This window comes from Sinorhizobium sp. P24N7, from assembly GCF_042436655.1.
Lineage (GTDB): Bacteria > Pseudomonadota > Alphaproteobacteria > Rhizobiales > Rhizobiaceae > Sinorhizobium > Sinorhizobium meliloti_A.
The window spans coordinates 1-97,986 of the sequence record NZ_JBHMIW010000025.1; the positions used below are offsets into that span (position 1 = coordinate 1).

The following is a 97,986-nucleotide window of genomic DNA, read 5'->3' on the forward strand; positions in this document are numbered from 1 at the left end:
GACCCGTTGACGAGGACAGAGCCATTGACGGCGTTCGAGACGTTGAAGCCAACACCCGCTGCGGTGTCATCCGGATCGGAATAGCCGAGATCGGCCGTCGTGAGCTTATAGGTTCCGCCCTCTGCGACCGCCGCTCTCAGATCGCCGGTGCGTATGGGAGCGTCGTTGACGGGGTTGACGGTGAAATTGAATGTCGCAGGGGTTGGCGCGGAGTTGTCCTCGTTGCCGTCTTCTACGACGACCCGGAAGGAGGCGGCAGTGGTCTCCGAGCCATTGTGGCGGAAGGAGACGAGGCCGGCTGCGAGTTGCGCCGCCGTAAAGCTCGCGGCCACTGACCCGTTGACGAGGACAGAGCCATTGACGGCGTTGGAGACGTTGAAGCTAACACCTGCTGCGGCGTCGTCCGGATCGGAATAGCCGAGATCGGCCGTCGTGAGCTTATAGGTTCCGCCCTCTACGACCGTCGCTCTCAGATCGCCGGTGAGCGCGGGAGCGTCATTGACGATGCCGTCGACGAGGATGGAGCTGGTCGGCGCTATATTGTTCAAGGTAAGCAGAGCGCTGTTGCCGGCGCTGTCGCTTATAGTCGCCCCATTGAGCGTGACGGGGCCGAGCGTGATGCCGGTCCAATCTGCCTGGTTATCGGCAACCGTCAGTCGGAATGCCAGAGCGGTGCTGCCGCTTCCTGCAATATATTCGGCATAGGCTGTCCCGCCCATATCGAGCATAACCGCAAGTCGCGGAACGCCGTTGGTGGTGTCCACGGTCACCGCCTCATGGAAGTTGATCGCGAAGTCCAGACTGTCGCCGAATTTGTATGTGCCGGCTGCAGGCACTCCTACGCTGGTGACCGTCGGCCCAACGCCGTCCACGACGATGTTGTTCTGCGCGGCGATCGAGTTGGCGCCGCCCGGCGTCGGCAGTGTCAGATCGGCGCCGACATTGGTGGCGCTTCTGATCGCTCCGCCGTTCGCCGCTAGCGCGGAGATGCCCGCATAATCCAGATCCGGAGCCAGATCGCCCGCCTGAACCGTGTAGCTGAAGGACAGCGTATTCGATCCGGAACCCGAGATATACGCGGCAAGCCGATCGGTGGCGCCGGTTTCCAACAGCAATGTCGGCGTTCCGCCGATGGTGTCGACGTTGACCGCCCCGTCGAAGGTTACGGTCAGTGTGATCGTATCTCCTGCCTTGTAGACTCCGTCCGGTGCGGCAGCGTCGACGCTTAAGACCTTCGGAGCCGGCGACACGACGGCGATGGTGATCGTATCGCTATCGCTTTGCGCACCGCCCGAACCGGAATGCCCCTGATCATTGGTTGTGATCTTTAGTGAGGCGTCGCCCGAATAGCCGGGGCTAGGAGAGAAAACCAGCCCGTTCAGTGCGACGTTGATGTCGCTCAGGGAACCTGCAAAGGTCATGCCCGAATCGGACGTGCCGGTGCCGGCAATAAAGGTCAGACCCGTAGTGCCGCTCAGCGTAAGCTGGCCGTGTTCGGCGGTAAGCGTCACCACGACCGTACCGCTGCCGGCATCGACGTCGGCAATCGAAATTAGATTTCCATCTGCAATGCTGAAGACGAGGGCGCCGTCGGCTAGGACCGATTGCCCGACCGGGACGTGGTTTACGGGTGCATCGTTCACGGCAGTCACTACGAGCGTCGTGGAGGAAGCATCGCTTTTCGCGCCGCCGGACCCCGCGTTGCCGAGGTCGTTGATCTCCGTCGTCAGAACGACGTTGCTGGTCGAGTTGGACACCGGCGTAAATGTGACATTCGAACCGGCGATGAAGGCATTGATGTCGGCGAGGGAGCCGGACATTTCCAGCGATGTGCCCGTGCCGGAAACGGTAACGCCGCCCGCTGATTGCGCCGAGAGCGATCCCGAGGCGACGGTGAAAGTAACTGTAACGGCGCTGGACCCTGCATCCGCATCAGCGAAGGAGATGCCCGTAATTGCCGTCGCGGTGTCCTCAGAAATACTGACCACAGCGGGAGCCGAAACCGTCGGGGCGTCGTTGACCGCCGTTATTTGCAGCGCCGTCGTTTCCGCCGCGGTCTGCGCGCCGCCGCTGCCTGTGTTTCCGCCATCGGTGATGCTCGTCGTGAGGATCACGTTGCCGGTCGCATTCGCGGCCGGCGTGAAAGTCACGTTTGCGGCTGCAATGAATGCGTTGATATCGGCCACCGTGCCGGTGAGCGTGAGGCCCGTCCCCGTTCCGCCTGCGGTGACGCCGCTGCCGCTGACGGCCGAGAGCGATCCCGATGGCACGGAGAAGGTAACGGTCACGGAACTGCCGCCAGCGTCGGCGTCGGAGAAGGAAATGCCCGTGACAGCGGCCGCGGTGTCCTCCGTGAGAGCGATTGCGCCGGGCGCGGAAATTTGCGGCGCATCGTTGACGGAGCCGACGTCGATGGTCTTCGTGGCGGGAGCGCTGTCGCTCGTGCCGTCATTGGTGCTGAAACTGATCGTACGAGCCGCAGCCGTGGGTGCCTCGGAGGTGTTCAAATAAGTGACGGTCCGTAACGCTGCCTGCCACTGCGCGACGGTTGCCGTTGCGCCCAGCGACGTAAGGGTCAAAACGCCTGTGAGGGAGCTGTAGGTGGCATCGATGTTCCCGAACGCGGCCGAACTGGTATTCGCGAAGGCCAGAACGTCCTGACCGGAATGAAAATTTCCGGTGATCTGGACGGTCGCCGAGGCGAGCGTACCGTTGTCGAGGTCGGACACTGTTAGTCCGGTGTCGATCGCCACCGGTGCATCTCCCTCAGTAAAGGATCCGGTACCACCGGACGTCGTCGTCACCGGAGCGTCATTGGCTGCGACCAGATTCACCGTCGTCGATGTCGTTGTCGAATTGCCGCCTTCGGCGTCGCGGACCGTGACAGAGACGGTCCTTGTGCCGGTGGGCGAGGCGCCCATGTTGGCGTAGGTCAGATTGTGAATAATGGCTTCCACTGCGGCGCCCGAAGCGTTGCCGTTCAAAGCGACTTGCAGGAAGCTGGACCCCGCACCGCCTCCGCTCATTGTTCCGATAGCGGTGCCACCAAAGGTAACGATCGTACCTGAAATTCCGATTTGCCCGGCACCGGTTCCCTGGTTTTGCAGACCTAGGGCATCTTCGCCTGCAACCACTCCGGAAAGCGTGAAGCGTATCTGTCCACCGCTCCAGCCGGTATTGTCAGCATCGGTGACGGCAGCCAGACTTGTGGTATCCACAAGTATCGCAGCTTGACTGCCGCTGACATAGTCCTTTGCGTCGGAGGCATCGAAATTGGTAACAACCGGCCGGTGGTTCGCGTCGATGGTTATATTATCGAGCCAAAAGCTCATCGTGCCGGTGGTCGTCGTCTCCGGAATGATGAGATCTTGCAGGCTGAGCGATGTTCCTCTGCTCATAGCGGGAACATTGCCGGCAAAGATCGCCCGATAATAATAGGGCCCGACGCCATCGCCGTGAATATTGTCGTCGTACCAGGTGGTTCCGTCCAGACCGAGCCCCGGCGACGAACCATTCACGACCAAAGGATCGGCGTTCACGCTTATCTGGTAGTCGTAGAAGTCGATCAAAGCTCCGGTTGCGCTGGTGATGGCGATCGAAAATTGTTCGCCGCCATAGGCCGGGTCCTCGGCGAAATTGAAACGGCCGTTGTCGAAATTGGCACTCCAATTTCCTTGCGCGGATATCGTGAAAACGAGCCCGCCGGCGCTAAGGACATTATCGGCCCCGCCGGCCGATCCGTCGGTGATCTGCCCGGCGGAAAAGTCGATTAATGTTTGCGCCATTGTCTGCACTCCTGCAATATCTGCCGCGATTGCCTGGAGGGACGGCACTGACTCCAAGCCACGGGCGTGTCCGCCCTGTCTTTGTCTACGACGCCGTTTGTGTCACAAGCGTCTGAAGAAAACTCGTAATACATTGATTAAAAAGGTTTTTGTGTCCGCTTACGAAGCGGCCGCCTTGTGTCTTTGCCCCTACCACTCGGCGTCCCTCAAGGTCACATTCGCCAGCGGATTCCGACCCGCACCACATCGAAATCGAGATCGTTTTCGTAGCGCGGGAACGCGCCGACCGGTTCGATCGCTGCGCCCGAGGCGGTCACCTTGCCGAAATCGTAATGAAGATATTCGAGCGTTGCCGACCAGTTCTCCGCAAAGCGCCACTCAGCCCCAGCACCTGCCACCCAACCGCTCTTTGTTCCTCCGCCGGAAACGTTCATCTGACCGATCGTCGGCCAGTCGCTAAGGTCGTAGGCGCGCACGCCGATATCGGCCACGGCGACACCGCCGGTCACATAAAAGAGCAGGTCGTCGGCGGCAAGTCCGGCACGAAGACGCGCGGTGCCGACCCAGTCGGTGTCGAAGCTTGTGTGTGTGTCGTTGACGATTGCGGACGTGCCGGCGCCGGCAAGATTCAGAAGGCTGAAATCGACTGCGCCACCGAAGACGAGTGTCAGCCCTTCGACATCGAGTTGCCGGTCGCAACCGGCTTCGATCCCGCCGACTGCTCCGTGATCATCGCTCTTGATCACCTCGTAGGGCGGACCGACACTGTTCCAGGAGGTTCCGCCTGTCGCGAATGGCCCCTGGGTGAACGCCTTATCGGTTGCTTCGGCATCGGCGCGGCCATAGCCCGCATTTGCTCCCAGATAACAGCCCGACCAGTTTCGGGAGGAAGTCAGTTCGTCGGCGAAGGTCGCGTGAGCGCTTGTTACCGTCAGCGCGATGGCGAAGGCCACGGGCGAGGCGAGACCGGACATATTATCTCTCGTGATATATGATAAACAACTTATAGATGATTATGCTGATGGAATTCTCGTTATGCGACCATAAGTAAGACGGCGGCCCAAAGAAAGTGGGCGCTTTGCACAATCATTAATTTTTTGTGAGAGGGGGCCGTTTATCCGGAGAAAATGGTGCTCCGGCCCAATTGAAGGCGGCGAAAAGCGAAATCCTTCACTGCTGCGCGGCGGCGCGGCCGGAGAGCGAAGCCCGCCGTTTCCCTGTTTCAATGAAACAGGGAAACGTTCTAGCAGTTTGGAATCACACACTTCCACACGGAAGAGCGTTACACCCTTTCCGGAAGTGCTCTAAAGCAATCGGCCCGTACGAACGAATCAGGGTTTCGACCAACCCGGCAAGGTCCCAGAGGATCGAATAGACGCGATCTACCGTGCCATCTGCAGCGTCAGCTTGCGCTCGGCGCGTTCCTGCTGCGGCGAGCGGTTGTAAAGCTCGCGGTAACACTTCGAGAAATGCGAAGCGGAAACGAAGCCGCAGGCGACGGCGACTTCCACAACCGGCATCGACGACTGGATAAGCAGGTGCCGGGCGCGGTCGAGGCGGATTTCCAGATAATAGCGGGCAGGCGATCTGCCCATTTCCTGGCGGAAAAGCCGTTCTATCTGACGGCGAGACAGGTCCGCGCTTTCTGCGATCTCCAGTAGCGACAGCGGCTCGGAGAGGTTGCTCTCCATCAGTTCGATGATTGACAGGACTTTTGCGTTCTGGACGCCGAGACGCGCTCTCAGCGGCAGCCGCTGGCGGTCGTGCGGCCCGCGCACCCGATCCGTCAGCGCCTGTTCGCATACGCGGTTGACGAGGTTCTCGCCGAAATCCTGATCGATCAGGTTCAGCATCATGTCGAGCGAGGCGGTGCCGCCGGCGCACGTATAGATGTTGCCGTCGATCTCGTAGAGGTCCGCATATACATCGGCCTGGGGGAAGCTCTCGGAGAAGCCCGGCAGGTTTTCCCAATGGATCGCGCAGCGCTTGCCCGTGAGCAGGCCCGCCGAGGCGAGCACATGGGCGCCGGTACAGAGACTGCCGACGGCGATGCCGCGATTATAGGCTTCGCGCAGCCATGCGTTCACCGACTTGTTCTGGAAGTCCTCGACATAGACGCCCGAACAGACCAGCACCATCGATGGGCGGCTTTCTCCGCCGAGATACTTGCGTTCGTCGGCGAGCGAAGTGTTGACTTCGAGCGCAATGCCGGCCGACGAATAGACCTTTTGCCCGTCGGTCGAGGCGAGACGCCACGTATAGGCTTCATAACCGAGCATCCGGTTCGCGATGCGAAGCGTCTCGATCGCCGCCGAAAAGGGCAGCATCGAAAAGTTTGGCACCAGAAAGAAGACGAGCGAGCGCTTCTTCGTCAGCGGTTTGTGCATAGAACCTCCCAGGCTAAAGCACGTTGCAGAGATAGAATTCATGCGACGCACTTCAGGTCGTCGCTTCCGTGCATGTCGTCAGCCCCAAACCGCTGCGCACTTCTGGGCGACATGCATTAAGGCTCGTATATTCGTCGCTTGGAATATGCGCTTCAGCTTGCCGGATTGCGACATTGGCATGGAAAGCCGCGACTGGGAAGAAATTTCGCATTGCGACATCCATCGGCCCGGGCCTCTCGCGGGCCGGATCGACGAGTGTATGGAATGCGACAAGTTCACGGACCGCTATGACGCAATCGAGCAAAAATGAGGCAAATTGAGCGAAAGCTGCGCAAGAGCGCCTAAGTTGCGACTTTGCCGCCAGCGACTTTTCACCTTCGCGGAGTCGGGATGTCGGTATCTGACAAGACGCATTGGAGAGCGCGCAGCTTCGTGGCCCGGCGTCAAGGCAACACAGCGACGGCGCGGCTTGCATGGGCGTCTGAAATAGGGTACCCCCCTATGCTATGTCCCATACGATCAGAGATCAGGAAAAGTTGCTCGCCCGTGTCCGCCGTCTAAAGGGGCAGATGGAAGCGGTCGAGCGTGCGCTCGAAGCTCGCCAGGCCTGCGGCGATATTCTCAACCTCGTCGCCTCCGTGCGCGGTGCAGTCAACGGGCTGACGATCGAACTGATCGAAGATCATATTCGCGGCCACGTCGCCGGCCACGAATCTCAAGGAGAGCGCGAAGAGGGCGCTGCCGAACTGATCGAAATCGTCAGGAGATACCTGAAATGAGCGAAACCCATTCACCGGCGCCCACTGGTCATGATCATGTATTCCTCGGCGACAATCACCAGCGCAACGAAAGGCGCACCTGGTCCGTCATCGCACTGACTGCGGGAATGATGGTGGCGGAGATCGCCGCCGGTACCTTTTACGGTTCCATGGCATTGGTCGCCGACGGCTGGCACATGTCGACACACGCCGCGGCCCTGCTCATCGCGGCGCTCGCCTATCTCTATGCCCGGCGTAACGCGCGCAACCCACGCTTTACCTTCGGTACGGGCAAGCTTGGCGATCTCGCCGGTTTCTCAAGCGCGATCGTACTTGCCTTGATCGCGCTGCTGATCGGCTGGGAAAGCCTCTTGCGGCTTGCCGATCCGGTGGCAATCAGTTTTCCGCAAGCCATTTCGGTGGCCGTACTCGGACTTGCGGTCAATCTCGCCTGTGCCTGGCTGCTTCGTGAGGATCATTCACATCACCACCATAGTCACAATCACCACGGCCATCATCACCATCACGAGCACCACCATGGCGTCTCGGCCCAGGGGCGGGACAACAACCTGCGTGCCGCCTACCTGCATGTGCTGGCGGACGCGCTCACCTCGGTCCTTGCGATCGTCGCGCTTGCGGCCGGCAGCGTCTTTGGCTGGATATGGCTCGATCCGATGATGGGCATTGTCGGCGCGCTGGTGATTGCCCGCTGGTCATGGGGCCTGATACGAGACAGCGGCAGCGTGTTGCTCGATTACATTCCGCCGGGCGAGGACCTGCCCGACGAAATACGCGCGGCAATCGAGCGGGACGGGGATCGGATCACCGATCTGCACGTGTGGCAGCTTGGGCCCGGCCACCACGGTGCCATCGTTTCGCTGGTGACGAAGAATCCGCAAAGTCCGTCGAGCTACCGCCGCAAGCTCGAGCATATCCACGAGCTTTCGCACGTGACGGTCGAGGTCGAACCGCTGGCGGCCTGAGAGGCAGATCGATCTATCGCGCCTTGCGTCGTGGGTAAGGCGTCTCGCCGCGGGCAAGCATGCCGACATATTTTTCGATGCGCGCAGCCCGCGTCTCGGTCTTCTTCGCATCGTGAATGCGAAATAGGATTGCGTAGCGATTTTGGCTGTCGAGTTCGTCGAACAGCATCTTAGCCGCTGCGTTCTGCGCAAGCGCATGGTGAAGATCGTCGGGCACGGTCGCCTTGCTCGGCGGTGGCGCGGCGGCATCCCACCGGCCGTCGTTCTTAGCGCGTTCAACTTCGGCAAGGCCGCGCGGCATCATGCGCCCCTCGGCGATCAATTCGGTCGCCCGAGCGCAATTCACCTGCGACCATCGGCTGCGCGCACGGCGCGGCGTGTATTTGTTCAGGTAAAAGTCGCTGTCGGATCCAATACGCTGACCGTCGATCCAGCCGTAGCAGAGCGCCACATCGAGCGCCTCCCTCGGCGTGATGGTCGCTATCCCGGACGCCTTCTTGGCGAATTTCACCCAAAGCCCCTTGCAATCAGGTCCTTGCTCCGCGATCCACGTTTCGAAGGTCTTTGCGTCCGCAAAATGGATCACCGGCAATTGGGCTTCACTTTCACTCATGAGGATTACCGATCTGCTGGGGAACTCTCGACACGGACCGCTTTTACAAAAGCAAAAACATGCCACTGATGCCAGCCGCAAATATTACCAGGATGCGAGGGGGTCGTCCGGGTAAAGGCAGTCACAGGTTGCGTAGCGCTGCAAAAATTGTGTTGCTCATGTCGGGGAGCGGGAGCCTCGCTCGTCTTATCATCGAAACCGGCACAGGCCGGTCCCAAACCGAGGAGAAGAACGATGTTCCGCACCGCCCTGATTACCGCGACGCTGCTCGTTGCGGGCGCCACGCTTGCCCGGTCCGAACCGGCGGGCGATCGGGTCAAGGTCAACGGCATGGAAATGTATTACGAAGTCTCGGGCGAGGGCGACCCGCTCATCGTGCTGCATGGCGCCTACATGAACATCCCTTCGATGGGTGCCATTATCCCGAAGCTCGCCGAGACCCACAAGGTCTATGCGATCGAGTTTCAGGGCCACGGCCGCACCACGGATATCGACCGGCCGATCACCTATCCCAATCTTGCCGATGACGTCGCAGCCTTCATGGATGCCGTGAAGATCGAAAAGGCCGATGTCTTCGGCTACTCGATGGGTGCGGCTGCCGGTCTGCAGCTTGCCATTCGCCATCCGGAAAAGGTCAACAAGCTCGCCGCCGCCTCCGTGGCCTATGATGCCGAGGGCTGGCAGCCGGCGTTCAAGGCCTTCATTCCCCAGATGTCGGTCGAGATGTTCGTCAACATGCCGTTTGCCGAGGACTATCGCAAGCTAGCAGCCAATCCCGACGGCTTCCCCGAGCTCGTCAGGAAACTGATCGCGCTGGAGAAGGAGCCGATGGCATGGGAAGCGGACGTCAGGGCATTGAAAACCCCGGTTTTGATCATCACCGGCGACGCGGACGTGGCGACGCTCGAACATTCGGTCGCTTTGTTCCGGCTGCTCGGCGGGGGCGTCATGGGCGACATGGGCAAACCACTGCCCGCCTCTCGCCTTGCCGTCCTCCCGGCGACGTCGCACACCGCCGTCATCAGCCAGCCCGAGCTGCTTCATGCGTTCGTCGAACCTTTTCTGAAGGGCAAGACGCCGAAGGGATTCTTCGAGTAGGGAGCACTTGCTGGCGCCAAGTGCTTGGCGCTTTTCGAAACAAAAAGGGCATTCCGTTGCGGGAATGCCCTTATAGTCTGGTCTTGCGGTCAATGCCGGGAGGATGGCATCTGCAGTCTTTATTCATTGGTCCGTCTTATGCACTGCATCATCGACGGAGGGGAAGCCGATATCCTTCAACGTGTCATAGGAGAGGTTCTCCAGGACACGTTCGTTGCGGTGGCGCTTCCAGGCGGCCCAGGCACGTGCCCGCAGGTTGAAAAGTCCGGGCAGGGCTGCGAGACCCGGGCTCGATGCGGATGAAAAATGCTCGTTCATAGACATAGCTGGTTCCTTCTGAGTTCCTCAAAAGGTCGCGACCATGGACGTTATGGTGCAACGCGATTGATCATTCAAACGAATATGTTTGATGCGATTCATCAAACCCCGTGATTGATTTCGCCCGCTTTAGTCGTTCTATCGGATGCTCTGATCGGTTGCTGTTCCGCGGGTAACAGGTCGTTTCGGACCCTGGCTGGCAGTCTCGCCAATTGGCGGCGTGTTTCCACCCGATTCCTGACTAGATTGCCGGCACGACGCCGTTCGGCAATCCGTTCGATAAGAGATCGGGCATGCCCCAGCATTGCCAGAACGATGTCTCCTTCATCGACGGTTCGAGCCTGCCTGGGCGCCCGGCCGGTGGGCGCGGCACTCGGGCCCGGTCTTTCGTCAGGGGCGCCATTATCGATCGCCAACATCAGAGCGGACATAGCCTTCTCCTTCTGGTTCAGGGCGTTTCCGTCCCTTGGAAGCTTGACTATCGCGCATGCGTGATGTTCAATCAAACGAAATGAAGTTAAGTTATCTTTCAGTTTTTCTGATCTAGGATGCCGCCATGAACATGATGATGCGCCACGCGCTTCCGCTGCTCGAAATGGACGTGCTCAAGACTTTCGTCGCCATTGCCGAGACCGGAAACTTCACCACCGCCGCGGAGACGGTCTACCGCACGCCTTCAGCCGTTTCGATGCAGATCAAGAAGCTCGAGGAAATGCTCGGCTGCACGTTGTTCCTGCGCGACGCCCGCTCGGTGTCGCTGACGCCGAAGGGCGAACTCCTGCTCGGCTATGCCCGGCGGCTTCTATCGCTCAACAACGAGACGGTGTCCCGCTTCCTGTTGCCAGACATGAACGGGGTGGTGCGGGTCGGTGCGCCGGAGGACGTCGGCGAGCGAATTCTGCCTGATGTATTGAAGCGCTTTGCCGAGACGTATCCGAACGTCACCATCGACGTTTCGATCGGCATGAGCAACGCGATGCGCAAGCGGGTCGACGAGCATCGGCTGGACATCGCCGTGTTCAACAGCCTTTCCGAGGACTCTGCCAAAGGCGCAGAAATCCTGATGCAGGAGAAACTGGTCTGGGCAGGTGCGAAATGCGGGAACGCGCATCTGCGCGATCCTCTGCCGGTTTCCATGTGGGAGGACGGCTGCGTCTGGCGTGCCGATGCGGTCGAGAAGCTGTCGCGTGCGGGCCGCAAGTTCCGCGTCGCCTTTTTGAGCGCCTATACGACCGGACAGCGTGCGGCTGTTCTCGCCGGGCTCGCGATCGCGCCGCTGCCGCGCTATCTCGTCCAAGGCGAGATGGTCCAGCTCGGCGAGCGTGACGGCCTGCCGGATCTAGGTCACTACAACATCGGCCTCAAGGTCATCGAAGATGCGCCGGCGCCGGTTCTGGCGGTCGCGGAGCATGTTCGCGCTGCCTTCGCCGAGCTGCAGATGCAGGCGGCATAATTCCGCAGGCGGCGTCCCGGGACCGCCAAACGACTCGGGAAGCAAACGTCGCGCGATACCGGGGTGGACGATCATAAGTTTTGGCTTATAATAAGCTATGACTTATGATCAGGATAAAGCCTTTGCTGCGCTCGCCGATCCAACGCGCCGTGCCATCTTCGAGAAGGTGGCTGAGCGGCGGCAGTCGGTCGCCGAGATCGCCCGGGCGATGCCGGTTTCACAGCCGGCGATCTCACAGCATTTGAAGATACTGAAGGCGGCACATCTCGTGCGCGACGTGCCGTCGGGTGCGCGGCGAATCTATTCGATCGATCCCAACGGGCTGGGGCCGCTCAGGAAATGGCTCGACCGATTCTGGGATGATCAACTCGCCGCATTCAAGCAGGCGGTCGAGGCGGCCGAGTGGTCTGAAAAAGCCGAAGAGTAACTCTGTCGCAATCTCACGGGAGGAGACCTCATGAACATGATCGAGCCGGCACCGGTCCGTAAGTCGGTTACGGTGCGTACATCGCCGCAGCAGGCGTTCGACATTTTCGTCAGCGGAATGGGGACGTGGTGGATCAAGGGCCACAGCCTCACGCAGTCCGGTCAAAAGACGGTTGTGGTAGAGGCCGTCGCGGGTGGCCGCTGGTACGAGATCGGCAACGCGGGAGAAGAATGCGAGTGGGGGCGTGTCATCGCGTGCGACCGACCGAACCGAATTCTCTTCGACTGGCAGCTCAACGCCGATTTCGACTACGATCCCGGCCTGCATACCGAAGTGGAGATCCTGTTCGAGCCAAATGGGGAAGGTGGCACGACCGTCATTCTCGAGCACCGCCATCTCGAAAATTACGGCGTGAAGGCCGAGGAAATGCGCGGTATTTTCAATTCGGAAAACGGCTGGGGCGGCCTGTTGGCGTCCTATGTGGAGATGGCAGCAGCTTGAGTTCACCGTTCCCGGTCATCATGCGCCATTAGAACCTATGGCTGGCTCTGCCGACCGATCGGCCCATAAAGCGTATATGGGGACTGCAATCGGCGCGGGAAGCGTTCTTCCTGCCCAAGGACTTGGTCGGCTGGATCCTTGTGACAAGCACATTGACATGAAACAAGCCGCCGCGGATATCGCGACTCTCAACAGACTTTAATCCGGCTGCGAAATGCTGGCCATTCTGGCCAGCCGTTGGAATGCTGTCGGAGCCATGGGCTCTGCTTCGAGCCGTTTGCGGATGAGCGCGGCGCATTCGTCAGGCGTCATCATGGACGTGTCGACTGCGAGATCGTAGATACCGGGGCGATGCACCTCTCGCTGCCAGGCGAGCACCTGGCGCGGAACAGGCTCTGCCTCGCTGCCGGTGAGGTAACCGCCTTCGCGGCCGAGCTGGCCGCGATTGCGCCGCTCCATTATCGTCTCAACCGGACACCGCACCCCGACGAAGAGGACGGGAAGGCCGAGAAGCCGCCGAGCGCAGTCGGGGAGGATATGGCGTGGTTCGCCATAGGCCTCGTGATGCCCGACATCGACGACAACGTTCAGACCCAGCCGGCTATGCGCGGCAACGGACTCGTAGAGGGCTGCATAGAAGAGAGGTACGAGCGCTTCAATATCAGGCAATTCACCGCCGGGCCGCAACCCGATACCCGGCAGGTAGCGGCGGGGCATTACTCGCTCCATGTAAGTGTCGACGCCAAGGTTCATCCATGGCCCGTCGAATGTCTCCTGGATCACCTCGGCTATGCTCGACTTGCCGGACCGCGGCGCCCCGTTGAGAATGACGATTCGTCCAGGATTGCGGCCGCTTTTCATCGGATCTCCTCGGCCGTCGACACAAGGTCCGGCTATTCGAAGCGGTGAGACGAGGCTGGGGCTACTCCCTGCTGCGTCGCCGTCTGCGACCGCCCCCTTCGCCACCGTCGTCAATCAGTGCCTTGCGCGCCGGCAGGGTAACCACTTCGGCGAGTTTCGGAAAGGCATCCACCTTGTTCGGCATCGCCATGGCGTTAACGAAATGCTCCTGAAACTTCGATTCAAGCGCCGTCTCTATCTTCTCGATTTTCCTCACTGTTTGCTCGATCTCGCGGCGGTGACCGCGATTGAGGAGCGCCATCAGCGCGCCTGTGCCGGCGGCATTGCCGACCGCCTTCACTTCGGTGAGGTCGCAATCGGGAATCAATCCGAGCACCATGGCATATTTCGGATCGATGAAGGAGCCGAAGGCACCGGCAAACCGGATCGTGTCGACGTGATCGACACCTTGTTTCTCCATGAGCAGCTTGATGCCGGCATAGAGCGCGGACTTGGCGAGCTGGATCGCTCGGATATCGTTCTGCGTCACGGTGATGCGCTGTTCGCCTTCGTGGAGCAGATAGGAGAAGGTGCGGCCGTTCGGGATGATGCGCGGGCTCTTTGCGACCATTGCGCCGTCGACGACGCCGTCCTGCGAAATGATGCCGGTGAGGTACATCTCCGCGACGACTTCAATGATCGCCGAGCCACAGATCCCTGTGACACCGACTGCCGCAGCGGCCTCGGCGAAACCTTCTTCATTCGACCATTTGTCGACGCCGATCACCCGGAACCGCGGCTCCAGCGTCTCGGGATCGATGCGAACGCGCTCGATCGCTCCGGGTGCGGCTCGTTGGCCGGAGGAGATCTCGGCCCCCTCGAAGGCCGGTCCGGTCGGCGATGAGGCGGCCACGACGCGCTCCCTGTTGCCGAGCACGATCTCGGCATTGGTGCCGACATCGACGAGCAGCATCATCTTATCCTGACGATGCGGCCCTTCGGAAAGCGTCGCACCCGCGGCGTCCGCTCCGACATGGCCGGCGATGCACGGGAGCATATAGAGGCGCGCGCCGCGATTGACCTCTATGTCGATTTCGTGCGCCCAATATTGCAGGGCGCCGGAGACGGCCAGTGCGAATGGCGCCTGGCCGAGCTCCGTCGGGTCGATCCCGAGGAACAGGTGATGCATGATCGGATTGGCGACGACGACCATGTCGAGAATGTCGCGGCGGTCGACCTCGCCCTCGGCGCAGACCTTGCCGATCAGGCCGTTCAACGCTTCGCGTACCGCTTTGGTCATCGCCTCGCGGCCATCCGGATTCATCATCACATAGGAGACGCGGCTCATCAGATCCTCACCGAAGCGGATCTGCGGATTCGATGTGCCGGAGGAGGCCACGATGCGTCCGGAGAGCAGCGATACGAGATGCATCGCAATCGTTGTCGAGCCAATGTCGCAGGCGACGCCATAGGCCTCGTTCTTCAGCCCCGGCCAGAGAGCGACAATGAAGGGACGCGAGGAGTCCATGTCGCGATGGATCGCCGCAGTCACTGCCCAATTGCCCTTGCGCAATATGCCTTGCACCTGGGGGATCAGGTGGGGGGCGATCAGAAGGTCCTTCCAACCCCAGTCTTTTTCCAGGACGACCTTCAACCGATCGAGATCGCCGAGCGGCTTATGCATGTCCGGTTCGTCGATCTCGACATAGCACAGTTGCACCGCCGCATTGCGCTCGATCACGCGGTCGGTTGCGGCCTTGCGCACCACCTGTGCGTTGATGACGGTGTCCTGCGGCACGTCGATGACGAGATCGCCGAGAATCTGGGCCGAGCAGGACAGCCGCCGCCCGTCAGGCAATTCGCGCACGCTCGCGTAACGCTGCTCCTTGGGACCAATCGGCGAGATATGGTCGTTGGACGAAACGATCTTGTGCTTGGCGAAATTGCCTTCCTGGACGGAAACCTGGCAACGTCCGCAGGTGGCGCGGCCGCCACAGACGCTTTCGACATAAACTCCAAGCGAACGTGCGGCATCGAGGATCGGCGTCCCGACGGGGAAACGGCCGCGTTTGCCGGAGGGCATGAAGAGCACCAGCGGATCGTTCTTTTCGTCCTTCGAGGGCACGTTCAACATTTTCTGTCTCGCCAGCAGTTTATTTCGCGAGCCGGCGGGCGTTTGCCCGCACGCGCTTGGCATAGGGCCGAACTGCGGCCGCCGCTATCCGGTTGTGCGCGGCGGCAGAGCCCGGCTTTCCGGCGGCAAGCGCCGCGGCCGCACCCATTCCTTCCTTCACCAGGGCGACATTGGCGGCGACGACGCTTTCGGCGACTGCCGCCATCTTTTCAGTCACCATCCGGCTTGCCTCGACATAGTCGGTTGCCGAGCCGGTGATAGCGGCTACGGCCATCGCCTGCGTACGCGCGGCTATGACCATGGGGGCCTGAAACCAGAGTGCCGCCAGGTCGCTTGCGAAGGAGTGGTGCCTGGCCATTTTTACTCCGCCCGTGCGACGCCGGCGCGCGCCGCGCGTCCGCCGCGCCGCCCGCCGGCACCCGCCGGTGCGGCCGCAGCAGCGACGGCCTGGCCGCCTTCGGCCGGCTTGTGGTCGCGATAGGTCATGATCCAGTTTGTGCAGTTCGGGTCGGTGCCGTTAAGCACGTTTGCGGCTCGAACCGCCTCCATCTCCTGCGGACGGCAGGGGTTCATGATGGCCGAGGTCATGCCGGCGCCGATCACCATGGGGATGAAGCCGGCATTGATGCCGTGGCGATGCGGCAGGCCGAAGGAGATGTTGGAGAGGCCGCAGGTGGTGTTGACCTTGAGCTCTTCGCGAAGGCGGCGAAGCAGCGCGAAAACCTGCTGGCCCGCAGATCCCAGTGCGCCGATCGGCATGACCAGCGGATCGACGACGATATCGTGCGGCTTGATGCCGTAATCGGCGGCGCGCTCGACGATCTTCTTGGCGACCGCGAAGCGGACGTCCGGGTCCATTGAAATGCCGGTCTCGTCATTGGAGATCGCCACCACCGGAACGTCGTATTTCTTGCAGAGCGGCAGGATCGCTTCGAGCTTCTCTTCCTCGCCGGTCACCGAGTTGACGAGCGGGCGGCCCTTTGCGACGCGCAGGCCGGCTTCGATGGCGGCAGTAACCGAACTGTCGATCGACAGCGGCACGTCGACGAGGCCCTGAACGATCTCCAGAGTCTTGACGAGGAGCGGCGGCTCGGTCTCGTTCGGGTCGACGGCCGTCACGCCTGCATTGACGTCGAGCATCGTCGCGCCGGCGGCAACCTGCTCCAGCGCATCCTTGATCACTGTGTCGAAGTTGCCCTCGATCATCTCGGCGGCGAGCTTCTTACGGCCGGTCGGATTGATGCGTTCGCCGATGACGCAGAAGGGCTGGTCGAAGCCGATGATGATCTCGCGGGTGGCGGAGGCGACGATGGTGCGGGTCATATGAGATCCTCTGAACCTTGAGCGTTGGCCTATGTAATAGGGCCGTTCTGTGTTTGTAAGGCGCTGGACGAGCAGGAGCGCCGGTTATCCTCTGCTAAAGCCGCCGACTCACGGCTTTATCTCAATGCGGGTGGTGCGCAGCGGCCTCGGCCATCTGCTGCTGATTTTCTTCTTTGCCTTCGCGGATATGTTCCAGCCGCTCCGCAACCAGCGCATCGGTCGGCGCGGCTTCGCGAGTCCAGGGTTTGCGGCCCCTCAGGACACCTGATTCATGGACGATTTCGGCAACATACTCTTCCTGGCGGTAGGCCATGACGTGGACGCCGGAAACGCCCTCGATCTCCTTCACCTCGTTCATGATGTCGATGCAGAGCTGCTTGCCTTCCTTTTTCTGGTCCTGGGCGCCCTCGAGCCGCTTGATGATGCTGTCCGGAATGTGGATGCCCGGAACATTGGAGCGGATCCAGCGGGCAGTCTTGGCGGATGCCATCGGCCCGACGCCCACCAGGATGTAGCACTTCTCGTGAAGACCGAGATCGCGCACCTTCTTCATGTATTCGCGAAACATCGGAACGTCGAAGCAATACTGGCTCTGCACGAACTGTGCGCCGGCCTCGATCTTCTTGGCGAGGCGATAGGGGCGGAAATCATAGGGCGGAGCGAAGGGGTTGATCGCTGCTCCGAGGAATACCTGAGGCGGCGTCGTCAGCTTGCGGCCCGAAAGAAACTTTGAATTGTCGCGCATGATGCGCACCGTCTCGAGCAGGGACATGCAGTCGAGATCGAAAACCGGCTTGGCCCCGGGCTGGTCGCCCGCCTGCACGCCGTCGCCAGTGAGGCACATGATGTTCTGGACACCCATGGCCGAGGCGCCGAGCACGTCACCCTGAATCGCGATGCGGTTCTTGTCGCGGCAGGCGATCTGCATGATCGGCGCATAGCCCATGCGCGTCAGGAGCGCGCAGATGCCGACGGATGACATGTGGCAGTTGGCGCCTGAAGCGTCGACCGCATTGATGCCGTCCACCCATCCGTCGAAGACTGCCGCTCGCTCGTAGACGTCCTGGGGATCGGCGCTGTCCGGCGGATTGAGTTCGGCGGTCACTGCGAACTCGCCGCGGCGCAGCACGCGCTCCAACCGCCCGCGCGAGGAATGGCCGGGCAGGGGATCGAGCGGTGCGCCGGGATCGTGGGGATTGATGTCCGGACTCATTGCTGCGGACCTTCCTTGTTCGCCGCTTCGCGGGCGGCCGCGGCCTCGGCCGTTACCCGCAACCAGGAAGAGGTTTCGCGCAGCGACTGGTTGACCGGCTTCTGCACGTTCATGATTGCATCACCCTTCACCATGTTCTGCGAGCCCTTCCACGCCTGCACCCAGACGCAGGGCATGTCGGGTTCGACTTCGCAATTGCCGTTTGCGCGTACGCCGCCGCAGGGGCCGTTCCTCAGTTGTTTCGGACAGTTCATGGGGCACGACATACCGGTTGAGGACAACGCGCACTGGCCGCACATGCGACAGTCGAAGAGGAAGCCCTTGACGTGACGCTCGACGAAGGTGACAGGCCTTTCAACCCGGTTGTAGCCGATTGCGTTCCAAAGCGGATGGAGAAGCAGGAACATGTCGGCGAAACGGTTGTAGAACCACTCGAGGAAACGCGAATTGCGCACGGCCCAGAGACGTACCGTGTATTTGTGGCGCGAGCGGCGGCTGGGCGACACACCCTGGGGCGTATAGGCGCCCGTCGCCGCCTTCCTGGCGGACTGGGCGTTGCCGGTCACGACCTTGGGGTCAGGCATTGTCCCGGCCTCCGGCCTTGACGAGTGCGACGAGGCGCTCCCGGTCATAGGCGGCTTCCAATTCCGCGGCCGCCCTGTCGGCTTCCGCCTCGAGGTCGTCGGATACCGGAACGGGATCGGCCTTGCGCCATTCGGCGAGGTAGTCGTCGGTCTCGGCGGCTCCGGTGCGCATGGCGCACATGTCGATCGCCTCGGTGAAACGCAGCGAGAGCTCGCGTTTGGCGGTCTTGCGGCCCTGCTTGATGATGACTTGCGCGGGGATATCGCGCCAGTAGACGATAATGCGGTCTGCCATCGGATTCCTGTTCTCCTATAGGGGCGACAATGCGCATGTCCACGCGCCGTGGCTCACCTTGCCACGACGTCCGATATGTCCAAAAACGACGCTGCACGATCGCGCATCCGAACCTTGCGTTCGCGGAGCGCACCGCTTGTGCCGGCACGGCGAAATGCCTGCCTTATCGGCGGCGACAAAGGACCGGGAATACGCGTGCACCGGCCTTCGGATGGTCCTTAAGAATATCATGAATCTTGCATTCACTGCGTGTTCACCTGGCCGGCGGCAAAAGCTCTGACCTATTCGAACAGATAGGTGTGGAGATGAAGAAGATTGGGATACTGTTCCTCGCGGCTGTGACGGCTTTCACCGCCTATGCGCCTGCGCAAGCTATGCCCTTCCCAACCGTTCCGGTGTCGCAGGCGAGCGACGTGCAGACGGTCGACCACCGCGGCTGGCATGGTCACCGACATCGCCCGCGGCACGGCTGGCGTCGGCACGGCCATCGTCACGGCTGGTATAACGGGCATCGCGGCTACAGCTACCGCCGCCACAGCGACGGCTGGTGGTATCCTCTGGGAGCCTTCGGTGCCGGCATGATCATTGGCGGCGCCATCGCCCAGCCGCGTTACGCAGAGCCACGCTATGCGGCGCCGGGACTGCCTTCCAGCCACGTCAACTGGTGCTATGACCGCTACCGCTCGTACCGCGCTGCGGACAATTCCTATCAGCCCTATGGTGGCCCAAGACAGCAGTGCTATTCGCCGTATTACTGATGTGTCGCGAGGCCGTCCGTCGGTAACGGGCGGCCTTAAAAGCGCGTCGCGCCGAAGTGTGGCTCAGTAACCCGAACTGCCGCCTCCCGAACTGCCCATGCTGCTGCCGCCGGAGTTGGTGGAACTGCTTCCGGCAGGGTTCATCGTGTTTCGGCTGGATTGATTTGTCATGCACCCGGCGAGTGTCAAAAGGGCAATCGCGGCTGCGAGTATCGTCGATCTGCGGGCCATTGTCTCTCTCCCATCGTGAATTGGATAGGACATGTGACGGCGCCCAACTATTCCCTCGGGCGGCACAAACGCCGGCTCAGAGGGATCAAATCTCGATCAGCGATGTCGTGAGATCGCCATAGCCGGTATAGCGGTACTCATATTCGAGCCCGAGAATATCGGCGGCGCGACGCGCCTTTTCCTGCAACACCGCGTCCTCCTGCTGGGAGAGATAGACGAGCTTGCGGTAGTGGCCGAAATACATGTCGCGCAGTTCCGGGTGCCGGTCGAGGCCGAGCGGCTCGATGACGAAGGCTTCGAACTGCCGGGCAAGGAAATCCGTCAGGAAGAAGGCTGTGATGTCATCGTCCCAGCGGGCTGCGAAATCCGTGTTTCCGGCAAAGAACGAGTAGCAATGCGGCCCCGGGATGCGCGTCACCCCTTCCTCTTCGCAGAGGCGGTCGATAAGCCCGCCGGTGCCGCAATCCGCATAGGCGATGAAGATGCGCTCGAAACCGTTGGCGCGCGCCCGGGTGATAGCCTCACGCAGGCCCGGAGTGATCTTTTCCGGCGTGTTGTGCCAGATGGCCGGCAGACAGTTGAGCTCGATGTGGTCGAGCCCGTTGGCCGCGCAGACGGCAAGAATTTCACGCGCGATCGCGCCGCAACCAATGACATGAACTTTCTTCGGTTGTGCACGTTCTCTTGCCGACGTTGCGTTTTCCATCTTTATTCCGCCTTGCATCAACAAAGGAATCACGGTCATGACGACAAAATCCATCGCGACCATCGGAGCCGTTTTGATAGCGCTGGCAACCCTGAGTTCCTGCGCAAACACGATCCGCGGCGTAGGACAGGATACTGCAAATGCAGTAAACGCGACACAGGGAGCCGGCCATCGGGTCGCCAGAGCCGCCAACTGACGGCCGGAGCGCAAGATCGACGCTTTTTCCGAAAACAAAAAAGCCGGCTGCTCGTTCACACGGGCAGCCGGCTTTTTCATGTCGGATTCGTCTCAGCCGGCTGCGAGCTGATTGTGCTTGCGCTTCATGTAGTCCTTGGCCGTCTCGACGGCGACGGCGGCATCGCGGCAATAGGCATCGGCCCCGACGGCCTTGCCAAATTCCTCGTTGAGCGGTGCACCGCCGACGAGGACGATGTATTCGTCGCGCAATCCCTTTTCTTTCATCGTGTCGATGACGACCTTCATATAGGGCATGGTCGTCGTGAGCAGGGCAGACATGCCGAGGATGTCCGGCTTCTCACGCTCGAGCGCTTCGAGGTAGTTCTCGACCGGATTGTTGATGCCTAGGTCGACGACGTCGAAGCCGGCGCCTTCCATCATCATGCCGACGAGGTTCTTGCCGATGTCGTGGATGTCGCCCTTGACCGTGCCGATCACCATCTTGCCGAGCTTCGGGGCACCGGTTTCAACAAGCAACGGGCGCAGGATGAACATGCCGGCCTTCATCGCATTGGCCGAAAGGAGCACTTCCGGGACGAAGAGAATGCCGTCGCGGAAATCGATGCCGACGATGCGCATGCCTTCGACCAGAGCCTGGGTCAGGACGTCGTAAGGCGTCCAGCCACGCTTGAGGAGGATGCGCGTCCCTTCCTCGATTTCCTCCTTGAGACCGTCATAGAGGTCGTCATGCATCTGCTGCACGAGTTCCTCGTCGGAAAGGTCCTCGAGAATGATTTCATCGTCTGCCATAGTTGGGTTCCTCGGTTCCTGGCACAGTCATTTCGCACGGGTGGCACGAGAGAGGGCGCAATCCGGACGCGTCGCCCAATCCTTAGCGGGCTATACCTAAAAATCTCTTGTTGAAAGCGACGTCGCATGTGATGAAAAACGACGGCGCCCGGCGTAAATGCTCCCACGCGACGGCGGCGGCATTATTCCGCGGTTCGGAATCTGCCGCCTGCAAAATTATACAGCACTTCAAGGCGTTAGAGTGGCGCTTGCGCGGTGCCGATCTGAAGCAGCCGAAAGACGACTGCAATGGCAGCGACCGCAGACCGAGTGTCTAAGATGCGCCAGCCGTTGGCGCATTAAGACCCGTACCGGTCCGGCGCCTTGGTAGCATTAGGTCAAATCGACTACCGGATGCATATGCCCGCCGCTGGATCAGCCTCGCGAAAGGGGTATGCACCCACCCATCAAAGTGTTGCGGCGTTCATCGCGCATGATGCGCGGGGCACCGCGGGAAGAGGAATGAGCGAATGAGCGACGTTACAGAACAAGGTGCGGCCGAAGGCGGCGGACGCCGCGCGCGTGGCGAGGGGCGGGGAGCGGCAGCGCGTCGCGCTTCCCGCACCGGCGGTGGCCCGGGACCGTCTCTGCCCTATATCCAGCGCAGGATTCGCGAATACGAAGTTCTTGACGAGGAAGGGCTGCAGCTCATCGAACGCAACGCCGAGGTCGTTCTCGAAGAGATCGGCATCGAGTTTCGCGATGATGCCGAAGCGCTCGATCTGTGGAAGGCCGCTGGTGCCGACGTGCGCGGTCAACGCGTGCATTTCCCGAAGGGACTTTGCCGCGAGCTCTTGAAGACGGCGCCGAAGGATTTTACCTGGCACGCGCGCAACCCGGAGCGCAGCGCTCAGATCGGCGGCAAGGCGACCGTCTTCGCGCCGGTTTACGGTCCGCCCTTCGTGCGCGATCTCGACGGCAACCGCCGCTATGCGACGATCGAGGATTTCCGCAACTTCGTGAAGCTCGCCTATATGGCGCCGTCGATGCACTCTTCGGGCGGCACGGTATGCGAACCGGTCGACATCGCCGTGAACAAGCGCCACCTCGATATGGTCTATAGCCATATCCGCTATTCCGACAAACCCTTCATGGGATCGGTCACCGCGCCCGAGCGCGCCGAAGACACGGTCGCAATGGCGAAGATCCTTTTCGGCGACGATTTCGTCGAGAACAATGCGGTGACGTTGAACCTCATCAACGCGAACTCGCCGATGGTCTTCGACGAGACGATGCTCGGTGCCGCGAAGGTCTATGCCCGCCATAACCAGGCTTGCGTCGTTTCGCCCTTCATCCTGTCGGGCGCGATGAGTCCGGTCACGGTCGCCGGCACACTGACGCAGATCCTCGCCGAAGTGCTCGCAGGTGCGGCCTTTACCCAGCTCATCCGCAAGGGCGCGCCGGTGCTGTTCGGCACCTTCGCCGCATCGATTTCGATGCAGTCGGGCGCGCCGACCTTCGGCACGCCGGAGCCGTCGCTCGTCTCCTACGGCGCTGCTCAGCTGGCTCGCCGCCTCGGCCTGCCGTTCCGTACCGGCGGCTCGCTCTGCGGCTCGAAGGTTCCGGATGCGCAGGCCGCACATGAATCGGCAAATACGCTGAACATGACGCTGCTTGCCGGCACCAACTTCGTGCTGCACGCAGCCGGCTGGCTCGAGGGCGGTCTCGTCTCGTCCTACGAGAAGTTCATGATCGACCAGGATCAGCTCGGCATGATGCAGAAGATGGCCGAGGGCGTGGACCTTTCCGAAGACGCGCAGGCGCTCGACGCCATCCGCGAAGTCGGCCCCGGCAGCCACTATCTCGGCTGTGCACACACGCAGGCGAACTTCCAGAGCGCCTTTTATCGCTCGCCGCTCGCCGACAACAACTCCTTCGAGCAGTGGGAGATCGAGGGCGAGAAGCGGATCGAACAGCGCGCCAACGCGCTCGCCCGCTCGTGGCTCGAAAACTATGAGGCGCCCTATCTCGACCTGGCAATCGACGAGGCGCTGAAGGAATTCATCGCCAAGCGGAAGGACTCGATGCCCGACGCCTTCACCTGAAAGGCTCCCGAGCGAGCCAGGGAGCAAGGCGGCGCGGCGCAGGTGGCCGATATGATACAGAAAGAGGTCTGGCGCCCGCATTATGAAACTCAAGGGCCGAAACCGAAATGACGGCTCCTTACGCATCGGAAAGCGATGTGCTTGAAACCATCCGTGCGGCGCTTGCGCCGCACGGTCTTTTTTTGCGCGGAACCGTGAACTTCGCACCGGGCGAGGGGGCGCCGACGCTCGAAGGAGGCAAGTCCGCGGCGAGCGTGGTGCTGATCGGCAATGTCGGCGGCTCGGTCTGGGAGTCCTTCAGTCGGTGGCGCGAAGGCGAACCGGACGGCGGCGGTGCGGAGCCGCTCGACAAGTGGTCGAAGCAGGTCATCCGCCCGGCGGCTGCGGCAGCAGGCGCCTCGGCGTATTTTCCATCCGATCCCCCTTGGCAGCCCTTCCAGCAATGGGCAATGCGTGCCGAGGGGCTGAAGCCGTCGCCGCTCGGCATCCTCATTCATCCGCGCTACGGCCTATGGCACGGCTATCGCGGCGCGCTGGGCTTCGATCGAGCCATGCCGGTGACGGGCGAGCCGGCGGGTGGCCACCCCTGCGAACGCTGTATTGGACGGCCCTGCCTTTCTGGCTGCCCGGCGGACGCCTTGGCAGGCGCTGCGTTCGATATGGGGCGCTGTCGCGCGCATCTGAGAACCGGAGAAGGGGTGACCGGCTGCCTTGCTCACGGCTGTCTGTCCCGCGATGCCTGTCCGGTGGGGGGCGGCTATCGCTATCCGGCGGGGCAATTGCGTTTCCATATGGCGGCGATCGAGCTTTAATCAGCGCGCGCCCGCATAAATCCGCTGCAATCCATGCGATGCTACGTCGTATGATTCCCTCCGGGTCTGTTCGATGCCGCTGTTTACAAGAGCCTTCATCGCCGGCGCCGCCCTTCTATCCGCCGGTCTCGCTGCACCCGCATTCGGTGCCTGTCGCGATGTTCTCCATCTCGGCGAAACCTACCTCGCCTGCAGCTTCGACCCGTCGACGAGCGACATAAGGCTCTACAACAAGGATCAGACGGGCGTGCCGTTCAGATCTTTCAGGGCGCTGTCGCTCGAACTTCGTCGTCGCGAACAGTATCTCGTCTTCGCGATGAACGGCGGCATGTACCACGAGGACCTCGCTCCGGTCGGGCTGCATGTGGAGAAGGGTGCGGAGCTGGCGCCGCTCAATAGAAATCCGGGTTGGGGCAACTTTCACATGCTGCCGAACGGCGTCTTTTATGTCGGCGATGGCAAGGCCGGGGTCATGGCGGCGGAGGCCTATCGCCTTGCCGGCATCGAGCCGCGTTTCGCAACGCAATCCGGTCCGATGCTCGTCATCGATGGTGCGCTGCATCCCCGTTTCCTGCCGGATAGCGACAGCCTCAAGACCCGCAATGGCGTCGGGGTGACGAACAGCGGGGAGGTGGTCTTCGCCGTGTCGAAACGGCCGGTGCGCTTTCACGATTTCGCGACCTTGTTTCGCGACGCGCTCGATTGCCCGAATGCGCTCTTTCTCGACGGAACGATCTCAAGCCTTTATGCGCCGGAGATCAATCGGCACGACCGGCTGTTTCCGCTCGGCCCGATCATCGCTGTCGTCGCGACGTTTCCACGCTGACTTCTCGATCCGCAGATCCGTGATGATGTATAATAAGTCTAATGTTGACAAAACGTATAAATCGTTTCAGATGCATGCATGAATACAGATCCGGGCCTTCCCACCTGTCTTGCTATGCACGCGCCCTCGGCCGCGGCGATAAGCGCGTTGCTTTACCCGCATGCGGAGGTCGTTCTGCACGATCTGTCCACCGGCAAGATTGCGGCTCTCTGGAACGCCTTTTCCGGTCGCACCGCGGCGACCGACTCCCTCATCGAGGATGGCCTGGACGGCATGGCTGAGGGCGCCTGCGTGCTCGGCCCTTATGAGAAGACGGGTGCGGACGGACGGCGGCTGAAATCGGTCTCGGCGGTGCTTCGCAATAATGAGGGACATGCCGTCGGGCTGCTCTGCATCAATCTCGATGTCTCACGAATCGACGACGCCGTGAGGCTGCTCGCGGCCTTTGCCGGCACGCCGGAACCACGGCCGCCGGCATTGTTTTCGCGCGACTGGCGCGAGGAGATCAATGCAGCGCTGCACGCTTGGCTAAAGGTGAGAGGCCTTGCGCTTTCCGCCTTGAAGCGCCCGGATCGCGTGGCACTGGTTGCGGCACTCGAAGAGCAGGGGCTCTTCAAGACCCGCAATGCGGTCGATCATCTGGCGAGCCTGATCGGCACCTCGCGCGCATCCATCTACAACTACCTTTCGGCCGCGCGCGAAGGCGCCGCCTGAATCAGCAGCGAGCCTCGCGTTCAAAGGGAAGAACGACCATGACGACTTTGCCGGCCTTTCGCCTCGAGACGCATTTCTCGCGCTGGGAGTTCACGGCGCGCCACCACATGACCGCGAGCGACAGCGAAACCATGTCGATGGCGGAGCTGCTTTCCTGCGCCGACGACGCCGATCGCGACGCGTGGGAGCGGCTGACGCTCGGCTATACCGAGACCCATGGCGCTCCAGCGCTCCGCAAGGCGATCGCCGCGACCTATGAGGGGCTCGAGCCGGAAGATATCCTCTGCTTCGCCGGTGCCGAGGAAGGGCTCTACTGTGCCATGCTGGCTGCGCTCGGTCCCGAGGACCATGCCATCGTCACCGTGCCCAATTACCAATCGATGGAAACGCTTCCGGTCACACTCGCCGCGTCGGTGAGCGGCGTTGCACTCCGTCCCGAGAACAATTGGCAGATCGATATCGCCGATGTCCGGGCGGCGTTGCAGCCGAATACGAAGCTGATCGCGGTCAATTTCCCCAATAACCCGACGGGCGCTGTCGCCGAGCCGTCGGTCTTTCGCGCGCTCGCGGCGCTCTGCGCCGAGCGCGGCATTCATCTTTTCAGCGATGAGGTCTATCGAGGACTGGAGCGCGATGAGGAGAAGCGCCTGCCGCAGGCGGCCGAACTCTTCGATCGCGGTATTTCGCTCAACGTCATGTCCAAGGCCTATGGCCTTCCAGGCCTTCGGATCGGCTGGATCGCCTGCCGCGATCGCGCGCTTCTCCAGCGCATGGAAGGCATGAAGCACTACCTCTCCATCTGCAACTCCCGGCCATCGGAGGTACTGGCGACGATCGCGCTGAAATCGCGCCATCGGATACTTGAACGCAATCGCGCGCTCTGCACGCGAAATCTCGAGAAACTCGGAGCCTTCTTCGCCGAGTTCGCAGATCTCTACGAGTGGCAGGCGCCGGACGGCGGCTGCGTCGGCTTCGCCCGCTATCACGGGGCAGACGGCGTGGAGGAACATTGCCGGCGGCTTGTCGAGGAATCAGGCGTGCTGTTGCTTCCTTCGAGCCTTTTCGTCTCCGATCTGCTGCCGGTCCCGCAGGATCGCTTCCGCGTCGGGTTCGGCCGCAGGAACATCGAAGAGGGGCTCGAAGCCTGGCGCCATCACCTGCTGCGGGCGCCCGTGAGGTGATCGGCGGCGTGGCGCCGGCCGATTGACCGTGTTAACGATGCGCCAACCTCATGGAAGTACCTGCCTCGCATTATGCATTATAGACCCGAGATCGACGGGCTGCGCGCCGTCGCCGTAATACCCGTCCTGCTGTTTCATGCCGGTTTCGGCTTTATCTCTGGCGGTTTCGCGGGAGTCGACGTTTTCTTCGTGATCAGCGGCTTTCTGATCACGAGCCTCATTCACCAGGAGATCCGCAGCGGCGCATTCAGCGTCGTCGCTTTCTATGAGCGGCGTGCACGACGCCTCGCGCCAGCGCTTCTGTTCGTCTGTGTGGCCTCTATTCCCTTCGCGCTCATGTGGATGCTGCCGAAGGAATTGAATGAATTCGGCAAGAGCCTCTACGCGGCGAACTTGTTCGCGGCCAATTTCTTGTTCTGGGACCAGACGAACTATTTCACGCCCGACACCGATCTCATGCCGCTGCTTCACACCTGGTCCCTTGCGGTCGAGGAGCAGTTTTACATCGTCTTTCCCCTACTTCTGCTTTCGCTGCGCCGCCTGTCGGAGGCGACCGGGCTCAAGGTGATCGTCGCGGCGACGGTTCTGAGCTTCGGCGCGACCCAGCTTTTCGCGCGCATCGATCCGGCGGCAAACTTCTATCTCCTGCCCAGTCGCTTTTGGGAACTAGGCCTCGGTGCCGCCGTCGCTCTCTCGGGTGTTTCAAATCGTGAATTCTCCAGATCCGTCCGCGAGTGCTTCGCCTGGGCTGGGCTTATCCTCATCGCTGCAAGCTATCTCTCGACAACCGACACGCAACATTATCCGGGCTGGGCGACCGTTCCAGTCGTCGCCGGTACGGCCCTTGTTCTCGCTTTCGCTCGCGGCGGCACGCTGATCGGCAGGTGCCTCTCGGCCCGCCCGCTCGTTGCGATCGGCCTCTGCAGCTACAGCCTCTATCTCTGGCATCAGCCGGTATTCGCATTTGCGCGGCTGCGCACGAGTGACGGAGTGACGCCTGCGGGCTACGCCGGCCTCATCGTGCTCTGCTTCGGTCTCGCCTACCTCAGCTGGCGCTACGTCGAAGGTCCCTTTCGCAATCGTGCCCGTCTCGGGCGGAAGGCGATCTTCGCAACGGTCGCGGCGGTGGGGTCCATGGCCGTTGCGACTGGCCTGGTGCTCGACGGCAGCGACGGTCTCGCGTCCGGGAATGCCGAGCTTGCCCGCCTCACCAAGCCGAGCGTCGGCATAGGGAAGGATTGCAATGCGGTTGTCGACCTGAAATGCGGCACAAGCAGCGAACCGGTCATTGCCGTCTGGGGAGACTCCTTTGCCAGGCACCTCGTCGATGGCATTCTGGCCTCCGAACCGGGCGCACGGCTTGTACAACTGACGAACAACAATTGCGGTCCGCTCGCCGGCCTCGCCCCGATCAAGGCCAAGTTCGAGCCCGCTTGGCCGCAGGAGTGCATCGAGCACAACAGGGAGGTGCAGCGCTTCCTTCTGGCGCACAAGTCGATCCGCTATGTCGTGTTGTCCTCGCCGCTGAATCAGTATCTGGAGGAAGAGACGATGCTTCTCGACGGTAAGGGAGTGGTGCCGTCGGACGCTCGGACCGTGACCGGCAGTTATCGGGCAAGCCTCGCATGGTTACGGCAGAATGGCTTTCGGCCGGTCGTCATCGCGCCGCCGCCGCAGGATGGGCGCGATACCGGCCTTTGCGTCGCGCGAGCCCGACTGCTTGGAACCTCCGCCGATGACTGCGGGGCGTCACTTGCGAATGTCCGGACCCACGACCGTGACGTACTCTCGATTCTGGCGGACATCGCCAGCGACTATCCGGTCGTGAGCTTCACCGATTATCTCTGCGGCGGGGGCCGCTGCAGAACCGAGGACAGGGGAGTGGCGCTTTTCGAAGACCATGGGCATTTTTCCGAAGAGGGATCCCGTCATCTCGGTGCCGCGCTTCAGTTCTACCCGGCATTTGCCAGTGCTGCGGAATATGGCTGCTCCACGGAGCGCGGTCGGCTCGGGGCACCTTTGCGCGGGATTTGCGATCTCGGCGAAAATGTCGCTTTGGTGAGCGCCAGCGCGAGCGACGCCCCGCCGGCGCAAATGCGCACTCACCCTGGTCCCGTAGAATAGGATAGCTCCGGCTTTGCCGCCGGAGCTTCCGCAGGCATGACCTTAGGCGCGCCGACGGCGCTCTCGGGCCGGGGCGGCGGGACCTTCATTTGCCGATTTGTTCCGCAACGGACCGATTTTCTCGACGATCGTATCGAGCGTGGGGCGTTCACCCCTGGTGTGATTGTCGATCGCGAGCCGCATCGCGGCCAGATGGTTGCAGGAGGTGCCGCAACAGCCGCCGATGATCCTGGCGCCGGCGTCGACGGCCAACCGGGCATATTCGGCCATCAGCGGCGGAGTGCCGGAATAGTGGATCTCCGAGCCGCGGAATTCGGGAATACCGCAATTGCCCTTGACGATGATTGTCGCCTCCGGGCTGGCAGCCGTCATGTCGAGCAGCGAGGAAAGAATGTCGGACGCCCCGACGCCGCAGTTCGCGCCGACGGCAACCGGACCGTCGCCGATATCGGCGGCGACGCCGTGAATGTCTTTCGGGTGCAGGCCCATCATCGTCTTGCCGGCGGTGTCGAAGGAACCGGTGTAGACATAGGGAAGGCCGACCTTCGCCGCGGCTTCGGCGGCCGCACGAATTTCGTCCGGAGAGGACATGGTCTCGATCCAGGCGACCTCCGCGCCGCCGGCTTTCAGGCCCTCGATCTGTTCGACGAAGGCCGCGACCGCGTCTTCATAGGAGAGGGCGCCGAGCGGGATCAGCAGCTCGCCCGTTGGGCCGACGGATCCGGCCGTAATGACCTTTCGCGGCGCCTGGTCGGCCACCGCGCGCGCGATCTCTGCGGCCCGCTTGTTGAGCTGGTAGACCCGGTCTTCGGCCTGATGAAGCTTCAGTCGGTGGCGTGTGCCGCCAAAGGAATTGGTGAGAATGATGTCGGCGCCGGCATCCACGAAGTCCTGATGCAGCTTGGTGATGTTTTCCGGTTTCGTCTCGTTCCACATCTCCGGTGCCTCGCCCGCTTCGAGCCCCATGGCGAAGAGCGACGTGCCTGTGGCGCCATCGGCAAGCAGGACGCCCTTCTGGGCGAGGAGATCGGAAAGGGCATGGACTGCAACGGACATCGGATTTTCCCGGCTGAATGGAACTGCAATAAGATATAAAGATATCTTTATGTGTTGGCAACAGAATTGCGCCGATCAGCGCGGCAATTCGTTCGCAAGCAGCGCAGCTAGATCGGTTGCGGGCTTCTCTGCCCGGGCGCGCAGACGCAGGCTGAATTCCGCCGGAGGCAGGGATGGCAAGCCGAGATGGGCAGGAGCGCGCTCGATGCCGGTGCCGAGAAATCTTTCCGTCCGGGTCGTAACGGCGATGCCGCTCAAGACGGCGGCGCGCAGGCCCGACAGGCTGGGGCTCGTTGCCGCGATCCGAAAGCGGCGGCCGGTTCTCTCGAGGGACGATATGGCGGCGGCGCGGAAGCCGCAAGGTGGGTCGAGCACGGCGAGGGGGAGCTCCTCTTCTTCCGTTGCCAAACCTCTGTCGGAGCCGAGCCAAAGCATCTGTTCGCGGAGCACGAGCAATTCGTCATCTGCAGCCGCCTGTCGCATGGCAAGAAGAATGTCGATCTGGTTCTGATCGAAGGCGGCCGTCAATTCTTTCGACCGCCCGATCCTCAAATCCAGGCGAATGCGTGGATGGGAACGCGCGAAGCGGCGCAGCAGTCCGGGCAGCATCGTATCGGCAAAGTCCTGAGTGCTGCCGAGGGAGATCCGTCCATCGGCGCGCGCGCCCCTGAGGCTGAGCCAGGCGTCGCGATGCGCATCCAAAATACGCCGGGCATGGGCGGCGAGCTCCTCTCCCACGGGCGTGAGCACGCGTCCGCGTCCGGCGGGCGCAAGAAGGCGCTCGCCGATCAATGCTTCCAGACGCTGCATTTGTGCCGTCACGGCGGAGGGCGAACGGTTGACGGCGGTTGCCGCTCTTGCAAGCGAGCCGCCCTCGGCGAAGGCGAGAAAAGTGCGCAGCAGCTCGGGATCGATCGGATTCATACTTCAATTTTACAGAAGTGTATCTGCAAAACAATTCGATTTTTTTGATGTGGCGACGATGGCAAATTGACGAGGTGTTTCGAAGAAAGGAACTGTGATGCCCATCATCAACATCAGCGTTACCGGACAGCCGGAGCCGGAGCTTTCGGCGAAAATAGCGGCAAAGGTAAGCGACCTCACACAGTCGCATCTTCGCAAGGACCCCTCGGTGACGGCGGTCGTCGTCAGCTATGTCGATCCGCGGCATTGGTTCGCGGGCGGAAAGTCGCTCGCCTCGCAGCAGACCAGCAGTTTCTGGCTCGACATCAAGGTTGTCGACGGCACCAATACGAAGCAGGAACTTGGTGCCTATGTCGAAGCGATCTTTGCGGCCTTCGAGGATATTCTCGGGATGGTCCATCCCGAAAGCTACGTGCTCGTGCATGAGGTACCGGCGGCTGCCTATGGCTATGGAGGCAAGACACAGGAGTTCCGGTACATCAGCGGAAGGCTGGGGGTCACTTGACTTTCCGCTGTTGAGGGCGCCCATGGGCGCCCTCAAAGCCAATCAAGCCGCCTGCCGGTCGGTATGCTGCACGGGCGTCACCATGGCGGAGATGATCATCTGCAGGTCGATTGCACCGATCGGGCGACCGTTGGCGTCGACGACATGGGCGTTGCTTATTTGCGCGCCGGTCATGGTGCGAGCGGCCGCTTCGAGCACGGTGCCTACGGCGAGCGGCAGGCCTTCCGGGTTTCCGGAGAGCGGCCGCATGATCGTCTCCACGTTGACCACCCGCCCGCGGTTCACTTCCTTCACAAAGGCCGTGATGTAGTCGTCGGCTGGCGAGAGCACGATTTCCTGGCCGGTTCCCTGCTGCACGACGCGACCGTCGCGCAGGATGGCGATCTTGTCGCCGAGCCTCAGGGCCTCGTCGAGATCGTGGGTAATGAAGACCACCGTCTTCTTCAATTCCTTCTGCAGTTCGAGCAGGACCGACTGCATGTCGACGCGTATCAGCGGATCGAGTGCCGAATAGGCCTCGTCCATCAGCAGGATGTCGGCGTCGTTCGTAAGCGCGCGGGCAAGGCCGACGCGCTGCTGCATGCCGCCGGAAAGCTGGTTCGGATAGTGCTGCTCGAAGCCTTGAAGGCCGACGCGCTCGATCCAGCCAAGCGCACGCTTTTCGCTCTCGCGCCGATCGATACCCTGTATCTCAAGACCGTAGATGGTGTTTTCGAGAACCGTGCGATGCGGCAGCAGTGCGAACTTCTGGAAGACCATCGCCGTCTTGTGACGGCGGAACGCGCGAAGGTCGTTCTCGTTCATCTTGCAGACGTCGACGCCGTCGTAGAGGACTTCGCCCGAGGTCGGATCGATCAGCCGGTTGATGTGCCGGATCAGCGTCGATTTGCCGGACCCCGAGAGCCCCATCACGACCGTTATGCAGCCGCCCGGCATGGAAATGTTGATGTCCTGCAGTCCGAGCACGTGGCCGTGCTTTTCGTTGAGTTCGGCCTTACCCATCCCGTTCTCGACGAGTTTGACGTAATCCTCTCCGCGCGGGCCGAAAATCTTGTAGAGGTTCTTCACCTCGATTGCGTGACTAGCCATGGACAACCTTTCCCCTTCTCTTGGCTTGGAGCTTTTACGCCGACTGCGTTTTCGCGGCGCTTCCCGCTCCTTGCATCAGAACTGTGACAGCGGAACACGCCGACCGCTTTACTGTTTGCGACGCAGGCGCGGCTCGTGCGTCGCGCATCAGGCAGCCGCATCCTCGAAGGGGCGCTGGAATCGATCATCTTCACGATTTCGCGCCGATCCGACCGAAGATCACAGTGATCTAGAGCGCGGCCTTCACCTTTTCGGCGACCTCCGGGCCTACCCACTGCGTCCATATCTCCTGGAAGTTTTCGAGGAAGTAGCGGGCGGCGCTTTCGTTCGTCCCCTGGTTCTGATCCATCCAAGCCAGAATTTTGTTTACCGTCGCGTTTTCCCATTGCCGCGCCTGGACGTAGTCCATGGCGCTGCCTGCTCGATCGGCAAAGGACTTGGTCACCACGGTATAGACGTCCGAGACCGGATAGGAGTTTACCTTTGGGGTCGGGCAATTCGGGGCGGCAGTGCAGGAGTCCCATTCCGCCTTGTCGTGATCCACGCCGAAAGACAGCAAGGTCATCTCGTACTTGCCGAGCAAGGCGGTCGGAGCCCAATAATAGCCGAGCCAGCCGGTCTTCTTCTCGAATGCATCGGCGATCGACGCGTCAAGCCCGGCAGCGGAACCGGGATCGATCAGCTGGAAGCCGGCCTTGTCCGCTTCGAGAGCCTTGTAGAGGTTGGCGGTGGAGAACCGGCAATTCCATGTTGAAGGACAATTGTGGACCGCTCCCTTTGCGGGGTTCTCGTGAGAAGGGAAGAGTTCCGGGTGCTTCAACGCGTCCTGCACCGTTCGAATGTCCGGGTGCGCGTCGGCGATGAACTTCGGAATCCACCAGCCCTCGACCCCACCTTCGCTCAAGATCCTGGCGCCTTCGACGAGGCGGCCCTCCTTGATTGCGGCATCGAAGGGCGTGCGTACGGAGTTGATCCACAGCTCCGGCACCAGGTCGGGCTCCGCCTTCTCGTTCATCGAGGTGAAGGTCAGCATCGTGTCGCCAGCGACGAGCTTCACACTGCATCCATAGCCGTTTTCCAGAATGAACTTGTCCACGTGAGCCGCGACGCCCGCCGAGGCCCAGTCCATCTCGGCGATGCTGACGCCGCCGCATTCGGCAGCCCCGGAAGGGCCTGCCAGAGACCATATGCCCGCCGTGAGGATGAGGGTAGCAAGGAGTTTTTTCATGTCCGTCGACACCTTCACGTCACTGCGGCCACGCATGGTGGATGGAGCGCCGCCTAACCGCTCCCGCGCTGAAGCTGCCGGCCCACTTCGTTGTCATTGCGGCAAGCCTAAGTGTTCGCGTCGAGAAATCAACCTTTTCGATCCGGCGCCGGTCGCCGGCGGCATATTGCGCCGCGACGAGCTCGCGGTACCGAGGACGCGAACGGCGAAATCGCCGAAATTCACCTTTGGTTAAGGCCTCAATAACGATCCGGTAAGGTTGTGGGGATAATTGTCTGCCTGCGGCGGGCGACTGCCGCAGGTCCGGATCAGGTAGTGCGTACCGGACCCGATATTCAGCGGAACGATCTGATCGCCGCACCCTTCCGTTCCAACGGTTGGGTGCGGCTTTTGCATTTCAGGGCAGGAATCGTGAAGAAACCGCCCCGAAAAGGGGGCGGTTTCGAACGCGACGTGGCGCTTTATCCGACGTTGGACGTGCGGATGAGGCCGAGTGGGCCGACCGGCGCTTCCGCGACCACATTACGGACGCGGGACTGGCCGTTCGGCGCCTTGGAGTTCCAGGCGATCTGAACGAAGTTGGGTTTGCCGAAAACGAACAGCATGACTTTCTACCTTGGGAGACCGGGCAATTTTCCGGCGGGTTTCGATGGCGCGGATATAGGCTCTTGCCGCGACGGCTTGAATGCCAGGCTCGGCACCGCATGTCGCAATTGAGCTAGCTCGCGAGAATTTTCAGATCCTAAAAATTAAAACTGCACACAGGTTCCCGCTCCAGAACGCTTGAAGAAGGCCGGAAACGCACCGCGAACGCCGGTGACGCAATCATGGCGGAATCGCGTCGGGACGGAGCTTTGCGGCAGGCGGTTTCGATGCTACGGGAAAGGCATGACACGCAAGATCATGCTGCAGGGAACCGGCTCGGATGTCGGAAAATCGGTACTGGTGGCGGGCCTCTGCCGGCTCGCATCCAACCATGGCCTCAACGTAAAACCGTTCAAGCCCCAGAACATGTCGAACAATGCCGCCGTTGCTGACGACGGCGGCGAGATCGGCCGTGCGCAATGGCTCCAGGCGCTTGCCGCACGCGTGCCGTCTTCCGTGCATATGAACCCGGTGCTCCTGAAGCCGCAATCGGACGTGGGCAGCCAGATCGTCATCCAGGGCAAGGTGGCCGGCCAGGCCAAGGGGAGGGAATACCAGGCTCTCAAGCCAAGGCTCCTCGGCTCTGTCATGGAGAGTTTCGAGCAGGTGTCAGCCGGCGCCGATCTCGTGATCGTCGAAGGCGCCGGTTCGCCGGCCGAGATCAACCTGCGCGCCGGCGACATCGCCAATATGGGCTTTGCCACCCGCGCTGACGTACCCGTCGTTCTCGTCGGCGATATCGACCGCGGTGGTGTCATTGCGTCCCTGGTCGGCACGCATGCGATCCTGCCGGAGAACGACCGGCGCATGGTCACCGGCTACCTCATCAACAAATTCCGCGGCGATGTTACGCTCTTCGACGACGGCATCGCATCGGTCCGCCAGTTTACCGGCTGGCCTTGCTTCGGCGTCGTGCCCTGGCTGAAAAGTGCCGGGCGGCTGCCTGCCGAAGACTCCGTCGTCCTCGAGAGGCTGACGCGGGGCGGCGGCAAGGCGCTGAAGGTCGCGGTCCCCGTCCTGTCGCGGATCGCCAATTTCGACGATCTCGATCCCCTGGCCGCGGAGCCGGACGTCGACATCGTCTTCGTTCGGCCGGGGGCGCCGCTTCCAGACGATGCGGGCCTCGTCGTCATACCCGGCTCGAAGTCCACCATTGCCGATCTGGAGGATTTCCGCAGGCAGGGCTGGGACCGGGACCTCGACCGGCATATGCGCCGCGGTGGGCGGGTCGTCGGTATCTGCGGCGGCTATCAGATGCTCGGAAGCCGGGTTACCGATCCGCTCGGTATAGAGGGCGGCAAGCGCGCGATTGAGGGGCTGGGGCTGCTTTCCGTCGAGACGGAGATGGCTCCGGAAAAGACGGTTCGCAACAGCCGCGCCTGGTCGCGAGAATACGACGTCGCGCTCGAAGGCTACGAAATCCATCTCGGCAAGACGACCGGCGCCGATTGCAGCCGCGCGCCGGTCGAGATCGACGGCCGCCCGGATGGAGCGATGTCGGCGGACGGCCGCGTGATGGGCACCTATCTGCACGGTCTTTTCGGAAGCGACGCCTACCGTTCCGCGTTGCTCAAGAGCTTCGGTATCGAAGGCGGGGGAGGCAATTACCGCCAGTCGGTGGATGCGGCTCTCGACGAGATTGCCGGGGAACTCGAAGCGGTACTCGATCGGACATGGCTCGGCACGCTTTTGGGGTAGGGCCGGCCGGACGAGGCGTGCCCTTTCGGCATTTCTCACCCGGACCGTATCGTGTCGGAAGCGCAGAAAACGGCTCGTTGAAAGGATCGAAATGCAGCAATACGACGACGATCTTCGGCAGTTCGAAGCCCAGGGCGCACCGGCTCTGCCTCCGGCCGCGGAGCAGGGCTATGTGGAGCGCGATGGCGCCCGGATATGGTACTCGACATATGGCGCGGGAGCACCGGTGGTCCTGTTGCACGGCGGCCTCGGCCACAGCGGCAATTGGGGCTATCAGCTTGCGCCGCTTCTTGAGGCCGGCCGTCGCGTCGTGCTCATCGACAGCCGCGGACATGGGCGCAGCACGCGCGATGAGCGGCCCTACAGCTACGAAGTGATGGCGTCCGACGTCCTTGCCGTCACCGACATGCTGGGACTTCAGAAGTTCGCCGTGGTGGGCTGGAGCGACGGGGCGTGCATCGGCCTCGTGCTTGCGAGCGAGGCTCCAACGCGCGTTGCCGGCGTCTTCTTCTTCGCCTGCAACATGGACCCGAGCGGCGCGACAGAATTCGAGGCCACTCCGGTTATCGACCGTTGCTTCGCCCGGCACCGGAAGGACTATGCCGAATTGTCGGCGACGCCTGATGAGTTCGATGACTTCGTCTCGGCCGTCAGCGAGATGATGAGTACGCAACCCAATTACTCGGCGGGCGACCTCGCCGGCATCCGAGTGCCGGTCGCGATCGTGCAGGCCGAGAACGACGAGTTCATAAAGAGAGAGCACGCCCAATATCTCGCGCGGAGCATTCCCGCAGCCGAATTGATCACGCTTGAACACGTCAGCCACTTTGCGCCGCTGCAGAGGCCCGACGTGTTCAACGGCGCCATGCTTGCATTTCTCGACAAGGTGCTTCCAACCAGGACCTGAGGCTTTACAGCCGTCGTCACGTTCTCCGTTGCATACGCCTTGCGAAAAATGCAGCATGGTTTTCGGGTAGGACGACCTCTTCGCCGCTGTGCATGGCGACGGCGTCCGGGCGAAGGGCGCTGCCATGGCACGCACGCAGCTAATAGGGGTCATTATCGGCCTGGTGATCGTCGCGGCGCTCACCGTGCTGCGTGCAAGCGATCCGCCGCTTTTGCGTCTCGCCCGAGATCTCACTTTCGACGAGTATCAGCGCCTGGCGCCGCGCAGCTTCGAGGACGTTCCGGTTCGCGTCGTCGACATTGACGAGGCATCGCTGAAAGAGTTCGGCCAGTGGCCGTGGCCGCGCGACCGCGTTGCCGCACTGGTCGACCGGCTCTCGGAAATGGGGGCGGCGGTGATAGCCTTCGACATCCTGTTCTCCGAACCCGACCGTCTTTCGCCGCGCAGCGTCATGCGCGATGTCGCCGGGGTCGATCCGGCGCTCCTTGAGCGGCTGCCGGACAATGACGAGATACTCTCCCGATCGATCGGCGACCGGCCCGTCGTGCTCGGTTTCGGCCTTTCCAACGCAGGCAACTACCGGCCGCCGGTGAAAGCGGGTTTCGCCTTCACCGGCGAAAGTCCGCTCGATGCGCCGCCGCGGCTTACGGCTGCGACTCCTTTGAGGCCACAACTCGAAGCCAGTGCCGTGGGCCTGGGCCATATCAGCCTCAATCCCGGCAGGCCGTCGGCCGTTGTGCGCGCCGTCCCGCTGCTGTTGAGCGATGGCGAGCAACTCTATCCGAACCTGGCCCTCGAAGCGCTGCGCGTGGCTCAGGGCGCTTCCACCTACATCGTAGCGGGTGCTCCGGATGCGCCTGATACCATCACGCTGATCAAGGTCGGCGAATTCGTGGTGCCGGTGACCGCGGCGGGCGAACTCTGGCTCTATGTCAGTCCCGATCGCGGTGAAAGATATGTCTCTGCCGGCCGGGTGCTGGCGCCCGGCGGAGTTTCCGCAGAGACGAGGGCAGCGATCCAAGGCAGTATCGTATTCGTGGGCACGTCGGCAGCAGGCCTGCAGGACATCCGCACCACGGCTCTTGGACACAACGTGCCCGGCGTGTCGCTGCACGCGCAGACTGTCGAGCAGGTTCTCTCGGGCCGCTTCCTCTCCCGTCCGGATTGGGCGGACGGACTGGAAATCCTTGCGATCGCGGCTGCAGGGAGCCTGCTCGTCCTGCTGACCACCTTCGTCAGCCCGGCCGTCGCGCTTGCCTGCGGCCTTCTGATAACCGCGCTGGCCCTCGCTGCCTCCTGGTCAGCCTTCCTCTATGCAGGCCTGCTGTTCGACCCTCTGGCTCCGATCCTTGCCGGATCGATCACCCATTTTGCGGCAACCGCCTATCGTTTCCTGGTCATAGACCGGGAGCGGCGCGTGGTTCGGCGCGCCTTTGGCCAGTACCTGTCGCCCTCGCTCCTCTATCGCATCGAGCATACGCATGACGCCCTGCGTCTCGGCGGCGACGACCGTGAGTTGACGATCATGTTCGTCGACGTGCGCAACTTCACGGAGATCAGCGAGCGCCTGACGCCGGGAGAGGTGGTCCGGTTTCTCAACACGCTGCTCGACGCGCTGAGCCGCCATGTCATCGCCAATGAAGGCACGCTCGACAAGTTCATCGGCGATTCGATCATGGCGTTCTGGAATGCGCCCGTCGACGTCGCCGATCACCCCGGCAAGGCCATCCGCGCCGCCTTGGCCATGCGCGAGACGCTCGCCCGCCTCAACGAGAGCGACGCCTTCGGCTTCGGGAGCGACCAAAAGGTGGCGATCGGTGTGGGGATCCATACCGGGCTTGCCTGCGTCGGCAATATGGGAGCGGAGATGCACTTCAACTATTCGGCCGTCGGCGACGCGGTCAACGTCGCCGCCCGGATCGAGGCTGCCTGCAAGGACGTCGGCTTCGATATTCTGATATCCGAGACGACGGCGGATCTGGGCGAACGGTGCGCCGTGCTGGAGGCGGGGGCGCTGGCGCTGAAGGGCAAGAGCACGCGAACGCGGGTATTCGCCGTGGTCGGTGACGAGCATATGGCCGCTTCGGCCGAGTTTTCCGAGCTGCAGCGCATTCATGAACAGTTGATCGGGGCGATGCGTTTAAGGTCACGGCCCCGCAGAGAGCTCGTCAATGCCGCAAAGCTCAAGGCTCCGGCTCTGTGCGGGGGATTATCGGATTTCTACCGCCGCATCGGACGCCGGACAGACCACTTTGCCGGTGAACCTTTGCCGTTCGCAGACGAAGCCAGATCCGCCGAATAGAGAGACCATTTGATCCAACGCACTTCCGGACGGAAAACCATTACACATTTTTCCTGGGAGTGCTCTAACCGCGGCCCTTCTTCGTGCCTGTGTCCACTTGCCCGTTCTTGCCGCTATCCTGGCCCTTCTTGCCGGTGTCCTGTCCCTTCTTGCCCGTGTCCTGCCCTTTCTTCCCCTTGTCGAGGCCACGCTTGCCGGGCTCGTTGCTGGGCGTCTTGCCCGGGCGGGGCGCCTTTTGCGGGCTTGCTTTTTCGGGCGGCCGTGCCCGTTCCGGCGTGGTCGGCTTGATCTCGATAGCGGCCGAAATGCCGCAACTGCCGCTCATGCCGCCGAAGGAGGCAGAAAGTCTTTGGTCGCCCGAAAGAAAGGGCAAGGCCTTCCGGTTTCCGAGTGTCGCCAGTGTGCGGCGACCGGCCTTGTGCGTGTCCGTCATGGTGCCGTCGCGCTTTGCGATCACGCAATCGCAGCGTCGGGTGAGCTGCTGGCATCCCGCCGGGCCGCAGAACCGGGCCGCGCCCTCCAGGAGAACGATCGCCGTCGTTCCGTCGTTGCCGATGTAGAAGTCGAACACGGTTCCGCGTACGCCGATCGTTCCGGCAGGCGTCAAGATCTGATAGGCCGAGTGCTTCGAATTTCCGCTGATCCAACGAAACGTGCCTTTGGCGGCGGCGACGGTGAGTTGCTGCACCGATTTCGAATCGTTGAAGACGAACTTGTCGATGACGACGGAAGAGCCTGCCCCCACCGCCAATTTACTGCCGTCGCGGAACACGAACTGGCCGAGCCCAGATCTGGACGTGCTTATTCGCTCGTCCCGGTGAACAGCGTCCCGCTCCACGAGCGGCCCGCCGCTGCCGGTGACGACCGTCCTGATCCGGACCGCTTCTCCAACCGGTTCGGCGGCAATCGTCGGCATGGAACCGTAAAACGCTGCGCCCAAAGCAGCGATTGCGGCACGACGCAAGTGAAACATCGCACCCTCCACGATGATCTCCTGCGGCCGACGTGGTCCGCGGATCATGAACGTGAATGATAACCGGATCGACACAATGTCGCCGGACCCCAAGCATTCATTCTTATCATGGCCGGGCCGGAAGTGTCTGCCTACCCGTTCGGGGTAGCCGGCGCGAAAGCGCATATCTGCCGTAATCGGCGGTCCCGGTGTCGCAGGCCGTCGATTGACTTTGCCGCCGCCGCTTCATAATTAACGCAGTATGGATGGTTCCCTCGTGCCGAGGTGGGGCGAGGGAGTAAATGGGAATGCGACGGGGCGGACCCACGCCGGGCGCCCTTATCGCAGCCGACCCCGCGACTGTAGAACGGTCAGGGTTCGCCATCGGGCATTCCGCCGGATTTCCACGCGCTGCATGGGGCAGTCTCGTGAAGTTTGGCGGCATGTCGGAAAAGCCACTGGCGTGGCATTGCGATGAGCCAGGCAGGACGCCTCTTCTTCTACGAATCGTCCGCCTTTCGCGATGCCGCAAACGCCGGGAAGGCGAGGCGAGCCCGTTCGGTCTTTTGCCGCATCGTTTTTCGGGCCGAGCCGGTTCGTCGAACGTGCGGCCATGAGGATCGTGACGCCGTGAGCCAGGAGACCTGCCATCCGTCAGGGCATTCCGCCCGAGGGGAGATGCTCCCCGATGCCAGCACGGAGGTTGACGTGGCTCACAGGTCTTCGATCCAACGCGTTCTCGGCGCGCGCCGTTGCCGCTATAGCCTTCTCTAGGGCAGGCGGTATGGACATTTCCAATCTCGGCCCGATCCTCGTGCTTGGCGGCGCGCGTTCGGGAAAATCCACCTTCGCGGAAAAACTCGTCGAGGCCACCGGGTCTCCGATGCACTATCTTGCGACCGGCCGGGCCTTCGACGAGGAGATGCGGGAACGCATCGCCCTTCACCAGGCTACTCGGCAGGGGAAGGGTTGGACCACCCACGAAGAACCGCTCGATCTCGTGGGGCTGCTTCGCCGCATCGATGAGCCCGGCCGGGCTGTCCTCATAGACTGCCTGACCCTGTGGGTGACCAATCTGATGATGGAGGAGCGCGACATGGCCGCCGAATTCGCCGCGCTCGCCGCCTTTCTGCCCGCGGCGCGCTCGCGACTCGTTTTCGTCTCTAATGAGGTCGGTCTCGGGATCGTCCCGGAAAACCGGATGGCGCGCGACTTTCGCGATCACGCCGGCCGGCTCCACCAGATCGTGGCGGAGAAATCCGCAGAAGTTTACTTTGTCGCGGCCGGACTGCCGCTGAAAATGAAGGGTTGATTCATGACACTCGCAAGGGCGCCGCAGGGCAAAATACCGGCTACCGTCATCACCGGCTTTCTCGGTGCCGGCAAGACGACGATGATCCGCAACCTGCTGCAGAATGCCGACGGCAAGCGCATCGCGCTGATCATCAACGAATTCGGTGATCTCGGGGTTGACGGCGATGTGCTGAAGGGCTGCGGAGCGGAAGCCTGCTCGGAAGAGGACATCATCGAACTGACCAATGGCTGCATCTGCTGCACTGTTGCCGAAGACTTCATCCCGACCATGACGAAGCTGCTCGAGAGGGAGAACCGGCCGGATCATATCGTCATCGAAACCTCCGGACTGGCGCTGCCGCAGCCGCTCGTCGCCGCATTCAACTGGCCGGACATCCGCAGCGAGGTAACGGTCGACGGCGTCGTCACCGTCGTCGATAGTGCGGCGGTCGCCGCGGGCCGCTTTGCCGATGATCACGACAAGGTAGACGCGCTGCGCGTCGGCGACGATAATCTCGACCACGAAAGCCCGCTTGAAGAACTTTTCGAGGATCAGCTCACCGCCGCGGATCTCATCGTTCTCAACAAGACGGACCTTATCGACGCCGCGGGGCTGCAGTCCGTACGCGAAGAGGTGGCCTCCCGCATCAGCCGCAAGCCGACGATGATCGAGGCGAGGAACGGCGAGGTAGCCGCCGCCATCCTGCTCGGGCTCGGAGTGGGGACGGAGGGCGATATTGTCAACCGCAAGTCTCACCACGAGATGGAGCATGAGGCAGGCGAGGAGCATGATCATGACGAGTTCGACAGCTTCGTCGTAGAGCTTGGCTCCATAGCCGACCCTGCTGCTTTCGTCGAAAAGCTCAAAGGCGTCATCTCAAAGCACGACGTGCTGCGCCTCAAGGGCTTCGTCGACGTTCCGGGCAAGCCGATGCGCCTCTTGGTCCAGGCGGTCGGCAGCCGCATCGACCAGTATTTCGACCGCGCATGGGCTTCCGGCGAAACACGCGGCACGCGTCTCGTCGTCATCGGGCTGCATGACATGGACGAGCCCGCCGTGCGCGCAGCGATTTCGGCGCTCGCGTGAAATGGCTTCGACTTTGAACGAGGAGTCCAGGGAGCATCCATGCATCTCCTCCTAGCTCAGAAAGGAACGATCGCCGACGGTAATGAGGCGATCGACCTGGGACAGAGCCCGGGCGACATATTGTTCCTGTCGGCGGCCGATACGGAGCTTGCCTCGATCGCGGCTGCCCATCGTCAGCGCGCGGGCGCAAGAAGCCTGCGGATCGCCAGCCTGATGAATCTCATGCACCCCATGTCGGTCGACACTTACGTCGAACGCACGGCGAGGCATGCGAAACTGATCGTCGTACGGCCGCTCGGTGGTGCGAGCTACTTCCGTTACGTCCTGGAGGCGCTCTACGCCGCGGCGGTTGCGAATAAGTTCCAGATCGCCGTGTTGCCGGGCGACGACAAGCCGGACCCGGGCCTCGACCCGTTTTCCACCGTATCGGTGGAAGATCGGCAGCGCCTTTGGGCGTATTGCACCGAAGGCGGCGCGGAGAATGCCGGCCTGTTCCTCGATTACGCCCAGGCATTGATCGATGGCGGCGACAAGCCGCAGCCGGCGCGACCGCTGCTCAAGGCGGGGATATGGTGGCCTGGCAGGGGCGTGATCGGCTTCGAGGAATGGCTGCGCCTGTCCGAATCGCGTCGGGCTGCAACCCCCGGTCAGGTGGACAGTGCGGGACACGAACCCACCGTCGCCATCTGCTTCTACCGCGCGCTCGTCCAGAGCGGAGAGACGAAGCCGGTGGAGGCGCTGATCGAGGCTCTGGCGGCCGAGGCTGTGCGGGCGCTCCCCGTTTTCGTCTCCAGCCTCAAGGATCCGGTCTCGATCGGCACGGTCGAAGCGATCTTCGCCGAAGCAGTGCCGGATGTCGTGATGAACGCCACGGGCTTTGCCGTTTCCGCACCCGGCGCGGACCGCCAGCCGACCGTGCTCGAATCAGGCGGCGCGCCGGTGCTGCAGGTCATCTTTTCCGGCTCGTCGCGGGAGGCCTGGGAAGCTTCGGCTCAAGGGCTGATGGCCCGCGATCTCGGCATGAATGTCGCGTTGCCGGAGGTGGACGGGAGGGTTCTCTCCCGTGCCGTTTCCTTCAAGGCTGCCTCGGTTTACGACCCGCTGGTGGAGGCCAATATCGTCGGACACGAGCCGCTTGCCGATCGCGCGCGTTTCGCGGCGCGCCTCGCCGCCAATTGGACGAAGCTGCGCCGGACACCGCCCCGGGGCCGCCGGGTTGCCATCGTTATGGCCAACTATCCGAACCGCGACGGACGCCTCGGAAACGGCGTGGGTCTCGATACGCCTGCCGGCACGATCGAAGTGCTGAAAGCGATGACGGCAGAAGGCTATGCTGTCGGCAATGTTCCTGATGACGGCGACGCGCTGATCCGCTTTCTGATGGCCGGGCCGACCAATGCGGCGAGCGGCGACCGGGAAATCCGCGAAACGATTTCCTTGAATCATTACAAGGGTTTCTTCGAAGCGCTTCCGAAAAAGATTCAGCAGGAAGTGACCGCGCGCTGGGGCGCGCCGCAGGCCGACCCCTTCTACATCGACGGCGTATTCGCTCTGCCGCTCGCGCGCTTCGGCGATGTGCTCGTGGGCATCCAGCCGGCGCGCGGCTACAATATCGATCCGAAGGAAACCTATCACGATCCGGACCTCGTGCCGCCGCACGGCTATCTCGCTTTCTATGCCTATTTGCGCGAGGTATTCGGCGCCCATGCGATCGTCCATATGGGCAAGCACGGCAACCTCGAATGGCTCCCCGGAAAAGCGCTGACGCTTTCCGAAGAGTGCTACCCCGAGGCGATATTCGGCCCGATGCCGCATCTTTATCCCTTCATCGTCAACGATCCCGGCGAGGGCACGCAGGCCAAGCGGCGAACGAGCGCCGTCATCATCGACCATCTGACGCCACCTTTGACGCGGGCGGAGTCCTACGGACCGCTGAAGGACCTGGAGGCGCTGGTCGACGAGTACTACGAGGCTGCGGGCGGCGATCCCCGGCGGCTCAGGCTGCTCAGCCGGCAGATCCTCGATCTCGTCCGCGACATCGGCCTCGACCACGACGCCGGCATCGAGAAGGGCGACAGCGAGAACCAGGCGCTCGAAAAACTCGATGCCTATCTCTGCGACCTGAAGGAAATGCAGATCCGCGACGGGTTGCATATCTTCGGCCTGGCGCCGAAGGGAAGGCTTTTGACCGATCTTACGGTCGCGCTCGCCCGTGTGCCGCGGGGTCTGGGTGAGGGCGGAGATCAGAGCCTGCAGCGGGCAATTGCGGCGGACTTGAGATTGCACGTGGCTTTACCGCAACCCTTCGACCCGCTCGATTGCGTCATGTCCGATCCTTGGGCCGGCCCGAGGCCCGATCTTCTCGCCGCCCTCTCGGATGCGCCATGGCGCACCGCCGGCGACACGGTCGAGCGCATCGAACTGCTTGCAGCGAAGCTCGTTTCAGGCGAAATCGTCTGCCCGGTGGGATGGACCAACAGCCGCGCCGTACTTGACGTGGTCGAGACGCGGTTGAAGCCTTCGATCAAGAGCTCCGGCGAGGCGGAAATCAAGGGTCTGCTGACCGGCCTCGACGGCCGGTTTGTCGCCCCCGGTCCCTCGGGTGCGCCGACGCGCGGCCGTCCGGACGTGCTGCCGACGGGGCGCAACTTCTATTCGGTGGACAGCCGCTCCGTGCCGACTCCGGCCGCCTATGAGCTCGGCAGGAAATCGGCGGAGCTGCTTATCCGCCGCTACCTGCAGGACCACGGCGAATGGCCGTCCTCTTTCGGATTGACGGCCTGGGGCACCTCCAACATGCGTACCGGCGGCGACGACATCGCCCAGGCATTGGCACTGATCGGCGCAAAGCCCGTCTGGGACATGGCCTCGCGCCGCGTGACCGGCTACGAAATCATTCCGCTTGCCGTTCTCGGCCGTCCCCGTGTCGACGTCACCCTGCGTATATCCGGCTTCTTCCGCGACGCCTTTCCCGAGCAGATAGCACTCTTCGACAAGGCGGTCCGCGCGGTCGGCGCGCTCGACGAGGACGATGCCGACAATATGATCGCCGCCCGCATGCGTGCCGAAACGCGGCGGTGGGAAGAGCGGGGCGCCGACGTGAACGAGGCTCGACGCCGTGCCTCCTATCGCGTCTTCGGTTCGAAACCCGGCGCTTACGGAGCGGGCCTGCAGGCGCTTGTCGACGAGAAGAACTGGGAAACGCGCGGCGATCTTGCCGAGGCTTACCTCATCTGGGGCGGTTACGCTTACGGTGCCGGCGAGGATGGAAAGGCGGAGCGGGGCCTTTTCGAGGAGCGCCTGCGCTCGATCGAAGCCGTGGTCCAGAACCAGGACAACCGCGAGCATGATCTGCTCGACAGCGACGACTACTACCAGTTCGAGGGCGGCATGAGCGCTGCGGCTGAGCATCTCGGCGGCCAGCGTCCGGCCATCTACCACAACGACCATTCGCGCCCCGAAAAGCCGGTCATCCGCTCGCTCGAGGAGGAGATCGGCCGCGTGGTGCGTGCCCGCGTCGTCAATCCGAAGTGGATCGACGGCGTGATGCGCCACGGCTACAAGGGAGCCTTCGAAATCGCCGCGACGATCGATTACATGTTCGCCTTCGCTGCGACCACCGGGGCGGTGCGCGATCATCATTTCGAGGCAGCCTATCAGGCCTATATCGCCGACGAAAAAGTCCTCCGGTTCCTGCGCGAAAAGAACCCGGCCGCGCTTTCGGAAATATCGGAGAGGCTGCTGGAGGCGATCGACCGCGGCCTATGGAACCCGCGCTCCAATTCGGCGCGATTCGAACTGAACAGCCTTTCCGGCCGCGCGGCTACCGACCGCCTGATGGCCGGAAACCAATAGGGAGGACATCATGAACGACGAGACCGCGAATACCGGCGAACCGATCGCCGAGAAGGACGAAGCGCGCCACGCCATGAAGATGGCGAAGAAGAAGACCGCCCGCGACAAGATCATGGCCACCAAAACGGACGAAAAAGGCTTGATCATCGTCCACACCGGCAAGGGCAAGGGCAAATCGACGGCCGGCTTCGGTATGATCTTTCGCCACATCGCCCACGGAATGCCCTGCGCCGTCGTTCAGTTCATCAAGGGCGCCATGCACACGGGCGAGCGTGATCTGATCGAGAAACATTTCGGCGCTATCTGCCAGTTCTACACGCTCGGCGAAGGCTTCACCTGGGAGACGCAGGATCGCGCGCGCGACGTCGCAATGGCGGCAAAGGCGTGGGAGAAGGCAAAGGAGCTCATCCGCGACGAACGCAACTCCATGGTGCTCCTCGACGAGATCAACATCGCGCTGCGCTACGACTACATCGACGTCGCCGAGGTCGTGCGCTTTCTCAAGGAGGAGAAGCCGCACATGACGCATGTGGTCCTGACCGGCCGCAACGCCAAGGAAGACCTGATCGAGATCGCCGATCTGGTAACGGAGATGGAACTGGTGAAACACCCCTTCCGCTCGGGCATCAAGGGTCAGAAGGGCGTGGAATTCTGATGACGCAGGCCTGGCAGTTCTGGGCGCTGCTCTCCGCGGTCTTCGCGGCGCTGACTGCCATTTTCGCCAAGATCGGCGTCGCAGACGTCACCTCGGACTTCGCGACGCTGATCCGAACAGCCGTCATCCTTGTCGTTGTCGTGAGCATCGTTGCCGTAACCGGACAATGGCAGCGCCCGACGGAGATTTCCGGCCGAACCTGGCTCTTCCTCGGCCTGTCCGGTCTTGCGACAGGGGCTTCGTGGCTCGCCTATTTCCGCGCGCTCAAGCTGGGCGATGCCGCTCGCGTGGCACCGGTCGACAAGCTGTCGATCATATTCGTCGCTGTGTTCGGCGTGCTTTTTCTCGGCGAGAAGCTCAATCTGATCAACTGGCTCGGCGTCGGCCTGATTGCGGCCGGTGCGCTTCTGCTGGCGGTATTCTAGCGGGCACGGCAAGATCCGGACAGGAAATCGTCGCCGCCATGTCCTTTCGTATTGACAAGTCGTATCCTAACGTTAGGCTTGACTGAAATTATCTGTCGGCATCTGGGCCTCGAAGGGAAACTTTGTTTCTCTGCGGGGCCTTTTTGCATTTGAGGGGCGAATGACAGGCAACGTTACCTACCCGGTAGGAGTATTGTTCTCTCGGAGCGGGAGCTACGCGCAGCCGGCGGGCCAAGGCTTTGGCGGCGCAATGGCAGCGATCGAGCATCTCAATGCGTCCGGGCGTTTTCCGTTCAGGCTCGAGGCCCATCATCTCGATCCCGCAGGCGAGGCGGATCGCTATGCACCGCTTTGCAGGCAACTGATCCGCGAGCACGGTGTGCGCCATGTGGTGGGCTGCACCACCTCCTGGAGCCGCAAGGAAGTGATACCCGTGGTCGAGAAGCTCGACGCGCTGCTCTGGTATCCTTGCGTCTATGAAGGTTTCGAGGTTTCCGAAAACCTTATCTACGTCGCCGCCTGTGCCAACCAGCACCTGGTGCCGCTTCTCGACTATATCGCGCCGCGCTTTGGCAGCAGGGCGATGCTTGTCGGCTCCAACTATATCTGGGGCTGGGAGACCAACCGAATCGCACGCGACATTCTCCATCGCTCGGGCGGCGAGGTCCTGGGCGAGCGTTTCGTGTCGATGGGCGACACGGATATCGTCCACCTGATCGACGAGGTGCGCGAGAAGAAACCGGATTTCATCCTGAACAACCTGATCGGCCCGTCGTCATACGCTTTCCTGCGCGCGCTTCACGCTCTCGCTGAAGCGGATGATCGCTTCCATCCGGATAAATGCCCGGTCATCAGCTGCAACCTCTACGAGGGCGAGATCGCCGGGCTCCGACACGCCGCGGCGGGGCATTTCACGGTCAGCTGCTATTTCCGCACGATCCAGTCGCCGGAAAACGACTCCTTCCTGAAGACACTTGCGGCGCTGGATCCGGGCGCCGTAGTCGATGCCTTCTATGTGCAGGCATTCAGTGCCGTGATGATGATCGCCGAGGCGATCGCGCGCAGCGGCAGCGACGATGCGGATGGTGTACGCGCCGCCCTGTGCGGGCAGGCGGTCGATACACCGCTCGGGGCCATCAGCGTCGATCGATGGACGAACCATGTGGAATTGCCGGCCCATATCGGCCGCGCGGGCGCAGATGGCAGTTTCGAGATCGTCAAGCGCTCGTATGAAGCCATCACGCCGGATCCGTTCCTGACATCCACGCCGCTTGTCCGCCCGATGGGAGGGAACGAGGCGCGGCCTGAGCTGAAGGTGGTGAAATGAGATCTGTTCATAACACCCCGAATTTCGATGGCTGGCGGGCGCTCATCCTGCACCGGCCGCATCAGAACGTCGACGCTCTCTTTGCCCAATGCGCCCGCATAGGCATTGCGGCGGAACAGGCCTGGCCGGATTTTCCCGGTGACCGATCTGCAGAGGAGTTCAACGTCCTCCTTATCGACGCAGATATGGGCCACGACGAGCAATTTCCCTGGCGTCAGGGGGAAGCCCCCATGCCGATGATCGCACTGATCGGCTCCGAGGCACCCGGCCGCATCGCCTGGACTATCGCGCAAGGGGCCGACGCGCAGCTTCTGAAGCCCATCGGCAGCGCCGGGCTGTACAGTGCTCTGATGGTCGCAAGCCACAGTTTTGTCCGCCGCCGTGCGCTCGATCGTGACGTCGCCGCATTGAAGCATCGCCTCACGCGGCGCCAGGAACTTGCGGAGGCAACTGCACTGCTGATGCTCCGGAAGAACTGCGGGGCCAGCGAAGCCTACCAGCACCTGCGCCTGACCGCGATGTCGAGCAGCTGCAGCATCGAGGACGTCGCCGCGGCGATCGTCCAGGAATTCGAGAACCACGGATTGAAGAATGCCGACCATGGTCGCTGAAACGGCGCGCAGCAAAGAGAACAGGACACCGGGCGTGTGGACGCGCCTCCTGCGCAGGCCGCTTGCGCTCATCGGTCTTGCGGTCATCGTCGTGGTGGTGGGCGCAGCAGCGCTTGCGCCTTGGATCGTGCCCTATGACCCGCACGAGCAGTTCTTCGAGGGTCTGACCATTGAAGGCGCGCCGCTGCCGCCCAACAGTCAATTCTGGCTCGGTACCGACCTTGTCGGACGCGACCTCCTGAGCCGTCTGATCTATGGCGCGCGCACCTCGCTCGTCATCGGCGTGGTCGCCAATGGCATTGCCGTCGTCATCGGCTCGCTCGTCGGCATTGCAGCCGGCTATTTCCGCGGCTGGGTGGACACCGTGCTGATGCGCTTCACCGACCTGATGATGGCCTTTCCGGCGCTCCTCCTTGCCATCGTTCTGGCCGCGATCTTCACACCCAGCCTGTGGATCGTTGCGATGGTCATCGCCATGGTGAACTGGGTGCAGATCGCCCGCGTCGTCTATACCGAAACCCGCTCGATAGCCGAGCGCGATTTCGTGACTGCCGAGCGGGCCATGGGGGCCGGCGCCGGCCGCATTCTCTTCCGTCACATTCTTCCGCATCTCCTGTCCACGATCATCGTCTGGGCGACGCTCGGGATTGCGACGACGGTGCTTCTGGAGGCGACCCTTTCATTCCTCGGTATCGGCGTGCAGCCGCCCATCCCCTCCTGGGGCAATATCATCTTCGAAAACCAGACCTATTTCACGTCGGCACCGTGGCTGGTGTTCATACCGGGTGCGGCGATCCTGGCGCTCGCGCTCGCCTTCAACCTGGTCGGCGATGCGCTGCGGGATGTTCTCGATCCGACGCAGCAGGGGAGGCATTGATGGCAGCCTATATCGCGCGGCGACTGCTTCAGACGGTCGTCATCCTGCTTGGTATCAGCTTCGTCACCTTCGTTCTCCTCTATCTGATACCGGCCGATCCGGCCAGACAGATCGCCGGCCGCAGCGCAACGGCTCAGACCGTGGAGAACATCCGCGAACAGCTCGGGCTCAATCTGCCTTTCTACGAGCAATATCTGCGCTATGTTTCCGGCCTGGTGCAGGGCGACTTCGGCCGCTCCTACCTGCAGAAGACCGAAGTCGCCACGCTGATCGCGTCGCGGCTTCCCGCAAGTCTCGTGCTGATGGCCGGAGCCATCACTTGTGAACTGATCTTCGGGCTCACCATGGGGATCGTCGCGGCGCTTCGGCGCGGCTCACGCACCGACGACACGCTGATGATCGCCTCTTTCGTCGGGGTGTCGGCGCCGCAGTTCGTGATCGGCATCCTGCTGCTTTATGTCTTCGCCGTGAAGCTCGGCTGGTTCCCGATTGGCGGCTATGGCACTTTCGCCCATCTGGTCCTGCCCTCCGTTACGCTCGGCTTTCTGGGCGCCGGCTGGTATTCGCGCATGATGCGTTCCTCGCTGATCGAAGTGATGCGCCAGGATTTCATCCGCACGGCGCGCGCAACCGGTGCCGGCCGCGCCAAGGTCCTGTTCCGGCACGCAATGCCCAACGCGATACTGCCCGTTATCGCGATGATCGGCATCGACATCGGTCTGTTCATGTCCGGAATAGTCGTGGTGGAAAGCGTCTTTGGCTGGCCCGGCATCGGCCAGCTTGCCTGGCAGGCGATCCAGCGGGTGGACATCCCGATCATCATGGGCGTCACGCTCGTCTCTGCGTTTGCAATCGTGCTCGGCAACCTGCTCGCCGATCTCATCACACCGCTTATCGACCCGCGCATCAAGCTGCGCTGACGCGGGAAGAACCAACAGCAGCACGAAGAAAGGAACTTCAGATGAGGAACTTGCTACTGGCCGGCGTCTGTGCCGCTGCCCTCTTGGGAACTCCTGCGCTTGCCGACGACATCAAGCAGGGCGGCGAAATGACCGTCACCTACAAGGACGATGTTTCGACACTCGATCCGGCGATCGGCTACGACTGGCAGAACTGGTCGATGATCAAGTCGCTGTTCGACGGCCTGATGGATTATGTCCCGGGCACGACCGAGCTGCGTCCCGACCTTGCCGAATCCTACGAAATCTCTGAAGACGGCAAAGTCTTCACGTTCAAGCTGCGCCAGGGCGTCAAGTTTCACAATGGCCGCGAGCTGACGGCCGAAGACGTGAAATATTCGATCGAGCGCGTGGTGAACCCGACGACCCAAAGCCCAGGCGCCGGCTTCTTTTCGACGATCAAAGGCTTTGAAGATGCCTCTGCCGGCAAGGCGGAGGGGCTGTCCGGCATCACGGTGCAGGATCCGCACACGATCAGGTTCGAACTGACCCGTCCCGACGCCACATTCCTCCACGTCATGGCCCTCAACTTTGCGCATGTCGTGCCGAAGGAAGAGGTCGAGAAACACGGCGCCGACTTCGGGAAGAATCCCGTCGGTTCCGGCGCGTTCAAGCTTGCCGAGTGGACGCTTGGGCAGCGCCTCGTTTTCGAGCGCTTCGCCGACTACTGGAACGAAGGGCTTCCGAAGCTGGACCGCATCACCTTCGAGGTTGGCCAGGAGCCGGTCGTCGCGCTGCTTCGGCTGCAGAATGGGGAAATCGACGTGCCCGGGGACGGCATTCCGCCGGCGAAGTTCGTCGAAGTGACGAATGATCCGAACTTCAAGGACCTGATCATCCAGGGTGGCCAGCTGCACACCGGCTATGTGACGATGAACGTCAAGATGGCTCCCTTCGACAAGGTCGAGGTGCGCAAGGCTGTGAACATGGCCATCAACAAGGATCGTATCCTGCGTATCATCAACGGTCGCGCGGTTGCCGCCAACCAGCCGCTGCCGCCCTCGATGCCTGGCTACGCAAAGGACTATGCAGGTTATGCCTACGATCCCGACGGTGCCAAGAAGCTGCTCGAGCAAGCTGGCCTCGCGGACGGGTTCTCGACCGAACTCTATGTCATGAACACCGACCCGCAGCCGCGCATCGCCCAGGCGATCCAGCAGGACCTGAAGGCGATCGGCATCACGGCATCCATCAAATCGCTCGCACAGGCCAATGTCATTGCGGCCGGCGGCGAGGAAAACCAGGCGCCGATGATCTGGTCGGGCGGCATGGCGTGGATTGCCGATTTCCCCGATCCCTCGAACTTCTATGGTCCCATTCTGGGTTGCGGCGGTGCCGTGCCGGGAGGCTGGAACTGGTCCTGGTACTGCAATGAAGAGCTCGACAAGAAGGCAGCCGAAGCCGACGCCATCGTCGACCCGGCAAAGGCCGCGGAGCGCGAGGCCCTGTGGCGCGACATCTATCTGAAGATCATGGAGGACGCGCCCTGGGCGCCGATCTTCAACGAGGAGCGCTTCACCATCCGCTCCGAGCGTATCGGCGGCGACGACAAGCTGTTCGTCGATCCGGTCCACATCCCCGTCCATTACGATCAGGTATATGCAAAAGATGTGCAGTAACTGCGACTACACCATCCACGGACGCCATCACCATTACGGCTGGGATCATTCGATCCCGCCGGCGGAAACCGTGGCGCCCGGCTCGCGGCTCGAGTTCAATTGCCTGGACTCCGGCTCCGGTCATTTCACCGCCGACAGCACGGTTGCCGATGTCTCGACGGTCGATTTTACGAAGGTCAATCCGGTCACCGGTCCCATCTATGTCGATGGGGCCAAGCCGGGGGACGCCCTGAAGGTGACCATCGAGCACTTCAAGCCGAGCGGCTTTGGCTGGACGGCCAATATTCCGGGCTTCGGGCTCCTCGCCGATCAGTTCGCCGAGCCGGCGCTGACACTGTGGAAATATGATCCGGCTACGCTCGCTCCCGCAGCCTTCGGCGAGCTCGGCCGGGTTCCCCTGAAGCCCTTCGCCGGAACGATCGGGCTCGCGCCGGCAGAGCCGGGGCTGCATTCCGTAGTTCCGCCGCGGCGGGTAGGAGGCAATCTCGACATTCGCGATCTAGCGGCGGGAACGACCCTTTACCTGCCCGTCGAGGTGGAGGGCGCCTTGTTCTCCATCGGCGACACACATGCGGCGCAGGGGGATGGCGAAGTCTGCGGCACGGCCATCGAAAGCGCGATGGATGTGGTCGTGAAGCTGGAGCTGGTGAAGGACGCCAATCTCAAGATGCCGCGCTTTACCACGCCGGGCCCCGTCACACGGCATCTCGACGCCGAGGGTTATGAGGTCACGACCGGCATTGGAAGCGATCTGATGGAAGGTGCGCGTGCGGCCGTATCCGGCATGATCGACCTTCTCTGTGCGACACGCGGCATGAAGCCGGAAGACGCCTATATGCTGTGCTCGGTCTGCGGCGACCTCCGCATCAGTGAGGTCGTCGACCAGCCGAACTGGGTCGTGTCCTTCTATTTCCCGCGCATCGTCTTTGCGTGACGAACGGCCCTGTTCCGCCTCGGCGGGGCAGGGCGTCCTCCTGATGACATTGCCGAGGCCTCTGCCCGATGACTTCCTCTCTGCTTTCCGTGAAGGAACTGACCGTCCAGGTGGCCACGCCGACCGGGCCGAAGGTCGTGGTGGAGCGTCTGTCCTTCGATCTTCTTCCCGGCAGGACGCTTTGTCTTGCAGGCGAGAGCGGATCGGGAAAGTCGATGACCGCGCTTTCGCTGATGCAGCTGCTGCCGAAGCCGATGGCACGTATTGCGGGCGGCTCGGCCACTCTCGATGGCGAGGACATATTGGCGCTTCCGGAAGCGCGCATGCGGCAAATTCGCGGGCGCAAGATCGGGATGATCTTCCAGGAGCCGATGACCTCGCTCAACCCGGTGATGACGGTCGGCAATCAGCTGATCGGTGCGATCACCGCGCATGGAAACGCCAGTGGCCGGCGCGCCGCGCGGGTGCGGGCCGTAGAACTCCTGGACCAGGTTCAGATCCCGGAGCCGGAGCGGCGGCTCGGCCAATATCCGCACGAGCTTTCCGGCGGCTTGCGTCAGCGCATCGTCATCGCGATGGCACTCGCGCAGAACCCGCGAATTCTGATCGCCGACGAGCCCACGACGGCGCTCGACGTAACGGTTCAGGCGCAGATCCTGGCCCTTATTCGCAAGCTGCAGGCCGATCATGGGATTTCGGTGATCATGATCACCCATGACATGGGCGTGGTCGCGGAGATGGCCGACGAGGTGCTGGTGATGAAGCATGGCCGCACCGTCGAGCACGCAACCAGCAGGGATCTTTTCGCGCATCCGCGGGATGCGTACACGAAGGAACTCCTTTCCGCTGTGCCGCGCCTCGGCGAAATGGCGGGAACGGAGGCACCGAAACGCGCAGCGGCGAAGGCGGTCGCGGCAGGATCTCAGCCAGACGACGAACAGCCGATGCTCGAGGTCGAGAACCTCACGGTGCGTTTCGACATCAAGGGCGGCATCCTTCAGCGCCCGGTCAGGCGACTTCACGCGGTGGAGGGCATTTCTTTCTCCGTGCGCAGGGGTGAGACGCTGTCTCTCGTCGGAGAATCCGGTTGCGGCAAGTCGACGACCGGCAAGGCGCTCTTGAACCTTGTCCCGTGGACGGGAGACATCCGCGTCGACGGACGCTCCACGCATGGCTTGCGGGGGAGCACCATGCGGCCCATCCTGCGCGACGTCCAGATGATCTTCCAGGACCCTTACGCATCGCTGGATCCGCGAATGCGCGTCGGTGATCTGGTGGCCGAGCCACTGGTGATCCACGGCCTTGCAAGCGGAAGCGAGCTGCGTGACCGGGTGGAGTATCTTTTCAAGCGGGTCGGATTGTCGCCCGAGCAGATGAAGCGCTACCCGCATGAGTTTTCGGGCGGTCAGCGGCAGCGCATCTGCATAGCGCGCGCCCTGTCTCTCTCGCCGAAGCTCATCGTCGCAGATGAGTCCGTCGCGGCACTCGACGTGTCGATCCAGGCTCAGGTGCTCGATCTCCTGCAGGACATCCAGGACGAGACCGGCGTCTCCTACCTGTTTATTTCTCACGACATGGCAGTCGTCGAGCAAATCAGCCATCGGGTAGCGGTCATGTATATGGGCCGTTTCGTAGAAACGGGCACGCGGCGGCAGATCTTCGAGAATCCGCAGCATCCCTATACGAAGAAACTGATGGCTGCCGTTCCCGTGGCAGATCCGGGTCGAGCGCGCCGGGATTTCGTGCCGAAAGCGGAAGACCTGCCGAGTCCCGTGCGGGCCCTGGACTATGTGCCGTCCTTCCCGCCGCCATCGGATCTGGGCGGCGGACATCTCGTCTGGAGCGGCTGAACGCTCATCGGTTTTCGACTGGCCTAAAGCCCCAGCCAGATCCGCAGCGGATATCCCGGATCGGCGAGCAGCCGGATGGCGAGCGCGATCGAAACGACGACCAGCAAAGGCTTGATGATCTTCGCGCCCTTTGCCATCGCATAACGCGAGCCGACCTGCGCGCCGAGGAACTGGCCGACGCCCATCGTCAGGCCGATCTTCCAGAGCACGACGCCGCTGAGCAGGAAGACGAAAAATGCGCCGATATTGGAGCCGAAATTCAGGAATTTCGTGTGCGCCGTCGCCTTGAGGATGCCGTAGCCTGCGAGGGAGACGAAACCGAGCATGAAGAAGGAACCTGTGCCCGGACCGAAAACGCCGTCATAGAGGCCGATCAGGGGCACGAAGGTGATGGTGAACAGGAACACCGACAGCCGCCGATGCTTGTCGATGTCGCCGATATTCGGCTTGAAGCCGAAGTAGAGCGCGATGCCGATCAACAGGAACGGCAGCACGGCCTCCAGGACGTCCGCGGGAACGACCGTCGCCAGCAAGGCGCCCAAAACTGCGCCCCCCGCCGACATCAGGGCCATCGGGAGCTGCTCCCTGAGGTTCACATGGCCGTGCCGGGCATAGGCGATGCTCGCCGACCCGGAGCCGAAAAGGGATTGCAGCTTGTTGGTGCCCAGCGTCTCGAGCGGTGGAATCCCCGCAATCAGCATGGCCGGGATGGTAATCATCCCGCCGCCGCCGGCGATCGAATCGATGAAGCCGGCAAGGAATGCGGCCGCAAAAAGAAAGAGCAGTATGTGGAGGGCTAGGTCGTGCACTGGAGTCTCGAGCAAATAGGGCGGCGGAACTGCTTCAGCCGCCTTGTGTCAGAGCTGACGCCGAAATGCAAAGAATTGTCTTGAGGGCGTTCCGTGACCGCACGGTTTGCGACACGTGGATGGCGCAATCCGGTTTGACCGACCTGAAACGCTCCGATAAAAATGACGATCATGCGACGGCGTCCGTTCAGGCGGACTGAAAGAGCGTCCGGTGCGGCCGACCCATGCAGGGGGCTTGATCCGGTGCTGTCCGGACCGGTACGTGGCATTTGCCAGGCCGGCGCTTCGTATGGAACGCCGACGCCGCATGGGAGCCGCACCGCATATGCCTTCCGCCGAAGGACACATCACCGCCGAACTCGTGCTCGGCCTTGGCTGCGAGCGCAACACTGCGCCCGAAGAGGTGATCGCGCTTGCCGAACAGGCGCTGGCGGATGCCGGCGCTTCCGGCAGGGATGTCGCACTCGTCGCCTCTCTGGATGCGCGAACCGATGAGCCCGCGATCCATGCGGTGGCGCGGCACTTTTCGGTGCCCACGCATTTCTTCGACGCTGCCACGCTGGAGGCGCAATCGTCGCGTCTAAAAAATCCATCGAAGGTCGTCTTTGCCCATACGGGTTGCCACGGCGTTGCTGAAGGCGCGGCTCTGGCGGCCGCCGGGTGCGACGCGGTGCTGCTTGTACCTAAGATCCGATCGGTGCGGGCGACGGCGGCAATCGCCGGACCGGCGGATTTTGCAAAGGGAGCCGTGTGATGGCCTCGGCCGAATTTTGCAGTTTCTTTGATGAGCGGATTCAATTATCTGCCATTGTTTCCTGCATAACGACTTCAAGCATTTCCTTCGTCGGATCGGATGGAATGCCTTGCTTTGCCCGGAGTATCGACCGATGACCGACATGTTTGCCGGCCTGCCTGATCTCGAGCCGGGTTCGGTCTGGCTCGTCGGCGCGGGCCCGGGCGATCCCGGCCTTCTGACCCTGCACGCAGCCAACGCGCTTCGCCAGGCGGATGTGATCGTTCACGACGCGCTGGTCAACGGTGATTGCCTCAAGCTCGCCAAAGCGAGTGCCGCACTCGAATTTGCGGGCAAGCGCGGCGGCAAGCCTTCGCCGAAACAGCGCGATATCTCGCTGCGGCTGGTCGAACTGGCACGTGAAGGGAAGAGGGTGCTGCGCCTCAAGGGTGGCGATCCCTTTGTCTTCGGCCGCGGCGGAGAGGAGGCGCTGACCCTGGTCGAGCACCGCATCCCGTTTCGCATCGTTCCCGGGATCACCGCGGGCATAGGCGGGCTTGCCTATGCCGGTATTCCGGTCACGCATCGGGAGGTGAACCACGCGGTGACTTTCCTCACCGGCCATGATTCTTCCGGCGTCGTGCCGGACAGGATCAATTGGGAAGGCATTGCCAAGGGCTCTCCGGTGATCGTCATGTACATGGCGATGAAGCATATCGGCCAGATCTCGGCCAACCTGATCGCCGCCGGCCGCTCGCCGGACGAGCCTGTGGCTTTCGTCTGCAATGCCGCGACGCCGGAGCAGGTGGTGCTGGAAACCACGCTTTCGTCCGCTGAGACCGATGTAACCGCTTCGGGGCTCGAGCCGCCGGCAATCGTCGTCGTCGGCGAAGTCGTCCGGCTGCGCGCCTCGCTCGACTGGCTTGGCGCTCTCGATGGCCGGGCGCTCGCTCCCGATCCGTTTTCGAGCCGCATTCTCCGGAATCCGGCATGAATGGAGTGATGATTGCAGCCCCGAGCTCCGGCTCGGGCAAGACCACGGTCACGCTCGGCCTGATGCGGGCATTGAAACGGCGCGGGCTCTCGATCGCGCCTGGAAAGGCGGGGCCGGACTATATCGACCCGGCGTTTCACACGGCTGCCAGCGGCAAACCCTGCTTCAATTATGACCCTTGGGCAATGCGCCCCGAACTGCTCCTTGCCAATGCGGCGGCTGCGACGGAAGACGGGTCGGTGCTGATCATGGAGGCGATGATGGGCCTCTTTGACGGCGCAGCGGATGGCACGGGCGCGCCGGCGGATCTCGCCGCAGCACTCGGACTTGCAGTGATCCTGGTCGTCGATTGCGCGCGCCTCTCCCATTCCGTGGCCGCCCTGGTTGGCGGCTATGCCCGTCACCGCGACGATGTCCGTGTCGCGGGCGTCATTCTGAACAAGGTCGGCAGCGACCGGCATGAGGGAATGCTGCGCGATGCGCTTGCCGGAATTGCGATGCCGGTCTTCGGCGTGCTGCGGCAGGACGCAGCACTGAAGCTGCCCGAACGCCACCTGGGCCTCGTACAGGCAGGCGAGCATGGATCGCTGGAAGCCTTCATCGATCACGCGGCAATGCGGGTCGCATCGGGTTGCGATCTCGAGGCGGTGCTTGCTGCGGCGACGCCGCTGACGGTGGGAGAGACGGCCGGGACGCTAACGCCGCTCGGCCAGCGGACAGCCGTCGCACGCGACGTGGCCTTCGCCTTCTGCTACGAGCATCTTCTTTCCGGCTGGCGCGGGCAGGGGGCCGAAATCACGTTCTTCTCGCCTCTTGCGGACGAGGGGCCCGATCCGCTTGCCGATGCGGTCTATCTCCCCGGCGGTTATCCCGAGCTTCATCCGGAACAGCTCTCCAATGCTTCGAATTTCCGCGCGGCCATGCACAAGGCCGCTGGAGGCGCGGCGCGCATCTTCGGGGAGTGCGGCGGCTACATGGTGCTGGGCGACGGGCTTGTCGCGGCGGATGGCGGGCGTTACGAGATGCTCGGGCTTTTGCCGCTCGTCACGAGCTTTGCCGAACGCAAGCGGCATCTCGGCTACCGGCACGTGACACCGGTCGACGACGTGTTTTTCCGCGGACCGATGACCGCGCACGAATTTCACTATGCCACGATCGTTTCGGAGGGAGCGGCTGAGCCCCTCTTCACGGCACGGGACGCGGCAGGGCTCGATCTCGGCCGCGCCGGCCTCCGTCGCCGGAATGTTGCCGGCTCCTTCATGCATCTCATCGATTTCTCGGAATGATCATGGCCGCTCCCATCATTCATGGCGGCGCGATCACGGAAGCCGCAGCGCGTTTCGGCGGCACGCCCGACGACTGGCTTGATCTCTCGACGGGGATCAACCCGTGTCCCGTCGCCCTGCCGGAAATCGACGCGCGCGTCTGGCACCGATTGCCCGATCAGCATGTGGAAGAGGCGGCGCGTGCGGCGGCCAGGGGCTACTACCGAACGGGCGAACTCATGCCATTGCCGGTGCCCGGAACCCAGGCCGTCATTCAATTGCTCCCGCGGATCGCGGTCCCGGGAAAGCGCGTCGCCGTATTTGCGCCGACCTATGGCGAATATGCGCGCGTTCTGAAAGCCGCCGGCCTTACCGTCGACACCGTCACATGCGCCGGTGATCTCCGGACGGCGCACGGCCTGGCGGTCGTCGTCAATCCGAACAATCCGACCGGACGGCTCTTTCCGCCGGAGGAAATCCTTGCAATGGCGGAGGCGATGCGGGTGCATGACGGCCTGCTCGTGGTGGACGAGGCCTTCGGGGATCTGGAGCCGGACGCAAGCGTCGCCGGACACGTTGCCGCCAATGACAACCTTGTCGTTTTCCGGTCTTTCGGGAAATTCTTCGGTCTTGCGGGCCTTCGGCTCGGCTTTGTGGTCGCGAACCGGTCGATCGAGCAGTCGTTTCGTGACTGGCTCGGCCCCTGGTCGGTCTCGGGTCCGGCACTTGCCATTTCGGCGAAGCTGATGGAAAGCGACACGCCGGGGATCAAGGCCGGCATCGCGGAACGCAAGGCCGCGCTCGATGCGGTGCTTCTCGGCGCGGGGCTCGAGGTGGTCGGCGGCACCGGCCTCTTCACGCTCGTAGAACACGAACGGGCTTACGATCTTCACGCGGCGCTCTGCGAGGCGCATATCCTGACGCGAAAGTTCGACTACGATCCGCGCTGGCTGCGTATCGGATTGTCGCCGAACGCGCAGGGCGACCGTCGTCTCGCCGAGGCCTTGAACCGGATGGGTGTGTAGTGTCGGCTGAAATACTTCTGATCCTCGTGATGGCGCTGCTGCTGGACCGCATCCTCGGCGATCCGGACTGGCTCTGGTCGCGTCTGACCCATCCGGTGGTGTTCTTCGGCAAGGCGGTCGAATTCGTGGACGAGGCGCTTAACCGCGGCGAATTCACCAAGGCCTGGCTGAAATTCCGCGGTGTCGTCGGCATTCTGGTACTGCTCGCCGGAGCCACGGCCTTGGGTGTCGTCCTCGCTCGGCTTTTCGATGTGCTTGGCGCCCTCGGCTCTTTGCTCGAGGTTGTCACGGTGGCCGTCTTCCTCGCCCAAAAGAGCCTTGCCGATCACGTTTCCCGGGTTGCCGTCGGCCTGCGACGCGATGGGCTTGCGGGCGGCCGCAAGGCGGTATCGATGATCGTTGGACGTGATCCGAACACACTCGACGAGCCGGCCGTCTGCCGGGCGGCGATCGAAAGCCTTGCGGAAAACTTTTCAGACGGCGTCGTCGCTCCCGCTTTCTGGTATGCGGTTGCCGGACTTCCCGGCCTTCTTGCCTACAAGATGCTGAACACGGCCGACTCGATGATCGGCCACAAGAGCCCGAAATATCTTCATTTCGGCTGGGCTTCGGCGCGGCTCGACGACCTGGCGAACCTGCCCGCGGCCCGGCTCTCGGCCCTCCTGATTGCGGCCGGCGCCTATTTCCGGCGCGGTGCGGAAGCGGCGAAAACCGCAATCGAGGTGGCGCGGCGCGATCACGGACTTCACCGCTCGCCCAATTCCGGCTGGCCCGAGGCTGCGATGGCAGGCGCCGTCGGCATTCAGCTTGCAGGCCCGAGAATCTATGGTGGCGTGAAGGTCGACGAGCCCATGATGAACGATGCCGGACGTGCGGTTGCTGCCATAGAGGATATCGAGGCTGCGGTCACCGTCTTCTATGCGGCCTGCTCCGTGATGGCGCTCGCTTTCGCGATCGTCGCCTTGCCGCTTCTGGTTTTCTTCTAGGTAAACGGCCCTCTCCTGGCGGTTTAGCAACATCTGTTTCAAATCGCGGTGGCAAAAGCCTGTGGGGCATTGGCTTTTCCGGTGCATTTTTCTATAGGGTTCGCCAAGACTCGAATTTTAAGAGGTATGCGCGTGACAGCTACATTCGACAAGGTTGCCGATATTATCGCGGAAACGAGCGAGATCGATCGCGAGACGATCAAGCCGGAAAGCCACACGATCGATGATCTCGGCATCGACAGCCTCGACTTTCTCGACATCGTTTTTGCGATCGACAAGGAATTCGGCATCAAGATCCCGCTGGAGCAGTGGACTCAGGAAGTCAACGAAGGCAAGGTCTCGACCGAGGAATACTTCGTGCTGAAGAACCTCTGTGCCAAGATCGACGAGCTGCGGGCCGCCAAAGCGGGTTGAGGAAGCCTCAAGCGGCTTTCCGCGTGGATTCCGCTTTCATCTGCGATCGGAGTTTTAGCGATCATCGCTGACACGGATCGGCCCTTTCCCGATGCCGCCTGTCGCGCCCCGCGCTTGACAGGCGGCATCGGCATTTTTACTTGAGCGCGAAACGAATGGGATGAGCCTGAATGCTCCTTGAATATTTCCAGATGATCGACCGGGTCGAAACCGTCGATCTGTCGGCAGGCCGTCTCGTGGCGCGCTCGGTCGTGCCGGAGAAGAGCCCGGTATTCGAGGGGCATTTCCCCGGCTATCCGCTGGTCCCGGGCGTGCTGCTTATCGAAACCATGGCGCAGGCTTCCGGTTTTCTCGTGCTGGCCGCCACGAAATTCGCCGCAATGCCGTTCCTGATGACGGTCGATGGTGCCAAGATGCGCAGCTTCGTGGAACCGAACGCCGAGCTTGAGATCGAGGCTCTGCTCGAGCACGAGGGATCCGGCTTTGCCGTGACGAAGGCCAGGATTGCGTCTGGCGGCAAGAAGATATGCGATGCCCAGCTGAAGCTGAGGACGATTCCGTTCGACCAGGTGCCGCTGGGCGACATCGTGCGCAAGCGTGCGGAAGAACTGGGGCTCATGGCCGCGATGGCCGGTTCGGAGAAGTGAAGATGAGGAAATCCGCGAACGATGTGGTGATCACCGGGGTAGGCATCGTGACGAGCCAGGGCGTTGGCGCCGAGCCTCACGTGGCGCTGCTCGGCGCGGCCGAGCCGCCTGAGGCCCGCATAGAGACGGAACGCTTCGCACCCTATCCGATCCATCCGTTGCCGGAAATCGATTGGTCGCAGCAGATTCCGAAACGGGGCGATCAGCGGCAGATGGAGAACTGGCAGCGCCTCGGCGTTTTCGCTGCCGGCCTGGCGCTCGACGACGCTGGTCTCAAGGACAACCTCGAAGCCTGCGGCAGCATGGACATGATCGTCGCGGCCGGCGGCGGCGAGCGCGACATCAATGTCGACTCGCTCATCGTCGACGAGGCGCTGAAGCGCAACGACCGCGAACGGCTCTTGAACGAGAAGCTAACGACGGAACTGCGCCCGACGCTGTTTCTGGCGCAGCTTTCGAACCTTCTCGCCGGCAACATCTCCATCGTGCACAAGGTTACGGGTTCGTCGCGCACTTTCATGGGCGAAGAGGCGGCCGGCATTTCCGCGATCGAGACGGCCTTTGCCCGCATTAAGGCCGGTCAGTCGAGCCACACGCTCGTCGGCGGTGCATTTTCGGCCGAGCGTCTCGACATCGTCCTGATGATCGAGGCGATCCAGGGCCATGCGCTCGGTGAATGGCATCCGATCTGGTCGCGCAGGCCCGAGGACGGGGGCGGTATGATCCTCGGCTCCGTTGGCGCCTTCCTGGTTCTGGAGTCGCGCGAATATGCCGAGTCGCGCGGCGCCCGCATCTATGCGACGATCGATGCGATCGGCGGCGACCGCGGCAGCCGCGAGGACGGGCGGCTCGAAGCGCGCCTCAGATATTTGTCGAAACCGGCCCTGGAGCTCGATCCGCAGTCGACCGTCGTCTTTTCCGGCACCTCGGGCTTCCATGACCTTGCCGGACGGGAGAAGGCGTTTCTCGAGACCGAACTCGCCGGCCGGCCTGTCCGTGCCTATGGCGGGCTCGTCGGTCACGGCATCGAGGCGCAGTTTCCGGTCGGCATGGTCCTGGCCGCGCTCTCGCTCGGACACGCAGCCGAGGTTCCGCCTTTCGACCCCGCCGCCGAAGCCCCGATGCTGGCGCCGGCCAGGGCGGCGGTCGTTACCACCATCGGCCACTCCCGTGGCGAAGGCGTCGCCGTGCTTGCCGCGGAATAAGGAGCTCGAACTATGAGCAAGGCTTATAAGGACCACCTCGGCCGTCCGATCGTTGCTGTCACCGGCATGGGCGTCATCACCTCGCTCGGGCAGGGGCTCGACGATAACTGGGCGGCGCTCACCGGGGGCGTATCGGGCATCCACAGGATCACCCGGTTCCCGACCGATGCTCTTTCGACCCGCATCAGCGGCACGGTCGACTTCATCGAGATCCCTGCGGAGAATGCCGTCGAGCGTTCCTATGCGATGGCGCGTGAAACGACGCTGGAGGCCCTGGCGCAGGCCGGCCTTTCCGGCGAATTCAACGGCCCGCTGTTCCTGGCGGCCCCGCCGATCGAGCCTGAGTGGAATGCCCGCTTCGAGCTTGCCGACCGATCGCCGCCGTCGAGCCAGCCGGGCGACGCCTATAACCGCTTCCTCGCGGCAATGCGGCAGAAGGCCGATCCGGCCTTCCACGAGGCCGTCCTTTTCGGCTCGATCTCGGAGCGTCTTGCCGATCGATTCGGCACGCGTGGCCTCCCGGTGACGCTTTCGACGGCCTGCGCATCCGGGGCGACCGCCATACAGCTCGGCGTCGAAGCCATCCGCCAGGGAAGGACCGACAGGGCGCTCACCGTTGCGACCGACGGCTCGGTCAGTGCCGAGGCTCTCATCCGCTTCTCGCTGCTCTCGGCGCTCTCCACACAGAACGAGCCGCCGGAAAAGGCTTCGAAGCCCTTCACCAAGGATCGCGACGGTTTCGTGATTGCGGAAGGCGCCGCGACGCTCGTGCTCGAATCGCTGGAAGCGGCGGTCGCCCGCGGCGCGCGCATCTACGGCATTCTCAAGGGCTGCGGCGAAAAGGCCGACCTCTTCCACCGCACGCGTTCCTCCCCCGATGGCGGACCGGCGATCGCGACGATCCGCGCAGCGCTTGCGGATGCGGGCATCGACGAAGCCGGGATCGGCTACATCAATGCCCACGGCACCTCCACGCCCGAAAACGACAAGATGGAGTATCTGTCGATGTCCGTGGTTTTCGGCGAGCGGTTGCCGTCGGTCCCGGTCTCATCCAACAAGTCGATGATCGGCCACACGCTGACGGCAGCCGGTGCGGTCGAAGCGGTCTTCTCGCTCCAGACGATGCTCAGCGGCACGCTGCCGCCGACGATCAACTACCAGAACCCCGACCCCGCGATCGTTCTCGACGTCGTGCCGAACGTAAAGCGCAGCCAGCAGGTGACTGCAGTGCTGTCGAACTCCTTCGGCTTCGGCGGCCAGAACGCCAGCCTCGTCATGACCGCCGAGCCGGCTTGAGCCGCTCGAGGACCGAATACCTGCCTGCCGCAAAGGAAAAACCATGCGCGCCCTGCAATTGCTCGATGACCGCAAGCTTGAAATCACCGATCTGCCGGAGCCGGAGGCACCCGGTCCCGGCGAGGTGAAGCTGCGGGTCAAGGCTGTCGCGCTCAATCATATCGACGTCTGGGGCTGGCGCGGCATGGCTTTCGCCAAGCGCAAGATGCCGCTCGTCATCGGCGCGGAAGCCTCCGGCGTGGTGGAGAGCATCGGTCCGGGCGTCGCCAATGTGCTCCCCGGCCAGCTCGTCTCGATCTACGGTGCGCGTACCTGCGGCCTCTGCCGCCCGTGCCGCGAGGGGCGCGACAATCTCTGCGAACATGTCGGAGGCGTCCATGGCTTCCATCTGGACGGCTTCGCGCAGGAGAAGGTCAATCTTCCGGCGCGCCTGTTGGTGCCTGCACCCCCGGGTGTCGATGAAATCGGCGCGGCGCTGGCGCCGGTCACCTTCGGTACCGTCGAGCACATGCTGTTCGACAACGCCAGGCTCGAACCCGGCGAGACGATCCTCGTCCATGCGGGCGGATCCGGTATCGGCACGGCCGCGATCCAACTCGCCAAGAAGATCGGCTGCACGGTCATCACCACAGTCGGATCGGACGACAAGATCGACAGGGCGAAGGCTCTCGGTGCCGACCACGTCATCAATTACCGGACCGATCGTTTCGAAGGCGTCGTGCGGAAGCTGACGAAGAAAAAGGGCGTCGATGTCGTCTTCGAACATGTCGGCAAGGATACCTGGGCGGGCTCCATGCTGTCGATGAAGCGGGGCGGACGCCTCGTCACCTGCGGCTCGACCTCCGGCGTCTCGACCGACATGAACCTGATGATGCTGTTTCAACAGCAGCTGAAACTGCTCGGCTCCTTCGGCTGCCGCATGGAGAACATGGCGAACGCCATGCAGAAGATGGGGCGCGGGCTCGTTCACCCGGTGATCGATACCGAGGTGGGGCTCAACGATATCGACCGTGCGCTGGAGCGTATGGAGTCGCGCCAGATCTTCGGCAAGATCGTGTTGCGGATGGATTGATCTTCGTGCGGATGCTGATCACACGGCTGGTGCTTGCTGCGGATCGTTTCCGTCAATGGTCGATCGCGCAGTTCGTCCTGCTGCTTCTCACGATACTCAAGCTCTTCCCCCCGGACATGGCGATCAACTTCATGGATCGCGTTGCCCGCTGGATAGGGCCGAAAACCGGCCGTCACAAGCTGACGCTGATCAATCTGCGCAATGCCTTTCCCGAGAAGAGCGATGCCGAGATCGCGGCGATCGCGCTCGAAAGCTGGGGCAATATGGGGCGGCTCGCCGCCGAATACGTGTTCCTCGATCAGCTCTTCGACTTCGATCCGGCGCGCGCGGAGCCGGGCAGGGTGGAGGTTTCGGGCATCCCTCTCTTCCTGGAGCTGCGAGACAATCCGCGGCCGTTCATCGTCTTCACGGCCCATAGCGGCAATTTCGAAATGCTGCCGGTTGCCGGCTCGGCTTTCGGCCTCGACGTGACGGTGCTCTTCCGGCCGCCGAACAATCCCTATCTCGCCGATCGGGTATTCGAATTCCGCAAGGAGCGCATGGGCAACCTCGTGCCGTCGCATGCCGGCTCCTCCTTCGCCCTTGCCAGGCAGCTCGAACGCGGCGGCGGAGTCGGCGTGCTCGTCGACCAGAAGTTCCGCAAGGGCCTGAAGACGAAATTCTTCGGGCAGCCCGTGCAGACGAACCCGCTGCTTGCCAAGCTCGTCCGCCAGTTCAATTGCGAGGTCTATCCGGCCCGTTGCATTCGCCTGCCCGGCAACCGCTTCCGGCTGGAGCTCGAGCCGGCGGTCGAAATCCCCCGCAGGGCCGACGGCAGCGTCGATGTCACGGCAACGGCGCAGATGTTGAACGACAAGGTCGAGAGCTGGGTTCGCGAATATCCGGGCCAGTGGCTCTGGTATCATGACCGCTGGCACATCAAGCGGACGATTTGAGCCGGTCTCCTGACGGACATCTTTCCCCTCGGAAGCTGCCGCCTCCTTAAATCGGTGCCGATTTAGGGATTGTCTCGAGTGCGCCGGGCATGCGCGAAGAGAACCGTGACGGCGTCAGCCGAAGGAGGAAACGAGATGGCACAGGAATGGCCGATGTTCATCCTGCAGTGCATCGTCGTCTTCGGGCTCGTCGGCGCGCTGTTCATCCGCTTCGGCGAATGAACAGGCTTACGGCTACTGCGCCGACCACACCGCCAGCTCATAGCCATCGGGGTCGGCAAAATGGAACCGCCGGCCGCCCGGGAAGGTGAAGATAGGCTTCAGGATCTTGCCGCCTGCGGCTTCGACCCGTCGCTGAGCGTCCTCGATCTGGTCGGCATAGATGATGACGAGCGGACCGCCGCTGCGAACCGGACCAAGTGTGGTGAAACCGCCCGTCAACCGCCCGTCGGCGAACTCGCAATATTCCGGGCCGTAATCCGTGAAGGTCCAGCCGAAGGCGCTGCCGTAGAAGGCCTTGCTCGCGGCGATATCCGTCACATTGAACTCGACATAGTCGATGCGTTTGTCGTTACCTTTGCTGGCCATTGGCTTTGCCGCCTTCCTGCTTGTGATTACCGGTTTCCAGGATGGATTTGAGCGCGGCAAGATCCTTTTCGACCCAGGCCGCGTCATCGGCGAATTGCGCATCGGTCATGCCGGGCTGCCTGAGCAGGGTGAACATGACTTCCGCGCCGTCGCCGTTCGGCACGACGCGAAGCGCATTGTGGACGCGCGCGCCGTTATCGAGTGTCACGAGGTGGTCGACCACACCGAATTCGTTGTCGGCGACGAAGCGGACGCGGGCATTGCCGAGAGGCCCGGGTGCGATCCACTCGTCGCCGTCGCGCGTGAGCCCGGAGGAGAGACCGGTCGCCCAGAGCGGCATCTTCTCGTGGTCTGCCATGAAGGCATAGACCTCGCGCCAGTCGCGCTCGATCGAGGTGTGGATAATCCGGGCCGTCATCGTCGCCATGCGTTCCTCCGTCCTGGAATTTATAGCATTGCTCCGGGCAACGGTCTTGAACGAAACGGCCAACCTTGCCGCCGACGGGCCCATGCACCTAATAGTCTTTTGAGTCAGTCTGTTATGTGGGAATTCTCAACCCGGCCAAGGCCGAAGCGCGCGGCCAACTGTCGCTGGATTTCGCGCGGCGTGAAAGATGTGAACCCTCTTGCCTCCCGGGCAAGATGGGCCTGATCGGCATAGCCGGCATCGGCAGCAATGTTTGCCAGCGTGTCCCCGGGCCGCGCGCGGCAGGCGGCCAGGAAGCGCTGCAGGCGCAGAATGCGGTCGAGGGTCTTTGCGCCGTAGCCGAGATGCTCGTGGCACAGACGGCGAAATGTCCGCTCGCTGGTACCGATCTCACGGACAAGGGTCCGGACGGGATCGTCTAAGGTCAGCCGGTCGAGCTGAAGATGTGCGACGCAAGCCGCAATGTCCGGCGGCGGAGGCTCGGCGCCGGCGGATAGGCGTCCAAGCAGAGCCGCAGCAAGAACGCCGAGCCGCTCCGGCGTGCTCGCTGCTTCGCGCATCCGCTCCTCGATTTCGTTCGCAGCCGGACCCCAGACGAGATGGAGCGGCACCGTTTGGCCGGTGATTTCGCGGAGCGGCGTGCGTAACCACGGCGCCGCCGCGCCGATCCGGAACCGAGCGCCGATGATGGTTTCGCCGGCAGGAAGCTTCGGAAAGGCGGCGACCCTGTCGGGACCGACGATGGCCAGCCCCTTCGACGACCAGATGATGTCGCTGCAACCGTCCGGGACGACGGCGATGGTCGAGGGGGCGCCGTCGGGCATGCGGTGCAGCCAGAGGCATTTGAAGTAGGAGGCGAGCGCCGCAGGGGGCGACTGCTCGCGGTAGATTCCGCTCGTCTGGGCGAGCGCGGGAGGGCAGAGCCTCGGCCTATCGACGCCTGGACAGCCGGCCGCAACCTCCCGCTGGAGCCGGTCGGCGGCGCCAGCGTCTTTGTGGTATGCCGGGCAGGACGTTCCCATTGCCCTTTTTTGCGCCGGCGAACCCGCGCGGTCAATGCCCTCTCACCGAGGCAAGGAATGCCTCGGCGGTCCCGCCCTGTCGCTAATCGCGCGACCAGATCTCGCCATCAATCTTTCCCTGCAGTTCCGGATAATCGGCCGCGTGGAAAACCGGGACGGCGCCCGCTTTGCGCTGTTCGAAATAATCTTTCGTCAGCTTTGCGATGGTCCCCGAAAGGAGCAGGATCGCGACGAGATTGATCGTCGCCATCAGTCCCATGGAGGCGTCGGCCGCGTCGAAAACGGTGCTGATACTTTCGTAGGCTCCCCAGACGACCATCGCCAGCGTGGCGCAACGCATGATCATAAGCCCGAGTCGGTTGCCCCCGCCGAGATAGGTCAGCGCGTTTTCGGCGTAGGAATAGTTGCCGATGATCGAGGTGAAAGCGAAGAAGAAGATCGCGATGGCGATGAAATAGGTCCCGGCCGAGCCGATATGCGTGCTCATCGCTGCCTGTGTGAGCTGTGTCCCGGTGACGCCGGAGCCGGGTTCCAGCGTGCCCGAAAGCAGGATCATCACCGATGTCGCGGTGCAGATCAGTATCGTGTCGATGAAAACGCCCAGGGACTGCACGAAGCCCTGCGACGAGGGATGGTGCGGTACAGGCGTCGCCACGGCTGCGATATTCGGAGCCGAACCCATGCCCGCCTCGTTCGAGAAGAGGCCGCGTTTGACGCCGTTGAGCATCGCCGCAGCAATCCCGCCGGTGATGCCGCCGGCCGCTTCCTGAAAACCGAAGGCGCTCGAGATGATCGTCCAGAGTACGCCCGGCACCGCCGAGGCATTTGCGATCAGCACGTAGACAGCCGTGAGCAGATAAGCCGCGGCCATGAAGGGGACGACAATCTCGGCGACGCGGGCAATCTGGCGGATGCCGCCGAAGATCACCACGCCGGAGAGTAGCGCAACGGCCACGCCCACTGCGAGTTTGGGCACGCCGAAGGCGCCTTCGACCGCATCGGCGATCGAGTTTGCCTGAACGGCGTTGAACACGAGACCGAAGGAAAGGATAAGGCAGGCCGAGAAGATCGTGGCCGCCCAGGGCGCATTGAGGCCGCGAGCGATATAGAAAGCCGGCCCGCCGCGATATTGCCCGTCCTCGTTGCGTATCTTGTACAGCTGAGCCAGCGCGCTCTCGGCATAGGCGGTCGCCATGCCGACGAACGCCACGATCCACATCCAGAAGGTCGCGCCGGGTCCGCCGAGATAGAGAGCGACCGCAACGCCTGCGAGGTTACCGGTTCCGACACGTGAGGCGAGGCTGACCATAAGCGCCTGGAAGGGGCTGATTCCGGCCGCATCCTTGCTGCCGCCGCGGCTTAAGACCCGGAACATTTCGGCGAAATGAACGATTTGGGGAAAGCCGAGCCGGACCGTGAAATAGAGGCCGACCGCAAGCAGACCATAAATGAGCACATAGCCCCAGAAGATCGTGTTCAGAAAGCCGATGATCGTTTCCATACGGTCCTCGCTCCTATTGCATTGGAGGTTGCGCCGGCCCCATTCCCGTCGCGCGGGGACTCGGACGTGTTCTGCGGCATTAGGGCGCAAACTCGACTTAGATCAAGGCTCTACGGGGCTGGATCGGGCAGAACACGCGGCAGGAGGCGATATATCCCGTGGATTCGCTTCGGACGCATGTAGAATGAGGATGTAGAGGGTGCCTTCCGGCGCGTGTTCACGGCGTCGAACAGGGGCCGGAAAAGGTTTGATTTTGTCAGGAACGGCTTGTCGTAAATCGATTTGAATGCCAAAACAGCCTCCGCCGCCGCGTGCCGTCGGTCCCTGATTTTCTGGGGGTGACAGACACGCGCAGATCAATTCGAAGGGCCGGCACGCGCGCGATTGCGCGCCGTGGCCGGCTCTCCCTGTCCAATGGAGGCAATCACGTGTCACAGGCGGAAATCGGCCTAATCGGTCTCGGAGTCATGGGCTCGAACCTGGCGCTCAACATCGCTGAAAAAGGCAACAGGATCGCCGTTTTCAACCGCACGGTCGACGCGACGCGCAAATTCTATGCTGAGGCCGGCGCGCTGAAGGACCAGATCGTTCCCTGCGAAACGATCGAAGAATTCGTCGCCGCCATCCGCCCGCCGCGTCCGATCATCATCATGATCAAGGCCGGCGATCCGGTCGACCAGCAGATGGAGGCCCTGAAACCCCATCTCGCCAAGGGCGACATCATGATCGATGCGGGCAACGCCAATTTCCGCGACACGATGCGCCGTTTCGAGGGTCTGAAGGATTCGGGCCTCACCTTCATCGGCATGGGTGTCTCCGGTGGCGAGGAAGGCGCCCGCCATGGGCCCTCGATCATGGTCGGCGGCACGGAAGAATCCTATCGTCGCGTCGAGAAGGTTCTGACCTCGATCGCTGCGAAATACGATAGCGACCCCTGCGTCGCCTGGCTCGGCGAGAACGGGGCGGGGCACTTCGTCAAGACGATCCACAACGGCATCGAATATGCCGATATGCAGATGATCGCCGAGATTTACGGCATCCTGCGTGACGGATTGAAGATGACGGCACAGGAGATCGGCGAGGTCTTCGGTGCCTGGAACAAGGGCCGGCTCAACTCCTACCTGATCGAAATCACCGAGAAGGTCCTGAAGGCCGCCGATCCGCTGAGCGGCAATCCCATCGTCGATATGATCCTCGACAAGGCCGGTCAGAAGGGCACCGGCAAGTGGTCGGTGATCGAGGCGCAGAACATGGGCGTGCCGGCGACCGCAATCGAAGCGGCGGTCGCAGCCCGCAGCATCTCCTCGGCGAAGGAAGAGCGGGAAGCCGCCGAGAAGGTTCTCGGTCTGCCGCCGGTCGGCGAAATCAAGGTGGCCGACAGGGACGCTTTCATCAAGGACCTGGAAAACGCGCTGCTCGCCGCCAAGATCGGCGCCTATGCGCAAGGCTTCGCAGTGATGGCAGCGGCCTCGAAGGAGTTCGGCTGGAACCTGCCGATGCCCACGATCGCAAAGATCTGGCGCGCCGGCTGCATCATCCGCTCTCAGTTCCTCGACGAGATCACCACCGCCTTCACCAAGGCACCGGATGCGGCGAACCTGATCGTCACCCCGGCTTTCGCTGCCATGGTCAAGGAGAGCGATGGTGCATTGCGACGGGTGGTTTCGACGGCCGTTCTCGGCGGTCTTCCGGTGCCTGCGCTGGCCTCGGCGCTCGGCTATTTCGACAGCTACCGCCGCGGCCGCGGCACGGCCAATGTCATCCAGGCGCAGCGCGACTTCTTCGGCGCCCACGGTTTCGACCGTATCGATGGCGCAGACAGCCATCACGGTCCGTGGGGCAGCGGCCTGAACGCTTGAATTCGCATGAGTTTAGAGGGGCGGATGGCCGCCCCTCTAAAGCGGGGCGAGGAAAAGTGTGTGCGGTTTTCCGCCGGCATCCAGCGTCTCAACTTGTCATGAATCGATCACGGTCGTGATTTTAGGTCGAACCGACCTTAAATCATCGTGATCCGGCGACAAGTCCAGGCAAGCTCCGGCGTCTAAGATCTCAATAAGGGAGCCATTCGAGAAGGCAGGCATGAAATTCACAGTGATCGAAGGGGGCAAGGCGGCGGAGGTCACGGCCGCCGGATCGATGACCATCCGCGACGAGGCGGAGAGACGCATAAAGGCGGCCGGTTATGAGCAGTGGCGGGTGCGGAGCCTGGCAACGGGCGCGCCTATCCCGGGGCCAATCCGGTACCTGAAGATGCAGATCGATTTCGTCGCCGGAAAGCTCGAGCAGCTCAATCCCGTCCCAAGCGATTTTACCGACGACAAGTACTGGCCGGCCGCGAGGATTTGAGCCCTGCTGCGTCGGCGCGGAAGCGTTCTCTTGACGCGAGGTTTTCGGCGGGTCGGCTCCCTATGGCAGGCCCAGGAATCAGGGGCGGCTGCAACAGGCACGGCAGATCTATGATACCGCCGATCTCGCCATCGGCGGCTGGAATTCCGGCTGGCTGAGGCTCTGAAGCGTATCTGGGGGGTGGCCTTCGATATGGCCGATCACAGCCTTTGCGAGCTCGCGCCCGGCAATGCGGATGTCCTCATACATCGTCATGACTTCCGGGCGCAGCCAGCGCAGGAAGTCGCTCGGCACTTTCGACACCATTTCGGCGTCCTCCCCGACCTTCTTGCCTGCCGCTTCGATCCCGGCAATCAACGCGATCGCGCCGGAACCGCTGCCGGACACCACGCCGTCGGGGGCATCGGGGGAACGCATCAGCTTCTCGAACGCATCACGGATGGCAACCAGGCTGTGGTCGATGTTGACCTGGTGAAAGCTTACCGCTTCCGCGCCGAAGTCTTTCAGGCCCCGCTCGAAGCCGGTGCGCATGTGCGAATGGAAGGTCAGATTCGGCGGCGGTTCGAGGAGCACCAGCCGCCGCCTGCCGCGGTCGACGAGCTTGCGGACCGCCTCGTAGGCGAAGCGTTCATTGTCGAAGTCGTGATAGGGATGGATCAGCCCCATTTTGGTTCGCCCATGGGTGGCGAAGGGCAGGTGGCGCTCGGTTAGAAGCGTTACCCGCGGATCGTTGGGCTCGGTCCGCGAAATGATCACCCCGTCCGCCGCGCCGGTATCGAGAATGTAGCGGATCGGGCCGAGCGGATCCTTGGCCGAACTGTAAGGCGTCACGACCAGGTGGTATTGCGTGCCGGCGAGAATTTCGGTGATGCCGATGACCATGGGGCTGGTAATGCCCATGATCTCTTCCTCCAGCGTCAGCACGAGACTGATGACATTCGTCTTGCCCGTTCTGAGGCGGACGCCCGCCCGGTTGGGCTGATAACCGATCTGTTTTGCTACCAGGCGGACGCGCTCCTTGGTTTCCGCACCGATGTCCGGAGCATCCTTCAGGGCACGCGAGACGGTGGTAACACCGAGCCCGGTCATGAAAGCGATCGTCTTAAGGGTCGGTCTGCCGCCTTCGACCGGCGGCGCCGTCGTCGCTCTGTTCTTCGTCTTGCCATCCATGCCCGTCACGCCAATCCGCTCTCCTGAATCGCGGCCCTCGTCGCTACCCTTCAACCGGAGGCCGCGTCGCCCCGCCTTATATACGAACTACGGCTGCTGGCCACATCCGTCTACGCCTGAGTTCAACCCAAAATCTGTAACGATACAGGAGCGATGTCGAGCATTTTCGTTGCTGCAATGCGAAGGGCGTAACCCTCAGGTTGAGTTGCGCTGCGGAGAGCGTCGATGTGGCGTATGGGAAGCCATGAAAGGTTACGCCGAGATGAGAGATCTGGGAAAACGCACGAAATCAGGGAGGTTATCACGAATTTGCCGTCGAATTTTTTGCCTCCCGACAGGCGTTCCGCCTACAGGTTCCATCTACTTAAGATTGTATTTGTGCATTTGTCGTGAATTGCCCGTTGTAGGTGTTGCGCAGAGAAAATCTTTGAACTAAGTTTTTCCGGCAACGTTACAGTGAGGGAGGACACTTATGAAATTGCGTTTTCTAGCTGCCGCTTTGGGCGCAGCCACTGCCTTGCCATTCGGCGCTGCCAACGCGACCGATCTCGAGGTCACGCATTGGTGGACTTCGGGTGGTGAAGCCGCGGCGGTTGCCGAGCTGGCGAAAGCTTTCGATGCGACCGGCAACAAGTGGGTCGACGGTGCGATCGCCGGCTCCGGGGGCACCGCACGCCCGATCATGATCAGCCGCATAACCGGCGGTGACCCAATGGCCGCCACCCAGTTCAACCACGGCCGTCAGGCGGAAGAGCTGGTGCAGGCGGGCCTGATGCGTGATCTCACCGACATCGCCACCAAGGAGAATTGGAAGGAAGTCGTGAAGCCCTCGAGCCTGCTCGACTCCTGCACGATCGAAGGCAAGATCTATTGCGCGCCGGTCAACATCCATTCCTGGCAGTGGCTGTGGCTTTCGAATGCAGCCTTCAAGCAGGCGGGCGTCGAAGTTCCGAAGAATTGGGACGAGTTCGTCGCTGCGGCCCCGGCGCTCGAGAAGGCCGGAATCGTTCCGCTCGCCGTTGGCGGCCAGCCGTGGCAGGCGGCGGGCGCCTTCGACGTGCTGATGGTTGCGATCGCCGGCAAGGAGAACTTCGAGAAAGTCTTCGCCCAGAAAGACGAGGAAGTGGCAGCCGGGCCTGAAATCGCCAAAGTCTTCAAGGCTGCCGACGATGCCCGCCGCATGTCGAAGGGCACCAACGTCCAGGATTGGAACCAGGCGACCAACATGGTCATCACCGGCAAGGCTGGCGGGCAGATCATGGGGGACTGGGCCCAGGGCGAGTTCCAGCTTGCGGGTCAGAAAGCCGGCGTGGACTACACCTGCCTTCCGGGTCTCGGCGTCAACGAGGTGATCTCGACCGGCGGCGATGCGTTCTACTTCCCGCTTCTGGAGGACGAGGAGAAGTCGAAGGCGCAGGAAGTGCTGGCGTCGACCTTGCTCAAGCCGGAAACGCAGGTGGCCTTCAATCTGAAGAAAGGCTCTCTGCCGGTACGCGGGGACGTCGATCTTGCGGCTGCGAACGACTGCATGAAGAAGGGGCTCGACATCCTCGCAAAGGGCAATGTGATCCAGGGCACGGACCAGCTTCTGTCGGCCGACAGCCAGAAGCAGAAGGAGGACCTTTTCTCCGAGTTCTTCGCGAACCACTCCATGACGCCGGAAGATGCGCAGAAGCGTTTCGCCGACATCATCGCGGCTGCGGATTGAGCGGCGCTCCAGGCCCCGCACTTTGACGGGGCTGATCTTCCCTCGCCGGGAGCACGGTGAAAACGCGCCGCCTGCGCTGATTTTGTCGGCGCAGGCGTGGCGGGCGAGGGAGGCAAACGGGCCTCAGCCGCCGGCGCATTGCCGCAGGTGCCCGATTACGTGAAAACCTTTTGCAGTTCGGAGGAGGAAACATGACAGGTCTAACACGTGGTTCGGCGCGGCCGAACCAGTGGCTGCGAAACCTGAATGCGAAGATCGCCTCTATCCCGATGATCCTCACGGCCTTGGTCATCTTCGTGGGCGGTACGGCCTGGACGGTCGTCTACTCCTTTACCAATTCCAAGCTCCTGCCGCGGCTCGCCTTTGTCGGCTTCGACCAGTACGAGCGGCTGTGGGCCGCGCCCCGCTGGCTGGTCTCGATCCAGAACCTGGCGGTCTTCGGTTGCCTCTCGCTGATTTTCAGCCTGGTGATCGGCTTCGTGCTGGCCGCCCTGATGGATCAGAAGATCCGTTTCGAGAACACGTTCCGGACGATCATGCTCTATCCGTTCGCCCTGTCGTTCATCGTCACCGGCCTCGTCTGGCAATGGCTGCTCAATCCGCAATACGGGATCCAGTCGATCGTCAGGTCGCTTGGATGGACGAGCTTCTCCTTCGACCCGCTCTACAACTCGAACATCGTCATATACGGCATTCTCATCGCCGCACTGTGGCAGGGAACGGGCCTCGTGATGTGCCTGATGCTCGCCGGGCTGCGTGGGATCGACGAGGACATCTGGAAAGCGGCGAGGGTCGACGGCATCCCGATGTGGAAGACCTATGTGCTGATCATCATCCCGATGATGCGCGGCGTCTTCATCACCACTCTGGTGATCATCGCGAGCGGCATCGTCAAGGTCTACGACCTCGTCGTGGCGCAGACGAGCGGCGGCCCGGGGATCGCCTCCGAAGTGCCGGCCAAATACGTCTACGACTACATGTTCCAGGCGCAGAACCTGGGCCAGGGCTTTGCCGCCTCCACCATGATGCTCGTGACTGTCGCGATCATCATCGTGCCGTGGGCATATCTGGAGTTCGGAGGAGGCCGCAAGCGTGGATAACATCGCAAATAACAGCATGGCCGCGGCTTACGAGACTGCTCCCGGACTCGTGGCCGGCCCTCGCGGCAGAAAGCCGCGCAGGACGCTCTCCCGCCGCAATATCATCGTCTACGGCACTTTGATCGTCGTGGCGCTCTACTATCTTCTGCCGCTCTACGTGATGATCGTGACCTCGCTCAAGGGCATGCCCGAGATCCGCGTCGGCAACATCTTCGCTCCGCCGCTCGAGATCACTTTCGAGCCCTGGGTGAAGGCCTGGGCGGAGGCCTGCACCGGACTGAATTGCGACGGGCTTTCCCGCGGCTTCTGGAATTCGGTGCGCATCACCGTGCCGTCCGTGATCATCTCGATCGCAATCGCCTCCGTGAACGGCTACGCGCTCGCCAACTGGCGGTTCAAGGGCGCCGATCTGTTCTTCACCATCCTTATCGTCGGCGCCTTCATCCCTTACCAGGTGATGATCTATCCGATCGTGATCGTGCTCAGAGAAATGGGCGTCTACGGGACGCTGACCGGCCTCATCATCGTGCACACGATTTTCGGCATGCCGATCCTGACCCTGCTTTTCCGCAACTATTTCGCCGGGCTGCCGGAGGAGCTCTTCAAGGCCGCACGCGTCGACGGCGCCGGGTTCTGGACGATCTATTTCAAGATCATGCTGCCGATGTCACTGCCGATCTTCGTGGTTGCGATGATCCTCCAGGTGACCGGGATCTGGAACGACTTCCTTTTCGGCGTGGTCTTCACCCGGCCGGAATACTACCCGATGACGGTTCAGCTCAACAACATCGTCAATTCGGTTCAGGGCGTGAAGGAATACAACGTCAACATGGCGGCCACGATCCTGACCGGCCTCGTGCCGTTGACGGTCTACTTCGTCTCCGGCCGCCTGTTCGTCCGCGGCATCGCAGCCGGCGCAGTGAAAGGATAAGCAAGCATGACAAGCGTATCTGTCAGGGATCTGTCGTTGAATTTCGGCGCCGTCACCGTGCTCGACAGGCTCAATCTCGACATCGATCACGGGGAGTTTCTCGTCCTGCTCGGCTCATCCGGGTGCGGCAAGTCCACGCTGCTCAATTGCATTGCCGGGCTGCTCGACGTCTCCGACGGGCAGATCTTCATCAAGGACCGCAACGTCACCTGGGAGGAACCGAAGGACCGCGGCATCGGCATGGTGTTCCAGTCCTATGCGCTCTATCCGCAAATGACCGTCGAGAAGAATCTCTCTTTCGGCTTGAAGGTCGCCAAGATCCCGCCGGCCGAAATCGACAAGCGCGTGACGCGTGCCGCGGAGATCCTGCAGATCCAGCCGCTGCTCAAGCGCAAACCCTCGGAGCTCTCCGGCGGTCAGCGGCAGCGTGTGGCGATCGGCCGGGCGCTGGTGCGCGACGTCGACGTCTTCCTTTTCGACGAGCCGCTGTCGAACCTCGACGCCAAGCTGCGTTCCGAACTGCGCGTGGAGATCAAGCGCCTGCATCAGTCGCTGAAGAACACGATGATCTATGTCACCCATGACCAGATCGAAGCGCTGACGCTGGCCGACCGGATCGCCGTCATGAAAAGCGGCGTGATCCAGCAACTCGCCGATCCGATGACGATCTATAACGCCCCGGAGAACCTCTTCGTCGCCGGCTTCATCGGTTCGCCCTCGATGAATTTCTTCCGCGGCGAGGTGGAGGCAAAGGACGGACGCAGCTTCGTTCGGGTCGGAGGCATCGCTTTCGACGTGACCGACTATCCGGCGCACACCAGGCTGCAGCCCGGCCGGAAGGTCGTTCTCGGTCTGCGGCCGGAGCACGTGAAGGTCGATGAGGCGAGGGACGGCGAGCCGGCGCACCAAGCGGTCGTCGACATCGAGGAACCGATGGGGGCCGACAACCTCCTATGGCTGACATTTGCCGGCCAATCCATGTCGGTGCGGATTGCCGGCCAGAGGCGCTACCCGCCGGGCAGCACCGTGCGCCTTACCTTCGACATGGGCGTGGCGTCGATCTTCGACGCCGAGAGTGAAAACCGCCTCTGACGAGCCGAGAAGGGGACCGGGATACAGACTCGGTCCGTATCGATGAAGCGGCGCCGGTGCAGGCCGCCCGGTGCACGAATGGATCATGGAAATGCCTTCCGAAACCCCGAGCCGCGATTCCATCCGTATCGACCTTTCCGGCGATTGGCTGCTTGCCGCCGCCGACAACAGCCACGCCCTGACGATCGCGCTGCCGGGCGACGTGCACAGCGCGTTGCAGCGAGCCGGCATCATCGCCGATCCCTATCGCGGCCGAAACGAGGCCGATATCCAGTGGGTCGCCCGGAAAGACTGGGTGCTCGAGCGCACCGTCGTCATCGATGCCGACGATCTGAACGGGGGATGGTATCTCGACTTCGAAAGCATCGACACGGTCGCCTCGGTCTACGTCAACGATGAGCGCGTATTGCAGTCCGAGAATTGCTTCCGCCGTTATCGGCCCGACGTATCGGACGCGATCGTCGCCGGCGAGAACCGCATCCGCATCGTGCTCCATTCGGCAATTGCCGAGGGAGCGCGGCGGCAGGCGGCGCAACCCTTCTACGTGCCCTACCATGACGGCAATTCGCCGATCGCCAACGGCAACATGCTGCGCAAGCCGCAATGCCATTTCGGCTGGGACTGGAATATCGCCATCGCGCCGCTCGGGATCTACGGCTCGCTGGCGCTCTGCCGGCTGGAAACGGCTCGCATCGAACATGTCACCACGCGCCAGATGTGGCTGGATGACGGCTGCGTCGATCTGCAGGTGACGGTCCAGCTTTTCGCCCGCGATCCCGGTATCGTGCCGGTCCATTTCATGCTCGACGGCGTGCGCGAACGACTGGATTGCGCGGTCGGCGCCGGGGAAACGCGCCTTAGCCATGTCTTCACGGTGCAGGAGCCCAGGCGCTGGTGGCCGGCCGGCAGCGGCGATCAGGCGTTCTCGACCCTCAAGGTGGAGGTGCCCGGCGAAATCGTCACGCGGCAGATCGGCTTCCGCACGATCGAGCTCGTCACCGATAAGGACGAGGCGGGAAGCCGCTTCGCCTTCCGGGTAAACGGCCGGGAGATCTTCTGCCGCGGGGCCAACTGGATACCGGCGGATGCGCTGATGTCGCGCGTCACGCCCGAAAGTGTCGAGGACCTTCTCCGCTCGGCGGTGGACGCGAACATGAACATGATCCGCGTCTGGGGCGGCGGCTTCTATGAGCCCGACTGGTTCTACGATCTTTGCGACCGGCTCGGTCTGCTCGTCTGGCAGGACTTCATGTTCGCCTGCAATCTCTACCCGTCGACGCCGGATTTTCTGGAGAACGTTGCGGCCGAAGTGGACTATCAGGTCAGGCGGCTTTCGACCCATCCGTCCCTCGCGCTCTGGTGCGGCGACAACGAGCTTGTCGGCGCGCTTACCTGGTTCGAGGAGAGCCGCAGGGATCGCGACCGCTATCTGGTCTCCTACGACCGCCTGAACCGGACGGTCGAGGCGTCGATGAAGCAGGCCTGCCCGGAAGCGATCTGGTGGCCGTCCAGCCCCTCCGTCGGATACCTCGATTTCGGCGACGCCTGGCACGCCGACGGGGCCGGCGACATGCACTACTGGTCCGTCTGGCACGAGAACAAGTCCTTCGACAATTACCGCACCGTGCGGCCGCGCTTCTGCTCGGAATTCGGATTCCAGTCCTACACCTCGATGCCGGTCATCCGGCAGTTCGCCGAAACGCGCGACCTCAACATCGCCTCGCCGGTGATGGAGACCCATCAGAAGAATGCCGGCGGCAACGAACGCATCGCCGGCACCATGTTCCGCTACTTCCGGTTCCCCAAGGATTTTCCGAGCTTCGTCTATCTGAGCCAGATCCAGCAGGGCCTGGCGATCCGGACGGCCGTCGACTACTGGCGGTCGCTGAAGCCCCATTGCATGGGCACGCTCTATTGGCAGCTCAACGACACTTGGCCGGTCGCGTCCTGGTCGAGCCTCGACTATGGCGGACATTGGAAGGCGATGCACTACATGGCGCGCCGCTTCTTCCAGCCGGTTGCCGTTGCCGCAATTCCCTCCACGGATGGGCGGGAAATCGCCTTCTCGATGGTGAACGACACGGCCGAGCCGGTGACGGTCGAGTTGCAGGCGTTTCTGGTTTCGCTCGACGGCACTCGGCAGCCGCTGCTCGCCGCCGCGGGGACGTGCCCGGCCGATCGCGCGTCGACGCTCGTGACCATCGCCGCGAAGGACATTCCACCCGACACGCTGCTCTTCTGGTCTTTCGAAGCTTCGAACGGGGCAACGGGCGAAGGACACTATGTCCACGGTACCTATAAAGCGCTCGATCTCGTGCCTTCCGGCCTGACCATCGAGACGGCGCCTCGGCCGGACGGTTCCTTCGATGTCGCCGTAACGGCCGCCGGGCTGGCGCTGCACGTCATGATCGAAGCCGATGTCGATGGACGCTATTCCGACAATGCCTTCGATCTGACCGCCGGCGAGACGAAATCGATCCGATTTACGCCAAGGCTGCCGGTCGACGCGGGCGTGAGCCCACGCTTCAGCGCCTACGATCTCGAATCCTGCCAGGGAAAAGGGTGAGCCCCATTTTACGCGCACTCCCCGGCAACCGTTCAACGAACCACCAGGAGATTTCCATGAAAGACGTCAGCTTCCAGCTCTACAGCGCCCGCAATTTCCCGCCTTTTGCCGAAGTCCTCTCTGCTATCGGCTCCGCGGGCTACACACAGGTGGAAGGCTACGGAGCCCTTTACGCGGCCCTCTCGGATGCGGAGATCGCCGATTTCAAGGCCGGGCTTGATCGTAACGGCCTTTCGATGCCGACCGCGCATTTCGGCCTGGATATGCTGGAAAGCGACGCGCCCCGCGTGCTCGAGATCGCCGAGGCGCTCGGCATTCGCGCTATCTATTGCCCTTACCTGATGCCGGACCAGCGCCCGATGGATGCGGGCGGATGGCGAGCATTCGGGGCACGGCTGCAGGCGGCCGGCAAGCCGTTCCGCGACGCCGGGCTCGACTTCGGCTGGCACAATCACGACTTCGAGTTCCATGCACTCGCCGACGGCTCGGTGCCGCTCGACCAGATTTTCGCCGGCGGCCCGGACCTTTCCTGGGAGGCGGATATCGCCTGGATCGTGCGCGGCGGGGGAGACCCCTTCGCCTGGATCGCGAAATATCCGACCCGCATCACGGCCGTCCATGTCAAGGACATCGCGCCCAAGGGCGAGAATGCGGACGAGGATGGTTGGGCCGACGTCGGGGAGGGAACGCTCGACTGGAAGGCACTGATCCAGGCGCTTTCCAGAACCTCGGCCAAATATTTTGTCGCCGAACACGACAATCCCAGCGACTTCAGGCGTTTCGCCAAGCGCTCGCTGGCTTCGATTCAATCCTACTGATCGACGGAAAACTCCCATGACAAAAGAACTTGGTGTCGGCATCGTCGGATGCGGCAATATCTCCACGACCTATTTCAAGCTTGCTCCACTGTTCAAGGGCATTCGGATCGCCGCCTGTGCCGACATCAATCCGGCGGCGGCGGAAGCACGCGGCGCCGAATTCGACGTGACTGCGCAGAGCATCGATGCACTGCTCGCCAATCCGGAAGTTGACATCGTCGTCAATCTGACGATCCCGGAGGCGCATTTTCCGGTCTCGAAAGCCATTCTGGAAGCCGGCAAGCATGTCTATTCCGAAAAGCCGCTTGTGCTCTCGCTGGAGCAGGGGGAGGAGCTAAGGAGAATTGCCACCGGAAAGGGGCTGACGGTCGGTTGCGCACCGGACACTTTCCTGGGTGGGGCGCACCAGCTTGCCCGCGCCTATATCGACGCCGGCAAGATCGGGCAGGTCACCTCCGGTACATGTCATGTCATGAGCCCGGGCATGGAGATGTGGCATCCGAATCCGGACTTCTTCTTCCTGCCGGGCGGCGGGCCGATTCTCGATCTCGGACCCTATTACATCGCAAACCTGATCAACCTGATCGGACCGGTGAAACGGGTCGGCGCACTCTCCTCCATGGCGAGCACGACGCGGACCATCACCAGCGAACCCAGAAACGGCGAGGTTATCCCGGTCAAGACACCCACCAACATTCACGCCCTGCTCGAGTTCCAGAACGGCGCAACCATCACGCTTTCGGCAAGCTGGGATGTCTGGTCGCATCGTCATGCGAATATGGAGCTTTATGGCACCGAAGGCTCGCTCTTCGTTCCGGATCCGAATTTCTTCGGCGGCACGGTCGAGGCGAGCGGGCGGAATAAGGACATCCAGCCGCTCGAAATGTGGGAACACCCCTTCGCCGTCAACAATTGGGACCATCCGCTCGGCCCGATCGCCAATTATCGGACGGCGGGGCTCGCGGATATGGCGGACGCAATCCTCAAGGGGCGCGATGCCCGCTGCTCGCTGGAACGCACGCTGCACGGTGTCGACGTGATGGTGTCGATCCTCAAATCCGGCGAGGAGGGAAGTTTCGTCACGCTGTCGACAACCTGCACCCAGCCGGCGGCGCTCGGCATTGAAGAGGCGCAGGCGTTGCTGCGCTGACCCTCCTCCGTTTACCGGAGCCTCGCGGGTGCCATCCGGCTGCCGCCACCTTCTCCCATTTTGATGGCGAGAAGGTGCCGGCAGGCGGATCAAGGGGCCCTTCATCGATCTGCTGCCCCTTGAGGACCTTCGTGGGGAGGGGTATTCAACGCCACCGAAGCGAACGAGGAACATGAGTCATGGCCTGGCAACCGGCGGAAAACAGATACGAGAAGATGAAGTACAATCGCTGCGGCCGGAGCGGCTTGAAGCTCCCGGCGATTTCGCTCGGTCTTTGGCACAATTTCGGTGGCGACACGCCGCACGACCGCAAGGTGGACATGTGCCGCACGGCCTTCGACCTCGGTATCACCCATTTCGATCTGGCGAATAATTACGGTCCGCCGCCCGGATCGGCCGAAATCGCCTTCGGCGAGATCATGCGCACCGATTTCGCCGGTCTGCGCGACGAACTCATCATCTCGTCGAAGGCGGGTTATGACATGTGGCCCGGCCCCTATGGGGAGTGGGGCAGCCGGAAATATCTTGTCGCCTCTTGCGACCAGAGCCTCAAACGCATGGGGCTCGATTATGTCGACATCTTCTATTCCCATCGCTTCGATCCGGAAACGCCCCTTGAGGAGACTTGCGGTGCGCTCGATCACATCGTCCGTTCGGGGCGTGCGCTCTATGTCGGCATCTCGTCCTACAACTCGCAGCGTACCCGCGAGGCGGCGGCGATCCTGAAGGAGATGGGCACGCCCTGTCTCATCCACCAGCCGAGCTATTCGATGCTTAACCGTTGGGTCGAAGATGACGGTCTCGTCGACACGCTGGAGGAGCTCGGCATCGGCTCGATCGTCTTTTCGCCGCTCGCGCAGGGCATGCTGACGACGAAGTACCTGAGCGGCATTCCCGAGGACAGCCGCGCCGCGCAGAACCACTTCCTCAAGAAGGATTTCATCCGTCCGGGGATCATCGACAATATCCGCAAGCTGAACGCGATCGCCGAACGGCGCGGCCAGACGCTCGCTCAGATGGCACTCGCCTGGGTGCTGCGCGGCGGCCGCATCACCTCGGCGCTGATCGGCGCCAGCCGTTCCGCACAGATCGTCGATTGCGTCAAGGCGCTGGAAAACGACGCTTTCACATCAGAGGAACTGAGCGAAATCGACCTTTACGCACGCGAGGCCGACGTCAATCTCTGGGCCAGATCCGCCGAGCTCTGAATCGGTTCGAATGCATTGATTTGCCTCGATTTTGGGCAATTTCCAACCGCTTGCGACGTCTTATACAAAAGTCGAAGACGACGCCGCGACACGGTCGCTGGACATGCATTATCGATTATGTATGGTGCACGTGTGCCGCGGTGCGCGAAGCCTTCGCGGGCTTCGGCGTTGGCGGCACTAACGAGGAGGAAAGAGACCTTGCGACGTCCCGGATGGGCGGACGGGGGCTCGATGGGCAGTGACGCGGCCGATCCGTGTCGCACTGCTCATGGCGGGAACAGGGAGGAACCATGGATCGCCGTTCATTCATCAAACATGCGAGCATCGGCGGCCTTGGTGCGGCTGCTGCATCGACGCTGGCTGCGCCGGCCGTTGCGCAGACCAATCCGAAGGTCACCTGGCGCTTGACGTCGTCCTTCCCGAAATCGCTGGATACGATCTATGGCGGCGCGGAAGTGCTGTCGAAATACGTGTCCGAAGCTACCGACGGGAATTTTCAGATCCAGGTCTTCGCCGCCGGCGAAATCGTCCCGGGCCTGCAGGCAGCGGATGCGGCGGCTGCCGGGACCGTCGAGGCGTGCCATACGGTAGCCTATTATTACTGGGGTAAGGATCCTACCTGGGCGCTGGGCGCAGCCGTGCCCTTCGCACTCAATGCCCGCGGCATGAACGCCTGGCACTATCATGGCGGCGGCATCGACCTCTTCAATGAGTTTCTCGGAACCCAGGGCCTGGTCGGCTTCCCGGGCGGCAATACCGGCGTTCAGATGGGCGGCTGGTTCCGCAAGGAAATCAAGACTGTGGCCGACATGAAGGGCCTGAAGATGCGCGTCGGAGGGTTCGCCGGCAAGGTCATGGAACGCCTCGGCGTCGTTCCGCAGCAGCTCGCCGGCGGCGACATCTATCCGGCTCTCGAAAAAGGCACGATCGACGCGGCCGAATGGGTCGGTCCCTATGACGACGAGAAGCTCGGTTTCTACAAGGTCGCGCCCTATTACTACTATCCCGGCTGGTGGGAAGGCGGTCCGACCGTGCATGCCATGTTCAACAAGGCAGCCTTCGACGGCCTGCCGAAGGCTTATCAGTCGCTCCTGCGGACGGCCTGCCAGGCGACCGACGCGAACATGCTGCAGAAGTACGACTATCTCAACCCGTCCGCGATCAAGCGCCTCGTCGCGGCGGGGGCGAAGCTGAGCCCGTTCAGCCCGGAAATCCTCTCGGCCTGCTTCGACGAGTCCAACAAGGTTTACGCGGAAATGGAAGCGTCGAACGCGCCATTCAAGAAGATCTGGGAATCGATCAAAGCCTTCCGCGCGGAGTATTTCCTCAACGCACAGATTGCGGAATACAACTACGACACCTTCATGATGATCCAGCAGCGGAACGGCAAGATCTGACGCTGCGCTGAGGGGCACTTTTTCGAAATTGCCCCTCATCCCGCTGCCGCGACCTTCTCCCCGTTTGACGGGGAGAAGGGACTAGCTGCAGGTGAGTTTCTTCCCATTAAGCCATTTGAGGACCGGAACATTGCCGCGGGTCCCCTTCGGGCCGCTTGCGTGCAGGCTTTCCGTCGTGGCCTTTTATGAAAGTGCGCCGATCCAGCTCATGCGACCTGCCGCTTCCTTCGAACAAGGTAAGCCAAGGCTGCAATCAGGACGGTGCCTACGATGAACAGGAATGCGGCGGCAGCAATGGCGGGGCTGATGTTCTCGCGGATCGTGGAGAACATTTGCCGTGCAACGGTTCTCTGGTTGGGACCCGCGACGAACAGCGTCAGCACCACCTCATCCAGCGAGGTCGCAAACGCGAAGACTGCTCCTGAAATGATTCCGGGCATGGCCAAAGGCAGTGTAACCGTCTTGAGGACGACCGCCGGCGATGCCCCGAGGCTGGCCGCAGCGTTTTCAAGCCGACGGTCTATGCCCTGTAGCGCGGCCGTGACGTTCACCACCACGAACGGGATGGCGATCACCGTATGAGCTACGATCACTCCCAAATAGGTATTCGCGAGCCCATACTGGGCGAACATCAACTGCATACCGACGCCCAGCACCACCGCTGGAACCACCATCGGAAGCAGGAACACCGTGCGGAAAAAGCCGAACAGGAGCGATACGGATTTTCCGCGAAGCCCAAGCGAGGCGACCGTGCCCAGCACGGTGGCAAGCACCGTCGTTCCTGCTCCGATGATCAGGCTGTTGATAATCGAGCGCCGCCAGGCGTCGGCAGTGAACAATTCATCGAACCACCTCAACGAAAAGTCAGGGATCGGATAGTTGAGGAACACGCTGTCGGTGAAGGCCAGCGGCAGGATCGCAAATAACGGGGCCATGAGAAAGATGACGACGGCCGAGCCGAATATCGCCTTGGACAGGGAAAGCGTCCTCATGGCCTTGCCTCCTCGGATGAGAGCCGCAGGTAGACGACGTAAAGGATGATCGTTGCGGTCAGGAGAACGATCCCGAGCGCCCCTGCCATGCCCCAGTTGGCCGCGCCCGTTGCATAGTAGGCGATCACGGCGCTGATCATCTGATCCTTTGCGCCGCCGATCAGTGCAGGTGTGATGTAGTACCCAAGAGCGCTCATGAACACGAGCAGCGATCCGGACACGACGCCTCGCAGGCTGAGTGGCAAAAGCACCGAAAGGAATGATCGGAAAGGTGACGCGCCAAGTGAGGCCGCGGCTGGCATCAGGTTCTTGGAAATGCCGATCAAAACACTGAAGATCGGCAATACCATGAAGGGAAGCAGGACATGGGTCATGGCGATGACGACGCCTAACCGATTAAAGATCAAAGGCAATGGCCCGTCCGTCAGGCCGATTGCCTGGAGCGTCATATTGATCAGACCATTGTCTTGCAGAATGATGTACCAGGCGGCCGTTCTGACGAGCAGCGATGTCCAAAGCGGGAGCAGAACCGCTCCAAGCAGGAGTTGACGCCTCCAGCCAGTGGTCGAGGCGGCCACCATCGCGAAGGGCAATCCGATCAAAACGGTGCAGACGGTCACCATGCCCGCCATGACCATGGTGCGAAGCAGCGTTTCGCGGTTTGCCGAGGTACCGGCCGGCGCGTCGACCACGTTGCCATTCTTGTCACGCGTCAGGTCGACAGCCGCAAGAAGATTTCGGTCGGTGACAGGCGAGCTTGCGGCGTCCTGCACTGCAATCCAGAATGCCGGGTCGTTCCATCGCCGATCGACGGAGGTGAGGTCACCGAGGCTAGGGTCATCGGCAACGGCCGTCCTGGTCTTGCTCATCAATGTTCGAAAACCCGACTTCGCGCTGTTCAGCCGGCGAACGAGGTCACCAAACAATTCGTCGTCCTGTATTCCCTGAATGTCGACGACCAGCGCTCTCTGCGCCTCCACCGGCGGAGCGCTCGAGCGGTCCCATCCGTCGAGGGCAGCAGCTACGGTAGGTAGCGCGCGAGACGCGACGGGATCGGAAACGGCGGTCTTCATCATGGTTCCCAAAGGGACGACGAAAAAGAACAGAAGGAATAGCGCAAGGGGCGCAATCAGGACGAACGATTTGGCATGCTGCAGGAACCGGGAGCGTTGCTTCATGCGACGATCCAGCATTGTTCGGGTGAGAACGAGGCGACCGCCTCATCACCGATCCGAGGCGTGGTTGCTTTCCTGGTAGACTTGATGACGAGAGACCCGTTTGCCGCCTCGACGACGACCTGCAGGTGGTCACCGCGATAGACCACGTCAGACACCCTGACCTTCAATTCATTCCTCGACCCGTCGGAAGAACCGAGTTCGATGCGCTCGGGCCGGACCGAGACTTTCACGTGCTTGCCCGGTTCGTGCTTTGCGGCTGACGCGACCTGGAGTTGCTGGCCGCCATCGACCGCAATACCCAGCAAACCGTTTTCGGACGTCGTCACTTTGCCGCTGAGCAAGTTGGTTTCGCCAATGAATTCGGCGACGAATTGCGTCGTCGGACGGTCATAAATTTCGGAAGGCGTGCCGATCTGCTCGATCTTTCCGTGATTGAAAATGGCGATTCTGTCCGACATCGTCAGCGCTTCGGCCTGATCATGTGTCACGAAAACAATGGTCAGACCCAATCGATGATGGATATCGCGAATATCCATCTGCATCTGCTCGCGAAGCTTTTTGTCCAGGGCCCCGAGCGGTTCGTCCATAAGGACCACTTCAGGTTCGAAGACGAGCGCTCGCGCCAGCGCTACACGCTGCTGCTGACCGCCCGACAGCTGGATCGGCCGCCTGTCGTGGAACGCCCCGAGTTGGACCATATCGAGAGCCTTGCCGACGCGATCGACGATTTCACCGCGGGACACCCGACGCATCTTGAGCGGAAACGCTACATTCTCCGCAACTGTCATATGGGGGAACAGAGCGTAGTTCTGGAAAACCACGCCCATGTTCCGTCTGTGGGGCGGCAGTGCATCGACCCGCTTGCCCCTGACGGAAATTGATCCGCTGGTGGGGGCCTCGAAGCCGGCCAACATCATCAGAAGTGTAGTCTTGCCTGAACCGGATGGTCCGAGCATGCTGACAAACTCGCCCTTCTCGATAGCCAGGTCCAGTTTATCGACGACGGTCATGGCGCCGAACGCTTTGCTGACTTTGTCGAAGTGAATGAATGCGTTGCCCATCGTCACCTACGCAAAATGGAGGAGGGCCACCCCCCAAACGATCAAAGGGTTATGTTGCCCCATCGATAGGGGCAACAGAGCGGCGGTAAATTAACTGAGACGATCGCCTACTGAGCCAGCCAGGCGTTGAAACGCTGGGTGAGCTCTTCCGAGTTGTCTGTCCAGAAGTCTACGTCGAGAGCGACGGCACCATTCAGGTTCTCTTCCGTCGTCGGCAGCTCCTTCTGGAACTGTTCCGGGACGAGCTTGGTCGCACCAAGGTTCGGAAGCCCGTATGCGATATACTCCGGAAGCTTCGCCTGATTTTCGGCCTTGCTCGCGTAGGCGATGAAGTCCATGCCGGCGTCCTTGTTCGGGCTATCCTTCAGGATTACCCAGCTGTCGATTGCATAGACGCTGCCGGGGAAAACGAAACCGAACTTCTTGCCCTCGCTGCGATTGATCCCGCTGATGCGGCCGTTATATGCGGACGTCATGACGACCTGGCCGGAAGATAGCAGCTGGAGTGGTTGTGCCCCAGCGTCCCACCAGATGATATCCGCCTTCAGTTCATCTAGTTTCTTGAATGCGCGATCAACGCCGCCTTCGCCGCTCAGAACGTCGTAAACCTGGTCCGCAGGGACGCCATCTGCCATCAAGGCGAACTCAAGCGCATATTTGGGTCCCTTGCGCAGGCCGCGTTTACCCGGGAATTTCTTCGTGTCCCAGAAATCGGCCCAGGTCTTCGGAGCTTCCGCCAGCTTGTCACCATCGTAGGACAGGCCGGTCGACCAGACGATATTGCCGACACCGCAGTCGCTGACGGCCGCGGGGAGATAAGCCTCCTTCCCGCCCATCTTCTGCCAGTCGATCTTTTCGTAGATGCCGTCGGCGCAACCAAGAGCCAACTCTTCGGCTTCGACTTCGACGACATCCCAGTTCGGCACGCCGGCCTTCACCTTGGCCTGCAACACGCCGTATCCGCCCTCCCAGCTTTCATCGAGAACGGGCTTTCCAGTTTCCTTCCCGAATGTCTCGAAGAAGATTTTTCTTTGCGCGTCCTGGAAATTCCCACCCCAGGATACGACCGTCAGGTCGCGTGATTGCGCACCGACGACGCTCGTCGTCAGGACGCTAGAGGCAATGACAGCAGCTTTAAGGATTTTCATCGAGCCCTCCCCATCAGTGTTTTCGACTGCACGATACAAAGCAGTTTTCAGGGGTTTGGGAAGGGCACTAACCGCTCTGGTCACTATTCTCACCACTCGGATCGAGTGACGCCTGCGTCAATAGGTTGGCGGCGTAATCGCGCTCACTATTTCGCTCGGGCCATCGTGGACGTTGCGGAATCGATGCGGAAGCCGACTATCGAAATAGTAGCCGTCACCCGCGCCCAAGATACGCTTCTGGTTGCCCACCGTCACCTCGACGGCTCCGGACAGAACCATGCCGGCCTCCTGTGCCGCATGGGTGAATTCCTCTCCGGTATCTGCGCCGATCGCGTAACGCTCATGGAGCATAAGCATCTGCCTGTTCGGATGGTCCAGACCAATGACGCGGTAGGAAATTGTGTCAGCCTTTCCGATCTCGATGAGGTCGGCCGAGGAATAGAACGGCGTATATGGAAGACTCGATTGCAGGTCGGAAAAGAAGCCGGGCAACGTCGTGCCCAGGGCGTCGAGGACCGCGCCGAGCGTGTCGATCGACGGGCTCATTCGGTCTCGCTCGATCAATGAGATCGTAGAATGTGAAATGCCCGACCGCGCAGCCAGTTCTCTGACACCCAAGTCTCGCCTCCGGCGCAGTTCACGAAGTTTGCTTCCGATTTTCGGCATTCGTCGATTCCTTAATCTGATCGGTTCGCCCCAGCATGGCACCCCCGGCGCGCGCTTCCTACGTCCGGAGATCGTCGGGCGCGCAAAGTGGTGAGAATACTGAACGGGTGGTTTGCGGGCAATTGCCCGTCTGCCGCGGTTCCACGATGCTGAGACACCACCGCACACAGGAGATTTTAATGACATCGCGTCTCGCCGCATTGAATGACAGGTTCATCCAGATCAAGAAGCCTACCCGTGACGCCGTCTCCGACACGGCTCCGGTCGAGAAGACGGTCAAGGATATCATCGCAAATGTGCGTGAGCGTGGTGACGCCGCTGTTCGCGAATACTCCGCAGCCTTCGATAAAGTGGAGCTTGAAAAGTTCGAAGTAAGCGAAGAAGAGAGGCTGAAGGCCGTAGCGGAACTCGATCCGCAGACCCGCGAAGACACCGAATTCGCCATCGCGAACGTCCGCGCCTTTGCCGAAGCTCAGCTCAAGACCATCCTCCCGCTTGAAATCGAGACACTGCCGGGTCTGCACCTCGGCCACCGCGTCATCCCGATCGAAGTCGTGGGGTGCTACGTGCCTGGCGGTCGGTATCCTCTCCTGTCGGCGCCGGTCATGACCATCGTACCGGCTAAGGTCGCCGGCTGCGACCAGGTAATCGCCTGCCTCCCGCCAAACGCACACCCGGCCATGATCGCGGGCTGCCATCTGTCAGGTGCCGATCGCATCTTCCGTGTAGGCGGAGCCCAGGCAATCGCGGCAATGGCATCAGGCACCGAGTCAATCCCGGCGGTCGACAAAATCGTTGGCCCCGGCAACGCATTCGTCAACGAAGCCAAGCGCCAGGTGTTTGGTCAAGTCGGCATCGACCAGCTTGCCGGCCCGAGCGAAATCTTCATCGTCGCCGACGAAACCGGCAATGCTGCTATGATCGCCACCGACCTCCTTGCGCAGGCAGAACACGATGTTCGCACCCGCGTCGGTCTGATCACGACCGACCGCAAGCTCGCGGAAGCTACCCTGGTCGAAGTCGAAAGGCAGTTGCAGGACCTCTCGACTGCCGATGTCGCGTCGGTAGCCTGGAAGGATTATGGGGAGATCACCGTCTGCGAAGACGAAGCAGCGATGATCGCCTATTCAGACTACATCGCAGCCGAGCATCTTCAGGTTCACACCCGGGATCCGCAGGCCACCGCCAAGAAGCTCCGCAACTACGGTTCACTCTTCATCGGCGAACTGGCCAGCGTGGTTTACTCCGACAAGTGCTGCGGCACCAATCACACCCTTCCGACCATGGCCGCTGGCCGGTATACGGGTGGGCTCTGGGTCGGCTCCTACGTCAAAATCTGCACGCATCAATGGTTGGATGAACGCGGCGTTGCCGCGGTCGCTCCTGCCGCTGTACGGCAGAGCGCTACAGAACGGCTCGAAGGCCATCGCCGCGCAGCCGCTCTGAGGCTCAGCCCCCGGCAATTCGCTGCCGATTGATCCGTCCTCCCAAACGGAGTCATGCAAAGAAGCCACCCGGCCGCTGTCGGGTGGCTTCTTGCATCGGCCGACGGTAAGCCGTCGGCCTGCTTGTGGAACGCACTTCAGTTGAACGACGGCGGTGCGCTGAGATCGGGAGCCGGGTTGTTCTGCTGAGGCGCCGTATTCGGTTGGGCCGGCTGCTGGCCAGCCCCGTCTAGCGGGCTGCCGCTTGGCAGCTGCAAGCCGCCGGGAAGACCGAGGCCGCCGCCGTTGTCGGGCAAGGTCAGGCCGCCTCCGCCGTTGCCGAAGCCCGGAACTTCGATCTTTATCGTTGACGGATCGACGCCGGTGCCGCTGCCTTTGTAATGCAGCACCATCTGCGGGAACATGAGTGTGAGCGCAATCATGATGATCTGTATGCCGACGAAAGGCACTGCGCCCCAATAGATCTGCCCCGTCGTCACCGGCTCCATCTTCTTGCCGGTCACCTTGTCGAGATAGGGCACCCGGGCTGCGACGGAGCGCAGGTAGAAGAGTGCGAAGCCGAAGGGCGGATGCATGAAGCTCGTCTGCATGTTGATGCCGAGCAGCACGCCGAACCAGATCAGATCGATGCCCAGCTTGTCGGCCGCCGGTGCGAGCAGCGGCACGATGATGAAAGCGAGCTCGAAGAAATCGAGGAAGAACGCCAGAAAGAAGACGAGCACGTTGACGGCGATCAGGAAACCGATCTCGCCGCCCGGGAGCGCGGTCAGCAGATGTTCCACCCAGAGGTGTCCGTTGACGCCGTAGAAGGTGAGCGAAAAGACCCGGGCGCCGATCAGGATGAACAGCACGAAGGCGGAGAGCCGTGTCGTGGAGGCGAGCGCGGCGCGGACGACCTCCATGTTCAGCCGGCCCTTGGCCGCAGCCATGACAAGGGCACCGACGGCTCCCATGGCTCCGCCTTCGGTCGGGGTGGCGATGCCGAGGAATATGGTGCCGAGAACCAGGAAGATCAGGGCCAGCGGCGGGATCAGCACGATGATCACCTGCTGGGCCAGACGCGAAAGCGCGTTGATCTTGAGCGCCCTGTCGGCGAGGGCGACCAGATAGATGAATATGGTACCCACCGTCGCTCCGAGGATGTCCGCGTTTTCGCCCTGTGTCGGCGAAAGATAGACGTGTGCCGCATAGGCGATTGCGCAGGCGACCAGGAGCGCGATCGCAAGCGAGGTGACGCCGGACCCGAGGGTGCGCGCTTCCAAAGGCAGCGCCGGCATGGAGTGCCGCTTCACGAAGGTCATCAGCAGGATGTAGCCCATATAGAGCCCGGTCAGAACGAGACCGGGGATGAGGGCGCCGGCATACATGTCGCCGACCGAGCGGCCGAGCTGGTCGGCAAGAACGATCAGCACGAGCGACGGCGGGATGATCTGCGCGAGCGTGCCGGATGCAGCAATGACGCCGGTGGCGATGCGGCGGTCATAGCCGTAGCGCAGCATGATCGGCAGCGAGATCAGACCCATGGCGATCACGGAAGCCGCAACGACGCCGGTGGTGGCTGCAAGAAGCGCGCCCACGAAGATGACAGCATAGGCGAGCCCCCCGCGCACGGGACCGAAGAGCTGGCCGATCGTGTCGAGAAGGTCCTCGGCCATGCCCGACCGTTCGAGCACTATGCCCATGAAGGTGAAGAAGGGGATGGCGAGAAGCGTGTCGTTCGACATGACCCCCCAGAACCGTTCCGGCAATGCGTTGAGCAGGGGCCAGGAGAGATTGATGGAATCCGACAAGGGCGCGAGTTCGACGCCGATGATGAAGAAGAGGAGACCGTTGGCGGCAAGCGAGAAGGCGACCGGATATCCGAGCAGCAGGAACACGATCAGCGACACGAACATGATCGGCGCCAGGTTTTCAGCGACGAACTCGATCATGAGCGGGCCTCCGGCGATACCGTGTCATCGAGCGGTGCATGAGCCGGAACGTAAGGCGTCGGATCGTCCATGTTTCCGGTCATGATCGCGATCTTCTTGATGATTTCGGATACGCCCTGCAGGGCGAGAAGAACGAAGCCGATCAGCAGGATCGCTTTCGCCGGCCATAGGATGAGCCCGCCGGCGCTCGAGGAAAGTTCGCCCGAAACATAGGACATCCGTACGTAGGGCACGAGGTAATAGAGCATGAGAAGCACGAAGGGCATCAGGAAGAAGACGTGTCCGAAGAGGTCGATCCAGTGCTGCACGCGGCGCGAGAACATTCCGTAGACGACGTCGATGCGGATGTGCTCGTTCTGGCTCAGCGTGTAGGCGGCAGCGAACATGAAGGCGGCGCCGAAGAGATACCACTGCGCCTCCAGCCATGCATTGGACGACATGTTGAACACTTTTCGGATGACGGCGTTGCCGGCGCTCACGAGCACGGCCACCAGAATAAGCCAAGAGACCGCCTTGCCGATCTTTTCGGTAATGGCGTCGATCAATCGGCTGAAGCCGAGTAACGGTTTCATCGAGTTCCTCCCCGCAATGGTTTTTGTTTTTTTGCCAAGCACAGGCAGAGTGCCCATTTCAAGCCTGCTTTCAAGTGCGATGGCCGATTTTCCGGGATAGGGGCGGGGTCTCAGACGAAAGTCGAATACAGTCCACCGGCGAATGATCAAAACTTAGGCACGCAGGCGCGCTTCCCGCCGATGTTCCGCCGCAGCTTTCGTGGAAAATGGAGCCCGCGCAGGGGACTTCAGGCGATTCGACAGGTGGCAATCTGCCGGGATGCCGGTCTGGGGACGCTGCGCGAAAGGTCTTGAAAAGACGGTGAGCTTGGGGCTGGATGCGGCACCGCGAAGAGGGAGATGCAAGAGATGAACGCGACGATCCGGAACCCGATCCTGCCCGGTTTCAATCCGGACCCGTCCATCTGTCGGGTCGGCGAAGACTATTACATCGCGACCTCGACATTCGAATGGTACCCCGGCGTGCAGATTCACCATTCGCGCGATCTCGTGAACTGGCGACTCGTGCGCCGTCCGCTCGAACGCGCAAGTCAGCTCGACATGCGCGGCAACCCCGACAGTTGCGGCGTATGGGCTCCGTGCCTCTCCTATTGCGACGGGCTGTTCTGGCTCGTCTATACAGACGTCAAACGCCTGGACGGCAACTTCAAGGATGCCCACAACTACATCGTGACTGCGGAAGCGGTCGAGGCCACCTGGTCCGATCCGGTCTATGTCAATTCGTCGGGATTCGATCCGTCGCTTTTCCATGACGACGATGGCCGCAAATGGTTTCTCAACATGAAGTGGAACCACCGCTCCGAAAGCTTCGGCGGCTCGCCCAAGAGCCCCGCTTTCGACGGTATCCTGCTGCAGGAATGGGACGAGCGAACCCGCAAGCTCGTGGGCCTGGCGAAGAACATCTTCGCCGGCAGTCCGCTCGGCCTCGTCGAAGGGCCGCATCTCTTCAAACGCGACGGTTGGTATTACCTGACTGTCGCCGAGGGAGGGACAGGTTACGACCACGCCGTGGGCATGGCGCGGTCCCGGACCATCGACGGACCTTACGAGATGCACCCGAATGTTCATCTCATCACATCCAAGGGTCACCCGGAGGCGGCTCTGCAACGCGCGGGGCACGGGCAATATGTCGAGACGCCGGACGGCCAAGCCTATCATACGCATCTTTGCGGCCGGCCGCTGCCGCCGCAGCGACGCTGCACGCTCGGCCGCGAGACTGCGCTGCAGAAATGCGTCTGGCGGGAGGACGGATGGCTCTATCTCGAAAATGGCGGCCCGGTTCCCGAGGTGACCGTGCCCGCGCCGGGAGCCGCAGGAACCGTCGCTGAGCGTGTCCTTTTTGAAACGGACTTTGACGAGCAGGTGCTTCCGCCGGAGTTCCAGTGGCTGCGCACCCCGGTCCCGGAGCGGATATTCTCGTTAACCGCCCGGACCGGGCATCTCCGTCTCTTCGGCCGCGAGAGCATCGGCAGCTGGTTCGAGCAGGCGCTGGTGGCGCGGCGGCAGGAACATCATTCCTTCCGCGCGGAAGCCGTCGTCGATTTCGCTCCTGACACATATCAGCAGGTCGCGGGTCTCACGCATTATTATAACCGGCACAAGTTCCATGCCCTCGGCGTCACACGGCACGAAACCCTCGGACGTACCCTCACCGTACTCTCCTGTCCGGGCGATTTTCCGAACGGGCGGTTGACCTATCCGGTCGGCAGCGGGATCGCCGTACCCGACGGTCCAATTCATCTCGCCATGGAGGTGAGAGACAACGATCTCCAGTTCTTTTGGCGGGGGGCGGACCAGGCACAATGGCTGACCATCGGGCCGGTGCTCGACGCCGGCGTGATTTCGGACGAAGGTGGGCGCGGCGAGCACGGTTCCTTCACGGGGGCGTTCGCCGGCATCTTCGCTTTCGATATCTCGGGTTGCGCGATGCCTGCCGATTTCGACCGGTTCCGTTACCAGGCGCTTAGCGTTTGAAATGCGGAAAGTTTATGAGAGAACTCTTATAAGCATCGGTAATCATTACTTATTTGTAATGTCAGGCTTCATATTCGGTTCAGGAAGGAAGGCTTAGTTTCGGGGGGTAATAACGAAAGGAAACCCCATGAAACGCCTTCTGATCGCGCTCGTCGCCAGCTCGTTCCTCGCCACTCCGATGGCGCTTGCTCAGCCGGCCGGCTCCTTCGAGCTTGCGCAGGCGCATGATCGCAATCGCCACAGGCACGTCGATCGTCATGTCGAGAAACGTGTCGACCGACACGTCGAGAAGCATGTCGAAAAGCGCGTGATCGTCAAAAAGCACCGCTGGGCGCGCGGCCACAGGCTGAGCCCGTCCGAGCGGCGCCACATGGCCTATGTCCGCGACTACCGCCGCTACAAGTTGCGGCCGCCGCCGCGGGGCCAGCAATGGGTGCGCGTCGACAATGACTTTCTGCTGATCAGCCTCGCAACGGGCGTGATCGCAGGCCTCGCATCGGCCTATTGACCTTGCGTGTTCCTTTTTAAGGACCCCGATTTTTCCCTCATCCCTCTGACGAGCACTGTTGGGGTGGACGGCTCCCAACGGCATCGCAATGTGCCAGAGTGAGTCGTTAAGATATCAATCGAGGGAGACCGTCCGTGGAGCAGATTATCCGAATTGGCATGGATACGTCAAAG

Annotated in this window: 88 protein-coding genes and 1 riboswitch; of the genes, 55 read left to right on the top strand and 33 right to left on the bottom strand. The window is 62.2% G+C overall.

Features of this window, described 5'->3' with window-relative positions; genetic code table 11:
- The 3 genes from ACFHWW_RS31085 to ACFHWW_RS31095 form a co-directional block, all read right to left on the bottom strand.
- The coding region (locus tag ACFHWW_RS31085) for a beta strand repeat-containing protein (RefSeq protein ID WP_379943091.1) at nt 1-3,785 on the bottom strand (3,785 nt) is incomplete at its 3' end.
- A gap of 212 nt (nt 3,786-3,997) precedes the next feature.
- Complete coding sequence (locus tag ACFHWW_RS31090; RefSeq protein WP_379943093.1) at nt 3,998-4,759, bottom strand: outer membrane protein; 762 nt, start codon at nt 4,757-4,759, stop codon at nt 3,998-4,000.
- A gap of 408 nt (nt 4,760-5,167) precedes the next feature.
- Nucleotides 5,168-6,172 (bottom strand): GlxA family transcriptional regulator, encoded by a 1,005-nt coding sequence (locus ACFHWW_RS31095; protein WP_003530649.1) that lies wholly within the window; start codon nt 6,170-6,172, stop codon nt 5,168-5,170.
- A 506-nt stretch (nt 6,173-6,678) separates the two neighbouring features.
- On the opposite strand from ACFHWW_RS31095, the gene ACFHWW_RS31100 reads away from it, so the two are divergent.
- Both ACFHWW_RS31100 and dmeF read left to right on the top strand, forming a co-directional pair.
- On the top strand, nt 6,679-6,951 hold the full coding sequence (locus tag ACFHWW_RS31100) for a metal/formaldehyde-sensitive transcriptional repressor (RefSeq protein WP_018095287.1): 273 nt from the start codon (nt 6,679-6,681) through the stop codon (nt 6,949-6,951).
- Nucleotides 6,948-7,913, top strand: a complete 966-nt coding sequence (gene dmeF, locus ACFHWW_RS31105; protein WP_275597751.1) for a CDF family Co(II)/Ni(II) efflux transporter DmeF — start codon at nt 6,948-6,950, stop codon at nt 7,911-7,913. Before ACFHWW_RS31100 ends, dmeF begins: the two co-directional genes overlap by 4 nt.
- Nucleotides 7,914-7,926: 13 nt before the next feature.
- On the opposite strand, the gene ACFHWW_RS31110 is transcribed toward dmeF, so the two are convergent.
- Nucleotides 7,927-8,526, bottom strand: coding sequence for a YdeI family protein (locus tag ACFHWW_RS31110; protein WP_100673772.1), 600 nt, complete (start codon nt 8,524-8,526; stop codon nt 7,927-7,929).
- A 234-nt stretch (nt 8,527-8,760) separates the two neighbouring features.
- Between ACFHWW_RS31110 and ACFHWW_RS31115 the strand changes: the two genes are divergently transcribed.
- Nucleotides 8,761-9,624: an alpha/beta fold hydrolase gene (locus tag ACFHWW_RS31115; RefSeq protein WP_018095284.1), complete on the top strand. Its 864-nt coding sequence runs from the start codon at nt 8,761-8,763 to the stop codon at nt 9,622-9,624.
- A 123-nt stretch (nt 9,625-9,747) separates the two neighbouring features.
- On the opposite strand, the gene ACFHWW_RS31120 is transcribed toward ACFHWW_RS31115, so the two are convergent.
- Nucleotides 9,748-9,948, bottom strand: coding sequence for a hypothetical protein (locus ACFHWW_RS31120; RefSeq protein ID WP_018095283.1), 201 nt, complete (start codon nt 9,946-9,948; stop codon nt 9,748-9,750).
- 550 nt (nt 9,949-10,498) lie between these two features.
- Here ACFHWW_RS31120 and ACFHWW_RS31125 point away from each other — a divergent pair.
- From ACFHWW_RS31125 to ACFHWW_RS31135, 3 genes are all read left to right on the top strand, one after another.
- Nucleotides 10,499-11,395, top strand: coding sequence for a LysR substrate-binding domain-containing protein (locus ACFHWW_RS31125; RefSeq protein WP_018095281.1), 897 nt, complete (start codon nt 10,499-10,501; stop codon nt 11,393-11,395).
- A gap of 97 nt (nt 11,396-11,492) precedes the next feature.
- Entirely contained in the window at nt 11,493-11,822 is a 330-nt protein-coding gene (locus tag ACFHWW_RS31130; protein WP_275602516.1) for a helix-turn-helix transcriptional regulator, read from the top strand.
- A gap of 30 nt (nt 11,823-11,852) precedes the next feature.
- Nucleotides 11,853-12,323 (top strand): SRPBCC family protein, encoded by a 471-nt coding sequence (locus ACFHWW_RS31135; protein ID WP_275597752.1) that lies wholly within the window; start codon nt 11,853-11,855, stop codon nt 12,321-12,323.
- 198 nt (nt 12,324-12,521) lie between these two features.
- Here ACFHWW_RS31135 and ACFHWW_RS31140 read toward each other — a convergent pair whose 3' ends face one another.
- The 7 genes from ACFHWW_RS31140 to ACFHWW_RS31170 all read right to left on the bottom strand — a co-directional run bounded on the left by ACFHWW_RS31140 (nt 12,522) and on the right by ACFHWW_RS31170 (nt 18,712).
- The gene (locus ACFHWW_RS31140; protein ID WP_379943097.1) at nt 12,522-13,184 is read right to left on the bottom strand and encodes a phosphotransferase-like protein; all 663 of its coding nucleotides are present in this window, start codon (nt 13,182-13,184) and stop codon (nt 12,522-12,524) included.
- A 61-nt stretch (nt 13,185-13,245) separates the two neighbouring features.
- Nucleotides 13,246-15,297 carry an ASKHA domain-containing protein gene (locus tag ACFHWW_RS31145; protein WP_379943099.1) on the bottom strand — a complete coding sequence of 684 codons (2,052 nt, stop codon included), beginning with the start codon at nt 15,295-15,297 and terminating at the stop codon, nt 13,246-13,248.
- Nucleotides 15,298-15,316: 19 nt separating this feature from the next.
- On the bottom strand, nt 15,317-15,655 hold the full coding sequence (locus ACFHWW_RS31150; protein ID WP_018095276.1) for a hypothetical protein: 339 nt from the start codon (nt 15,653-15,655) through the stop codon (nt 15,317-15,319).
- Between the two features lie 2 nt (nt 15,656-15,657).
- Nucleotides 15,658-16,620 carry a methyltetrahydrofolate cobalamin methyltransferase gene (locus ACFHWW_RS31155; RefSeq protein WP_100673765.1) on the bottom strand — a complete coding sequence of 321 codons (963 nt, stop codon included), beginning with the start codon at nt 16,618-16,620 and terminating at the stop codon, nt 15,658-15,660.
- 121 nt (nt 16,621-16,741) lie between these two features.
- Entirely contained in the window at nt 16,742-17,833 is a 1,092-nt protein-coding gene (locus ACFHWW_RS31160) for a methylenetetrahydrofolate reductase (protein WP_018095274.1), read from the bottom strand.
- Nucleotides 17,830-18,417, bottom strand: a complete 588-nt coding sequence (locus ACFHWW_RS31165) for a methylenetetrahydrofolate reductase C-terminal domain-containing protein (protein WP_275597755.1) — start codon at nt 18,415-18,417, stop codon at nt 17,830-17,832. The genes ACFHWW_RS31160 and ACFHWW_RS31165 overlap by 4 nt, the downstream gene beginning before the upstream one ends.
- Nucleotides 18,410-18,712 carry a virulence factor gene (locus ACFHWW_RS31170; protein WP_003530676.1) on the bottom strand — a complete coding sequence of 101 codons (303 nt, stop codon included), beginning with the start codon at nt 18,710-18,712 and terminating at the stop codon, nt 18,410-18,412. Before ACFHWW_RS31170 ends, ACFHWW_RS31165 begins: the two co-directional genes overlap by 8 nt.
- Nucleotides 18,713-19,017: 305 nt before the next feature.
- Here ACFHWW_RS31170 and ACFHWW_RS31175 point away from each other — a divergent pair, with 305 nt between their 5' ends.
- The gene (locus tag ACFHWW_RS31175) at nt 19,018-19,470 is read left to right on the top strand and encodes a BA14K family protein (protein ID WP_379943102.1); all 453 of its coding nucleotides are present in this window, start codon (nt 19,018-19,020) and stop codon (nt 19,468-19,470) included.
- A 316-nt stretch (nt 19,471-19,786) separates the two neighbouring features.
- Here the strand turns inward: ACFHWW_RS31175 and ACFHWW_RS31180 are convergent, their stop codons facing one another.
- Nucleotides 19,787-20,407 (bottom strand): DUF1638 domain-containing protein, encoded by a 621-nt coding sequence (locus tag ACFHWW_RS31180; protein WP_275597757.1) that lies wholly within the window; start codon nt 20,405-20,407, stop codon nt 19,787-19,789.
- A gap of 37 nt (nt 20,408-20,444) precedes the next feature.
- On the opposite strand from ACFHWW_RS31180, the gene ACFHWW_RS31185 reads away from it, so the two are divergent.
- Nucleotides 20,445-20,603 carry an entericidin A/B family lipoprotein gene (locus tag ACFHWW_RS31185; protein ID WP_080636480.1) on the top strand — a complete coding sequence of 53 codons (159 nt, stop codon included), beginning with the start codon at nt 20,445-20,447 and terminating at the stop codon, nt 20,601-20,603.
- A 92-nt stretch (nt 20,604-20,695) separates the two neighbouring features.
- Here the strand turns inward: ACFHWW_RS31185 and ACFHWW_RS31190 are convergent, their stop codons facing one another.
- Entirely contained in the window at nt 20,696-21,394 is a 699-nt protein-coding gene (locus tag ACFHWW_RS31190) for a cobalamin-binding protein (protein ID WP_018095269.1), read from the bottom strand.
- Nucleotides 21,395-21,903: 509 nt separating this feature from the next.
- Between ACFHWW_RS31190 and ACFHWW_RS31195 the strand changes: the two genes are divergently transcribed.
- The 6 genes from ACFHWW_RS31195 (at nt 21,904) to ACFHWW_RS31220 (ending at nt 29,135) form a co-directional block, all read left to right on the top strand.
- Entirely contained in the window at nt 21,904-23,478 is a 1,575-nt protein-coding gene (locus ACFHWW_RS31195) for a trimethylamine methyltransferase family protein (RefSeq protein WP_379943105.1), read from the top strand.
- Nucleotides 23,479-23,585: 107 nt separating this feature from the next.
- A complete protein-coding gene (locus ACFHWW_RS31200) occupies nt 23,586-24,290 on the top strand; it encodes a ferredoxin (RefSeq protein ID WP_379943107.1) in 705 nt (234 codons plus the stop codon).
- Nucleotides 24,291-24,363: 73 nt separating this feature from the next.
- Complete coding sequence (locus tag ACFHWW_RS31205) at nt 24,364-25,116, top strand: phosphodiester glycosidase family protein (protein WP_379943109.1); 753 nt, start codon at nt 24,364-24,366, stop codon at nt 25,114-25,116.
- 78 nt (nt 25,117-25,194) lie between these two features.
- The gene (locus ACFHWW_RS31210) at nt 25,195-25,830 is read left to right on the top strand and encodes a transcriptional regulator (RefSeq protein WP_379943111.1); all 636 of its coding nucleotides are present in this window, start codon (nt 25,195-25,197) and stop codon (nt 25,828-25,830) included.
- 38 nt (nt 25,831-25,868) lie between these two features.
- Complete coding sequence (locus ACFHWW_RS31215; protein ID WP_379943113.1) at nt 25,869-27,011, top strand: aminotransferase class I/II-fold pyridoxal phosphate-dependent enzyme; 1,143 nt, start codon at nt 25,869-25,871, stop codon at nt 27,009-27,011.
- A gap of 72 nt (nt 27,012-27,083) precedes the next feature.
- Nucleotides 27,084-29,135 (top strand): acyltransferase family protein, encoded by a 2,052-nt coding sequence (locus tag ACFHWW_RS31220; protein ID WP_379943115.1) that lies wholly within the window; start codon nt 27,084-27,086, stop codon nt 29,133-29,135.
- Between the two features lie 42 nt (nt 29,136-29,177).
- On the opposite strand, the gene bmt is transcribed toward ACFHWW_RS31220, so the two are convergent.
- Nucleotides 29,178-30,191, bottom strand: a complete 1,014-nt coding sequence (bmt, locus tag ACFHWW_RS31225; protein WP_338283518.1) for a betaine--homocysteine S-methyltransferase — start codon at nt 30,189-30,191, stop codon at nt 29,178-29,180.
- 75 nt (nt 30,192-30,266) lie between these two features.
- Entirely contained in the window at nt 30,267-31,115 is an 849-nt protein-coding gene (locus tag ACFHWW_RS31230) for a LysR substrate-binding domain-containing protein (protein WP_275599855.1), read from the bottom strand.
- Between the two features lie 97 nt (nt 31,116-31,212).
- On the opposite strand from ACFHWW_RS31230, the gene ACFHWW_RS31235 reads away from it, so the two are divergent.
- Nucleotides 31,213-31,620 (top strand): tautomerase family protein, encoded by a 408-nt coding sequence (locus tag ACFHWW_RS31235; protein WP_338283520.1) that lies wholly within the window; start codon nt 31,213-31,215, stop codon nt 31,618-31,620.
- Between the two features lie 42 nt (nt 31,621-31,662).
- Here ACFHWW_RS31235 and ACFHWW_RS31240 read toward each other — a convergent pair whose 3' ends face one another.
- From ACFHWW_RS31240 to ACFHWW_RS31250, 3 genes are all read right to left on the bottom strand, one after another.
- Nucleotides 31,663-32,709, bottom strand: coding sequence for a glycine betaine/L-proline ABC transporter ATP-binding protein (locus ACFHWW_RS31240; protein WP_100673754.1), 1,047 nt, complete (start codon nt 32,707-32,709; stop codon nt 31,663-31,665).
- A 229-nt stretch (nt 32,710-32,938) separates the two neighbouring features.
- Nucleotides 32,939-33,937, bottom strand: coding sequence for an ABC transporter substrate-binding protein (locus tag ACFHWW_RS31245; RefSeq protein ID WP_338283521.1), 999 nt, complete (start codon nt 33,935-33,937; stop codon nt 32,939-32,941).
- Nucleotides 33,938-34,398: 461 nt separating this feature from the next.
- The gene (locus tag ACFHWW_RS31250) at nt 34,399-34,542 is read right to left on the bottom strand and encodes a hypothetical protein (protein ID WP_010969600.1); all 144 of its coding nucleotides are present in this window, start codon (nt 34,540-34,542) and stop codon (nt 34,399-34,401) included.
- A 283-nt stretch (nt 34,543-34,825) separates the two neighbouring features.
- Between ACFHWW_RS31250 and ACFHWW_RS31255 the strand changes: the two genes are divergently transcribed.
- The 3 genes from ACFHWW_RS31255 to cyaD2 all read left to right on the top strand — a co-directional run bounded on the left by ACFHWW_RS31255 (nt 34,826) and on the right by cyaD2 (nt 39,489).
- On the top strand, nt 34,826-36,280 hold the full coding sequence (locus ACFHWW_RS31255; RefSeq protein ID WP_379943118.1) for a cobyric acid synthase: 1,455 nt from the start codon (nt 34,826-34,828) through the stop codon (nt 36,278-36,280).
- 91 nt (nt 36,281-36,371) lie between these two features.
- Entirely contained in the window at nt 36,372-37,187 is an 816-nt protein-coding gene (locus tag ACFHWW_RS31260) for an alpha/beta fold hydrolase (protein WP_379943120.1), read from the top strand.
- A 124-nt stretch (nt 37,188-37,311) separates the two neighbouring features.
- Nucleotides 37,312-39,489: an adenylate cyclase CyaD2 gene (gene cyaD2, locus ACFHWW_RS31265; RefSeq protein ID WP_379943122.1), complete on the top strand. Its 2,178-nt coding sequence runs from the start codon at nt 37,312-37,314 to the stop codon at nt 39,487-39,489.
- Between the two features lie 64 nt (nt 39,490-39,553).
- Here cyaD2 and ACFHWW_RS31270 read toward each other — a convergent pair whose 3' ends face one another.
- On the bottom strand, nt 39,554-40,462 hold the full coding sequence (locus ACFHWW_RS31270; protein WP_379943124.1) for a FecR domain-containing protein: 909 nt from the start codon (nt 40,460-40,462) through the stop codon (nt 39,554-39,556).
- 229 nt (nt 40,463-40,691) lie between these two features.
- A riboswitch (cobalamin riboswitch) is annotated at nt 40,692-41,108 on the top strand.
- Between the two features lie 117 nt (nt 41,109-41,225).
- Between ACFHWW_RS31270 and cobU the strand changes: the two genes are divergently transcribed.
- The 12 genes from cobU to ACFHWW_RS31330 all read left to right on the top strand — a co-directional run bounded on the left by cobU (nt 41,226) and on the right by ACFHWW_RS31330 (nt 55,933).
- Complete coding sequence (gene cobU / locus ACFHWW_RS31275) at nt 41,226-41,753, top strand: bifunctional adenosylcobinamide kinase/adenosylcobinamide-phosphate guanylyltransferase (RefSeq protein WP_100673749.1); 528 nt, start codon at nt 41,226-41,228, stop codon at nt 41,751-41,753.
- Nucleotides 41,754-41,756: 3 nt separating this feature from the next.
- Nucleotides 41,757-42,821, top strand: a complete 1,065-nt coding sequence (cobW, locus tag ACFHWW_RS31280; RefSeq protein ID WP_379943126.1) for a cobalamin biosynthesis protein CobW — start codon at nt 41,757-41,759, stop codon at nt 42,819-42,821.
- A gap of 39 nt (nt 42,822-42,860) precedes the next feature.
- A complete protein-coding gene (gene cobN / locus ACFHWW_RS31285; protein WP_379943128.1) occupies nt 42,861-46,676 on the top strand; it encodes a cobaltochelatase subunit CobN in 3,816 nt (1,271 codons plus the stop codon).
- Nucleotides 46,677-46,686: 10 nt separating this feature from the next.
- Nucleotides 46,687-47,331, top strand: coding sequence for a cob(I)yrinic acid a,c-diamide adenosyltransferase (cobO, locus tag ACFHWW_RS31290; protein ID WP_100673746.1), 645 nt, complete (start codon nt 46,687-46,689; stop codon nt 47,329-47,331).
- Entirely contained in the window at nt 47,331-47,756 is a 426-nt protein-coding gene (locus ACFHWW_RS31295) for an EamA family transporter (protein WP_100673745.1), read from the top strand. Before cobO ends, ACFHWW_RS31295 begins: the two co-directional genes overlap by 1 nt.
- Nucleotides 47,757-47,916: 160 nt before the next feature.
- A complete protein-coding gene (locus ACFHWW_RS31300; RefSeq protein WP_379943131.1) occupies nt 47,917-49,083 on the top strand; it encodes a transporter substrate-binding domain-containing protein in 1,167 nt (388 codons plus the stop codon).
- Nucleotides 49,080-49,694: an ANTAR domain-containing response regulator gene (locus ACFHWW_RS31305; RefSeq protein WP_100673743.1), complete on the top strand. Its 615-nt coding sequence runs from the start codon at nt 49,080-49,082 to the stop codon at nt 49,692-49,694. The genes ACFHWW_RS31300 and ACFHWW_RS31305 overlap by 4 nt, the downstream gene beginning before the upstream one ends.
- Nucleotides 49,675-50,571, top strand: a complete 897-nt coding sequence (locus ACFHWW_RS31310; protein WP_100673742.1) for an ABC transporter permease — start codon at nt 49,675-49,677, stop codon at nt 50,569-50,571. Before ACFHWW_RS31305 ends, ACFHWW_RS31310 begins: the two co-directional genes overlap by 20 nt.
- A complete protein-coding gene (locus ACFHWW_RS31315; protein ID WP_018095246.1) occupies nt 50,571-51,491 on the top strand; it encodes an ABC transporter permease in 921 nt (306 codons plus the stop codon). Before ACFHWW_RS31310 ends, ACFHWW_RS31315 begins: the two co-directional genes overlap by 1 nt.
- 41 nt (nt 51,492-51,532) lie before the next feature.
- Complete coding sequence (locus ACFHWW_RS31320; protein WP_127711066.1) at nt 51,533-53,149, top strand: ABC transporter substrate-binding protein; 1,617 nt, start codon at nt 51,533-51,535, stop codon at nt 53,147-53,149.
- Entirely contained in the window at nt 53,139-54,083 is a 945-nt protein-coding gene (locus ACFHWW_RS31325) for an acetamidase/formamidase family protein (RefSeq protein ID WP_275597774.1), read from the top strand. Before ACFHWW_RS31320 ends, ACFHWW_RS31325 begins: the two co-directional genes overlap by 11 nt.
- Nucleotides 54,084-54,151: 68 nt before the next feature.
- Complete coding sequence (locus tag ACFHWW_RS31330; protein ID WP_379943134.1) at nt 54,152-55,933, top strand: ABC transporter ATP-binding protein; 1,782 nt, start codon at nt 54,152-54,154, stop codon at nt 55,931-55,933.
- 23 nt (nt 55,934-55,956) lie between these two features.
- On the opposite strand, the gene ACFHWW_RS31335 is transcribed toward ACFHWW_RS31330, so the two are convergent.
- The gene (locus tag ACFHWW_RS31335; RefSeq protein WP_379943136.1) at nt 55,957-56,742 is read right to left on the bottom strand and encodes a TSUP family transporter; all 786 of its coding nucleotides are present in this window, start codon (nt 56,740-56,742) and stop codon (nt 55,957-55,959) included.
- Between the two features lie 325 nt (nt 56,743-57,067).
- On the opposite strand from ACFHWW_RS31335, the gene ACFHWW_RS31340 reads away from it, so the two are divergent.
- The 11 genes from ACFHWW_RS31340 to ACFHWW_RS31390 all read left to right on the top strand — a co-directional run bounded on the left by ACFHWW_RS31340 (nt 57,068) and on the right by ACFHWW_RS31390 (nt 67,314).
- Nucleotides 57,068-57,496, top strand: a complete 429-nt coding sequence (locus ACFHWW_RS31340; protein WP_379943169.1) for a cobalamin biosynthesis protein — start codon at nt 57,068-57,070, stop codon at nt 57,494-57,496.
- A 133-nt stretch (nt 57,497-57,629) separates the two neighbouring features.
- Complete coding sequence (gene cobA, locus ACFHWW_RS31345; protein WP_275597775.1) at nt 57,630-58,469, top strand: uroporphyrinogen-III C-methyltransferase; 840 nt, start codon at nt 57,630-57,632, stop codon at nt 58,467-58,469.
- Complete coding sequence (locus ACFHWW_RS31350) at nt 58,466-59,755, top strand: cobyrinate a,c-diamide synthase (protein WP_379943138.1); 1,290 nt, start codon at nt 58,466-58,468, stop codon at nt 59,753-59,755. The genes cobA and ACFHWW_RS31350 overlap by 4 nt, the downstream gene beginning before the upstream one ends.
- A 2-nt stretch (nt 59,756-59,757) precedes the next feature.
- Nucleotides 59,758-60,759: a threonine-phosphate decarboxylase CobD gene (cobD, locus tag ACFHWW_RS31355; RefSeq protein ID WP_379943140.1), complete on the top strand. Its 1,002-nt coding sequence runs from the start codon at nt 59,758-59,760 to the stop codon at nt 60,757-60,759.
- Entirely contained in the window at nt 60,759-61,745 is a 987-nt protein-coding gene (cbiB, locus tag ACFHWW_RS31360; protein WP_275599853.1) for an adenosylcobinamide-phosphate synthase CbiB, read from the top strand. Before cobD ends, cbiB begins: the two co-directional genes overlap by 1 nt.
- A 126-nt stretch (nt 61,746-61,871) precedes the next feature.
- Nucleotides 61,872-62,159 (top strand): acyl carrier protein, encoded by a 288-nt coding sequence (locus ACFHWW_RS31365; protein ID WP_010969581.1) that lies wholly within the window; start codon nt 61,872-61,874, stop codon nt 62,157-62,159.
- Nucleotides 62,160-62,329: 170 nt separating this feature from the next.
- On the top strand, nt 62,330-62,806 hold the full coding sequence (locus ACFHWW_RS31370; RefSeq protein ID WP_003530766.1) for a 3-hydroxyacyl-ACP dehydratase FabZ family protein: 477 nt from the start codon (nt 62,330-62,332) through the stop codon (nt 62,804-62,806).
- A gap of 2 nt (nt 62,807-62,808) precedes the next feature.
- A complete protein-coding gene (locus ACFHWW_RS31375; protein WP_379943143.1) occupies nt 62,809-64,011 on the top strand; it encodes a beta-ketoacyl-ACP synthase in 1,203 nt (400 codons plus the stop codon).
- A 12-nt stretch (nt 64,012-64,023) separates the two neighbouring features.
- Nucleotides 64,024-65,307: a beta-ketoacyl-ACP synthase gene (locus ACFHWW_RS31380; RefSeq protein ID WP_379943145.1), complete on the top strand. Its 1,284-nt coding sequence runs from the start codon at nt 64,024-64,026 to the stop codon at nt 65,305-65,307.
- A gap of 43 nt (nt 65,308-65,350) precedes the next feature.
- On the top strand, nt 65,351-66,379 hold the full coding sequence (locus ACFHWW_RS31385) for a zinc-binding dehydrogenase (RefSeq protein ID WP_379943147.1): 1,029 nt from the start codon (nt 65,351-65,353) through the stop codon (nt 66,377-66,379).
- Nucleotides 66,380-66,390: 11 nt separating this feature from the next.
- On the top strand, nt 66,391-67,314 hold the full coding sequence (locus tag ACFHWW_RS31390; RefSeq protein ID WP_100673788.1) for a lipid A biosynthesis lauroyl acyltransferase: 924 nt from the start codon (nt 66,391-66,393) through the stop codon (nt 67,312-67,314).
- 234 nt (nt 67,315-67,548) lie between these two features.
- Here the strand turns inward: ACFHWW_RS31390 and ACFHWW_RS31395 are convergent, their stop codons facing one another.
- The 4 genes from ACFHWW_RS31395 to ACFHWW_RS31410 all read right to left on the bottom strand — a co-directional run bounded on the left by ACFHWW_RS31395 (nt 67,549) and on the right by ACFHWW_RS31410 (nt 70,852).
- A complete protein-coding gene (locus ACFHWW_RS31395) occupies nt 67,549-67,902 on the bottom strand; it encodes a VOC family protein (RefSeq protein ID WP_127711086.1) in 354 nt (117 codons plus the stop codon).
- On the bottom strand, nt 67,886-68,329 hold the full coding sequence (locus tag ACFHWW_RS31400; protein WP_275597777.1) for an SRPBCC family protein: 444 nt from the start codon (nt 68,327-68,329) through the stop codon (nt 67,886-67,888). The genes ACFHWW_RS31395 and ACFHWW_RS31400 overlap by 17 nt, the downstream gene beginning before the upstream one ends.
- A gap of 104 nt (nt 68,330-68,433) precedes the next feature.
- Nucleotides 68,434-69,351, bottom strand: coding sequence for a DUF6597 domain-containing transcriptional factor (locus tag ACFHWW_RS31405; RefSeq protein ID WP_379943149.1), 918 nt, complete (start codon nt 69,349-69,351; stop codon nt 68,434-68,436).
- Nucleotides 69,352-69,433: 82 nt separating this feature from the next.
- Nucleotides 69,434-70,852, bottom strand: coding sequence for a sodium:alanine symporter family protein (locus ACFHWW_RS31410; RefSeq protein ID WP_100673729.1), 1,419 nt, complete (start codon nt 70,850-70,852; stop codon nt 69,434-69,436).
- A 428-nt stretch (nt 70,853-71,280) separates the two neighbouring features.
- Here ACFHWW_RS31410 and gndA point away from each other — a divergent pair, with 428 nt between their 5' ends.
- A complete protein-coding gene (gndA, locus tag ACFHWW_RS31415; protein WP_379943152.1) occupies nt 71,281-72,711 on the top strand; it encodes an NADP-dependent phosphogluconate dehydrogenase in 1,431 nt (476 codons plus the stop codon).
- 220 nt (nt 72,712-72,931) lie between these two features.
- Nucleotides 72,932-73,198 (top strand): hypothetical protein, encoded by a 267-nt coding sequence (locus tag ACFHWW_RS31420; protein ID WP_275597780.1) that lies wholly within the window; start codon nt 72,932-72,934, stop codon nt 73,196-73,198.
- A 108-nt stretch (nt 73,199-73,306) separates the two neighbouring features.
- Here the strand turns inward: ACFHWW_RS31420 and ACFHWW_RS31425 are convergent, their stop codons facing one another.
- Nucleotides 73,307-74,368 carry a LacI family transcriptional regulator gene (locus ACFHWW_RS31425; protein ID WP_275598105.1) on the bottom strand — a complete coding sequence of 354 codons (1,062 nt, stop codon included), beginning with the start codon at nt 74,366-74,368 and terminating at the stop codon, nt 73,307-73,309.
- Nucleotides 74,369-74,840: 472 nt separating this feature from the next.
- Here ACFHWW_RS31425 and ACFHWW_RS31430 point away from each other — a divergent pair, with 472 nt between their 5' ends.
- The 9 genes from ACFHWW_RS31430 (at nt 74,841) to ACFHWW_RS31470 (ending at nt 86,338) form a co-directional block, all read left to right on the top strand.
- Nucleotides 74,841-76,076: an ABC transporter substrate-binding protein gene (locus ACFHWW_RS31430; RefSeq protein ID WP_018095225.1), complete on the top strand. Its 1,236-nt coding sequence runs from the start codon at nt 74,841-74,843 to the stop codon at nt 76,074-76,076.
- Between the two features lie 191 nt (nt 76,077-76,267).
- Entirely contained in the window at nt 76,268-77,176 is a 909-nt protein-coding gene (locus ACFHWW_RS31435) for a carbohydrate ABC transporter permease (RefSeq protein ID WP_100673725.1), read from the top strand.
- Entirely contained in the window at nt 77,169-78,107 is a 939-nt protein-coding gene (locus ACFHWW_RS31440) for a carbohydrate ABC transporter permease (RefSeq protein ID WP_100673724.1), read from the top strand. The genes ACFHWW_RS31435 and ACFHWW_RS31440 overlap by 8 nt, the downstream gene beginning before the upstream one ends.
- Nucleotides 78,108-78,113: 6 nt before the next feature.
- Complete coding sequence (locus ACFHWW_RS31445; protein WP_018095222.1) at nt 78,114-79,199, top strand: ABC transporter ATP-binding protein; 1,086 nt, start codon at nt 78,114-78,116, stop codon at nt 79,197-79,199.
- A gap of 91 nt (nt 79,200-79,290) precedes the next feature.
- Nucleotides 79,291-81,765: a glycosyl hydrolase 2 galactose-binding domain-containing protein gene (locus ACFHWW_RS31450; RefSeq protein ID WP_379943155.1), complete on the top strand. Its 2,475-nt coding sequence runs from the start codon at nt 79,291-79,293 to the stop codon at nt 81,763-81,765.
- 56 nt (nt 81,766-81,821) lie between these two features.
- A complete protein-coding gene (locus ACFHWW_RS31455) occupies nt 81,822-82,583 on the top strand; it encodes a sugar phosphate isomerase/epimerase family protein (protein WP_379943157.1) in 762 nt (253 codons plus the stop codon).
- A 16-nt stretch (nt 82,584-82,599) separates the two neighbouring features.
- Complete coding sequence (locus ACFHWW_RS31460) at nt 82,600-83,733, top strand: Gfo/Idh/MocA family protein (protein ID WP_275597782.1); 1,134 nt, start codon at nt 82,600-82,602, stop codon at nt 83,731-83,733.
- Nucleotides 83,734-83,912: 179 nt separating this feature from the next.
- Nucleotides 83,913-84,941 carry an L-glyceraldehyde 3-phosphate reductase gene (mgrA, locus tag ACFHWW_RS31465; protein WP_100673720.1) on the top strand — a complete coding sequence of 343 codons (1,029 nt, stop codon included), beginning with the start codon at nt 83,913-83,915 and terminating at the stop codon, nt 84,939-84,941.
- Between the two features lie 290 nt (nt 84,942-85,231).
- Nucleotides 85,232-86,338: a TRAP transporter substrate-binding protein gene (locus ACFHWW_RS31470; protein WP_100673719.1), complete on the top strand. Its 1,107-nt coding sequence runs from the start codon at nt 85,232-85,234 to the stop codon at nt 86,336-86,338.
- A 206-nt stretch (nt 86,339-86,544) separates the two neighbouring features.
- On the opposite strand, the gene ACFHWW_RS31475 is transcribed toward ACFHWW_RS31470, so the two are convergent.
- From ACFHWW_RS31475 to ACFHWW_RS31495, 5 genes are all read right to left on the bottom strand, one after another.
- Nucleotides 86,545-87,330, bottom strand: coding sequence for an ABC transporter permease (locus ACFHWW_RS31475; protein WP_379943159.1), 786 nt, complete (start codon nt 87,328-87,330; stop codon nt 86,545-86,547).
- Nucleotides 87,327-88,508 (bottom strand): ABC transporter permease, encoded by a 1,182-nt coding sequence (locus ACFHWW_RS31480; RefSeq protein WP_379943161.1) that lies wholly within the window; start codon nt 88,506-88,508, stop codon nt 87,327-87,329. Before ACFHWW_RS31480 ends, ACFHWW_RS31475 begins: the two co-directional genes overlap by 4 nt.
- Complete coding sequence (locus tag ACFHWW_RS31485; protein WP_100673717.1) at nt 88,505-89,569, bottom strand: ABC transporter ATP-binding protein; 1,065 nt, start codon at nt 89,567-89,569, stop codon at nt 88,505-88,507. Before ACFHWW_RS31485 ends, ACFHWW_RS31480 begins: the two co-directional genes overlap by 4 nt.
- Before the next feature lie 107 nt (nt 89,570-89,676).
- Nucleotides 89,677-90,717, bottom strand: a complete 1,041-nt coding sequence (locus tag ACFHWW_RS31490; RefSeq protein WP_379943164.1) for an ABC transporter substrate-binding protein — start codon at nt 90,715-90,717, stop codon at nt 89,677-89,679.
- Nucleotides 90,718-90,834: 117 nt separating this feature from the next.
- Nucleotides 90,835-91,383 carry a cupin domain-containing protein gene (locus ACFHWW_RS31495; RefSeq protein ID WP_338283558.1) on the bottom strand — a complete coding sequence of 183 codons (549 nt, stop codon included), beginning with the start codon at nt 91,381-91,383 and terminating at the stop codon, nt 90,835-90,837.
- 179 nt (nt 91,384-91,562) lie between these two features.
- Between ACFHWW_RS31495 and hisD the strand changes: the two genes are divergently transcribed.
- The gene (gene hisD, locus ACFHWW_RS31500; protein ID WP_018095211.1) at nt 91,563-92,861 is read left to right on the top strand and encodes a histidinol dehydrogenase; all 1,299 of its coding nucleotides are present in this window, start codon (nt 91,563-91,565) and stop codon (nt 92,859-92,861) included.
- Between the two features lie 104 nt (nt 92,862-92,965).
- Here the strand turns inward: hisD and ACFHWW_RS31505 are convergent, their stop codons facing one another.
- A complete protein-coding gene (locus ACFHWW_RS31505) occupies nt 92,966-94,759 on the bottom strand; it encodes a TRAP transporter large permease subunit (RefSeq protein ID WP_275602512.1) in 1,794 nt (597 codons plus the stop codon).
- Nucleotides 94,756-95,331, bottom strand: a complete 576-nt coding sequence (locus ACFHWW_RS31510) for a TRAP transporter small permease subunit (protein WP_100673713.1) — start codon at nt 95,329-95,331, stop codon at nt 94,756-94,758. The genes ACFHWW_RS31505 and ACFHWW_RS31510 overlap by 4 nt, the downstream gene beginning before the upstream one ends.
- 348 nt (nt 95,332-95,679) lie before the next feature.
- On the opposite strand from ACFHWW_RS31510, the gene ACFHWW_RS31515 reads away from it, so the two are divergent.
- Together ACFHWW_RS31515 and ACFHWW_RS31520 are read left to right on the top strand one after the other, a co-directional pair.
- Nucleotides 95,680-97,305, top strand: coding sequence for a glycoside hydrolase family 43 protein (locus ACFHWW_RS31515; protein WP_100673786.1), 1,626 nt, complete (start codon nt 95,680-95,682; stop codon nt 97,303-97,305).
- Between the two features lie 127 nt (nt 97,306-97,432).
- Nucleotides 97,433-97,813, top strand: coding sequence for an RcnB family protein (locus ACFHWW_RS31520; RefSeq protein ID WP_018095207.1), 381 nt, complete (start codon nt 97,433-97,435; stop codon nt 97,811-97,813).
- Nucleotides 97,814-97,986: the final 173 nt, after the last annotated feature.

Bases quoted from the DNA above. Each gene is read 5' to 3' on its own strand.
- ACFHWW_RS31210 (WP_379943111.1), top strand. From the start codon at position 25,195: ATGAATACAGATCCGGGCCTTCCCACCTGTCTTGCTATGCACGCGCCC.
- ACFHWW_RS31320 (WP_127711066.1), top strand. From the start codon at position 51,533: ATGAGGAACTTGCTACTGGCCGGCGTCTGTGCCGCTGCCCTCTTGGGA.
- ACFHWW_RS31160 (WP_018095274.1), bottom strand. From the start codon at position 17,833: ATGAGTCCGGACATCAATCCCCACGATCCCGGCGCACCGCTCGATCCC.
- ACFHWW_RS31510 (WP_100673713.1), bottom strand. From the start codon at position 95,331: ATGAAACCGTTACTCGGCTTCAGCCGATTGATCGACGCCATTACCGAA.
- ACFHWW_RS31130 (WP_275602516.1), top strand. From the start codon at position 11,493: ATGACTTATGATCAGGATAAAGCCTTTGCTGCGCTCGCCGATCCAACG.
- ACFHWW_RS31145 (WP_379943099.1), bottom strand. From the start codon at position 15,297: ATGTTGAACGTGCCCTCGAAGGACGAAAAGAACGATCCGCTGGTGCTC.
- ACFHWW_RS31245 (WP_338283521.1), bottom strand. From the start codon at position 33,937: ATGAAAAAACTCCTTGCTACCCTCATCCTCACGGCGGGCATATGGTCT.
- ACFHWW_RS31450 (WP_379943155.1), top strand. From the start codon at position 79,291: ATGCCTTCCGAAACCCCGAGCCGCGATTCCATCCGTATCGACCTTTCC.
- ACFHWW_RS31460 (WP_275597782.1), top strand. From the start codon at position 82,600: ATGACAAAAGAACTTGGTGTCGGCATCGTCGGATGCGGCAATATCTCC.
- ACFHWW_RS31520 (WP_018095207.1), top strand. From the start codon at position 97,433: ATGAAACGCCTTCTGATCGCGCTCGTCGCCAGCTCGTTCCTCGCCACT.
- ACFHWW_RS31205 (WP_379943109.1), top strand. From the start codon at position 24,364: ATGCCGCTGTTTACAAGAGCCTTCATCGCCGGCGCCGCCCTTCTATCC.
- ACFHWW_RS31420 (WP_275597780.1), top strand. From the start codon at position 72,932: ATGAAATTCACAGTGATCGAAGGGGGCAAGGCGGCGGAGGTCACGGCC.
- ACFHWW_RS31405 (WP_379943149.1), bottom strand. From the start codon at position 69,351: ATGGGAACGTCCTGCCCGGCATACCACAAAGACGCTGGCGCCGCCGAC.
- cyaD2 (WP_379943122.1), top strand. From the start codon at position 37,312: ATGGCACGCACGCAGCTAATAGGGGTCATTATCGGCCTGGTGATCGTC.
- ACFHWW_RS31475 (WP_379943159.1), bottom strand. From the start codon at position 87,330: ATGAGGACGCTTTCCCTGTCCAAGGCGATATTCGGCTCGGCCGTCGTC.
- ACFHWW_RS31155 (WP_100673765.1), bottom strand. From the start codon at position 16,620: ATGACCCGCACCATCGTCGCCTCCGCCACCCGCGAGATCATCATCGGC.
- ACFHWW_RS31380 (WP_379943145.1), top strand. From the start codon at position 64,024: ATGAGCAAGGCTTATAAGGACCACCTCGGCCGTCCGATCGTTGCTGTC.
- ACFHWW_RS31230 (WP_275599855.1), bottom strand. From the start codon at position 31,115: ATGAATCCGATCGATCCCGAGCTGCTGCGCACTTTTCTCGCCTTCGCC.
- ACFHWW_RS31175 (WP_379943102.1), top strand. From the start codon at position 19,018: ATGAAGAAGATTGGGATACTGTTCCTCGCGGCTGTGACGGCTTTCACC.
- ACFHWW_RS31305 (WP_100673743.1), top strand. From the start codon at position 49,080: ATGAGATCTGTTCATAACACCCCGAATTTCGATGGCTGGCGGGCGCTC.
- cobN (WP_379943128.1), top strand. From the start codon at position 42,861: ATGCATCTCCTCCTAGCTCAGAAAGGAACGATCGCCGACGGTAATGAG.
- ACFHWW_RS31370 (WP_003530766.1), top strand. From the start codon at position 62,330: ATGCTCCTTGAATATTTCCAGATGATCGACCGGGTCGAAACCGTCGAT.
- ACFHWW_RS31435 (WP_100673725.1), top strand. From the start codon at position 76,268: ATGACAGGTCTAACACGTGGTTCGGCGCGGCCGAACCAGTGGCTGCGA.
- ACFHWW_RS31425 (WP_275598105.1), bottom strand. From the start codon at position 74,368: ATGGATGGCAAGACGAAGAACAGAGCGACGACGGCGCCGCCGGTCGAA.
- cobD (WP_379943140.1), top strand. From the start codon at position 59,758: ATGGCCGCTCCCATCATTCATGGCGGCGCGATCACGGAAGCCGCAGCG.
- ACFHWW_RS31110 (WP_100673772.1), bottom strand. From the start codon at position 8,526: ATGAGTGAAAGTGAAGCCCAATTGCCGGTGATCCATTTTGCGGACGCA.
- ACFHWW_RS31400 (WP_275597777.1), bottom strand. From the start codon at position 68,329: ATGGCGACGATGACGGCCCGGATTATCCACACCTCGATCGAGCGCGAC.
- ACFHWW_RS31240 (WP_100673754.1), bottom strand. From the start codon at position 32,709: ATGGCTAGTCACGCAATCGAGGTGAAGAACCTCTACAAGATTTTCGGC.
- ACFHWW_RS31100 (WP_018095287.1), top strand. From the start codon at position 6,679: ATGTCCCATACGATCAGAGATCAGGAAAAGTTGCTCGCCCGTGTCCGC.
- ACFHWW_RS31315 (WP_018095246.1), top strand. From the start codon at position 50,571: ATGGCAGCCTATATCGCGCGGCGACTGCTTCAGACGGTCGTCATCCTG.
- ACFHWW_RS31350 (WP_379943138.1), top strand. From the start codon at position 58,466: ATGAATGGAGTGATGATTGCAGCCCCGAGCTCCGGCTCGGGCAAGACC.
- cobU (WP_100673749.1), top strand. From the start codon at position 41,226: ATGGACATTTCCAATCTCGGCCCGATCCTCGTGCTTGGCGGCGCGCGT.
- ACFHWW_RS31340 (WP_379943169.1), top strand. From the start codon at position 57,068: ATGCCTTCCGCCGAAGGACACATCACCGCCGAACTCGTGCTCGGCCTT.
- ACFHWW_RS31170 (WP_003530676.1), bottom strand. From the start codon at position 18,712: ATGGCAGACCGCATTATCGTCTACTGGCGCGATATCCCCGCGCAAGTC.
- ACFHWW_RS31365 (WP_010969581.1), top strand. From the start codon at position 61,872: ATGCGCGTGACAGCTACATTCGACAAGGTTGCCGATATTATCGCGGAA.
- ACFHWW_RS31220 (WP_379943115.1), top strand. From the start codon at position 27,084: ATGCATTATAGACCCGAGATCGACGGGCTGCGCGCCGTCGCCGTAATA.
- hisD (WP_018095211.1), top strand. From the start codon at position 91,563: ATGACATCGCGTCTCGCCGCATTGAATGACAGGTTCATCCAGATCAAG.
- ACFHWW_RS31505 (WP_275602512.1), bottom strand. From the start codon at position 94,759: ATGATCGAGTTCGTCGCTGAAAACCTGGCGCCGATCATGTTCGTGTCG.
- ACFHWW_RS31445 (WP_018095222.1), top strand. From the start codon at position 78,114: ATGACAAGCGTATCTGTCAGGGATCTGTCGTTGAATTTCGGCGCCGTC.
- cobO (WP_100673746.1), top strand. From the start codon at position 46,687: ATGAACGACGAGACCGCGAATACCGGCGAACCGATCGCCGAGAAGGAC.
- cobW (WP_379943126.1), top strand. From the start codon at position 41,757: ATGACACTCGCAAGGGCGCCGCAGGGCAAAATACCGGCTACCGTCATC.
- ACFHWW_RS31200 (WP_379943107.1), top strand. From the start codon at position 23,586: ATGACGGCTCCTTACGCATCGGAAAGCGATGTGCTTGAAACCATCCGT.
- ACFHWW_RS31480 (WP_379943161.1), bottom strand. From the start codon at position 88,508: ATGAAGCAACGCTCCCGGTTCCTGCAGCATGCCAAATCGTTCGTCCTG.
- ACFHWW_RS31150 (WP_018095276.1), bottom strand. From the start codon at position 15,655: ATGGCCAGGCACCACTCCTTCGCAAGCGACCTGGCGGCACTCTGGTTT.
- ACFHWW_RS31455 (WP_379943157.1), top strand. From the start codon at position 81,822: ATGAAAGACGTCAGCTTCCAGCTCTACAGCGCCCGCAATTTCCCGCCT.
- ACFHWW_RS31090 (WP_379943093.1), bottom strand. From the start codon at position 4,759: ATGTCCGGTCTCGCCTCGCCCGTGGCCTTCGCCATCGCGCTGACGGTA.
- ACFHWW_RS31165 (WP_275597755.1), bottom strand. From the start codon at position 18,417: ATGCCTGACCCCAAGGTCGTGACCGGCAACGCCCAGTCCGCCAGGAAG.
- ACFHWW_RS31495 (WP_338283558.1), bottom strand. From the start codon at position 91,383: ATGCCGAAAATCGGAAGCAAACTTCGTGAACTGCGCCGGAGGCGAGAC.
- ACFHWW_RS31215 (WP_379943113.1), top strand. From the start codon at position 25,869: ATGACGACTTTGCCGGCCTTTCGCCTCGAGACGCATTTCTCGCGCTGG.
- ACFHWW_RS31310 (WP_100673742.1), top strand. From the start codon at position 49,675: ATGCCGACCATGGTCGCTGAAACGGCGCGCAGCAAAGAGAACAGGACA.
- ACFHWW_RS31125 (WP_018095281.1), top strand. From the start codon at position 10,499: ATGAACATGATGATGCGCCACGCGCTTCCGCTGCTCGAAATGGACGTG.
- ACFHWW_RS31375 (WP_379943143.1), top strand. From the start codon at position 62,809: ATGAGGAAATCCGCGAACGATGTGGTGATCACCGGGGTAGGCATCGTG.
- cobA (WP_275597775.1), top strand. From the start codon at position 57,630: ATGACCGACATGTTTGCCGGCCTGCCTGATCTCGAGCCGGGTTCGGTC.
- ACFHWW_RS31180 (WP_275597757.1), bottom strand. From the start codon at position 20,407: ATGGAAAACGCAACGTCGGCAAGAGAACGTGCACAACCGAAGAAAGTT.
- ACFHWW_RS31390 (WP_100673788.1), top strand. From the start codon at position 66,391: ATGCTGATCACACGGCTGGTGCTTGCTGCGGATCGTTTCCGTCAATGG.
- ACFHWW_RS31260 (WP_379943120.1), top strand. From the start codon at position 36,372: ATGCAGCAATACGACGACGATCTTCGGCAGTTCGAAGCCCAGGGCGCA.
- ACFHWW_RS31140 (WP_379943097.1), bottom strand. From the start codon at position 13,184: ATGAAAAGCGGCCGCAATCCTGGACGAATCGTCATTCTCAACGGGGCG.
- ACFHWW_RS31430 (WP_018095225.1), top strand. From the start codon at position 74,841: ATGAAATTGCGTTTTCTAGCTGCCGCTTTGGGCGCAGCCACTGCCTTG.
- ACFHWW_RS31120 (WP_018095283.1), bottom strand. From the start codon at position 9,948: ATGTCTATGAACGAGCATTTTTCATCCGCATCGAGCCCGGGTCTCGCA.
- ACFHWW_RS31195 (WP_379943105.1), top strand. From the start codon at position 21,904: ATGAGCGACGTTACAGAACAAGGTGCGGCCGAAGGCGGCGGACGCCGC.
- ACFHWW_RS31235 (WP_338283520.1), top strand. From the start codon at position 31,213: ATGCCCATCATCAACATCAGCGTTACCGGACAGCCGGAGCCGGAGCTT.
- ACFHWW_RS31385 (WP_379943147.1), top strand. From the start codon at position 65,351: ATGCGCGCCCTGCAATTGCTCGATGACCGCAAGCTTGAAATCACCGAT.
- ACFHWW_RS31490 (WP_379943164.1), bottom strand. From the start codon at position 90,717: ATGAAAATCCTTAAAGCTGCTGTCATTGCCTCTAGCGTCCTGACGACG.
- ACFHWW_RS31325 (WP_275597774.1), top strand. From the start codon at position 53,139: ATGTGCAGTAACTGCGACTACACCATCCACGGACGCCATCACCATTAC.
- ACFHWW_RS31515 (WP_100673786.1), top strand. From the start codon at position 95,680: ATGAACGCGACGATCCGGAACCCGATCCTGCCCGGTTTCAATCCGGAC.
- bmt (WP_338283518.1), bottom strand. From the start codon at position 30,191: ATGTCCGTTGCAGTCCATGCCCTTTCCGATCTCCTCGCCCAGAAGGGC.
- ACFHWW_RS31485 (WP_100673717.1), bottom strand. From the start codon at position 89,569: ATGGGCAACGCATTCATTCACTTCGACAAAGTCAGCAAAGCGTTCGGC.
- ACFHWW_RS31295 (WP_100673745.1), top strand. From the start codon at position 47,331: ATGACGCAGGCCTGGCAGTTCTGGGCGCTGCTCTCCGCGGTCTTCGCG.
- ACFHWW_RS31185 (WP_080636480.1), top strand. From the start codon at position 20,445: ATGACGACAAAATCCATCGCGACCATCGGAGCCGTTTTGATAGCGCTG.
- ACFHWW_RS31270 (WP_379943124.1), bottom strand. From the start codon at position 40,462: ATGTTTCACTTGCGTCGTGCCGCAATCGCTGCTTTGGGCGCAGCGTTT.
- ACFHWW_RS31395 (WP_127711086.1), bottom strand. From the start codon at position 67,902: ATGGCCAGCAAAGGTAACGACAAACGCATCGACTATGTCGAGTTCAAT.
- ACFHWW_RS31330 (WP_379943134.1), top strand. From the start codon at position 54,152: ATGACTTCCTCTCTGCTTTCCGTGAAGGAACTGACCGTCCAGGTGGCC.
- ACFHWW_RS31135 (WP_275597752.1), top strand. From the start codon at position 11,853: ATGAACATGATCGAGCCGGCACCGGTCCGTAAGTCGGTTACGGTGCGT.
- ACFHWW_RS31470 (WP_100673719.1), top strand. From the start codon at position 85,232: ATGGATCGCCGTTCATTCATCAAACATGCGAGCATCGGCGGCCTTGGT.
- dmeF (WP_275597751.1), top strand. From the start codon at position 6,948: ATGAGCGAAACCCATTCACCGGCGCCCACTGGTCATGATCATGTATTC.
- ACFHWW_RS31115 (WP_018095284.1), top strand. From the start codon at position 8,761: ATGTTCCGCACCGCCCTGATTACCGCGACGCTGCTCGTTGCGGGCGCC.
- ACFHWW_RS31255 (WP_379943118.1), top strand. From the start codon at position 34,826: ATGACACGCAAGATCATGCTGCAGGGAACCGGCTCGGATGTCGGAAAA.
- ACFHWW_RS31300 (WP_379943131.1), top strand. From the start codon at position 47,917: ATGACAGGCAACGTTACCTACCCGGTAGGAGTATTGTTCTCTCGGAGC.
- ACFHWW_RS31190 (WP_018095269.1), bottom strand. From the start codon at position 21,394: ATGGCAGACGATGAAATCATTCTCGAGGACCTTTCCGACGAGGAACTC.
- mgrA (WP_100673720.1), top strand. From the start codon at position 83,913: ATGGCCTGGCAACCGGCGGAAAACAGATACGAGAAGATGAAGTACAAT.
- ACFHWW_RS31250 (WP_010969600.1), bottom strand. From the start codon at position 34,542: ATGCTGTTCGTTTTCGGCAAACCCAACTTCGTTCAGATCGCCTGGAAC.
- ACFHWW_RS31095 (WP_003530649.1), bottom strand. From the start codon at position 6,172: ATGCACAAACCGCTGACGAAGAAGCGCTCGCTCGTCTTCTTTCTGGTG.
- ACFHWW_RS31410 (WP_100673729.1), bottom strand. From the start codon at position 70,852: ATGGAAACGATCATCGGCTTTCTGAACACGATCTTCTGGGGCTATGTG.